Raw genomic sequence first — 115343 nt, forward strand, 5'->3', positions numbered from 1 at the left:
ATATTTTACAAAGTAACAATAATATTAATAAAATAAAAAAAATTAAAACAATAAATAATCTTATTAATAAGTATAAGTATATTAATTTTTATGGCAATAATGATGGCATGGAATGCTATTTATTTCTTAAAAAAAAACAAAATGTAAATTTTCATTTTCTTGAACATGGTCATGGAAATTTGCTGCATTTTTATCTAAATAAAAATAACCTTAAAGATATAGTTAAAAATTTTATATTAAAATGCTTATTCCATATAAATTTAAATTTAAGTTATCCGGTAAGTTTTAATTCCTATAATGGCTCACTTGCAACACAAAATATGAAATTAAGAATTAATGGAAATACCGTTAAAAAAATACACAAATTAACAAATTTAGATAAATTTGTTTTTAAATATTTTAAAAAAATAAAACCACCATCAGAAAAATTAATTTGGATTAATTTTTTTGATCCAAGTTTGAAATTTAAAACCAAAAAATTTAATGAAATATTGAACTATTTAATTAAAAATTATAATAAAAAAAAAAATATCTTATATATTAAAAAACATCCCAATAAAAATTACAAAATTGATATTCATTCACAGAAACTTATAAAATTCCTTAAAAGTAAAAAAATTAAATTTATTATTGAGAATAAAAAAAGAACATTAATTCCAATAGAAATTATTTTCTTATTTTATAAAATTAAAGAGAGTTATTCTTTTTTAAATACTAGTACATTAATTAACGCTAAGCTTATAAAAAATTACAAAAATTATATATTTTTGGATTATAGTTTGAATTGTTCACAAGTTTATAAATATTCTAAAAACATTAAAAATTTTTATTTAAAAAATTTTAGAATTAACACCAATTTTATCTAAAAATGCAAATTTATAATGAAAACTCAATAACTAAAAAATTTAATCTCTTTTTTAGTGAAAAGGGTAATGTTTTAAAAAAAGAGACCAAAGGTTCAAATATTAGAAAAGTATCTTTTCACTATCTTAAGTCTGATTATTTAATACTAACTTTTACTAACTTAAATATTTATATGGTGCTAACTATTAAAGTATTTTTTAATAAAAAATTTTGTTTAGCTTTTAAAAAAACTTTAAAAAGTTATATATTAAGGAATTTATCTAGTTTATTGTAAGCTATGATTAATAAAATCTTTAATCCTAGTTATCCAATATTGATACCAGAAATAGGAATTAATCACTTCTCATCTCTTCGCAACGCAAAAAAAATTGTTGATAGTGCTTATAATTCTGGAAGTAGAGTGATTAAAGCTCAAGTTCATATTCCAGAAAAAGAAATGTCTTTAGAGGCTAAGAGAATTAAACCTGGTAATTCAAATCTTAGTATTTATGAAGTGATAGAAAAAAACTCTTTTAAATTAAATCAAGAATTAGAATTAAAAAAATATATTGAGAAAAAAAAGATGCTTTATATTGCCTCAAGTTTTTGTCAGGAAGCTGCCATATGGTTACATGAAAATGGTACAAAGGTGTTTAAAATTGGCTCAGGAGAATGTGGTAACATCCCATTTGTAAAATTAATAGCAAGCTTTAATAAACCAACAATTATGAGTACAGGCATGCATGAAATTAAATCTTTAAAAAAATCTGTAAATGAATTTAAAAAGAGAAAAATTCCACTAATATTAATGCATTGTGTTAATTTATATCCAACAAAATTGGAATTATCAAATCTTGGTAGAATTAAATTATTACAGAAAAGTTTTCCTAGAATAAAAATAGGATTGTCTGATCATACAGCAGGACTAGAAACTTCAATGACTTCAATTGCTATGGGAGTTAAAGTTATTGAAAAACATTTTGTTTCTAACAAAAAAAAACAAGGTCCTGACGTTAAAGCTTCTATTGATGAAAAAGAATTGAATTATTTTAATGTTAATTCTAAAAAATTGTATACATCAATATTTTACCCAAAAAAATACTTGAAAGAAGAACAGGTTACGAGAAAATTTGCATATCATTCTGTGGTAGCAAAAATAGATATTAAAAAAGACGAAATTTTAAGTTTAAAAAATCTTTGCTATAAGAGACCTGGTACAGGAGATTTTCATGCAAATAAAATATTTGATTTAATTGGAAAAAGATCGAAAAAAAATATTAAAGCTAATACCCAAATCAAGAAAAACTATGTATAAAAAAAAAATCGCATTTCTTACTGCGACTAGAGCTGATTATGGAAAATTAAAATCTCTTATATTGGAAACACAAAAATTAAAAAATATAAAAACTTATGTTCTGGTCGCGGGAATGCATAACCTAAATTTTTTTGGTAATACTATTAAGGAAATTAAAAAAGACAAAATTAAAAATCTAGTAAAACTAGAGACTCAGGAAGATCATTCTGAGAAACCCAGTGAAGTTTTTGCAAAAACTACAGAGGTTTTTAATAACCACTTTAAAAATTGTGATTATGATTTGGTCATTATTCATGGTGACAGAATAGAGCCTTTGTCAGTTGCAATAACATGCAATTTAAATGGAATAAAAGTTGCTCATATAGAGGGTGGAGAGTTATCAGGGAATATTGATGACTCAATTAGGCACGCCATCACAAAATTATCACATATTCATTTTGTAACTAACAAAAAAGCAAAAAACAGGATTATCCAAATGGGAGAAAGCAGAAAAAGCATTTTTATTGTTGGTTCACCTGATATTGACTTGTTAAAAAGTAAAAAACTACCTAGCTTAAAATCTGCTTTAAAGAGGTACAACATACCCTTTTTAAATTATGGATTAGCTATTTTACATCCTCTAACTGCTATATCAAATAAAGAACAAAAAACTAAAGCTAAAATTTTTTTTGATGTTTTGAAAAAATCGAAATTAAATTACATTGTGATTAAACCAAACAATGATTTTGGAAACGAATTTATTTTAAATGAAATTAAACTTATAAAACAAAAGAATTTTAAAATTTTTCCATCAGTAAGATTTGAATATTTTTTAACTTTTTTAAAATTTTCAAATTTTATTGTTGGAAATTCAAGCTCTGGTATAATGGAAGCACCTTATTATGGAATTCCTTGTATAAATATTGGAGATAGACAAAAAAATAGAAATAAAAATTCAAATCAAAAGGATGTAAATTATAACAAATATCAATTAACTAATACAATAAACTATTTCTCAGGTAAAAAAAAAAGATATAAAAGAAAATTGTTTTTTGGAGATGGTAATTGTAAGAATAAATTTTTAAAATTAATTAAAGATAAAAATTTTTGGAATATTAAAACCCAAAAATATTTTGTCGAGAGAAAATTATATAGAAATGAAATTTTTAGATAGTCTATTAGCATATTAAATAGACATCAAAATATTTAAGGAGAAAAATTTATTTAAAATTAATCAAGAGGACCTTAAAAATATTATTAGAAAATAAATAAATTAACTCAAAAAAAATATGTTTAATAAAAAAAAAGTTTTTGCAATAATTCCAGCTAAAAAATATTCCAAAAGATTAAAAAATAAAAATTTAAAAAAAATTAAAAATAAAACCCTGTTAGAAATAGCCATTAACTCAGCAAAAAAAAGCAAAAATATTGATCACATTATCGTATCAACGGACTCTAAAAAAATAATTGAAATTTCCTCAAAATTAAATTGTGAAGTAGTAAAAAGACCCGCGCATTTATGTACTGAAAAAGCTTTAGCAAATGATGTAATATATCATTCTATAAAAAAAATTATTAAAAATCATAAGTTATCAGATTTTATAATCATTTTACTTCATGTAACCTCACCGTTAAGGACATACAGAGACATAAACTCTTCTTTTGATTTAATGAAAATTAAATCAACAAAGGGCATACTTTCAGTAAAAAGAGTTAATTCTAATTTGTTAAAGTCAGTATTTATAAAGAAAAATAAAATAATTCCTATTAATAAGGAAATTTTTCTTACTTCTAATGATCAATTTTTACCAAGATTATTCAAGCCAAATGGAAGTATATACATTTTTCAATCAAATGATTTTCTTATAAGTAAATCAATACCTTTTAAAAAAATGTTTCCATATGTAATGCAACAAGAGAAAAGTATTGATATTAACAATATAAATGATTTAAAGACTGCGAGAAAAGTTTTTAATAAACTAAATATAAAATCTTAATGAAAAAAGCTTTAATTACAGGAGCGAGTAAAGGGATAGGATTAGAAATTTCTATTCAATTTGCCAAAAAAAATTATGATTTAATTTTAATTTCAAATAATCAATCAAATCTTATTAGAGCAAAGAAAAAAATTATGTCTGTTAATAAAAATATACATTGTAAAACATACAAATGTGATTTGTCTGATGAAAAGAAGACCATCAAATTATTTAACAATATTAAAAAGACTAACTCAATAGATATACTAATTAATAACTTTGGTGGAAATCATGTTAAAAGTAAAAAAAAGTTAATTGATCACAACAATTTAAACCAATTATTTAAAAGTAATATATTGTGTTCTTATATTGCGATCAAATCTTTTGTGGGTCAAATGGTAAAATCTAGATGGGGCAGGGTTATAAATATTTCTTCAGCGGTTAATCAAGAACTTGGTGGTGATTTAAATTATAATTTAGTTAAGACTGCTCAGGTGAATCTAATAAAGAACTTATCTACTAATATTTTATACTTAAAAAATAATGTTACATTTAATGTTGTATCCCCTGGAGCTATTTTGACGGAAACAAGCAAATGGCAAAAAATTTTAAAAAACGATCCTAAGATTTTTAAACAGATCAAAAATAAACATTTCCCAATGGGATTTGGTAAAGCATTAGATGTTGCAAATATAGTAATATTTTTATGTAGTGATAGTAGTAAATATATTAATGGATCAAATATAGTGGTAGATGGAGGAAGAATTAACTTTAAAAATTCTTTAAATTCTTAAATTTAAAAAAAAGAATAAAAAATATATTTTTTTTTTAAAAGAATTTTAATTTATATTTCTATAATTAAAAAATATTATGAAAAAAATAACTATTTGTGGTGCTACAGGTTTTATCGGAACAAATCTTGTAAGAAAATTTTCAAAAAAATATAAAGTTTATGCAATTTATAATAAAAAAAAACCATTTAGTTTGAAAAACGTGAAATGGATTAAAGCTGACCTTAGAAACTATAAAGATTGTTTAAAAGTTACTTCTTTATCAAAGATTTTAATTCAAGCTGCTGCTACAACCTCAGGATCAAAAGATATAATTAACAATCCCTTTTTACATGTTACAGATAATGCAATAATGAATTCTTATTTACTTAAAGCATCTTATGTAAATAGCATTGAAAAATTTATTTTTACAAGCTGCACTGTTATGTATCATCACTCAAAAAAACCCTTAAGTGAAAATGATGTAGATGAAAGCAGGATTTTTAAAAATTATTATGGAGTTGGACATACAAAACTTTATGTTGAAAAAATGTGCAATTTTTATTCAAAAATATCAAATATAAAATTTTCTATTATAAGGCATTCAAATATATATGGTCCCTATGATAAATTTAGCTTGAGTAAAGGCCATTTTATTGGATCATCAATTAAAAAAGCTTTTTTAAAGAAAAAATTTATTCAAATTTTTGGTGCAGGAAATGAAAAAAGAGATTATTTGTTTGTTGACGATTTTTTAAGTCTTGTAGAAAAATTAATAACAAGACAAAAAAATAACTTTGAGATTATTAATTGTACATATGGTAAATCTTTTAAAATTATTGATATTTTAAAGAAAATTATAAAATTTAGCAAAACTCAAAAAAAAATAAAAAAAATAAAAGGCAAGAATATAAATGTTGATATTTTAGTTAATAGTAACAAAGCAAAAAAATTACTGGATTGGAAACCAAATGTCAGTATAGATGAGGGCCTTAAAAAAACTGTAAAATGGTACAAAAATGAAATTCTATAAAAATAAAAAAATTTTGATTACAGGGGGGACAGGATTGATTGGGATTCAGTTAGCTAATTTATTAGTTGATTCTGGCGCAAAAGTGACTGTTGCTTCGTTAGAAACAAATCCCGAACTTTCTAAGAAATGTAAATATGCAAAATTAGATCTTAGAATTATAAAAAATTGTTTAAAAATAACAAAAGGCCAAGATTTTGTATTTCATTTGGCAGGTATAAAAGGTTCTCCAAAACTTACGATGACAAGGCCATATAGTTTTATGACACCAATGATTCTATTCAATACAAATATGATGGAGGCATGTAGACTAAATAAAGTAAAAAGATATTTGTACACAAGTTCAATAGGAGTATATAACCCAAAATCTTTAATGAGCGAAAAAGATGTTTGGAAAACTTTTCCCTCAAAAAATGATTGGTATTCAGGATGGGCAAAAAGGATTGGTGAATTACAAGTAGAAGCTCTATCTAAGGAAGAAAGCAATAAAATGAAAACTGTAATAGTCAGGCCTGCTAATGTGTATGGTCCTCATGATAATTTTGATGTCAAAACTGCTATGGTAATTCCTTCTTTAATTAACAAGTTTGTAAATTCGAAAAATTATGAGGTAGAAGTGTGGGGAAATGGTAGTGCAATACGTGACTTTATTTTTTCAAAAGATGTCGCTTATGCAATGATGAAATTAATGAAAAGTGCTCCAAAAGAACCTGTGAATATAGGGAGTGGAAAAGGATTTAAGATACGCGAAGTTGTAAGTATAATTAACCAATACTTTAAAAATAAATTCAATATAAAATGGGATACTTCTAAACCTAGTGGAGATAAAATTAGAATTTTAGATATTAAGTCATTAAAATCTTTAAGTGGAAAACCTAAAACTTCTTTAAAAAGTGGAATATCTCAAACAATTGAATGGTATTTGAGAAATAAAAATAAACAAAATAGATTTAATATTTTTAAATGAGTAAAAAATTAACAAAAAAGGATTTATTAAAATTTGAGACCAAGATTTCAAAATTGTATGAAGATAAAAAAATAAAAGGACCAATTCATTTATCAGGTAATAATGAAAATCAATTAATTAAAATTTTTAAAAAAATTAAAAAAAATGATTGGGTTTTTTCTGGTTGGAGAAATCATTATCATGCATTACTCAAAGGTTGTTCAGCAAAAGATGTTGAGAATCAGATTATTGCAGGAAGAAGCATGACTTTAAATTCCTATAAAAATAAATTTTTTACATCGTCTATTGTTGGTGGAATAATTCCCATAGCTCTTGGAGTTGCTTTTTCAATAAAAAAAAAAAAGATGAAACAAAAAGTATGGGTTTTTATTGGTGACATGACTTATGAAACTGGTGTTTTTCATGAATGCTATAAATATGCAAAAAACTTCAGATTGCCATTAAAATTTGTGGTCGAAGATAATGATTTAAGCACAAACACTCCTACAAAAAGCGCGTGGGGCAAAAAACAAAAAAAATTACCTGATGTTTATTATTACTCTTATAAAAGAAAATATCCACATCATGGAATAGGTAAATGGATTTTATTCTAAAATATGTCTTATCTTAAAGAAATTCAGAAAAGTATGAAGTTTTTAGCTAAAAATAAAAATGTGATTTTTTTGGGGCAGTCTGTTGTCTATCCAGGCAGCTCTATATTTGTAAGTTTAAAAGATGTACCAAAATCAAAAAAAATAGAAATTCCTGTTATGGAAGAAGTACAAACAGGTATGGCTATAGGCATGGCTCTAAATGGTTATATCCCTGTTTCTTGCTATCCGAGATTTGATTTCCTTATTTTAGCCGCCAATCAATTAACTAATCATTTAGATAAAATTGATTATTTAACAAATAATAATTTTAAATCTAAAATTATAATTAGAACCATGATTGGGTCAACCAAACCTCTTAATGCAGGTTTGCAGCACACACAAGATCATACAAATGCGCTTAAAAAATTAATGCAATATTCTGAAGTTATTAAACTTAATAGAGAAGATGAAATTTTTGATAAATATACAAATGCTCTTAGCAAAAAAAATAAAAAAAAAGTGTTCATATTTATTGAAGATGGAAACAAGTATGCCTAAAATAGAAAGAAAGTTTAAGAAAGCATTAATAACAGGAATTTCAGGATCAGGTGGTAGTTATTTAGCAGAGTATATTTTATCAAACCAAAAAAAAACTAAAATTTATGGTACTTACAGGAAAGCAAATAAAATAAATTTTCAAAAGATAAAAAAAAAAGTTGTTTTAATTAAATGTGATTTAAAAAATTATAAAAAATTAAAAGATATTTTAAAAAAAATTAAACCTGATGTAATTTTTCATTTAGCATCAGATGCAGATGTAAAAAAATCATTCATAGAACCTTATAAAATTATACAAAATAATAATTTAATAACTTTAAATTTGTTAGAAGCAGTTAGAGTCCTTAAATTAGATCCAATAATTCAAATTTGTAGTACTTCTGAAGTATATGGAAATGTGAAAAAAAAATTTATGCCGATAAGTGAAAGTTGTAATTTACAACCAAATAATCCATATGCAGTTTCTAAACTTTTTCAGGATACTTTAGCATTTAATTATTTTAAAAATTTTGATCTTAAAATAATTATTACAAGGATGTTTACTTACTTAAATCCAAGGAGAAAAAATTTGTTTGCGTCCAGTTGGGCTTATCAGTTAAACAAAATTAAAGAAAATAAACAAAAAATTTTGTTACATGGTAATTTGAATAGTACAAGAACCATCATGGATGTAAGAGATGCTATGAGGGCATATTGGTTGGCTGCAGAAAAATGTAATATTGGAGAAGTATATAATATTGGTAGCAATCAAATTATGAACTTGAGAAGATTTATGAAATTTCTGAAATTATTTTCCAGAATAAATTTCAAAACTAAGCTTGATAGAAAACTTTTAAGGAAATCTGATATAGGTTATCAAATACCTGATTCAAGAAAATTTTCTAAAATAACAAAATGGAAACCCAAAATTTCTATAAATGATAGTATTAAATATTTGATTGATGAAACAAAAAAACTCTAAGAATCAGAATATATAATTTGACTTCCTTGATTTTCAAGTTGAATTTTAATAAATTTATCTTTTCCAAATTTATTCGTTATTTTTTTTTGTGAGTCTTTATCGGCAATAATCAATATAAAACCACTTGAGCCAGCACCCATCAATTTACAACCACTTGCACCAAGTTTAATAAAATTTTTACAAAAATAATCTATTTTTTGATTACTCACCGATTTATCGATTTTTTTTTTTAATTCCCAATATTCATTAAGTAACGAACCAAAGTTTTTTAAAAATTTATTGTTATTATTTGATTGTATTGTTCTAATTGCTTCATTGGTTAGATCATAAATATCTTTATAAATTATATAATTGTCCTTTATCTTTTTATTTTTTTTTGACTCTATTGATGATGCAATACGTTTTCCTTCAACAAGAAATAACAACATGTTTTCGTTAAGAATTTTTTTTTTAGACTTATATTTGTTAAGTGGAAATACCTTGAATTGATCTTTTTTAAATTTAACATAATTTAAATCTCCATAAGTAGCAGCAATTTGATCCTGATAACCAACATTTTCTTTTAATATTTTATGCTCAAAATAAATTACTTCCTTAGCTAAATTATACTTGGATAGTTTACGATTATGAAATTTGTTAATAGTGTTTATTAATCCTGTAGTAAAGCTTGAGCTACTTCCAAGTCCTGATCTTGATGGTAAGTCACCGTCATAAGTTATATGAAGTTTTTTATTTTTTAAATTATAATATTCAATACATTTTTTAATAACTGGGTGTTTTATTTTTTCAAAACTTTTTGCCTCTTCATTTAAATAATACCTTATTTTATATTTATAGTTTTTAATATTTTTAGCCTCTCTAAAAAATATGTAACCAAATTTATTGATAGAACTATTAATCACATGGCCATTATTTTCATAAGTCCATCCAGGCATATCAGTTCCACCGCCAAAAAAAGATACTCTGAATGGAGTTTTACAAATTATCATTTTAATAAAAGTTCCTTAAAAAATTTAATTTATATTTAAAAATAATTTTAATGACAATAAAAGTATATAATTTCCATAAATACAAAAATTTTTTAAAATAATTGTAATTATTTATTTTTAGTTGAATTTTATATAAATCACTTAGGATATTATTCATACCCTCCAATGTTAATATACTTCCTTCATATATTTTTTTATCTAATAATAGTTGTCTACCTTTTATAAAAGTTTGATCTTTTCTGCTTATTTGGTTGTGGACAATTTTTATATTTTTACAAATAAAATATCTGTTTACACTTGAAGCAATAATTAATAGCTCTGTATCAGTTTCATAGCAATTGGCAAATTTCTTTGTAATGTTATACCATTTTTTTGATATAATCTGACATAACGGCCAATTTTTATTTCCTTGATTGTGCCTGGTACTAAGCAGATAAAGCTGGTCTTCAGGAAGATTATTAATTTTTTTGTCTAAATTAATATCCCAATTCTTTGTATTAATTGTCATATCGTCAGCAAAATATATAAAAAATGATCCTGACGAAATACTTATTAATTTTTTCAATCTTTTTGGATTTTCTCTATAACCTTTTCCCCTTTTGCAAATTTTTTCTTTAATTAAAAAATCAAACTTTTTTTTACTTTTTTTTACAAAAAAAATTGTATCTTGATCATCTTCATCTACTGCAATTAAAACTTCTATCAATTTTTTATTTTTAGTATTTTTAGAAATACTTTGAAGCGCTTTGTTTAGTAGGATAGTTCTATTTCTAGTACAAATGAAAATTGAATATTTTTTCATTAAAATCTTTAGAATAATTTATTCCATTTTTGATATTCGTAGAAAAAATTTAATAGATATTGTTTGTCAACTTTAGGTATTTTCTCTTTTTTAATGATATTTATTGCTTTGGAGCAGATTTGTTTACAAGTTAAAAGATAACTTTTCTGCTTTATAACCTTTAGTCCTTTAAGTATATCTACAAATTTATCAGTCATATAATCATTTTGATACTCTAGCATAAGATCTTTCCATAAATTATGAGGATTTCTTAATTGTGTGACTACAGGCTTTCCAAAAAAAATTGTTTTTTTATGAATCTCAGCAATTTTACAAATCATATAACTACCCCAGATGTCTGCATTTCTTCCTGTTGAAATAGGAGTAAAATAAACTGGTATCAAATCTCTTATCATTCCTGAGTTCTGGTTGTTAAATGAGGTCCATGTGCCAGGATATAATCCATATTGTTTAATTTTTTTATTTTTAAAACCTGTTACTCGTATATCTCCATATAATCTAGTTACTGCATCTACATCAGGATCTCCAAATACAGATCCATTAAAAAATATTGGCTCAATTTTTTTATTGATTAATTTTGAGTGAGATTTTTTATTTCTTTTCGACCAAGGATAAGCTCTAGGATAAAATTCTCTATTTTTTTTTTCTTTTAAAAGATTATATATGTTGAACCATCCATTTTGGCTTTTAATTAATTTAAAATTAGAGGGTTTTGTTAATTTCATTGCCTCAGATAAATAATCTTTTTCAAGGACAAAATTATCATCATCAATATGTAAGTTTAAGTCACAATTATCTAAATAGGATAAATAAACAGCTATAAATTTCATAATTCCAGTTCCAAACTTGGTCAATTTAGCTAAACGAGGAAACTGTTTGTAAATTTTTTTTACTTTTGAATAATCATAATATTTAAATTCATATGGATACTTTTTATTTAATTTTGTTATATAATTATCAACTCCAACAGGTGTTTTTTTATCCCCAATTATATAAAATATAATATTTTGGTGTTTATTTTTTAAAAAATTTTTTGCAAAACCATCTAAAAAATAAGGCATATAAATAGTAGTCGTACAGAAAGCAATTTTTGGGTTTTTTAAAAGTTTCATATTTGTAATCCTGATTGTATAAAATTAATAATTCCTTTTTAAAAGCTGAATTTATATCTCAATATATTTAGTGTTTATACTTATTTATTTATACCTACAACTCAATATATTATTTACTATTTATATAAACTTTCTTAAAATTGAAAAACAAGTCTGTTCAGCTGCATTAATTAATATAATTTTCATATAAATTTTATTTAAAATTGAATAAATTATAGTTTAATTTTATCAATCGACATTTCATGATATCCTTCGCCAGGAATAAATAGAACTTTTTTTCTTCCTGTTCCTTGATATGTGTTCTTAGATTTTTTAAATTCAGATACTGGAATTATTCTTACGTCTATTGATGCCCGGGAATGATTTATAAGCGGTAGTGTACTATGAAGACATCTAGAGTCAAAAATAACTGATTTACCAAAATTAAAATTCTGTACTTTTGAAAAGTTTTTTAATTTTTCAGAATATTTTTTTTTATTTTTATTAAGATCGTCAAACTCAAAATTTAATTCTTCAAATATTTTAATAGTTTCTTTTAAGCTTGTTATTGAAAATCCATACCCTTCTTTTTCATTTGGTCTATTTAATGGGATCCACAAATTAATACCAAAAGGAGGATGACCAAGTTGAATGTCTGAATGAAAAAATGGATAAAAAATTTCAGATGTTTTGTGAGGCACTTGAACACGTAAGGTTGGATTTTTTTGAAAATAAAAATCTTCGCCAATAAATTTTCTTATATCCTCCTTTAGTAATGTTATATAATTATATTGGAAATCTTCACCCATTTCATAGAAATTTTTCGACAATTCATTTACGCCAAATTCTAAATCGTAACTTTTTTTTTCATCTTCGATCATTTTATGGACATTTGATATATCTTCAAAATTTATATTTTTATTTAAAACGGTGTTAAGTTTTTTTAAAAAAATTTTATTTAAACTAGCTACATGAGGTGTATCAATAATTACAGAATAAGATTCAAATTTACTTTGAAAAAAATTACAATTAATAAAGTCTTGTTGTAGAAAAGATTTATTAGACATCATAATACTAATACTTAATAAAAATATGAATTCAATATTTTTTAATATTAAAAAATATTTAAGCTTACTAACTTAAAATAACTAATGTTCAATAAATATTTTATATTCCTCTTATGTCTCTCAATGAATTATTTTAAGAAATAAAATAATTGTGCATCTAAAATTTTTTTTTCATTTTATTATTATTTTTAAAATGTTAATAGATATTCAATGATTAAAAAACTTTCAAAAAAATTAAACCATCCATTAATGTCAAATAATATAGATAAAGATGATAGAAATGTTTTAATTTCATTCTTAAAGAAAAATCCAAGACTTACTGCTTCGAGCAAAGTTTTAGAGTTTGAAAAAAAATGGTCTAAATGGTTGGGCACAAAATATAGTATTTTTGTAAATTCTGGTTCCAGTGCAAATTTTATAACAATAAGAGCTCTAAAACTATATTTGGGGAATAATAAAAAGAGTGAAATAATAACTCCACCTTTAACTTGGAATTCAGATGTAGTCTCAGTTCTTGAAAATTCTTATAAGCCAATTTTTTGTGATGTTAGACTTTCCAATTTAGCAATGGATAAAAATGAAATAAAAAAAAAATTAAATAAAAAAACTGCTGCTGTTTTTTTAAGTCACATTCAAGGTTTCAACGGATTAGATGATCAATTGATTAAATTTTTAAAAAAAAAAAAAATTTATTTAATTGAGGATGTATGTGAGTCACACGGAGCAAAATATAAAAATAAAAAATGTGGTACATTTGGTTTAGCAAGTAATTTTTCGTTTTATTACGCTCATCATATGACAACTATAGAAGGTGGCATGATATCAACAAATAATAAAAAATTTTATGATCTTTGTTGTATGCTAAGAGCTCACGGTCTTGTTAGAGAAAGTAAATTTAAAGAAACAAGAAATTTTTATAAAAAAAAATATAAAGATTTAAACGAAGAATTTATTTTTTTTGAAAATGGTTTTAATATGAGATCTACAGAAATAAATGCTGTATTAGGAATAAACCAATTAAAAAAACTTGATAGAAATATAAAATTGAGAAATCGGAATTTCAAATTTTTTATTAACAATCTAGATGAAAAAAAATATTTTACTAAATTTGAGCTTACTGGGATTTCCAATTATGCTTTTCCTGTTTTTTTAAATAATACCGATATTAAAAAAAGAGATAAATTTGAAAAAATATTAAAAAGAAACTTTATTGAGTTTAGAAGAGGAAATGCAGGTGGTGGAAACCAATTAAGGCAGCCATATTTAAGAAAGATATTAAAAGGAAAAAAAATAAATTTAAAGAATACTGACTACATTCATAAATATGGATATTATATTGGCAATTATCCTGATCTTAAATTGAGTAAAATTAAAAAGATTTGTGAAATACTAAATAGTATCAATTAAATGTTCCTATAATTTTGGCTTTTAAGTATTGGGTAAAATTTAATAATTTCTTGAATTCCATCATCTAAGGAATATTTAGTTTTAAAACCACATGACTCAATTTTTTCATTAGAAACTATATAATTTCGTTGATCTGGATCTTTTTCAGTGCTGTTTTCTTCAATAATAAGATCATTGATGTGTTTTTTAATTGCCTCAGCTAATTCAAGCTTAGAAATATTAGTATCTGACAATCCAACATTAAAAATTTCATTTCTAGTTTTTTCATTGTGAATACAAAACTGAAAAACTCTGCTTATATCTCTTACATGAATATAATTTCTCTTAAAATGACTTTCGTATAAAATCAATTTTCTTTCATCAATAGCTCTAAAGGTAAAGTCGTTTACTAGTAAATCTAATCTTGGTCTAGGTGAAACACCAAAAACAGTAGCTAGTCTTAAGCTTGTAACATTAACACTTTCCATCATAATTTTCTCTAATTCCACTTTTTGTTTTGCATATTCAGAAATAGGTCTCAATATTGAATTTTCATTACAAAAGTTGTTTTGATTTCCGCTCCCATAGGCACTATTGGTTGTTGGCATTATAAGTATTTGATCTTTTGATTTATTTTTAAAAATGTTTAATTGAGCATCATAGTTAATATCATGAGAGTCCACTGGAAATTTTTTACAAATAGGAGCCCCAACTAAACCAGCAAGAGGAATAATAATATCATTTTTTGAAATTAACTTTTTAACTAAATCATAATTTCTTACGTCATCATTTATTATGTTTATATTTTTTTGGTTAGCACAGTTAAGTAATGATGATTGTTTGTAATAAAAATTATCTAAAACAGTAACTTCAAATTCTTGATTTAATAAATCATGAACTAAAATAGAACCTATGTACCCAGCACCACCAGTTACTAATATTTTTTCTTTCATAAATTAATTTAAAATTCTTTTCTCTAGCTCTCCGATTAAAAAATGACCTAGAAAAATATGAGCTTCTTGAATGCTTGCTACATTAGAACTATTAATAATTATATATTTATCAGACAATTTTTTTGCCTTACCCCCATTATTACCTAAAATTGATATAGTTTTAATTTTAAGTTTTTTAGCAGTTTTTAAAACTTTTAATATATTTCCTGAATTTCCAGATGTAGAAATACAAATTAAGACATCACCAGATTTTCCAAGACCCTCTAAGTTTCTAGAAAATATATTGTTATATGAGTAATCATTTGCACAAGCTGTCATTGTTGATGAGTCTAATGCTAGAGAGATCATTGGTATTGGTTTTCTATTATTATTCGGCTTTAATCTTACTAAACATTCGGCAGCTATATGTTGCGCATCTGCAGCAGATCCTCCATTTCCACATATAAACATTTTATTACCCATTTTTATACAATCAGCCATACAATGAATTATATCGTTTATTGCAATAATCTGTTTTGTTAAACTTTTTTTTGCATTAACACTTTTTTTTAAAGTAATATTTAATTTTTTTGAAATGCTCATAATTTTACGTAAATTAAACTTATTAACTTAAATTACAATATATAAATGAAAATAAAAAAAAAATTTCAAAAAACCGATTTAGTTATTTTAGCTGGAGGATACGGTTCTAGAATAAAAAAATATCTAAAGAATAAACCAAAGCCCTTATTGAAATTTCAAAACAAACCTTTTCTTGATTTAATTTTAAATCATTATTCAAAGTTTCCTTTCGAAAAAATTTTTATTTTAGCTGGATATAAAGGAAAAGAAATTTTTAAGAGATACAATAATAAATTTAAAAATTTTGTAAAAATAAAAGTTATAATTGAAAAAAAACCTCTTGGTACCGGTGGGTCAGTTAAATCAATATCTAATCAATTAAAGAATAACACTTTAATTGTCAATGGAGATAGTTTTTTAGATGTAAATTTAAATGAGGTATTTTTTAAAAAAAAAAATCTAATGTATTTAACTAGCAATGATAGTTATAAATCTAATAATCAGCTCTCTAATTTAAAAATAAATAATAAAGGATTGGTAATTTTTGAAAAAAAAGGAAAATTGATGAATGCTGGTATCTATTTAATTTCAAAAAATAATTTAAAAATTTTTAGTAAAAATATATTTTCTTTAGAAAAAGAAATTATAGAAAAACTTATAAATAAAAAAGAAATTTTTGGCTTAAATATAAAAAATTTTTTTATTGATATAGGTACAAAAGAAAATCTCTTGAAATCATTTAAAATTATTCCAAAGTATTTTACAAAACCAGCTGTTTTTCTTGATAGAGATGGTGTAATTAATTATGATTATCATTATGTAAACAAGGTTAAAAATTTTAAATTAAGACCTGGAGTTATTGAAGGTATTAAAAAAATAATAAAAAAAAATTATCATATATTTATTTTAACAAATCAAGCAGGTGTAGCTAAAAAAATTTTTAAAGAAAAAAATTTTTATAATTTACAAATTCATTTTAAAAAATTCTTATCATCTCAAAATTTAATGATTGACGAGGTTCAATATTGTTTTTTTCATCCCAAAGCAAAAATTTTAAAATATAAAAAAAATAGTTATTTTAGAAAGCCAGGAAATGGGATGGTAAAGAAATTATTAAAAAATTGGTTTGTTTATAAAAAGAAATCTTTATTTATTGGCGATAGTATTGTAGATCAAAAATGTGCAAAAAAAAGTGGTATTAAATTTTATTTTGCTGAAAAAAATTTTGATAAACAAATAAATAAATTAATTTAGTAATACATTTTATTAAACTTAATATACTTATTATAAATTAGCGAAAAAATGTTTTTAAAAATTTTTGTTAATGAGAAATTATAATTTTTATAGTCTTTAATAAATTTTTCTCTAGAAAAATTATCGTTTTCATAGTTTGCTAAAAATTTTTTATCAGCTAAAAAATGCACCATGTTATTTTGAAATAATTTTTCAAAACTTTCTTGATAGTGTTTTCTTGGTACACTCCAGTACCTAGCTATTATTTTTTTTGATCTGGCATCAATGAAGTTAAATTTATCTTTACATATAACCTCTTCTATTGCGGATGAAAGAAATAATTCATCTCCTTGATTTTTTAATTCATTAAAATTTTCTTGAAATTTTTTATATATTGGTTTTATTGATTGATATAAATTTTCAAAGAATAAATTAGACCCAGCTATAAAATCAGCTCCATACCATTTTTTCTTCCATTTTTTATTTTTTAAAAGACTAAATTCAAAGTTAATTCTGTCAAATCCATATGCCGGCAAAATCAAGTCTGTAATATCATTTACAAGAACATTTTTCTTTCTAGCTAATTTTTGTATTTTTTTAATTACACTTCGAATTAAAACAACATCTAAATCAATCAAGAAAGAAAATTGATTTTTCTGTTTTGACAAAAAATTAAATACGTCTATTCTATAGTAACAAGGATAAAAATGTGATCCTTTGATTATTTTGGTTTTAAAATTAATTTCTTTGATATTAAGAATTGGACTTTTATAAATCCTGTTCAATTCTTTTTCATTATTAGTTAATAATGTATAATTAATGTTATCATGTAGGAGACTTTTAGCGAGCAGTTCTGAATTTTTTATATATACCCTAACCTTTTCATCGTTTGATTTTGGTTTAAAATTTATATTGATATCATTGTCAGCTATATGCAATAAACCATAAAAATGAATTTTCATTAAATTTCATGTATATCAAATAAAAGAAAAAGACAATAATTATAGATTACAACCATGAATAAAATTTTAATAACAGGAGGTGCAGGCTTTATTGGTTCCCATGTAGTGGAATTTTTTTTTAACAAATTTAAAAACTCTAAAATTATTGTTGTAGATAAACTTACTTATTCTGGAAAAAAAATTTTTTTAAGACATATTTTAAAGTCAAAAAGAATTAAATTTATAAAATCTGATATAGTGAATATTAAAAATTATGAAAATGATTTAAAAAATCTTGATTGTGCAATTAATGTCGCTGCCGAGAGTCATGTTGACAATTCTTTTAAATCATCAATCATCTTTACGAAAACTAATGTTCTGGGGTCTCATATATTTTTTCAAAACTGCTTAAATAACAATGTAAAAAAAATTGTGCACATTAGTACTGATGAAGTTTATGGTGAAATACTAAAAGGCTCTTCTTCAGAAAATCAAATGTTTGATCCTTCAAATCCTTATTCTGGAACAAAAGCTGCAGCAGAAATGATTATAGGCTCTTATCTTCGGTATATTGATAAGAAAAAAATATTGATTATCAGATCAAATAATATTTATGGCACTAGACAGTATCCAGAAAAATTAATACCAGTCACTATTACAAAATTATTAAAAAATCAGAAAATCCCAGTTCATGGAAGTGGTAGTTACAAAAGATCTTATTTATCCGTAAAAGATTTTTCAGAGGCATTGTATTTACTTATTAAGAAAAATTATTGGGGAGTTTTTAATGTTGGGACAAATAAAAGTTACAAAAATTTAGATGTTATTAAAGAAATATGCGGAATATTAAATAAAGATCCAAATAAGTTTATTAAATTCATTAAAGATAGACCATTTAATGATAAGAGATATTTTTTAAATTTAAATAAAATATCTAAAACTGGCTGGAAAGCTAAAAGAAATTTTTTCAAAGATCTTCCAGAAATTGTCGATTGGTATAAAAAAAATAATAAAATTTTTTGATGAAAAAAATTTATAATCAGATTAATTTTATTTTAAATCAGAACGAAAAAATTTTTTTTATTTTTTTTATTTTGATACTAATTTTAGCTTTAATATTTCAACTAATTGGTCTTACCACCTTGTTGCCTTTGACTAATTCTTTTTTGAAAATAGATAACTCTGGAATGATTTTTGATTTTTTTGAAAAGTATAGGTCAGCTACAGATATGGATGAGATGTATTTTTATCTTACAATTACTTTTGTGATGATTGTAATTTCGAATTTAATTTTTTTAACATCAACTTTTATAAGTACTAAATTTGCTATAAACATAGAACAAAATGTAAGATATCATTTAATGAATGAATTTATGAGGTCTGATTATACTTCTTTTTTAAAAACTGACGCTAGCACATTAATTTCTTCAATTGTTAATGAAACACAAAGATTTTCTTCGCAAGTTTTGATGCCTATTGGAGAGATTACGTCTAGAGGATTTTTGATTATTAGTATTTCAATATTTTTAATTATTTATGAGCCAGTCTCAACGATATCGATCTTACTAATAATATTTACAAGTTATATTATATATTATTTGTCTCTAAAAAATCGAATTAAAGAAAATAACATAATCCTCACTAAAAGTAATAAAGAATTATTAAAATACTCAAACGATATTTTCTCATCATTTAGAGAAATAAAAATTTATGGTTTAGAAAAGTTTTTTGTTAGTAGTTTTTTTAAATCAGTTGAAAAAATTTCTTCAATTAGATTTTTTACAATTTTTTTCTCAAGCACACCTAGATTTGTTATGGAAATTTTGGTTTTTGCATGTATTTTCATATATTTCTTATTTTTTAGTCAAAATGACAATATTAATTTTGGTTACTTGTCGTTATTATTGTATTCATTCTTTAAAATTATACCCTCATTACAAGGTTTGTTTTCAAATTATATTTCTCTTAAATCAAGTTTGCATTCTTTAAGTACAATTTATGAGTTTTTAAAAAAAAGCAATTATAAAGCTAAATTAAAAAAAACAGAATTTGTCTCAAATAATAAATTTAAGAAAATTTCAATTAAAAATTTGAATTTTTCTTTTGATGATAAAGTTATATTTGAAGATACAGAATTAGAAATATCAAAAGGGGAGAAAGTTGCAATTTTAGGACCAAGTGGCTCAGGTAAATCAACTCTTATAAATTTATTGATTGGTATTCTTTCTCCAAAAGCAGGAAAAGTTATTTTAAATGGGGAAGAAATTCAATCAAACCTTCAACTAAATTTTTTTCTAAAAGATATTGTTTCAATAATACCTCAAAAAACTGTTTTAATGGAATCTACTCTTAAAGAAAATATTATTTTAAATAAAGATTATAATGAGGAAAAATTTCAAAGAATATTGAAACTAGCAAAACTAGACGAATTAATTAAAAATTTACCTGAAAAAGAGCAAACGCATATACATTCATCTAATTTAAATTTAAGCGGTGGACAAATTCAAAGAATATCAATTGCTAGAGCATTATATAGAGAGCCTAAAATCTTAATTGTGGATGAAGGATTTAATCAACTAGATTCAAATACTGAACAAGTTTTATTGAATAATATATTTGATTTTAGAGATTTAACAGTTTTAATTATTTACCATAAAATTACAAATGATGAGTTAATAGATAAAAAGTTTTTACTTGAAAACAATAAAATAAAGTTACTTTAATGAATTTGAAAAAATTTGATATTATTTTTTTATGTTTAGCTAAAAATGTAGAACACACTATAAAAAAATTATTTGATTTTCATCTAAAATTGAATCAAAATAATATTAATTCCTTACTTATTATTGGTGAAAATAACTCTGAAGATAATACATTGAGAGTAATTAATGAATTTTCAAATAAAAACAAAAATACTATTTACTTAGATACTTCATTAATTAATTCTTACAAAAACAGAATAGAAAGATTAACACATGGTAGAAATTATTTAAAAAATTTTATTTTTGAAAAAAAATATGTAAGTAAATTTATTTCAATAGTTGATGTTGATGAAGTAATTAATTGTGAATTAGATTTTAAAAGTTTTATAGGTCTTTTAAAAAATTTAGAAGCAAATAAAAATGAATTGTTTGGGGTTTCTGCAAAATCTAAACCGTATTATTATGATATGCTCAATTTATTCATTGAAGATTATTATGAAAAAGATGTATTAAGAGTCCAGACAAACAAAAACCTTTATAAATCATATTATTTGAGAAAAATAAATATTTATAAATATCAAAAAAAAATAACAAATATTAAAAAAAATATAAAAGCTATTTCAGCTCATAATGGTTTTTGTGTTTATTTGTATGATGATTATATTTCTGGAAATTACCTAGATATTAAAGACGAAGAAAGCAAACAAATAATACCTGAACATCTAGTCTTAAACAATTCTATTCATCAAAAAACAAAAAAACACATGCTAGTATCGAATAATTTTTTTGTTAAAACTCCAAGAGAACATATGCCATATTTTAAGTTTTATGAATTTGCTCTAAACAAATTCTTCCAATATTTTTACAGATGAAGAAAATACCAGTTGTTATATTTTGTTATAACAGACCAGACAAAATAAAAAAACTTTTAAGATGCATTAAAAATAATCGAGATTATAAGAACTACAAATACTTTTTTTTTTGTGATGGTCCAAAAAGTGATCAAGACAAAAAAAAATGTGATGAAGTATTAAAAATTGTAAAGAATTTTAGAATTAAAAATAAAAATATTATAAAAAATAAAATTAACTTTGGTTTATCACAAAATGTAATTAAAGGTATAAGTAAAGTTTTTCAAACAAATAAATATGCAATAATCTTAGAAGATGATTTGTACATATCAAGAAATACACTTAAGTTTTTGTCATCAATGTTAATAAAATATAAAAATCATAATGGTATTGGTAGTATATCTGCATACTCATATTTGCACAATTTTGATAAAATAGAAAACAACTTATACCTTGTTCAAAGACATTGTAGTTGGGGATGGGCAACTTGGAAAAATGTTTGGGATAATATAAATTGGAATAATTATAGAATTAATAAAAAAAATTTTTCTAATGGTGGTTTTGACTTGTGGTTGCTTCTAGAGGGACAGAAAAAAAATCTTATCAATTCGTGGGCTATAAGATTTAATCTTTATTGCCACAATAATAACCTAAAATGTATAATGCCTCGATTTTCTTTTATAAATAATTTAGGTTTTGATGAAAATGGAACACATACAAAAAAAAATTTTTTTAGAAAAAATATTTTAAATATAAAAAGAATAAATATTAATCACTTAATGAAACAAAAACCTTATGAAAGTAATATTATTTCAAAAAAAATTAAGTTTATGCACAAACCTAGTATTAAATTAATTATAAAATTAGTTTTGAATTTTTTTCAAAGCAATATAGAGAATACCAAGATATAAAATTAAAGAAAAAACTATCAATAAAAAATTATTTGTAATTTGCAAATGATATAAAAATAAAAAAAATACAATATAAATAAAAAAAATTGATAAAGTAGAAAACAAACCAAACTTTTTAATCAAATAATCATGCAGATGATCTCTACTTCTTAAAAAAGGATTTTTATTTCTATATATTCTAACTAAAAAAACTCTAAACATATCATAGCCGGGTAACATGAATAAGATAAATATATTTTCAACAAAGATTTTATTTGGATAATGAATTTTTAGGTTGTATTCTTGAATAATTAATAACCCAATCATAGATGATAAAAAAAGACTGCCGGAGTCTCCTAAAAAATAAAAACCTTTGTAAATAAAATAAAAAGTAATTAATGCGCTTATTATAAGACTAATAAAATATATAGAATAATGATCCAAGATGAAAAAATTGTAGTAAATAATCCAAATAGTAATGATACCGATTGCTAGTCCATTAATTCCATCAATTAGATTTATTGAATTCATTAATAGTAATAAAAAAAAACTGGTTATAAAGGTTGAAAAATAAACATTATCAATACTAAAAGTAGTTTCAAATATTTGAAATTTATATTTACTGATAATAAAATTTTCTGAAAAAAAAATAGTTATCAAAAGAAGAGGAATTAAGATTAGGAATTTTTTTTTATAAGTTAGCTTATATTTATCATCAATTAATCCTAAAAAAAAAGAACTTATAGTAATTATAAGAAAAAGAAATAAATCTAGAGATATTTGATTCTTTATAATTTCAATTAAGTATATGCAAATAAATGAAAAAAAAATACCAAGTGAAGCTATTATTGGTGTTGGATGTGAATGGATTTTATTTTTTTCAGGTTTGTCAATTAAATTAAGTTTTAATGAAATGTGATTCCTATAAATGACAAAAAATAATGTTATAAATATTGTAAATGCTATATGTAGAAAATTTATATTAAGTAACATTTATTTTTGAACAAAGAAATTATGCAGCTAAAAAAAGTTAATATTGATATTCTATATTTATTTCTTTTAACAATGACAAGTTTATTTTTTGTTAAAAGTTTTATTGTTAATGTTTTTTATTTAATAATATGCTTAATTTCAGTCTATTATTTCTTATGTTTTAAAATTAATGTTTTTAACAACTCTGTTAATAAAATTTTAACCATTTTATTCTGTTATATTATTTTAAATAGTTTTATCAACTTTTTTCAATTCGATTTATTTTTGAAAAGCTTATTTCAGATTAGATTTTATTTTTTTCTAATTTTTGTGCAAATTTTTTCATTTTTTTTAATTAAAAATATAAAATATTTTTTTTTAGGAAATTTAGTTTTTATAACTTTCATTGTTATTGATTTAATTATTCAATACAAAACAGGTGAAAATATCTTTGGTTTCAAACCACAATTAAATAATTATCGATTTACTGGTATTTTTAATGATGAAATAGTTGCTGGAGGATTTATTTTTCTGTTTGGTTTTTTAGGTTTGAGTTATTTTTTAACAAATCAAAGATATAATTTATTTTTTTTATTTCTTTCCTTTTTTAGTTTTGGAATAATTTTGACTGGCGATAGGAGTCCATTAATAATGATTTTTTTAATTATTTTCTTTAATTTAATTTTTAATAAATATTTAAGAAAATATTTTTTATTTTATTTTTTGATATTATTTACTTTGGTAACTTTAATGATTTTTACTACAGAAAAAAGTTACAACAGATACATCGAGGATATCCATCAAATATTGGATAGATCTCAACCTTCTTTTACAACAGAATATTGGCACAATAGACAAGAAAGAATTGTATTAGAGGAACAATTATTGAATGAACCAAAAGATATAACTATAAAAGAAAAAATTGTTATAAACAAAAAACGTTTTGAGTTTTTAAAAAATTTAGAGTCCATTAAAAATAATTCTAAAGGTAATTTTTTTAAAGAGTCATTGTATAATTTTAGAAATACTATCTATGGAGCACATTATTTAACAGCGATTAACATAATTAAAGATAATCCAGTTTTTGGATCAGGAATAAGAACATTTAGAATTGTTTGTCTTGATTATGAAAATGAAATATTATCTTTTAATAGAAAAGATGGATGTTCAACACATCCTCATAATCTTCATCTAGAAATAATTTCTGAAATTGGATTTATAGGTTATATTTTTTTTATTACTATGATTGTTGTGTTTTTTTATAATATAGTTTTCTCACATAATCAAAAAGAACCAGATAAAACTATAGCAATATACTTATTATCTTTAATGTTTGCAGTTTTGTTCCCATTTAAACCATCTGGATCAATTTTTAGTTCTTGGCTTGGATCACAAATTTGGTTATTGGTTGCAATTAATTATTTATTCATTATCAAAGATAAAGAACAATTATGAAAAAATGTGCTTTTATAACAGGTATTACGGGTCAAGACGGATCTTATTTAGCAAAATTTTTATTAAAAAAAGGATATAAAGTCCATGGCCTTAAAAGGAGAGCTTCATTAATAAATACTCAAAGGATTGATGATATTTATGAAGATAATTTCCAATCAAGAAAAAAATTTTTCTTACATCATGGAGATATGACAGACGCCTCATCATTACAAAGCATTATTGAAAAAATTAAGCCAGATGAAATCTATAATCTAGCTGCTCAATCGCATGTCGCTGTGTCTTTTGAACAACCAGAGTATACCGCAAACACTACAGCATTGGGTACGTTAAGATTATTAGAAATAATTAGACAAACAAATAGAAAAATTAAGTTTTACCAAGCTGGTACCTCAGAACTATACGGAGGTATATACAAAAAAAAACAAAATGAAAAAACGCCATTTCACCCAAGAAGCCCATATGCTATAGCCAAATTATACTCTCATTGGTTAACTAAAAATTATAGAGATGCTTATGGAATATTCGCATGCAATGGAATTTTGTTTAATCATGAAAGTCCACTTAGAGGTGAAACATTTGTTACAAAAAAAATAGTTTCTGCTTTAGTTAAAATTAAGTATGGGATGCAGAAAAAATTATATCTTGGTAATATTTATTCAAGAAGAGATTGGGGTCATGCTAAAGATTATGTTGAAGCAATGTGGCTAATGATGCAAAAAAAGAAACCTGAGGATTTTGTTATTTCTACAGGTAAACAAATTTCTGTAAAGAAATTTGTTAATCTTGTCTGTGATGTTTTAAAAATTGATATTTATTGGAATGAAAAAAATAAATTTCCTTATGCAACTGACTCTAAAAATAAAGTAATCATTCAAACAAGTTCAAAATATTTTAGACCAACAGAAGTAAACACCTTGGTAGGGGACTCTAAAAAAGCTAGAAAAATTTTAAAGTGGAAACCTAAATATGATTTAAGAAAGCTAGTTAATGAAATGATAGATTACGAAATTTATTTACATAAAAATGTTAAAAAAAAATTCTAAAATTTTTTTAGCAGGACACAATGGAATGGTTGGGTCTGCTATATTACGACTTCTTAAAAAAAGAGGTTATAAAAACATAATAATTAAGTCAAAAAAGGAATTAGACCTAACAAATCAAAAAAAGACTTATGAATTTTTAAAAAAAAATAAACCTGAGTATGTTATTATAGCTGCTGCTTTAGTTGGAGGCATTAAAAAAAATATAGATCTTAAGCCTGATTTTTTAATAAAAAATACTTTAATTGCGAGTAACATAATTCATGGATCATATCTTACAAAAATTCAAAATCTTTTATTTTTAGGTTCGAGTTGTGTTTATCCAGGAAATTTAAAAAAAGAGATATCAGAGAATATACTTTTAAAGGGAGAACTTGAAAAGTCTAATGAGGGATATGCTTTAGCAAAGATTTTTGGAATAAAACTTTGTGAATATTATTCTCAGTATTATAAATTAAATTACTTTTCTTTAATGCCATGTAATGTTTTTGGACCAGGTGATAATTATGATTTAGATACATCTCACTTTTTGCCAGCAATCTTAAAAAAAATTAAATTGATAAAAGAAAACAGAATGAAATACCTTTATCTATGGGGAGATGGCAAAGCACTTAGGGAAGTCATTTATGTAGAGGATCTTGCTGATGCATGTCTGTTTTTTCTAAAAAAAAAAAATAATCCATCGTTAATCAACATTGGTACAGATATAGAATATTCGATTAAAAATTTTGCAAAGCAAATAATGAAAATTTTAGATGTAAAAACTGAAATAAAATTTCACAAAACAAATATCAAAGGTACGTATAGAAAAAAACTTGATACTACATTATCTAAAAAATTAGGTTGGAAATATAAAACTAAGTTTAGTGAGGCTATTATAAAAACTTATGAGTTGTTGTAATGACAAAATTTACAATAATTACAGTTGTAAAAAATGATGAAAAAAATATTAGCAGAACTATCGAAAGCGTACTTTCTCAGACATTCAAAGATTTTGAATATATTATCGTAGATGGTTATTCCTCTGATAATACTAAAGATGTTATTAAAAAATATAATGATCCTAGAATTCAGTTTTTTTCAATTAATGATAATTCTGTATATGAAGCATTAAATTATGGAATAAAAAAAAGTATTGGCTCATATATAGCCATGCTACATTCAGGTGATTTATTTTTTGATAAAAATGTTTTAAGTAAATTTTCTGGTGCAATTCACAAAAATGAAATCATTACTTCAAATTGTTATTATTATACAAATAATTATAACAAAATTATTCGCAAATGGATTAAGCCTTTTCAAAAATTAAATAAATTTAATTCATTTAAAATAGCTCACACAACAATGGTAATCAAAAAAAATATTTTTCTTGAAATTGGTTATTATTCTGAAAATTTACAAATATCTTCAGACACAGAATTTATTTTAAGATTAGTTAATATGAAAAAAAATGTTGTTTATTATAATATTAATTCAATATTAATGAAATATGGTGGCAAAAGTACTTCCTTACAGTTTTTTAAAAAAAAAATTTCTGAAGATTTAAAAATTTATTTTCAATACTTTGGAATGATTTTTATATTTTTTTATATTTTAAAAATTTTTTCAAAATTACCTGATTTTATAAATATAAAAAATTTTAATAAATGAAATCCTCATTTTTGATTTTACTCACAATAGTATTAAATAATTTTTTTCCAACATGTTTAATGTTTATTTTTTTTATCTTGGACTCCAATATTATTGGAGTTGAAATTGCCTTGTTAACAAGTGGCTTGAATATTATATGTCAAATTTTTTCTTTGCATGGGCGAAATATTATTCTTACATCAAAATCTCAAAATTTTTCTAGTATATTTTCTGATAGAATAATATTTTCTTTAATCATATTATTTACTTTTTTTTTTATCATAAATTTAACAAACATTAGTTTTCTTAAAATCACAATATCATTTTCACCAATCATTTTAATATTTTGGGTTAATGAAATTTTAATATCAATATTAGAAAAAAAAAAACAAATAAGATTTATTTTTAATATATGCTTTTTGATAATGTTATATATTTTTCTTGTAATTCTTTTGATTATTTTTGAAAGTTTTATTTTTTTAATTTATTTAAATCTATTTTTTTCAATCATTTTTTTAATTAATCTATATATATCCTTAAAAGAAATAGTTAATTTTAATTTTGATTTAAATTTTAATGATCTATTAAAAGCAGATTTAAAATCGCTATCATCTTTTTTTCTAGTTTTACCGGTATTTGTTTGGAGAATTTTTATATATGAAAATTATAGTGTCGATATAGCGGCTATGTATTTTATGTGTTTTGCTATTGCATCTCTCCCTGGTACTTTGCTCCTAAATGTCATAGGTGTGTCATTAATAAGATTAAATTTAACGAAAGTATTTAAATTAATAATTTTAGGTATTATTTCATTAATTGTTTTTAATATTGTTTTTAAAGATATAATTTTAGATATTATTAATTCAATTTTTAGCTCAATTAATGAGGAAAAATTTTTCATAACTTTGTTATTTTCATTAGTTGGATCTATATTCTTGATTTTAGGAGTGTTTGATAGGTGTGTAAAATTTGTAAATTATAAAAGTAAATCAAAAATTTATGAAGTTGATATCCTAAATGCTTTTTTAATTTCAATAATTGTTCCCATAATTATTTTTCTTTTTGATAAGAAATTTATATATTTTTCGTTTATAATTTCAGGATTAATTAATTTTATAAATTATAAATTTGTTTTAAATGACAAAAAAAGCTGAAATTTTATTTTCTTTTTTTATATTTTTAGGCTTGCTACTTCATTATGTTTATAACTTAGATACAGATATTTTTTTATTTTCAATTTTTTCTGTTTTATTTAACATTTACCCCTATCTATGTTTGCGATACAAAATTTCTTATGTTCATCTTTTTTTTTCAATTTTCATTTGGTTAGGATTCTACTTTAAGTATTTATGTGTTGAAATTATTTATAATGGAATTTATCCCGAAATACCCTCAGGATATTTCTCATCTCCAGTAAAAAATTCTAGTTTAATAATTTCATCATTAGCCTGTTTTGCATTAATATTATCTTTTATTTTTTATCTGAAATTTTTAAAAAATAAAAAAAAAATTAGAAAATTTGTCTTGAAAAAACAAATAAGTATTTATTTAGAACAGCATTTTAACTTAATTATTTTTTCATTATTAATATTAATATTATTAATTACTTACTTTAATTTTAAAAATTTAATTTATCAAAAAGGAATTATTAATCATGAAGGTGAATACAATTTTTTAAATACTCCTTTTAAAATTTGTCTAATATATGGGTTTTCCTCTTTCATTTGTTTAACTATTTATTTTTATAATTATTCATCAAAAAAGATATATTTTTATTTCCTTTTTATATTTGAAAATTTTTTTTCTTCGATTTCGAGTTTTAGTCGTGGGATGATATTTAATAGCTTTTCATTAATTTTAGTAAACTTTTATAATTTTAAAAATAATTTAGGTAGAAAAATTAATATAAAAAAAATATTTTTTATAATAATCTTATCTTTGTTATTATTTTTAGTTTCACTACTTATTGTTGAAAAACAAAGAAACTCTTATAATCTTAACATACCCAATGCAGACGAAAAAAAAATCTATGAAAATAGAATCAAAGATGAAACTTATTTAAAAAGTAGTTATCAAAAAATATTTACACTAATAACCAAAAGATTTGTTGGAATAGACTCAGTTATTTTATTAAGTTCAACAGATAATTTGAATATTAAGCTGCTTTATAATTCATTATTTGAAAATTTTAATTTTAAAAATAACAATTTTTATGAAAAGCAATTTTTGGGATATAAGCATGTTAATGATAATTTAGCAGAAAATGTCAGGGTTATAAAAACTCCAGGAATAATTGCTTTTATTTATTATAGTGGGAGCTATTTGATATTATTTTTATCAATGTTTATTATTGGTATTTTTTTATCTTATATAGAAATTTTTATACTTCATTTATCTTATAATAATGTTTATCTTTGCTCTTTATTATCTCAGGTAATAGTATACAGGCTTATTCATTTTGGTATTAATCCTTTAAATAGTTTGTTATTTTTTGTTCCTATTATATTCATATTGATATTCACATATTTAATAACAATGTACTTTAATGAATAGTATAGGTAATAAGCTTGAATATTTAAAAAATATTTATGTTATAGTAATTTTCTTCTCATCATTATTTTTGTGGGATTTAAATATTTATAATATTAATTTTAAATCAATTATATATCCAACTTTAGTTATAGCGTTTTTTTTTAATATAAAAAAACAAGATGTTAAATTTATTTGGATTAGTATTCTTATATGTTTGTTGATTTTTATACATTATTTTTTTCTAACAAGTACTGAGCTTTTCTCAATAAAGGATGTTTTAGAAATAGTTCTAATTTTTTTTCTATTTTCTTTTTGTAAATCAAATTTAGGATTCTTAATTAAAAATATTGAAAAAATAGTTTATATTTTTTTTTTTATTTTCTTTTTATCTATTTTATTTTCTATTACAGAAAATAATTTTCAATTACTAAATGAAATTGACTTTAACATTAATGATTATTGTTCCTATAGATTGAACTTTTTAAATGAAAAATTTCTTTTTAAAGAAAGATCTCATTTGGGAATGATTTCAGTTGGCTGTTTTCTTTTATTTTTGAATAAATTTTCAACTAAAAAGAATATTTTCTTACAATTATTAATTACTTTTTTTTTGTTTCTTTTGTTCATTAATGCATCAACTACATTTTTTTTAGGTTTTATTATTAGTGTATTTATTATCTTAATATTTAATCCAAAGTTTCTAAAGAAATTATATCCATCAATTTTCATTTCTTTTTTGATTATTTTTATATTAATGAACGCTTCTAGCTGCAATGTACGTTTTTCTCAAATTAATGAAATTATAAATACATACAATTTTCAAACAAAAATTCAAAAAAAATTACAAACAGAGAAATCTGATCAAAACATCAAATCCAAAAATAACAACAATAGTATATCTGAAGATAAAGATAATATTTTAATTGAATTTAATAAACTTTATATAAAAAGACAAAAATTAATAGATACTATATTTGAAAATCCTCAACATATAGATAAAGATAATATAATTGTTCAAATAAGTAAAATTGAAAACGATTTAATCTTTTTAAATAAAGATTTATATCATAAATTAGATCAAAATTTTACAAACAATTTAACATCCCAAGTCCAAATAAGAGCATTAAGTATAGCAAAAAAATCAATTATAGAAAAACCATTTGGTTTTGGATATAACAATTATTATATAGCAAATAATTATTACAAATATGATTTTATATCAGCTAATCCATATGCAGATAATCTAAATCTAAGAGATGGAACAAATTTAACTGTAAAACTTATTGTTGAATTTGGTTTGATATCAATTGTTTTTTTCTTTATTTGTTTTCTATTTTTGATTTCAAGACAAATTAATTTTGAACTAAAAATTTTTTTATTGCCTTTTCTAATAACTCAAGGTTTAAGAGGAGCAGGATATTGGAATGGTGGTTTTCTGATGGTATTTATGATTATTTTATTACTATTAATGGAAAATTTAAAAATAAAAAAAAATAAATAGAATTATGATTATTTTAGGATTAAATTTATTTCACGCTGACACTTCTGCTTGTTTAATTGTTGATAATAAAATAGTTGCCGCAGTTGAAGAAGAGAGATTTTCTCGTATTAAACATTTTTCAGGTGTTCCTATAGATGCAATTAAATATTGTTTAAAAGCAGGAGGATTAAAATTAAACGATATCGATATAATTTCGACTAATTTTAATAGAAGACATAACTTAATTGAAAAAATAACTTATGTATCAAAAAACTTTAGAAACTTAAATATTTATAAAAGAATTTATGACTGGACGAAAAGAGGTAATTTAAAAAAAATTCTAGAAGATAATATTAATAGTTCCTTTAAGGGAAAAATTGAATTTATACCACATCATTTTGCACATATAGCTTCATCATATTTCAGTTCAAAATTTGAAGAATGTATTGGCCTATCAATTGATGGTACCGGAGATTTTTCATCTTTAGAAATTTTTAGATGTAAAAATAATTCAATCGAACTATTGGAAAAAGTAAACTATCCTCACTCAATTGGAATACTATACCAATCCATCACACAACTTTTAGGATTTAAAAAGTATGGTGATGAGTATAAAATCATGGGATTGTCGGCACTTGGTGAGCCTATTTACTTAGATAAGTTCAGAAAATTATTAAAATTTGATCCTCCTTATAATTTTGAGCTTAATCAAAAATATTTTAATCTCAACAGTTTAACTGGATACTCATTTGAAGGATCAGAACCATACTTTCCAAATTTATATAGTGAGAATATGTATAATTTATTTGATATTTCAAATACAAATCAAAAAAAAATAGATATTGTTAAAACAAAAAATATTGCTGCATCCTTACAACTTTATATTGAAATAATAATAACTAAAATAATAAAAAACTTAGATTTAGAATTTGATTTCAATAATTTATGTTTATCAGGTGGTGTAATTTTTAACTCAGTTTTAAATGGAAAAATATCTAAACAATTTAATAGCAAGAAAATTTTTCTTCATAATAATTCTGGAGATGCTGGTGGTGCAATAGGTGCCGCTTTATTTTCGAAATCTAAAAATGATAAGAATTTCAAAAAAATTAAAATATCAAGTTATTTGGGCCCAAAATATTCTCAAGAATATGTTTTAGAATTTTTAAAAAATTCAAATTTACTCTCAAAATTTAATTACAAAATATTTAATTCAGATGAGGAATTGGTTGAAGCTGCTTGTGGTAAAATTTTAGAGGATAATGTAATTGCTTGGTATCAATCAAATATGGAATGGGGCCCTAGAGCGCTAGGTAATAGAAGTTTTCTAGCAGATCCAAGATTAGATGATATTAAAGATAGAATTAATTTAAAAATAAAATTAAGAGAGGATTTTAGACCTTTTGCACCTTCAGTTTTAAATGAAGATGCTAGCGATTACTTTGAAACGGAGAATAATGTCGATTATTCAAATATGACTTTTGTTGTAAAAGCAAAAAAAAAAGCAAAGGATAATCTGCCAGGTATTGTTCATGTTGATGGAACATCTCGTGTTCAGACTGTATCTCCTGTAGAAAATAAATTGTTCTATAAATTATTAAATCAATTTAAAAGTAGAACTGGACATGGTGTTATTTTAAACACATCATTTAATGTGAATGAACCTATTGTAGAATCACCACAAGATGCAATGAATACATTTTTTAGAACAAATTTGAATTCAATGTTTATAGAAAATATTTTAGTGAGTAAAAAATGATTGAGAGAATTAAAAATAAACTAAATTTTCTTTACAGCAAATATATGACTGAAATTTTAATAAGTAGATACAAATTTGTTAAAAAAAAAAATTTGGTCCGTCTAGGTTCAATTTATGGTGGCTGGACTTTTGAAAATAAAATAAACTTATCTAAATCAACTATTTTATCATGTGGATTAGGAGAGGATGCTAGCTTTGATATTGAGTTTGCAAATAAGTACAATGCCAATATAATTATTGTAGATCCAACGCCAAGATCAAAAATTCACTTTAATAAAATTATTGAAAATTTAGGTAATCCAAAAAAAACAAAATATAATAAAATTGGTAATCAAGAAATAAGCTCCTATGATTTATCAAATATTAAAAGTAAAAATTTAATTTTTATTGAAAAGGCTTTGTATAATAAAGATAATGAGAATATTAAATTTTTTAAACCACCAGATAAAAAAGAAATAAGCCATTCAATAAATAATTGGCAAAATGATTATAGTAGAGCGACAGATTTTATTGAGGTATCAACGATTACAATTAAAAGTATAATGAAAATGTATAATATAGAAAACATACCTTTGTTAAAGATTGATATTGAAGGCGCTGAAATAGAAGTTATTGAAAATATTTTGATGGATAATATTAAACCCAAACAAATATGTGTTGAGTTTGATGAGCTAAATAAGTTTAATTATCATGGAAAAAAAAGATTCATCAAAACAACTGATTTATTAATTGATGCAGGCTACCAATTTGTAAAAATATCTTCTCATCCTAATTTTTTATTTACTTTAGATGAATGATTAAATGAAATTAGTTGAAAAAAATATTTTCTCCATTCTTCTTTTTATAATAATTTTGGTAGGTATTTATTTATCTTACATAGGGGGATATGGCTCAGATGAAGATACAATTCCCATGATAGGAGTTTACTCAAATTTCCTTAATGGAAATTTTATGACTTCAAGATTTACAGGCAACCCAGTTGCAGAATTTGGAATAGGTTTTTTAGCTTTAAATTTTGGAAGCTTTGTTGTTAACTTAGTTACATTCTTTCTTTTTTTATCTGCATTAATTGTAATTGTTTATCTTTATTTTAATAAAGATTTTCAAACAGGTTTAGTATTTATAGTTTTAGCTTTGTCTAACCCTTACCTTTTTTTTGAAAATTTAGAACCAATAGATTATGCTTGGGCTTTATTTTTTTTTACATTAGGATTACATTTTCGAAATTTAAAAAAATTAGATTTAAGTTTAATTTTTTTTGCCATTTCCATTGGAACCAGAATTAATTTTGTACCTTTTGTTTTTGCAGCTATTTTTTTATTTAACAATGATTCAAAATTTACTTTTAAAAAACTAACGCATTTTATTGGTATTATTTTTGTTTCAGGGTTATTTTATTTACCTGTTTGGATTCAGCATGGGTTAGGATTGGATTGGTTGACAGCCGGTAGACCAGATTCTGATTTACTCAGTTACTTATCAAGATTTACATATAAAACAATATTGTCAGTAGGTATTATGCAAGTTTTATTTGTTTTATATGTTTTTATTAATCTTGATAAAAAAAATTTTAAAATAATTAAGAATTATAAGTTTGAAATTGCATTAATTTTATTTAACTTACTTATATTCTTATGGATACCAGCAGAAATTTCGTATTTACAACCTGGTTTAGTTTTTTTCTATTTAATTATTAGTAAATTGTTTCCAAAAAAATATATATATACTTTGATATTATTAAATTTGATTACTTGGTTTATTAATATTAATGTATTGAAAATTCATTATCTTAATAAAAGTTGGTGTTCTCCAACTGTTGCAACTAATGCTGAAATAGATTTGAAAATTAAAAAAGGTTATATTTTTGATTTTTTGGAAAATAGATCAAAAATTGAGTGTTTTATAGAGAATTTTTCCGATGAATATAAAGAAAAAGTCAGAAGTGGTTCACCATTATCAGAATGATAATACCTGTATTTAGCTTATTAATAATTTTATTTTTTTTATATAATGTTAGCTTTATCATAATAAATAAGATTAGCAAAAATTTTAATATTACCCTTAAAATTGACTATTCAATTTTAATAATTGGAATTTATTTTATAATATTTATGTCATTTATTTGGCACCTTATATTTCCACTAAAGTTTTTTTTCATTTTTTTAGTTTTAATTTTAATTGTTTATCAAAAAAAAAAGCTAAACTTCATAGATAATTTTAAAAAAATAGAAATAAATTTCATTTCTATAATTTCTATCGTTATTATAATTTTTATATCTTTATCTAACTCACCTATTTATGACACTATGTTATATCATCATCAAGTTTTGAATTGGTTTAGTGATTTTGCAATTAGTAAAAACTTAATTCAGATAGATATGAGATTGGGAATGGTTTCTCCTTGGCATATGTTTTTGAGTTTATTTAATCTTAAAATTAATAACTATAATTTAAGTTTTGCAGCAAATTTGATACCATTTATATTGCTCACATTAATATTTTTTCAAACTGTAAAAAAAAAGTTCATTTTACTTTCAGATCTATATTTAATTAATTGTTATTTTTTCATAATAATTTTCAGTCTTATTCATCCATTTGGAAACGGAATTTTGTTAATGGAACTTGGAAGTATAGGAACAGATTTTAATGCAGCTATCTTTTTTATTTTATCAGTTTATTTTTTTTTAAAATATTATGATAGTAAAAATAATAATGATAGAAACGTATTTTTTTTATATTTAATTATTACTTGTTCATTAACAGTATTTTCTAGAATAAGTTATATGCCAATTTTTATATTAACTTTACCTATTTTATTAAAATCATTCAATAAACAACATATTTCTCTCATTATTATTTTTGCTTTTTTGCCTTTTTCACTATTTATTTTTAAAAATATTTTAACATCAAATTGTTTAATATTTCCAATTTATCAAACATGTGACTTAATCAATTTTGATTTTTCCAAAGAATTGGTAAGAAAATATTATGAAATTATTATTTCTTTTCAGAGAAGTTCACCAGATCATGAATTTTTTGGTAATTATGAAATTACAAATTATTCATTATCATGGTTCAAACCATGGTTTTTTAATTTTTTTTTAAGAACTTCGATTTTCCAAATTTGTTATTTTGTAATTATTTTATGTTTGTTAATAATTTTATTTGATAAGTTTTCAAAAAAAATTTTTAAAATTGATTTTAATATTTTATATATATTTTTAATATTATTTTTGTTTTCAAATATACTTTGGTTAATTGCACCAGATGTTAGATTTTCATATGGTTTTATTATTTCTTTCTCAATGTTTTTAATTAGTGTTATCTTAATAAACTTTTATGATTTATTTAAAAGTTCTATTAAAAATATAATAATAATAAGTTTATTTTTACTGAGTATAAAAAATTACTCAAATTTTGAGTATTTTTTAAAATTAAACAAAAGTAATTTCTATGATTATTCGTCACTTGTCTTAATAAATAAAGATGATGATTTAAAAATATTTGAATCCAATCATAAGGACAAATTTTGTTATGACATTAAAAATATTTGTGTGGGATCAGATAAAGTAAATTTCAAGATTTATAATGAATTTTTATTTAATAAAGCTATAAGAAAGATCAATGATTAAAAATTTGATACAATTTTGTCTTGCTAATTTTAATTTAAGATTAATAAAATTAGAAAATGAGTTTTCCAATAAAATTCCAGTTGAGGCAGATATTGAAGAAAAAAAGTTGATAGAGTTAACAAAAAAATATTCAATGAATGGCTCTCTAAGAATATGGACTTTAATAATTGCTTTAAAAAAAATTTCTGAAAATAATATAGAGGGAGATTTTGTAGAAACGGGTGTTTGGAAGGGTGGAAATTTGATTTTAATGAGGAAATATATGCAAAAATACTGTTTAATTGATAGAAATATTTTTGGTTACGACACTTTTGAGGGAATGCCTGAACCTACAAAAAATGATAAAGATTTTAAAAATATAAATGCAACAAAATATTTTTCAGACAAAACTAATTTAGAAAATTTCAAATCCTTTAATAGTAAAATAAGTTTAGATGAAGTTAAAAATAATTTTGTTAGAATTACGGGGGACTCTAATAATCTAAAATTAATTAAGGGTAAAACACAAGAGACTTTGAAAAATGAAAATAATTTACCAAATAAAATTGCTATCTTGAGGCTTAATACATGTTTTTATGAGAGTACTAAATTTGAGCTTCAAATTTTATATGATAAATTACAAAAAGGTGGTTACCTAATTATAGATGATTATGGATACTGGAAAGGAGCAAAGTTAGCCGTTGATGAATTTTTTAAAAATAAAAAAAAATATTTTCATTTTGTAGATCATACCTGTAGATTTTTAATAAAGGATTAATTTAAAGATCATGATTAAAAAATTTTTTTTTAATAAAAAAATTGATAAAAGAGGTATTTTAATACCATTCAACTTTGATAAAATAATTAATAAGAAAATTCATAGGTTGTTTATTGTTTCATTGAACAAAAACTTTAAAAGGGGAGGTCATGCTCATAAAAAGGGTTTTCAAATATTTATTTGTATTAAAGGAAAAATTAATTTTGAAATTATAAGTAAAAAAAAAAAATATAAGTTTGAAATAAGTGAAAAAAATAAATTCGGATATATCGTACCACATAATCATTGGGTGAGTTTTTCTTCCAAAATTAAAAATTCATCACTTTTAGTTTTATGTACAACTAAATTTGATAAAAAAGATTATATTTATGATATAGCAAAATTATGATCAAATTTTTTACATTTGATAAAGAGTACAAAATTAGTAAAAAAAAAATTTTATATGAAATTGATAAAGTTTTAAAATCAGGCCAAGTATTCTTTGGTCAAGAAATTCTTAAACTTGAAATTAATCTAAATAGGTATTTGAATTCCAAATATGGCCTAACTGTCAAATCAGGAACAGATGCAATTTATTTAGCTCTGAAGGCTTGTGGAATTAAAGATGGTGATGAAGTAATTACTTCTAGTCTGACTGCTATACCAACAATTTCAGCTATAATTAACGCAGGAGCCAAACCAAGATTGGTAGATATTAATTTGGATAACGGACTTATAGATGAAAATAAAATTGAAAATTTCATAAATAAAAATACTAAAGCTATAATACCTGTTCATTTATATGGTTCTAGCAGTGAAATAACCAAAATTTGTAAAATTGCAAAAAAACATAATTTAAAAGTAATCGAAGATTGTGCGCAATCTTTTGGATCAAAATATAAAAATAAATTTACAGGAACTTATGGAGATTTTGGTTGTTTTTCATTTTATCCCACAAAAGTTTTAGGAACTTATGGAGATGGAGGTTTTATTGTTACAAAAAAAAAAACTGACTTAAAAAAATTAAAATTAATGAGATTTTATGGAATAGACTCAAAAAGTAAAAATGGTTACCAATCAATTTTAGATGGCACAAATTCTAGAATGGACCATATTCAAGCAGCCATATTAAATTTTAAGTTAAAAAGTATTAATAAAGATATTAAAAAAAGACAACTAATTGCTGAATATTATTATAAAAATTTGGTTAATATTAGTTTTTTAAAATATAATAAGTTTAACACAAGTCATTCTTTTCATTTATTTGTTGTAAAACATAAAAAAAGGAATTTAATTCAGAAACTCTTAAAAGAGAAAAAAGTTGAAACATTAATACATTATCAAAACCCAATTCATAAAATGAAAAATTACAGAAAACTTGTATGTAATTTTTGTAACTGTCTCAAAAATTCAGAAAATTTTTCAAAGGAAATATTTTCTTTACCACTATATCCATCTTTAAAATTAAGAGATCAAAAAAAAATAGTAAAATCTTTAAACGAAATAATGGAAAAATTAAATTAACTTAATTTTTAAAAGCACAATTAGGTAGTTTTTCATATTCAAACTCATAAATAAAACCTTCATAAAACCTTTTACTTCTATTGAAAGGATTTCGTGAGCTAAAATTTCCAGCTTTTTTATTGTAATAAACTAAATTTCCTAAGCATTTTGATAGTTTTTTAAAATGTTTTTTGTCATCATAAAAGAGTATATGAGAAGGTTTTAAACTTTTAATTTCGATTAAGTGATCTTTTGAGGCAGGATTCGAAATATCAATATAATTAAATATATCACCAGGAATTGTTTTAACATTGCTTAAAGAAAATGATCTGTGAGTTGATATTAAAATATTATCATCCTTCAATTTTGAGTTAGACCATTTAAATAGACTAAAGCCATTAGCAGAGCTAGTTAAAACTTTATCTCTTAAATTTTCAGAAATAACTCCTCTAGTTAAAGAAAAAACTCCAAATAATATTACCAAAAAAACCATTAAACTTTGAAATTTTGTAAAGTAGTATAAAATTTCTATAAAGCTTTTATTTTTATATCCAAAATATTTAGAAGTGATTATTAACCAAACGAAAACTTCCACGAACCATCGGGGGTTATTTTGACCATAAAAAAATGCAAGTATTACATACAAAGATATTAAAATAACAATTATAAACTCTTTAAATTTTTTTTTAAATTTTGAAAAAAAAATTATCAAAGATCCTAATCCAAGTGTTTCCGTCAAAGTATTTATGCTAGTGGGAAAAAGAACCCATTTGGGAAAACATCCATCGTATCCACATGATGTTAAAGATTTGTAAAGCTGTTGGTATCCATAAATTTGTATAGGTAAAGGTTTGAAAATTGAGTCAATTATACTCATTTCATAAACATTATGTTTCCAAAGTATTTTTGGACCATAAGTTAAGGAAAAAATAACAATAGAGCTCAATAAGAGATATTCTAATTTGTTATTTTTATAACAATAGTAAATTATAGTAATGAAGAATAAGAACGAGCTTAAAGCAAATGAAAATTTTCCATTAATATTTGAAAACAAAAGAACTAAAATAAATATTATAAACCCTTTATCTTTAAAGTTTTTTTCAAATCCAAAAAATATTAACGTAAAAATTAATGCTGATGATGCTATAAAGTTTAATTGAGGTTTAGCACTAGAAACTAAAAGAATTAAAACTGGACAACTTAAAAATAATAACAGGTATAAATTATTATATTTTTTTTTGTTTTTAATAAGAATTCCAGTAATACTTAAAATACCAGAAAATTGAACTAGTGATGGAAATTGTTCAGCTTTAACAATTAGTCCCACTGCATTTAAAAGTTCTCCAGATCCTGATTTTGTAAAGTGAGTCCAAAAATTATAGCTTGGATATTCATTATAATTTAAAACATAAAGTGGAATACCTATGTGATAGTCAAGTGAATCTGCATTAGTTATAGGAGCAATAGACAGTAAAAAATACCCAATAATAAACAAAAGAACTAAAAAATTAATATTTTTATTTTGTAATTCTTTGATGTAAATCTTTTTTGAAATATATAAGTTTGATATTTCTAATAATGCCAAAAAAATTAAAAAATAAGAAATTAATTTAATAAATAACTTTATATTTACTAAATTAAAAATTATTATAGGAAAAATAAGAGTAGATAAAAAAACAGAACCAATCATTATGTATTGAAAAGCTGGAGAAGAAATTTTAGAAATTATTTCTTTTATTTTAAAAGCTTCTGTAATTATTTTACCAAATTTATATAATCCCACTACAAGTATGATTGAAATTAATGGTGACCAAATGGGAATAAATATATTTATAGTGCTCACTGATAATTTATAAAATTCTTGATATTATTATTATTTTATTTTGTATATATAATATGATTTGTAAATTATTAACTTTATGAAATTTAAAAAAAAAATATCAATAGTAATCCCATGCTTTAATGAAGAAAATACTATAATCGAAGTTATTGAAAATTCTATTAATTCATTAAAAAAATTAGAGTGTTTATTTGAAATTATTGTAATTGATGATTTCTCAAATGATAAAACAAGAGTGTTATTAGATAAATTAGCAGACCAAAAAAAAATAAAACTTTATTATCACGATAAAAATTTTGGCAAAGGTAAGGCCTTACAAACAGGCTTCAAAGAAGTCACAGGTGACTATGTAATTATTCAGGATGCTGATCACGAATATGATCCTCGTGAGTATGACAAGTTATTAATCCCTTTTTTAGAGACAGATGCAGATATAGTCTATGGATCAAGATTTTTAGGTGGTGGAAAGTATGTTAGATTACATTTTTTTTGGCATTATTTGGCTAATAAAATTTTGACATTTTTTTGTAATTTGGTCACAAATATAAACATGACCGATATGGAGACTGGTTTTAAAGCGTTTAAAACAAATTGTTTAAATGATTTGACCCTTGAGGAAAATAGATTTGGATTTGAGCCAGAATTTACAATTAAAATGGCTAAAAAAAAATTTAAGTTTTATGAAGTTGCAATATCTTACAGAGGAAGAACTTATGAACAGGGAAAAAAAATTGGACTTAAGGATGCTTTTAGAGCTTTATATTGTATTTTAAAATTTACATTAAAATAAAATTATTTTAATCACTTAATATTAAATTAAAATTCCATTTTTTTTTATAATCTAACTGTTTTTTCCAATAAATTGAATTTGTACAAGGTGCTAAACCATAAAAACATTCATCTTTGCTTAAATAAAATTGAAAATTTTCATTAATACCAACCTTGTTATATTTTTTTTCGTAATTTTTTTTATCAACAAATATATGACTTGGAATATAATTTCTTGTTTCATTGTATTTGTAAATTCTTAAGAATTGCTTGAAGCAGATAATAAAAATGCAAAATATAAAAATTATTTTAGAGTAATTTATTAGTTTTTTTATATTTAAATCATTAAAGATTGCTCCAAAAAATATAAATGAAAAAATTATTAAATAAGAATATCCATATCTATAAATAGGAAATTTGAGAAAAAAACTAAAAATACCTATTATAGAAATTAAAGATAAAATTTGAATTTTCTGATCTTTGAAAAAATTAAAAAATTTAATTCGATTTATTTTATTAACTGAAAAAGTTAAAAAAAATAAAACAAATATTAAATATGGCGTTAATGTTTTTAATATATATACCAAATGATTAGATGCCCAAGCTTCAATCCAATTAAATTTTTGAGAAAAATCTGCCATATTTATTGTTTTGTCTTTGTTTTCGGGCCATGCTTTTGCCCACGCTTCTCCTTCTATTTGAACTTTTTCAACAGTCTCTAAGTTCATCCAAGGTAAGTTTTCAAGGCAGGTTATTTTCATTGGATAGATCATGCATCCACTTATGAGAATATTCTTTATTAACCATGCTAACATTATGAACGAAGGAAAACTTAATATTAATTTTGTTAAAGATTTTTTATTTTTTAAAATTAAAAAAAATGGAATTAGAAATATAAATATAAAAAAAATTTTATTTAAAAAACAAAATACTGAATAAATGTAAAAATTCCAAATTTGTTTAGTTGAAAAATTTTTTAAGTATAGGAATTTTGAAATTACATAAAATAAAAATATATGCGCAGGTGCATCGTTACCAAATTCACTATATCTATTAATTTTGTAACTTATATAAATTATAATAAGTACTGAAAATAATTTACCAATTGAAAAATCTTCTTTCTTATTTATAAATTTAAATAAATCGTAAAAAAAATAAAAATAAATAAAAGTCACTAAACTAGCTAGAGGTATTAAAATTCCCTCTTTGCCAGTAATAAAATTATAGTTTAAAGCAGATAAGTATTGAATAATTGACGTATGTCCAAATCTAAAATGTAAATTTGCTAATCCAATTATAATGTTATTCTCGTTTATTATTTGTGTATAAGGCAAGTGATATAAACCAGCATCTGGTCGGTACTCATTGTCATACAGAATTAAAAAAAAGCTCAAAATTGTTACTATACTTAAAAAAATCAAATCTTTTTGAAGAATAATTTTGTAATTGGGAATAAAAAATAAAATAACAATTATTATAAAAATTGAGTTAACATGAACATTCAAAGGAAGTAAAAAATTTATTAAAAGAGCAATAAATGAAGCAATTAAAATTCCAAAAATTGAAATATCTTCTATATTTATAATTTCCTTTTTAAATAATTTAAAACATATTAATTTTCCTAAAATTAAATAGAATAAATTTGTTATTAAAATTTTAAAAAAAAACAATGTCATTAGATAAATTATGAAGTTAAGTATAATCATACCAGTTTTCAATGAAAATAAAACTATAGTTCAGTTACTGAATTTAGTTGAAAAACAAACTTACATTCAAAAACAGATTATAATTGTAGATGATTTCTCATCGGACAACTCACTTCAATTAATAGAAAATTTCAAATTTTTCAGTGATCATGTTATTTTAAAACATGATGTAAATCGTGGTAAAGGTGCTTGTATAAAGACAGCCAAGAAAGTAATTGATGGTGATATAGTTTTAATTCAGGATGCAGATCTAGAATATAATCCAAATGATTATAAAAAATTGATACATCCAATTATAAGTCAGCAAACAAATGTGGTATATGGATCTAGAGTATTAGGAAGAGAAAGATATACTAATAAAAATTTTACTTCAATTATCAGGATATTTGCCAATCATGTATTAACAATTATCTCAAATTATTTTAATGATCAAAAATTAACAGATGCTCATACTTGTTATAAAGTTTGTAAAAAAAATATTTTCGATAAACTATCATTAATTGAAGATGACTTTGCCTTTTGTCCAGAACTTACATGTAAAATTGCCTTTTTAAATGAAAAGATCATAGAGGTGCCAATTGAATATTATGGTAGATCATATGATGATGGAAAAAAAATTAAATTTTCAGATGGTCTAAAAGCATTGTACGCTATATTTAGGCACAAGCCTAAAAAATAAATTCTTAAATTTTAAAAATTAATGTTTACAACATAGTATCGTTTGTATATATATCTCATGCCTGGTGATTATTGCGAAGGTGTTATACCCGATCCCATTCCGAACTCGGAAGTCAAGACTTTCAGCGCTGATGGTACTTTGTCTTAAGACATGGAAGAGTAAGTCGTTGCCAGGCTATCTTAAATGAAAAACTTAATCATTGTCACTGGTGGAGCAGGATTTGTTGGTTCTAACCTTATTGAGTTTTTAGTTGCAAAAACTAATTATGAAATCATTAGCTTAGATAATTATTCAACTGGTTCAAAAAAAAATCATATAAAACATAATAAAGTTAAATATATAAAGGGTAACACCTTAAATATTAACAACATTCTGGAAAAATATAAAAAAAAAATTAATTCAATTTTTCATTTTGGTGAGTTCGCAAGAATTTTTCAAAGTTTTAAAAAATTTGACGAGTGCTATCAATCAAATACAATTGGTTCAAAAGCAGTCTTTAAATTTTGTTTAGACAATAATATTAAATTAATTTATTCAGCAACATCTGCAAGTTTAGGTAATAAAGAAAATGATAAAAACTTATCTCCATACGCATTTACTAAATCAAGAAATATAGATTTATTAGAAAATTTAAAAAAATGGTTTAACTTAAAATTTGAGATTATTTTTTTTTATAATGTTTATGGTCCTAGACAAATTAAAGTTGGAGATATGGCAACTGTCATTGGAATATTTGAAGATCAATATAAAAAAAAAAAACCTCTAACTGTTGTTAAACCTGGTAGCCAGACAAGACGATTTACTCATATTGATGATACTGTCCAAATTTGTTACGAAGCATTTAAAGCAGGTAAGTGCAGATATTATAGTATTAGTAATAAAAATTATTATTCAATAATTGAAGTTGCAAAAATGTTTAAGAGTCAGATTAAATTCTTGAAACCAAGATTAGGTGAAAGATATGCCTCTGCTTTGACCAAAATATCCAGTAATAACAAAATAATTCAAAAATATGGAAAATTACAATTGAAAGATTACATAAGTTCCTTTATTAAGAGCCACAATTATGAAAATTAAAAGCTCATTGAAATCTATTAAAAAAAGAGACCTAAATTCTAAGCTTGTTAGAAGAAGAGGAAGGGTTTATGTCATAAACAAAACAAACCCAAAATTTAAAGCACGACAGAAATAAATTTATGGATAATGAAAGCCATAAAAATACTTGGAATAACTTTACTAAATTTGTTTTGTGGGGAACAGTTGCTGTAATTACAGTTTTAGTTTTAATGGCAATATTTCTTTTATAATTTATTAAATTATTTTTTATGAATTTAGCATCAATTTCAGAAAACCATTATATTGAAAAGAGGATAGCTATAACTCCTGAAATTGCAAAAAAATATATTAGCTTAGGATTCAATTTAACTTTACCAAATAATTACGGAACCCACTTAGGTTTTGCTGATCAAGATTATAAAAATGAAGGAGTTAATTTTTTAGATAATGAAGATGAAATTATCAAAAATTCTGAGATTATTATTCAATTAGGATTACCAAATGAAGAAAAATTATTACTATTTAAAGAAAATCAAACTTTAATTGGTTCATTAAATGCTTTTTTAAATAAAAAAAAATTAGAAAATTTAAAATCCAAAAAAATAAATTGTTTTTCATTAGAGTTGCTACCAAGAATAACAAGAGCACAATCAATGGATATTTTATCATCACAAGCTAATCTTGCTGGCTATAAAGCAGTGGTAGAAGCTTTTCAAGTCTATGAAAGAGCAATTCCAATGATGATGACAGCAGCAGGAACTATTCCTGCTGCCAAAGTATTGGTCGTTGGAGCAGGAGTTGCTGGATTGCAAGCAATTGCAACTGCTAAAAGAATGGGGGCAGTTGTATTTGCAACTGACGTAAGAATGGCATCCAAAGAACAAGTTGAAAGTTTAGGTGGTAAATTTTTAACTGTTGAAGGATCTGAGAATTTAGAGACTGAAGGTGGTTACGCAAAGGAAGCTTCAGATGAATTTAAAAAGAAACAGGAAGATTTATTAACAGAGACATTAAAAAAAATTGATATAATAATTTGTACTGCTTTAATTCCAGGAAGAGAAGCTCCAAAAATTATTAAAGAAGATATGTTTAAAAATTTAAAACCAGGTTCAGTTATTTATGATTTAGCAGCCGTTCAAGGAGGAAACACTACTTTTACTGAAGTTGACAAAATTGTAGAAAAAGTTGGTGTTAAAATTTTAGGGGAGGCGAATATACTAAACAAATTGCCTGTATCTGCTTCTAATTTGTATGCTAAAAATGTATTTAATTTTATCTCTAATTTATATGATAAAGAAAATAAGAAACTAAATATTAATTTAGAAGATGAAATAATAGAGAAAACTTTTATTAAATAATATTATGGAAATAGATCCTTTTATATTCAGATTAAGTATATTTATATTATCAATATTTGTTGGTTACTATGTAGTGTGGAGTGTAACACCCTCATTACATACACCATTAATGTCTGTTACAAATGCAATTTCTTCAGTTATTATTGTAGGTGCAATTATTGCAGCTTTATCTGGAGGAGCTGGGATAGTGTTTTCTTCATCTAGTATATTTGGATTTTTAGCAATTATTTTAGCAGCAATTAATATCTTTGGTGGATTTTTAGTCACTCAAAGAATGCTTGCTATGTATAAAAAAAAGAAAAAGGATAAATAATTAATGTCAGCAAATTTGTCTGCAATTTTATATTTAGTATCTGGTGTATTGTTTATCTTAGCTTTAAGAGGCTTGTCATCTCCTGAAACTTCAAGACAAGGAAATTTATTTGGTATCATTGGAATGTTAATAGCTGTGACTGTAACATTTCTTTCAGTTGGAAATTTTAATACTGGATTTATATATGTTTTAATATTTTTAGCAATCGGTGGAAGTATAGGTGCATTTATTGCATATCGAATACCAATGACTGCAATGCCAGAACTAGTTGCAGGCTTTCACAGTTTAGTTGGATTAGCAGCTGTATTTGTTGCAATTTCTGCATTCATTAATCCTGCCGCATTCAATCTTGGAACACCTGGAAATATTAAATTAGCAAGTTTAATAGAGATGGCGATAGGAGCAGCTGTTGGTGCAATCACTTTTTCTGGTTCTGTTATAGCCTTTTTAAAATTACAAGGAATAATGTCAGGTGCGCCTATTACCTTTAAAGGTCAGCACTTATTAAATGCATTATTGTTAGTATTAATTGTAATTTTAACAATTTATCTTTGTTCAACCCAATCATCCAATTTATTTTGGATAATAATTACAGTATCATTTTTAATAGGATTTTTAATTATTATCCCTATTGGTGGAGCAGATATGCCAGTTGTAATTTCAATGTTAAATTCTTATTCAGGTTGGGCCGCGGCTGGAATCGGATTTACTTTAGAAAATACTGCTTTAATTATAACTGGTGCATTGGTTGGATCGTCTGGAGCCATACTTTCATATATTATGTGTAAAGGGATGAATAGATCATTCTTTAATGTAATATTAGGTGGTTTTGGCGCTACAGACCAAACAACTAGCGGTCAAAGTAAAGAACAAAGACCAGTAAAAAGTGGTAATGCAGATGATGCAGCTTTTTTAATGAAAAATGCATCTTCAGTTATAATTGTTCCAGGATATGGAATGGCAGTTGCACAAGCTCAACATGCTCTTAGAGAGATGGTAGATACGTTAAAGAAAAATGATATTAAAGTTTCTTATGCTATACATCCAGTTGCAGGACGTATGCCTGGTCACATGAATGTATTATTAGCAGAAGCAAATGTACCATACGATGAAGTATTCGAATTAGAAGAGATCAATAACGATTTTGCAAATGCAGATGTTGCTTTTGTTATTGGAGCTAATGATGTGACCAACCCAGTTGCAAAAACTGATCCACAAAGCCCAATTTATGGAATGCCAGTTTTAGATGTAGAAAAATGTAAATCAGTGTTATTTGTAAAAAGAAGTTTATCTCCTGGATATGCGGGAATTGACAATGATTTATTTTATAAAGAAAATACATTGATGTTATTCGCAGATGCAAAAAAAATGACAGAAGATATTACAAAGAATCTATAGATCTAATGAATACAAAAATTTTTTGTGATATTGCTGATTTATATTCTATAAAAAAATTTAATAAATTAAAAATTGTAAAAGGATTTACAACCAATCCAAGCTTAATGAGGAAAGCAGGTGCTAAAGATTATAAATCTTATTCAATGCAAATCCTCAAAATTTGTAAAAAAAAACCTATTTCTTTTGAAGTTTTTGCAGATGATGAAAAAAATATGATTGAACAAGGAGTTAAAATAAATTCTTGGGGAAAAAATATATATGTTAAAATTCCAGTAATTAATTCAAAAAATAAATTTACAGGAAAAGTAATAAAAGTTCTTAGCAATAAAGGTATAAAGTTAAATATTACTGCAGTTTATACAGCTAAACAGGTGGAAAAAGTTTTAAAAGTAATTAATAAAAAAACTAAATTGATAATTTCAATTTTTGCTGGAAGGTCAGGAGATGTGGGGAAAGATCCAATTCCGGAATTTAGAGAAGCTATAAATTTGTCTAAAAAATTCAGAAATGTTGAGATTTTATGGGCAAGTGTCAGAGAGCCATATAATTATACACAAGCCAAACAATTAGGCTGTCATATTATTACAATCCCTCCATCAATAATTGATAAAATTAGAAAATTTGGAAAGTCTTATAATCATTTATCACAAGAGACAGTAAAGACATTTCTGGTTGATAGTAGAAAATCTAATTTTAAAATTTAGTAAATTCTCTTTTCTTAGTTTTTGTCATATCAATAAATATTGACATACAATTTTGCTGTTTTTCAAAAATATAAAAAAAAAATTTAATTAAAGGTTTTATTAATCTTATAACAATTTTATTTGATTTTATGTTTGTTAAATCATTTCCATATCTAAATTTGATATAATTTATATTTGCTGGATCGTAAGAATTTATCGTTTTTACAAACTCTCTTTCAGTCCATCTATAAACGTAATTAGGTATACCAGTATCTAAAAGGCCACCTGTTTTTTTTGCAGAATCTATTGATGAAACTTCAAATTCTTCTGCAAAGTTTAATCTGCAAGCTAATCTCATCAACAAAGAATCATTTGACTCTATAATAAGAACCCCTTTTTTTGCAACTCTATACATCTCTGTAATTGCCTTATGAGGTTGGTCTAGATGATGCAATGTAGCATTGGTTACAACGTAGTCAAAACTATTATCATTAAAATTAAGATTTCTTAAATCTCTGTTAAATAAATTTTTATTTAATTCAAATCCCTCATTTTTAAGGATATTTAAATCATTTATGTCATGGTAAGTAACACTAAATTTCAAATAACCTAGTTCACTTAAAATTTTTATTTCTTTTAATGAACCACTTATTAACAAAATATTAGAATTTTTATCAATATTTTGTTTTATATTTTTTTTATAGAAATTCCATCGGCTCATAATTAATCAATTTATTGAATTTTTATATTTTTTAAATTAAAATTTTGGTTGCGGGGGACGGATTTGAACCGCCGACCTTCAGGTTATGAGCCTGACGAGCTACCAGACTGCTCCACCCCGCGATATATTTAAATTCTATTTTTAAGTTTATTTAATTTTTTAACTCTTTTAATGTTTTCTTGAAGAATTCTTTTTTTCTTTTCAGATGGTTTTTCGTAAGTATTTTTTAATTTAATAATTTTAAAGAATCCATCTCTTTGCAGTTTTCTTTTTAAAACTCTTAATGCTTGCTCAACATTATTATCTTTAACTTCTATTTTAATAACTACCTCCAAAAAAGTGGTTTGTTATCACTTTTATCAATTCATGTCTATTAGTTTTGTTCATTATGCGCTTGTTTGATTAACTTTATTTTGTTTTTCTTTTTCATTCTTCTCCCTCTTAATTCTTCTTTCAGCTTTCTTTATGGCGTCTATCAAATCTTTTTGGGAAAATAAGTTTAATGCTACAGGATCTTTAGGATTAAGATTATTGTAATTCCAATAACTTTTATTTCTTATAGAGGTTACAGAATTTTTTGTAATTCCGATCAATTTAGCTATTTGTGAATCTTTCAAAATATTATGTTGTCGAATAAGCCACAAAGCAGAATCTGGCTTGTCTTGTCTTTTTGAAAGAGGGATATATTTTTTTATTTTCTTCTCGTCATTTGAAATTTCAATATCATTACTTTTGATTTTTAGTGGTCTACTTTCATCTTTGGAGGATAATTCTATTTCTTCTCTTGAAAGCTGCCCTGAAATAATTGGATTATAAGCTTTAATTCCTTTCGCAACCTCTCCATCTGCTATACCTTGTATCTCTACTTCGTGTAGTTTACAGAAATCTGCAATCTGTTTAAATGTAAGAGTTGTATTTTCTACTAACCAAACGGCTGTAGCCATAGGCATTAGAGGTGCATTTGACATTTAATTTTTCTTTTCTGATTTAAAGTTTTGAAATTTTTTATTAAATTTACTTATTCTACCTTTATCCATTAATTTCTGTTTTCCACCCGTCCATGCAGCGTGTGATTTTGGATCAATTTCAAGCTTAAGTAAATCACCTTCAGCACCCCAAGTTGATTTTGTTTCAAATTGTGTACCGTCAGTCATTTCAACTTTAATAGTATGATAGTTTGGATGAATTTTTTTTTTCATGCGGAGACTTATAGCAAAAGAATTTTTTAAAACAATTAAAAGTTAACTAGTTTTTCAAGCATTTTATCGTTAATTGCACTACTTGAAGCTCGGATATTAATATTTTTTATATCAAATTTGTTAATTTCGTTAACTATTCCACCAGCCTCTTCAACCATTAAAGCACCAGCTGCTACATCCCAAATATTAATTTTATTATGAAAAAAACCATCAAGTCTTCCAGAGGCCACATATGCGAGATCAAGCGCTGCACATCCACTACATCTCATATTTAGATCACTAAATTTTGTACCTTCATGATTGCTTGAGAATAAACAATCTTCAGTAGAATTTTTTTTTGACACTCTTAGTCTTTGATTGTTCAAGTATGCTCCCTTATTTCTTTCGGAAAAAAACATTTCATCTTTTATTGGATCGAAAATTAATCCACTTATAATTTCGTTTTTAGACATTTGAGCAATACAAATAGCAAAGTGTGGAATACCGTGAAGAAAATTAGTTGTTCCATCTATTGGGTCTATAATCCAAAAATTTTCTCTATCTTTGTTATTTATCTTGCCAGTTTCTTCTGTAATAAATGAGTAATTTTTTTTTGATTTAGATAATTCTTCAATTAAAATTTTTTCTACATTTTTATCTGTTTTTGTAACAAAATCATAAGGACCCTTTTTAGAAACTTGTAATTTTTCCACTTCACCGAAATCTCTTATCACAGATTTAGATGCTTTTTCAGCAGCTTTTATCATTAAGTTAAGATTTGAAGATATAGACAACATTTCAAATCTTTTTTACGTACTCTAAATTTCTGGTATCAACAATGACTTCGTCACCAGCTTCTATAAATGGTGGAACTTGAATATTTAAACCATTATCTAGAGTAGCAGGCTTGTAGGATGAAGATACAGTTTGACCTTTTAATGCTGCATCAGTAGTTTCTATTTTACATTGTACCTGATTTGGTAATTCAACTGAAATTGGATTTTCATTATAAAAACTTACAGATACTTCAAGATTTTCAGTTAATAATTTTCCCTGTTCTCCAATGATTTCTTTTTTAATTTCAATTTGTTCAAAAGTTTTAGGTTCCATAAAAAAGTAATTAGCATCATCTTCATACATATAATTGTATTTATTTTCATCTAATGATGCTTTTTCTACAGTTTCACTAGATCTAAATCTTTCATTTAGTTTGGTATTTTTACCAACACTTTTCATTTCTACTTGTGCAAATGCGCCACCTTTTCCAGGTTTTACATGTTGTGTTTTTAGAACTTGCCAAAGATCATTTTTATATTCTAAAAGCATCCCAACTCTAATTTCACTTGCATTTATTTTCATATTAAACTTTCTATAGCTTCTTTAGGTTTGTATTTTTTATTTTTCCAAATGTAGCCCGAGATAGCTAAAAAATTTGCATTGTTCAATAAAAGTTTTTTATAGTTTTCATTTGTTATTCCACCTATAGCTACGATGGGAATATTTGTTAATTTTTTTACTTTATTCAAAGTTTTTATATTAGCCCTGTATTTTGCTTTTTTTGTTTTTGTTGAAAAAAAAGCCCCAAATGCAATGTAATTAGCTCTATTTTTAATTGCTTCTTTTGCAATTTTAATTGAGTTGTGACATGTTATTCCAATAATTTTATTTCCAATTATTTTTTTGGCTTCTTTAATATTCATATCTTTTTGCCCTAAATGACATCCATCAGCATTTAATTTTTTTGCAAGAACTGGGTCATCATTAACAATAAATTTTACATTATTTTTTTTACATAATTGTTTGATCTTTTTTCCTACCAAAAATTTTTTTTTAAATGAGTATTTTTTAAATCTCATTTGAAAAAAACTTATTTTACTTGATTTTAATACTTCATTCAGCATTTGGTAAAAATTCTTTGTTATTTTATTTGGAGAGATAAGATAAATAAATTTTTTTTTATTTATTCTCAAGATCGTTTGTCCATTTTCCTTGAGCAGCTAAAGTACACATTCTTGCTCTGTGATTAAACACATCCTGTGTTTCGTTGGTTTTCGTGATGTCTTTAGACCAAAATTTAAGTGCACTTTGTTGTAAAGCTCGACCATATGAATAGGTCATTATAAAATTTGTACTATTGTTTTTGCTAATTAAATTGAGATTTTCTGTTGCTTCTACTTCGGATTGACCTCCAGACAGGAAAGCAATTCCTGGTACTTCTGTAGGTACTGAATTTTTAAGACATTCAAGTGTTTTGTCTGAAACTTCTTCATTAGAGATTTTGTTTTTTGAATTACTTCCAGCTAAAATCATATTTGGTTTTAATATGATCCCTGATAAATCAATTTTATGCATAATTAATTCCTCAAAACATTTTTTTATAACTTCAGATGTTTTTTTTAAACAATCATCAGCTGAATGATCACCATCCATTAAAACTTCTGGCTCCACTATAGGAACCATTTCACATTCTTGAACTAAAGCGGCATATCTTGCAAGTGCATGAGCATTAGAATGAATTGCAAGTTTGCTAGGATAGTAGTTGCTTATCGAATAAACACCTCTCCATTTAGTAAATCTTGCACCAAGCTCATAGTATTTTTTTAGTCTCTCTCTTAGCCCGTCTAGACCTTCTGTAATTTTTTCCTCTGGAGAGTTTGCTAAATTTTTTGCACCTGTATCTACTTTAATTCCAGATACTGCTCCACTAGCATAGATTAATTCAGGAATTGATTTACCTAAATTTGAAATTTGGTTTATTGTTTCATCAAACAAGATCACACCACCGATACAATCTTTCATGCTTTCTGAACTAAAAAGAGTTTCTCTAAAAGCAAGTCTGTTTTTTGGTGTAGACTCAATATTAACAGCCTCAAGTCTTTTTGTCATAGTTCCGTTACTTTCATCTGCCGCAAGTATTCCTTTGCCATTTGAAAGTATTTTAAGAGCTATTTTATTTAGTTCTGACATATCAGTTTAAAGCGCTTATACCAGGAAGTTCTTTGCCTTCAAGATATTCTAAAAATGCTCCACCTGCAGTTGAAACAAAATTAAAGTCTTTAGCAGCATTTAAAGAATTAATTAATGAAACGGTATCTCCACCACCAACAACAGAGTAAATTTTATCTTCTTTATTTTTTTCTACTATTTTTTTTGCAATTGCAGTACTTCCATTAGCAAAATTAGGATTTTCAAAATATCCAGCTGGACCATTCCATAATATGGTGTTTGTATTTTCAATAATATTAAATATACTTTCAACAGTTTTTGGACCTATATCCAAAATCATTTCATCTAATTTAATTTGATTCAATTCTTTAATTTTAGGCTGACCATTTAAATCATTTGCCACTATTACATCTTCTGGAAAAATTATATTACAATTTTTTTCTTTTGAATATAAGAGTATGTCATTAACTATAGAATTAACATTTTCTTCTTTAAGAGATTTTCCAATATCGTATCCATTATGTTCAATTAAGTTATTCGCCATTGCGCCTACAATTATTATATTATCAAATTTTGAAATTAAGTTTTTTATAATATTAATTTTAGTAGAAATTTTAGATCCTCCTATTATGCAAGTAACAGGTTTAGTTATGTTAGATGTAATTTTTTTTAATGCACTAATCTCTAAATCTAATTGCAACCCTGAAAAAGAGGGTAAAAATTTTGAAATTTCACAAACAGATGCGTGCGCTCTATGTGAACATGAAAAAGCGTCATTTACATAAATATCACCTAAGCTTGCTAAATGTTTTGCAAAATTAGTATCATTTTTTTCCTCATCTAGATAAAATCTAATATTTTCAATCAATAAAATTTTTTCATTAAAATTATCAAGCATATCTTTTTTTATCTCATAAATATTTTTTTCAATAAGTTTTATTTTTTCATTTAATTTTTTTTCTATATCTTTTTGAATTGGTTTTAACGAAAGATCTTTAATTATTTTTCCTTTAGGTCGACCAATATGAGATAAGATAACTATTTTTGAATTTTCCTTTAGTAAAAATTTAATTGTTGGAAGAACTTTGTCAATTCTCGTTGTATCAGTTATCTCACCATTATTAAGAGGGACATTCAGATCCAGTCTTAAAATAACTTTTTTACCTTGTAGGTTGTTTAGTTCGGAAACACTTTGCATTAAGAATTTTGATGAATAAATTCTGCAATATCACACATACGATTCGAAAAACCCCATTCGTTATCATACCAAGCTGAGATTTTACCCATATTGTCTCCAACAACATTAGTGAGTGATCCATCAACAATGGCGGATGCAGGATTATGATTGAAATCAACTGATACTAACTTCTCATGAGTAATTTCTAATACATTTTTTAGATTATTTTTAGATGCTAACTCAAATGATTTATTTATATTTTCTTTGTTGATGTTTTTTTTGGTACAGAAAACTAATTCTACAAGTGAAACATTTGGGGTAGGTACTCTCATTGCAACTCCCTCTAATTTACCTTTCAAGCTAGGAATTATTTCGCCAATTGCTTTTGATGCACCAGTAGATGTTGGGACAATTGATTGACTTGCTGATCTCGCTCTTCTTGGGTCTTTATGAGAATTATCTAGAATTCTCTGATCACTTGTAAATGCATGGATAGTAGTCATAAACCCTTTTTCAATTTCAAAATTTTCATTTAGTGTATGTACAACTGGAGCTAAACAGTTTGTGGTGCATGATGCGGCTGAGATTATTTGGTCCTTACTGGTTATATCTTTTTCATTTACACCAAATACAATTGTTTTATCTGCGTTTTTACATGGCGCAGATACTATTACTTTTTTTGCTCCATTTTTAATATGAGCTAAAAGTTTTTCTTTAGAATTAAATTTTCCTGTACACTCAAAAACATAATCAACATCAAATTTTTTCCAGTCTATGTTTTCAATATTAGACTCTTGTGAGAATGTAATTTTTTCATTATTTATTATTAAGTGATTTTCATCAAAATCTAAATCAGCATCAAATCTACCATGAATTGAGTCATATTTAATTAATGTACAAGTAGTCTCAGAATTTGATCTATTGTTTATGTGTTGTATTTTTATTTTTTTATCTTGGCTTTCTATAATTGATCGAACTACCATTCGACCAATTCTACCCATTCCATTAATTCCAACTTTAATCGTCATGATTAATTTTTAATTAAATTTTTTGATCTCTTAATTATATTTTCTTTTGTTAGCCCAAAATATTTATATATTTCTTTATATGGTGCGCTTTTACCAAATTCATTAATTCCAAAATTTTTTCCATTTTCTCCAACATACTTTTTCCAACAATCACTTGAGCCAGCCTCTATAGATATTTTATTTTTGGTTTCATTTAGTATTTTATTTTTATAAGTTTTACTTTGTTTATCAAAAAGCTCCATACAAGGTACTGAAATAACTTTAGAATAAATTTTATCTTTAGCAAGTTTATGACTCGCTTCGATTGCAATATTTACTTCTGAACCACTTGCTAAAATTGTTAATTTAATTTTCTTATTTGTTCTAAATACTTCATAAGCACCTAGTGAACATTTATTATTTGAGGAATATTTTTTTCTAATTGGATCTAAATTTTGTCTTGTTAAAGACAACACGCTTGGAGTCTTTGTGGTTTTTAAGGCATGCTCCCAGCATTCAATTGTTTCAATTCTATCTGCAGGTCTAAACACATTTAGGTTTGGAATTGCTCTTAAACCAGATAATTGTTCAATTGGTTGATGTGTTGGCCCATCTTCACCTAAGCCAATTGAATCATGTGTCATCACATAAATAACTCTTTGTTGCATTAGAGCTGACAATCTTATCGATGGTTTACAGTAATCAGAAAATATTAAAAAAGTTCCACCATAAGGAATAAAATTACTATGGATTGCAATTCCATTCATTATGCCACTCATTGCATGTTCCCTGACACCATAGTGAATATAATTTCCCTCAAAATTTCCTGGTGTAATAATTTTATGTTTTTTTGTTTTTGTATTGTTGGATCCTGCCAAATCTGCAGAACCACCAATAAGATTATTATTTGAATTGGTTAATGCACTTAAAGTTAACTCAGAACATTTTCTTGTTGCTAAGTTTTTAGATTCTTTAATTGCAAGTTTCTTTTCTGAATTTAAAATATTTTTAAAGTTATTATTTTTGATTAGATTTAATTTTTTACTTTGTTTTTTAATTAATTTGTTCCATTTTTTTTCATTTAACTGACCCTTGAATCCTATAGCTCTCCATTGGTTCAATAACTTATTTGGAATCTCAAAAGGTTTATATTTCCATTTAAGTACTTTTCTTACTAATTTAATTTCATCTAATCCCAAAGGACTACCATGTGAAGACGATTTGCCAGATTTATTTGGAGAACCATATCCAATTTTTGTTTTACAAGAAATTACTGTTGGTTTTTTTGCATTTTGAACTTTTTTTAAAGCTCTATAAATTTGATTTTCATTATGACCATCAATTAATATGTAATCCCATCCATAGCTTTCAAATCTTTTTTTAAAATTGTCTGATACTGCAAGACTTGTTGGACCATCTATTGAAATATTATTATTATCAAAAAGCATCACCAAATTTTTTAATTTTAAGTGACCAGCTAAACTCATTGCTTCGTGACTAATACCTTCCATCAAGCAACCATCGCCAGCTAGAACATAAGTTTTATGATTAATAAGATTTTTACCTAATTTTTTTTTGAGCAATTCCTCAGCTATTGCAAATCCAACTGCATTCGCTATTCCTTGTCCAAGTGGACCAGTAGTTGTTTCAATTCCAGTTTTTGGATGATACTCTGGATGACCTGCGCAAATAGAGTTTAGTTGTCTAAACTTTTTTATCGAATTCATCGAAATACTTTTATAACCAGTTAAGTATAACAAAGAATAAAGAAGCATTGAGCCATGCCCGGCTGATAAAACAAATCTATCTCTATTTATCCAATTTGGATTTTGCGGATTGAATTTTAAAAAATGCCTAAAAAGTACCGTTGCAACGTCCGCCATACCCATTGGCATCCCAGGGTGACCAGAATTAGCTTTTTGAACTGCATCAACAGATAAAAATCTGATACAATTTGCTAAATCATTATGTATTTTACTCAAAATTATCCTGACTAGACTAAGAAGATTCTATTTAATATTATAGTTATATATATATGAATTCTATAAACGAAAAAGAAAAAAAACTTAATCTAGCTTTGGAAGAATTAAAAAATTTAGATTTAACTAATCCGGTTTTGAAAAATAATATTGAAAATCTTAACTTGCAAAAAAATCAATTAGAAATTGAAAAAAATGATCTAGAAAAAAAATATAAAGAGCTGATAGATCAGAACGAAATTTTGTCAAAAAGATTAGATGAGTTTAGAAGTAAAGAAAAGGTTGAGGAAAGAAAACAAATAGAGTTTTCTGAGAAAATCGATGAATTAAATCAAGAAACAGACACTTTGTTGGAAGAGATTGATAAATGGCAAATGTAAGTATTAAATTTAATAATAAAGAGTTTTTATTGTCTTGTGATGATGGACAAGAGGAACATCTAGAAGAATTGCTGATTCAAATAAACCAAAAATTTAATCATTTAAAAAACGATCTTGGTAAATTAGGAGAGAATAAACTTTTATTAATTACGGCAGTTAAAATAATGGATGAATACTACGAAACAAAAAAGAAAGTTGAACAAAAGAAACAAGAATTAAAAGATTTATCAAATAAATTTAAAGAATTAAAAACTCTAATTTATGAATACAAAGATAAAAAAGAAGAAGAAATAAAAGAGTTAAATTTAAATCACGATAAATTAAAAATCGAGATTGAAACTAATCAAAAAAAATATGAAGATTTAATTGATACTGCTGCAGAGAAAATTTCAAGTTTTGTCGAAAAAGCAAAACAGGAAAATTTACCTCAATAAATTTGTGAATAAATCTAAATTAAGAAGAAAGATAACATCACTTAAAAAAAAAAATTTTCAAAAAAATTTGAAAATCAATTCTTCAAAATTAATTAAATTTCTAAGGGATAATAAACTTAAAACAAAAATTGTAGGAGGATATTATCCATGCAATCATGAAATAGATGATTTAGAAGTATTAAATTTATTTAGTAAAAATAAAAAAATTACCTCTTTACCAATCATCAGGAAAAATAACCAAATGGACTTTTATGAATGGTCCAAAGATAATCCATTAAAGATAAACAAATACGGGATAATTGAACCATTGTCTCAAAAGAAAGTTTATCCAGATATATTATTAGTCCCATTATTAGCTTTTGATAAGCAATTTAATAGATTGGGTTATGGTGGTGGTTTTTATGATCGTTATATTGAAAAAATTGAAATTAAAAAAAAGGTCTTTAAAGTAGGATTTGCTTTTTCTTTCCAAGAATTAAAAAAAGTACCAGTTAACAATTATGATAAGAAACTTGATTTAATAATTACTGAAAGAGGTTTAATATTTTGAGAATTTTATTTTTAGGTGATGTTGTAGGTATTTCAGGGTGTTCTAAACTTACTAGTAGCTTGCTTAGTGAAATTAAATCAAAAAAAATTGATTTTGTTATTGCTAATGGTGAAAATGCTGCAGCCCAAGGAGTTGGTTTGACACAAGAAATTTGTAAAGATTTTTATAACTGTGGTGTCAACGTAATCACAACTGGTAATCATGTTTGGGATCAAAAAGAAATCATGAAGTACATAGAAAAAGAAGAGAGATTGTTACGTCCTAAAAATCTTTTTGAGCCTGCCCCCGGTCGAGGTTTTCAAATTTTCAAAACAGATAAAAATGTAAGAGTTGGTGTACTTAACCTTATGGGTAATGTTTTTATGAAAAAGTGTGATGATGTTTTTGAAACTTCAAAAAAATTTTTAAGTGAATATAAATTAAAAGATGACTACGATTTATTAGTGGTTGATTTTCATGGTGAAATTACTAGTGAAAAAAATGCTATAGGTCATTTTTTTGATGGTCATGCAACTTTAGTTGTTGGGACACACACACATATACCAACGAATGATGCTAGAATACTAAACAATGGTACTGGATATCAAACTGATGCAGGCATGTGTGGTGATTACGACTCAGTAATTGGGATGGATAAAGAGAATTCATTAAACAGATTTTTAAAAAAAGACTCGGTTAAACATTTTCCTGCAGTTGGAGAAGGGACTTTATCTGGTGTTATTGTTGATTGTGATATAAATACAGGCTTAGCTAAAAACATTAATAGTTATATATTTGGGGAAAAATTAAAAAATTTTTAATTTAGATATGGCAGGTCATTCACATTGGGCAGGTATTAAGCATAAAAAAGGAAAAGCTGATAAGCAACGTTCAAAAATTTTCTCTAAATTATCGAAAGAAATTACAGTAGCTGCAAAGTTAGGAGATAAAGATCCTGCAATGAACCCAAGATTAAGATCAGCAGTACAAGCTGCAAGATCAGCAAATATGCCAAAAGATAATATTGAAAGAGCAATAGATAAATCTTCTGCCGCGTCTGGTGCAAATTTTGAAAATTTGAGATATGAAGGTTTTGGACCAAACAAGATTGCTGTAATTGTTGAAACTTTAACTGATAATAAAAATAGAACAGCTTCCAATGTGAGAACCATCTTTCAAAAATCTGGTGGAAGTCTAGGTACACAAGGATCAGCATCTCATAATTTTAAACAACTTGGGATAATAAAGATTGATAAAAATGAAATATCAGAAGACAAGATTTTTGAATTAGCTATAGAAGCTGGTGCAGAGGAGTGTATCTCTTACCAGGAATTTCATGAAGTTCAATGTGTTTCAAATGAAATATATAATGTAAAAAAAAATTTAGAAAATAAAATTGCGAATTTCATTTCCACAGAGATTGAATGGGTACCTATTAATAGTGTTGATATTCAAAATGATGAAAAAGAAAGTGTGATTGAGTTTTTAGAAAATCTAGAAGATGACGATGATGTTCAGAACGTTTTTTCAAACGTAAATTTAGGTAACATTTGATGTTAATAATTGGAATTGATCCAGGAATTTCAGGGTCCATATGTTTCTTAGAGGATGGAATAATCAAAGATGTTCTTGAGATGCCAACAATGACTGAAGGAAAAAAAAATAAAAAACAAGTTAATGGATCTCAAATATTTAATGAAATATCTTCACAAATAAAAACGCATGAAAAGAAAAATATTAAAGTGGTAATCGAACAAGTTTCAGCTATGCCAGGCCAAGGGGTAACCAGTATGTTTAATTTTGGTCAATCCTTTGGAATTTTAAAAGGTATTTGTAGCGCAATGCAGTTGCCAATTTATTTTGTAAGACCAGCAAAATGGAAAAAATATTTTAATTTAATTAACTCAGAAAAAGATGCCAGCAGGACAAGAGCCATTGAAATATTTCCTTATTTTTCGTCAAATTTATCCAAAAAAAAAGACTCTAATAAAGCTGATGCAATTCTAATAGCCAGCTATTTTCACGAAACATACAAAAATGAATAATCTTTGAATTTATATAGTCAAATTCATGACACAATTAAGTGTGATGAGTGATTATGGAAGCAGACATAGCAGCAAAAGCGATAGATCTTGGCACAAATACAGATTTTTCACTTTTTAGTTTATTTTTAAAAGCAGATATTATTGTTAAAGCAGTAATGATTAGCCTTATACTTTGCTCTGTATATTCATGGGCAGTAATTATAGAAAAATTTAGACTTTTTAAAAAAATAAATAAATCATCAGAGGAATTTGAGGAAAAATTTTGGAACTCTAAATCTGCTGAAAATTTTTATAATAGTTTACCAAATAATTTAGATGACCCAATGTCTTTGGTGTTTCAAAATGCCATGGAAAACTTACTAAAGAAAAAATCTAAAACAAATTTGTCTGAAAGAATGACAGCCTTCCTTGAAGGTGGGATAGAAAAAGAAATGTCAAAGATTGAAAAGGGATTTACATTTTTAGCAACTGTTGGTTCAACTGCACCATTTATTGGATTGTTCGGAACAGTTTGGGGCATTATGAATTCTTTTCAGTCAATTGCAATTTCAAGAAATACCAGTCTTGCAATAGTTGCACCTGGTATAGCCGAAGCGTTGTTTGCTACTGCATTAGGATTGTTAGCAGCGATACCTGCTGTAGTTGCTTATAATAAATTTAATACAGACGCAAAAAAATACTCAGAGAAATTAGAGAATTTTTCAAAAAGATTTTTAACAATAATTTAAATGGCTTTTAAATTAAATCGCTCATCAAAGGAACCAATGAGTGAGATTAACGTCACACCTTTTGTTGATGTGATGTTGGTTCTATTAATTATATTCATGGTCACTGCACCGCTTTTAACAGTAGGTGTTCAGGTTGATCTACCTGAGAGTTCAGCAGATTCTTTGCCTGAGGAAACAGAACCTTTAACACTTTCTATTAATGCGAAAGGTGAAATTTTTATTCAAGAATCAAAAGTAGATTATGACAATATAATTGCTAAAGTTTTAGCTGTTTCAAAAAATAGAACTGATACAAGAATTTATGTAAGAGGTGATAAAACTATAAATTATGGCAGGGTTTTAGAGATAATGGGTTTATTGTCTGGATCTGGTTTTACAAAGGTTGCTTTAATCTCTGAGCCTTTTAAACAAAGGTAGTTGCGGTGAAGAGCAGTAGTATAGCTATATCCTCAGCTTTACATATATCTTTAGTTGTCCTTACAGCTTTAAGTTTGCCTTTTCTATCAAAAAAACCAATAGACCTTCCACCCATAGTTTCTGTTGAATTAATACAAATAACTGAAGAAACAAATATTCCTTTTGCGCCTAAAGCAAAAAAAATTATTGAAAAAGTAAAAGAAAAAGAAAAAAAACTTGTCTCAGAACAAGCTCCACCCAAAAAGGTAAAAAAAACTAAAACCAAGACTGTTGTTTCGGAGAAAAAAAACAAAACGATAGAAAAACAAAATCCCGAAGCTGTCCCTTTGCCTGATAAAGAGGTAAAAAAATTAAAGACTAAAGAGGAAAAAAAACAAAATCCAGAAAAGGTAGATAATGAAGTAAAGCAAGTGTCTGAGTTTGAAAAAAAAGATTTATTTGATCCAAATAACATTGCAGCATTGATAGATAAATCAAAAGAAGAGACAGCAGAAAAAGTGAAAACCAATAATGATGTTACACAAGATCAAGTAAGAAACGTTGAAAACTCTAAGCTTACTTTAAGTGAGGAAGACGCTTTAAAAGCCCAAATATTTGGTTGTTGGAGTATTCCTTTAGGTTTGCCTTATGATGAAAATTTACTAGTTAGAATAAAATTAAAGCTTAAACCAGATGGTTCAGTCACCAAAACTGAGATATTAGATCATGCTAGAATGAATAAACCTGGACAAGGTTTTTATAAAGTCTTAGCAGAAAGTGCCTTAAGAGCAGTAAGATTATGTCAACCTTTAAGAGTTCCAGCTTCTGGCTATGAGAGATGGAAAGAATTACAATTAAATTTTGATGCAAGAGAGATGTTAGGAGGTTAATATAAGTAATTTATGATTAAAAAATTTATAATTTTCATTTTTATTTTTTTTCCAATAAAAACTTTAGCTTTAATTGAAGTTGATATTACAAGGGGAAACTTAAACCCTCTTCCACTTGCAGTCTCACCGTTATCAATAGATGAAACATCTAGAAAAAATTTTGAACAAATTTTATATAAAGAGAACATTGGATCTGAAATATCATTAATTGTTGAAAATAATTTAAGAACCTCAGGTTTATTTAATCCTTTAGATAAAAAAGCATTTTTACAAGCACCAGATATAGCAAATTTAAAACCAAGATTTGAAGATTGGAATTTAATTAAAGCTCAAGCTCTTATTACGGGTAAAGTAAATTTTATTGATGATAAGTTAAGAGTTGAGTTTAGACTTTGGGATGTGCTTGCTGCAAAAGAGATGATGGCTTTAGCGTTTACAACGGTACCAACAAATTGGAGAAGAGTTGGGCATATCATATCAGATAAAGTGTATGAGAGATTAACAGGAGAAAAAGGATATTTTGATACAAGAATAATTTACGTGGCTGAAGAAGGACCAAAAACGCAAAGAATAAAAAAATTAGCTATTATGGATCAAGATGGTGCTAATAATAAATTTTTAACTTTAGGAAATGAGCTTGTGCTTACTCCACGATTTAACCCAGCAAGTCAAATGGTTACTTATTTATCTTATTTTAAAAATATGCCACGGGTTTATCTTTTAGATATTGAAACAGGAACACAGGAAGTAGTTGGAGATTTTCCTGGAATGACATTTGCTCCTAGATTTTCACCTGATGGAAAAAAAATAATCATGAGTTTCGCAAAAGATGGAAAATCAGATATTTATACGATGAATTTAGAAACTCGATTGGTAGAGAGAATAACCAATCATCCTTCAATTGATACATCACCTTCTTATTCTCCAGACGGAAAATATATAACTTTCAACTCTGACAGAAGTGGTTACCAACAAATTTATGTCATGAAAAATGATGGAAGTGATGTGAAAAGAATTTCTTTCGGTAATGGTTTGTACGGAACACCAGTTTGGTCTCCTAGGGGTGATTTGATAGCATTTACAAAATTACATAAAGGAAAATTTTATATTGGAGTGATGCGAACAGATGGAACTGGTGAAAGATTGTTAACTGAAAACTATTATCAAGAGGCCCCATCTTGGTCACCTAATGGAAGAGTTTTGATATTTTATAGAGAAACAAAAACTAATTCTAAAGGCGAAGGTTTTTCTGCTAAGTTATGGTCTATTGATTTAACTGGGTATAATGAAAGATTGATAAAAACCGAGACAGACGCATCTGACCCATCTTGGTCGTCTTTATTAAGTAATTAATATCAATTTATCTTTAAATACGATGAAATTTCTTGATTTTTTGGGTTGAAACATCTATTTAGTTGTGAAAAAAATAGTATTTGAAAAAGCAGCAAGGAGCAAATTAATGAGATTAAACAAAATTTTCAAAAACACGTTATTAGTTATTTCTGCTGGAATAATTTTAACAGCGTGTGCAACAAAAAAAGAAGTAGCCGTTGAAAAAGAGGCACCAAAAGAAGAAACTAAAAAAGAAGAAGTTACTAAAATTGAAAAAATTGCAGGTCAGATGCAAGGAGATGTTTACGTTGGAACAGATAGCGTAAAATATTTAGCAGATGGTGTTGCTGATAGAGTGTTCTTTGCAACTAACGAATCTATATTAACTACAGCTTCAAGAGAAACTTTAAGGGCTCAAGCTGCTTGGTTAAGAGAAAATTCTAACATCACTGTAGTTTTAGAAGGTCATGCAGATGAAAGAGGAACAAGAGAATATAACTTAGCACTTGGTGAAAGAAGAGCTAACGCTGCAAAAGATTATCTAATGACTTATGGTGTTTCATCAGACAGAATTACTGTAATCAGTTATGGTAAAGAAAGACCTGTTGACTCAGGATCAAATCCTTTAGCATGGTCTAAAAACAGAAGATCAGTTACTGTTAAAGCAAACTAAAGAATTTTTAAAAAAGACCCTAAAATTAAAAACTTTTAGGGTCTTTTTTTTGCCTTTTTATAATCATATAAAAATTTAATGAGATCACTTTTTAGATCAACATTATTTAATTTAATAATAATATTAAATTTCTTTTTTTCGGGAATTGCTTACTCAGATAACCATAATATTTATGAAATTTTAGATTTAATTAAAAAAGATTTAAAAACTCTTGAAAGAGCCGTTTACTCAGGATCAATAGAAATAGAAAGTACAACAAATAATCAATCAGTATCAAGTCTTGATAATAATTCTGAGGATGTCTTAACCAGACATTTGTTAAAGTTATCAGAGGTAGAGGAGCAGTTTAGAGAACTTACTAATAAATTTGAGGAAATTAATTTTAAGCTTGATAAACTTTCAAACAGAGTATCCAAGTTACAATCTGATAATCAGATAAGGTTTCAAGATATAGAAAATGATTTAAGTTCTGTTAATGTAATTGACAGCAGTCAACAACTGAGTTCAGCGCCCAAAATTGAAAAGCAAATTCTTCCTGGAAGCTCACAGCCTCAGGACTTAGGTACAATTTCTTATAAAGATATGGAAACTGCAGAGAAGAATCAACAGATTCAATCAGTTGAAACTACAGCTTCTATTGTAGAAGAAACTTTTCAAGCTGAAGATAAAATTTTACCAATAGATTTAACACCAAAAGAACAATATGAATTTGCAACAAGTTTCTTAAAAGTTGGAGATTACAGTACAGCAGAAAGAGCTTTTAGAGAATTTGTATTATCAAATCCTGATGATGAATTAGCAGGTAGTGCTCAATATTGGTATGCAGAAACTTTCAGAATAAGACAACTTTATACTGATGCTGCTTCAGCTTATCTCGAAGGATATCAAAAATATCCAAAAGGCAAGAAAGCTCCAATAAATTTATTAAAACTTGGAGTTTCAATGGTTCAAATTGGCGAAAAAGATCAAGGCTGTAAGATGATTAATGGTGTAGAGTTGCAATATCCAAATGCAAATCAGTCTGTAATACAAAAAGCAAAATATGAGTCTAAAAAATTTGAATGCGTCAAGCAAGATTCATAAACAACTTCTTAATAAACTAAGAGATAAAAGAATTTATAAAATCTATAATAAATTTGAAAATAATTTAAATTTAAATAACGATTTTACAGTTGCTGTATCAGGTGGCCCAGATAGCCTTGCTTTAGCTTTTTTTTCAAAAATTTATTCAATTAAAAAATCTTTAAAAGTCAAATATTTTCTAGTTGACCATAAATTGAGAAAGAATTCATCTGTAGAAGCTTTATATGTAAAAAATCTTTTAAAAGATTTTTCTATAGATTTAGATATTTTAAAATGGAATGGGAAAAAACCCAAAAATAATATCCAATCTCTTGCAAGAAAAAAAAGATATAATCTCTTAATTAACCAATCAAAAAAATTTAAAATTAATCATATTTTATTTGGTCACCATGAAGATGATGTTTATGAAAATTTTTTAATTAGGCTTTTAAGAGGTAGTGGTTTAAAGGGTATCGTATCTTTAGACAAAACGACTTTAATTAATAATGCAAATATCTTAAGACCTTTAATAAACGTTGAGAAAAAAGATTTAATTTACATTTCAAAAAAGGTCTTTAATAAATATGTAGAAGATCCCTCAAATGAAGATGAAATTTTTAAAAGAGTAAGAATTAGAAATTTAATTAAAAATCTTGAAAGTGAAGGTTTAGATAAAAGTAAATTTAAATTATCAATTAATAATTTAAAAAGTGTTGATCAATCAATCCAGTTTTTTTGTGAAAAAAACTTAAGAGAAAATTCGATTATTTCTCAAAATAAAGTTGTATTAAAAGAGGAATTTTTTAACTTTCCCCAAGAAGTTTTGTTTAGGTCATTTTCAAAGATCTTACAGTTAGTTGGGAAAAAATATTTTCCACCTAGAGGTAAAAAAATTGCTAATATTTTAGAAAATCTACAGAGTAAAACTACTTTTAAATCTACACTTGGAAATTGTGTCGTAAAAAAAATTAATAGAACTGTAATTGTGTATAAAGAGCTTTAATATCCCTAAATTTATAGTTATTTTGTCACTTGTTTAATTTGTAATAATTCTTATCTTTACAACATGAATTTTAAAAATCTGGCTATGTGGGGAATAATAGTTTTTTTAACTATTGGTCTTTATAACATGTTTAAAAATCCTCAATCAAATATTAGAGGTGGAAATCAAATAATTTTTTCAGATTTTTTAACTTCAGTTGAAAATGGTGAAGTTTTAAAAGTTGAGATACAGGGAAACAACATCAAGGGTGTTTACTCAAATGGAAATTCATTTTCAACTTATGCTCCAAACGATCCTAATTTAATTGAAAAATTATCAGATAAAGGAGTGAGTATTTCAGCAGCTCCGTTAGAAGAAAAAATGCCATCTTTATTTGGTGTATTACTTTCTTGGTTCCCAATGCTTTTATTAATTGCTGTTTGGATATTTTTTATGCGACAGATGCAAGGTGGAAAAGGTGGAGCAATGGGATTTGGCAAGTCAAAAGCCAAGATGATGAATGAACTTAAAGGCAAAGTAACATTTAATGATGTTGCTGGAGTAGAAGAGGCAAAAGAAGAAGTAGAAGAAATTGTAGAATTTTTAAAAGACCCTAAAAAATTTAGTAGACTTGGTGGAAAGATACCTAGAGGTGCTTTATTGGTCGGACCTCCAGGAACAGGAAAAACTTTGTTAGCAAGAGCTATTGCAGGTGAAGCGGGAGTTCCTTTCTTTACTATCTCAGGTTCAGATTTTGTTGAAATGTTTGTTGGTGTTGGAGCATCAAGAGTAAGAGATATGTTTGAACAAGGTAAAAAAAATTCTCCGTGCATAATATTTATTGATGAAATAGATGCAGTGGGAAGAAGTAGAGGTGCAGGTTTAGGTGGAGGTAATGATGAAAGAGAGCAAACTTTAAACCAATTATTAGTAGAGATGGACGGATTTGATACTAATGAAGGTGTAATCATAATTGCAGCAACAAATAGACCTGACGTTCTCGATCCAGCGCTATTGAGACCTGGAAGATTTGACAGACAAGTAGTTGTTTCAAACCCAGATATTATTGGAAGAGAAAAAATTTTAAAAGTTCATGTGAAAAAAATTAAGATGGCACCAGACGTTAATTTAAGAACTATAGCAAGAGGGACACCTGGTTTCTCAGGAGCAGATTTAGCTAACTTAGTCAACGAAGCTGCCTTATTAGCAGCTAGAAAAAATAAAAGAATTGTAACTTTGTTAGAATTTGAAGAGGCAAAAGATAAAGTATTAATGGGTGCTGAAAGAAGATCAATGGTAATGACTGAGGATGAAAAAAAACTTACCGCATATCACGAAGGTGGCCATGCTTTAGTCTCATTTAATATGCCTAGTTATGATCCAATTCACAAAGCCACTATCATTCCAAGAGGAAGAGCTTTGGGAATGGTTATGAATTTACCAGAAAGAGATAAACATGGATATTCAATCAAATATTTAAAAGCTAGACTAGCAGTTTGTTTTGGAGGAAGAGTTGCAGAAGAATTAATTTTTGGAAAAGATAACATTTCTACAGGAGCAGGTGGAGGAAGTGGTTCAGATATTAATCAAGCTACTCAACTTGCAAGAGCGATGGTAACTAAATATGGTATGAGTGAGGAAATGGGTCCAGTTGAGTATGGAGAAAATCAAGAGGAAGTTTTCTTAGGTAGATCTGTTACTCAAACACAATCAGTTTCTGAAGAAGTTGCTCAAAAAATTGATAAGGAAATTAGGAAACTAGTCGACGAAGGATATAATCAAGCAAAGAAAATTTTGACTGAGAAAATTGACGATCTACATAAAATTGCTAAAGCATTAATTACTTACGAAACCTTAACAGGTGAAGAGATTGAGAACATAATTAACAAAAACTTATATCCAAAAGATAAAATTTTAGAAAATCAAGACTCAAAAGATGATCATGACTCGGCTTTAGGAGCCATGGGTCTAAAACCAAAAATTGTTCATTAATTTATAATGCAAAGATATTACACAAGAGCGTGTAATTTCTATTATGGTAATCAATCAAAAATTTTAGTAAGTAAAAAAAAAGCCATACCATTACATCAAATTAAGGAAATATCGTTTGATCATATTGAAATAATAACTAGAAAATCAAAGAAAAAAATTTCAATTAATCAAATAAAATATTTACCAAATGATTTAAAGAAAAAAGTTAATTTAGATTTAAAAAAAATTAAAACTAAAAAAAAAAATTTTTCTAACTTAGAATTTAAAAAAGTTCCAAATATACTAGGTGTCTTAAATCTTACCCCAGATAGTTTTTCTGATGGAGGAAAATTTAATACAAAACAAAGAGGAATAAGTCATGCTTTTAAACTATATAACGATGGCGCTGATTTAATCGATGTTGGAGGAGAGTCAACAAGACCAGGTTCAAAGACAGTAAATAAAGAAGATGAATGGAAAAGAATTAATGAAATCTTAAAATCTATTGTAAAAAAAATTCCGATTTCTTTGGATACTAGAAAATCTGATATAATGAAAAAAGGAATTAAATTAGGTGTAAAACTAATTAATGATGTTTCAGGCTTAAGTTTTGATACAGAAACATTAAACGTATTAAAAAAAAATAAAGTTCCTTTTGTCATTCAGCACACGCTTGGAACACCAGAAAATATGCAAAAAAATCCAAAATATAATAATGAATTACTAGATATTTATGATTTTTTTGAGGAGAAAATAAAACTTCTAAGGTCTAAAGGTATTAAACATAACAATATAATTTTAGACCCTGGAATCGGGTTTGGAAAAAAACTGAAACATAATATGAATTTAATCAGAAGTGTTTCTATTTTTCATTCATTAGGATTTCCTATACTTGTAGGAAATTCTAGAAAAAGATTTATTAGAGATATTTCCAAAAAAAATGATAGCTTTACTAGAATTGGAGGAACAATATCGTCATCATTATATTTGATGACACAAGGAGTTCAGATTTTAAGAATTCATGATGTTAATGAAGTTATGCAAGCAATTAAAGTTTTTAAAGAGATAACAAATAAATAATGGCAAAAAAATATTTTGGAACAGATGGAATAAGAGGAGCTATTAATAGTAAAAATATTAATGGAGATATGTTTTTTAAGTTTGGACTAGCTAGTGGTACATATTTTAAATCCCAAAAGAAAAAAAAACAAACAGCAATAATAGCAAAAGATACAAGATTGTCAGGATATACACTTGAACCTGCGCTTGTTTCTGGTTTGGCTTCTGCTGGCATGCATGTTTACACATTGGGTCCTTTACCAACCAATGGATTAGCTATGCTTACAAAAGAAATGAAGGCTAATATGGGTATTATGATTACAGCTTCTCATAATCCTCATTATGACAATGGATTAAAATTATTTGGTCCTGATGGAATGAAATTATCAGATAAAATAGAAAAAAAAATAGAAGCTCTTATAGATAAAAAAATATCAAATAACCTTTCCAGTCCTGAAAAGTTAGGAAGAGTTAAAAGATTAGAAACAGGTACTAAACAATATATTAAAATATTAAAAAAAAATTTCACAAAAGAGTTCAATTTAAGAGGATTAAGAATTGTTATAGATTGTGCCAATGGTGCTGGTTATAAAGCAGGGCCTGAGTTATTAAAATCATTAGGCGCTAAAGTTATAGCAATAGGTGTAAACCCAAATGGTTTAAACATTAATAAAGATTGTGGCTCAACTTTTCCAAGAAAAATTAGAACAGCTGTAAAAAAATATAAAGCTCATATTGGCATTTCTTTAGATGGAGATGCTGATAGAATTATAATGTGCGATGAAAAAGGTAACATTGTAGATGGTGATCAAATAATAGCTGCTTTAGCTGCAAGATGGAAAAATAAAAAAATGCTAAAAGGTGGTGTTGTTGGAACTCTAATGTCGAATTATGGATTGGAAAAATATTTAAAATCTAAAAGAATAAAATTTTTAAGAGCTAATGTAGGCGATAGATATGTTAAAGAAAAAATGCAAAAATATAAATTTAATTTAGGTGGTGAACAATCAGGACATATTATTTTAGGTAAATTTGCAACAACTGGAGACGGGTTGCTTGTAGCTTTAGAAGTTCTTTTTGCTCTGAGAAAAGGTAAAAAAACGAGTGAATTTTTTCAGAGTTTTAAGAAAACTCCTCAATTATTAGAAAATATAACTGTTAAAGATAAAAATATTATTAATAAACCTGAAATAAAAAAAGTTATAAAACTCGCAGAAAAATTAATTCATGGTAAGGGAAGAGTTTTAGTTAGAAAATCGGGAACAGAAGCTAAAATTAGAGTGATGGCAGAAAGTGATAATAAAATACTTTTATCCAGATGTGTAAACATGATATCCAAAAAAATAAAATAAATTGAAACCAAATTCGAAAATTTTAATTATTGCGGGTTCAGATTCATCTGGTGGGGCTGGTATACAAGCTGATATTAAAACTGTTACAGCTCTAGGTTCTTATGCGATGACAGCTATAACTGCAGTTACAATTCAAAATACTACAGGTGTGAAATCAATAGTAGGCATCAATCCAAAAGAAATTTTCAATCAAATAGTTTTTACTTCAAAAGATATTAAGCCTGATGCAATCAAAATAGGAATGTTACACTCATCTAATGTTATCAAGATGGTAATTAAAGCATTAAATTTAATTAAAGTTAAAAGTATTATTTTAGACCCTGTCATGGTTGCAAAAGGTGGTGCCAAATTAATAGATAATAAAGCAATTAAGTTATTAAAATCGGAATTAATAAAAAAAGTTTCACTAGTTACCCCTAATATTCCTGAAGCTGAAATTTTGACTGAAACAAAAATCATATCTGTTGAAGATATGATTTACGCTGCAAATAAGCTTATGGAATTTGGAGCTAAAAATGTTCTTATTAAAGGTGGACATTCAAAAAATAAAATAGTTAAGGATGTTTTTGTTAATAAAAAAGATATTAAGATTTTTAATAGTACGCGTTATAAAACAAATAATACTCATGGTACAGGTTGTACTTTATCAAGTGCAGTCACTACATTTGTATCGTGTGGAAAACCAGCAAAGAAATCTTGTGAGCTTGGAATTAAGTATGTAAATTCAGCTATTAAAACAAACCCAAATTATGGAAGAGGTCATGGTCCAATTAACCATCTCACTTCTATAAAAGTAAATAAAAAATTTAATTAATGAAAAACATAGTTGTTGTTGGATCTCAATGGGGTGATGAAGGAAAAGGTAAGATTGTTGATTGGTTATCTGAACAGGCAGATGTAGTTATTAGATTTCAAGGTGGTCATAATGCCGGCCACACTCTTGTTATTGATGGCGTTACTTATAAGCTAAGATTACTTCCATCTGGCATTGTTAGAAAAGGTAAAATTTCAATAATTGGTAATGGTGTTGTTGTAGATCCTTGGGCCTTATTGGAAGAAATTGAAGAGATAAAATCTAAAGGTGTAGAAGTAGATGTAGATAACTTTATAATATCAGAATCCGCAAATCTGATTTTGCCTTTTCATAGAGAAATGGATGAAATTAGAGAAGACACAGCAGGAAAAAGTAAAATAGGAACTACCAGAAGAGGAATTGGCCCTGCTTATGAGGATAAAGTAGGAAGAAGATCAATAAGGGTTATGGATTTAAGATCAGAAAAAAATTTAGATCAAAGATTAGATTCTGTATTGATACATCATAATGCAATCAGAAAAGGACTTGGAAAAAAAATTTTTCAAAAAGATCATCTTAAATCTGATTTACTCAAAATTGCTCCTAAAATATTAAAATTTTCACAGCCTGTATGGCTTAAAATTGATCAATTTAAAAAGCAAAAAAAGAAAATTTTATTTGAAGGTGCCCAAGGTATTTTACTTGATGTAGATCATGGAACTTATCCTTTTGTAACTTCATCTAATACAGTTGCTTCGAGCGCAGCTACTGGAACAGGCTGTGGTCCTAATTCAATAAACTATGTTTTAGGAATTACAAAAGCTTATACAACAAGAGTAGGGGAAGGGCCTTTTCCAACAGAACTAACTGATGAAGTAGGTGAACTTTTGGGCACACGTGGAAAAGAATTTGGAACTGTTACAAGTAGAAAAAGGAGATGTGGGTGGTTTGATGGTGTTCTAGTAAGACAAACAATTAAAGTTTCAGGTATAGATGGTATAGCTTTAACAAAATTGGACGTTCTTGATGAATTAGATGAAATTAAAATGTGCATTGCTTATGAACTAGATGGAGAAAAATTAGATTATTTGCCTGCTGCTGTAGAGGATCAAATTAAAATAAAACCAATTTACAAATCTTTTCCAGGCTGGAAAGTATCTACTAGTGGAATTAAAAATATGGACTCATTACCTGATAATGCAAAAAAATATATTTTTGCAGTAGAAGATTTTATAGGTGCAAAAATATCAAGCGTCTCTACTAGTCCTGAAAGAGATGATACTATTTTAATTGAAAATCCTTTTGAAGCTTAATTTGCAGGTAATAAATTTTTAGATTTAGCAAGAAGTAGCATTTGTTTTTGAAGTTTTTCAAATGCTTTATTTTCTATTTGTCTAACTCTTTCTCTACTAATTTTATATTTTTTACTTAAATCTTCCAGGGTAGTTGGATCATCATTAAGTCTTCTTGAATACAATATCTCTCTTTCTCTATCATTAAGCACTTTAATAGAATCTTTTAATAAGTCTTTTCTTTGCTCCATTTCCTCATGTTGAGCAAATTTTAAATCATGATCAAGCTCTTTATCTACTAACCAGTCTTGCCATTCATCACCATCCTCTCCAACTTGAGCATTCAATGAAAACTCTTTTCCAGAAAGTCTTCTGTTCATTGAAACAACTTCTTCTTTACTCACATCAAGTTTGCTGGCAATATGGTTTACGTGTTCGTCCCTTAAATCACCTTCAGTTTCAGGGGATATCTGGTTTTTAATTTTTTTTAAATTAAAAAATAATTTTTTTTGAGCAGTTGTTGTTCCAATTTTTACAAGACTCCAAGATCTTAAAATATATTCTTGGATGGATGCTTTAATCCACCACATAGCATAAGTTGCTAATCTAAAACCTTTTTCAGGTTCAAATTTTTTAACAGCCTGCATCAAACCAACATTTCCTTCTGAAATCATTTCATTTATTGGCAGACCATAGCCTTTGTATCCCATAGCAATTTTTGCAACTAATCTTAAGTGACTAGTTACTAATTTTTCAGCAGCTTTAATATTTCCAGTTGTTTTCCAATTTTTGGCTAACATATATTCTTCTTCTGCGGCCAACATTGGGAATTTTTTAATCTGTTCTAAATATGCAGAAAGACCACCCTCATTGGATAGTGTAGGAAGATTGTTGTTCATAGTTGTGTTCATAGCAGAGTTTATTTAATTAATTATACTTAATTTTCAATAATTTATTCTTCAGTGTTTCTAAGCATTTTTAAAATATTATTTAGTTCTTGAGGCAAAATTGAGTTAAAAATCAGCTCTTTCTGAGTTCTAGGATGAACAAAGCCTAAAGTCTTTGCGTGTAGAAATTGTCTGTCTAAATTTGTAATTGAATTTTGAATGTCAAAATCAACGTTTTTTAATTTTTTATATTTTTTTTTATATTTGTCATCACCAACTAAACTATTTCCTTTATAGTTCATGTGCACTCTGATTTGATGAGTTCTGCCAGTTTCTAATTTGCATTCGACTAAACTTAATGTAGGTATTTTTTTATTTTCGAAAATTTCAATTGTTTTATAGTTTGTTACAGCTTTCTTACCCTTTGAACTGCTCACTTCCATAAGTTGTCTGTTTTTTGAACTACGAGTAATAAATGTTTCTATCCTACCAAAAGATGGTCTTAGCTTTCCCCATATTAAAAGTTGGTATTCTCTAATAATTGTGTGCTTACTGAATTGTTTTGATAAATTTTCATGGGTCTCATTATTTTTTGCCACAACAACTAAACCTGAAGTATTTTTATCAATTCTATGGACAATTCCTGGTCTTAATTCATCCCCAATAGTTGATAAAGATTCTTTATCGTAATGCATCAATGCATTTACAATTGTTTTGTCATAATTGCCTGCTCCAGGATGCATTATAATTCCTGAAGGTTTATCGATGACTAATAAATCAGAATCTTCATAAACAATATTTAATTTAAAATCATAAGGCTTTAGAGATGCAATCTCTGGTTCTGGAATCGTAAGATTTACAACATCACCAATCGAAACTTTTTTAGATGGACTTTTAATTATTTCATTATTTAGTTTTAATTTTTCTTTTAAAATTAAATTTTTAACTCTGGTTCTACTAATAATTTCGTCTCTTTTGTTAATTAATACATCTACTCTTAAATTCTTTTCTTCTTCTTCAACTATAAAATTAATGCTTTTTTCCATAAAATATAATATTAATACTAAATGCGCTTGTAGCTCAACTGGATAGAGCGCCAGATTTCGGCTCTGGAGGTTCAGGGTTCGACTCCTTGCAGGCGCACCATTTACTCTCCAATATTAATTAATGTCCCTTTTTCTCTAGCTTTATCAAACGAAAAATAAAAAGTTGCTATAGCAACTGTGAAATAAAATGCATTTAATGAAAGTGCGATACGAATATTTTCATAGCTAACAATTCCATTGACCAAGATATTTCTGGTTTCTTCAAATATATAAACTAATGGCAATGCGAAAGCTATTGATTGAAATATTTCAGGTAAAATTTCAACTGGATAATAGATACAGCCAAAAGGTGCCAATAAAAACATTGTAGACCATGCAATATTCTCAAAAGATGGCCCAAATCTTAGCAACCCAGCTGATACAAAAAGCCCCAAAGTAATTCCAAAAATGTACAAACTTAAAAAAAGAAAAGCTAATGGTAATCCCAAGTTTAATATAGATATGCCAAATAATGGTGAGGTTAAAAGTATCGCTGGAATTAATCCGATTAAAGCTCTTATTAAAGCGGTGATTACAAGTGCAGTAATTATTTCACTAATTTTCATTGGAGCAATAAATAAATTAGTAAAATTCCTACTCCAAATTTCTTCTAAAAATAACATATTAAAACCAATGCTTGTTCTAAAAAGAAAATCATAAAGAATTGCACAAGACAATATAACCCCAACAGCTCCACTATAGTATGAACTGTGTGCTGCAAAAAAATTGGAAATGAAACCCCAAAGAGTTATCTGTATGGAGGGCCAATATATTAAATCAAGTATTCTTGGGAACGATCTAGTAATTAAATAAAAATGCCTTAAAAATAATCCATATATTCTTGTAATATTCATTTATCTTTCCTAACAATTTCTAAAAAAACTTCTTCGAGGTTTTTTTGTCCATATTTTCTTATTAAATCTTCTGGAGTACCACTGTCTACGATAGTACCATCTTTCATCATCATAACAGAATTACATAATCTTTTTACTTCATCCATGTTATGAGAAGCCAGCAAAACAGATATTTTTTTTTCTTCTTTATACTTTTCTAAAAAGGTTCTAATAAAATCTGCTGTTTCGGGGTCTAGAGCAGCAGTTGGCTCATCTAACAAGAGCACAGTAGGATCATTAATTAATGCTTTCGCAAGACTGACCCTATTTTTTTGTCCTGATGACAGCTCTCCTGTAATTTTATCTAAAAGATCTCCCAATCTTAATTTTTCTGAGAGAAAATTAATTCTCTCATTCAAATTTTGAATATTATATAGTTTCCCATACACAATTAAATTTTGGTTTACTGTTAATTTTTTAGGCAATTCAATATAGGGAGAAATAAAATTCATTTTGTGTAGAATTGAAATCTTATTATTTTCAATATTTTTACCGTTAATTAATACTTGGCCATTTGTGGGTTTTAATAATCCTAGTATCATTCCGATTGTTGTTGTTTTTCCGCAACCATTTGGACCTAACAGTCCTACTATTTCATTTTCATTAATTTTAAAATTTATATTATTAACTGCATTTTTAGTCTTATATGATTTTGATAGATTTATGACTTCTATTGAGTTTTTCATTTGAAGTTTGATGCTCTCTTGAGTCTGTCGTTTATTGTTTTTCCAATTCCTTCATTTGGTATTTTTTCTACAGCTATTGATTTATATTTATCTTTTTTTATTTTCCTTAAAACACTATACAGATTTCTGGCAGCTTCATTTAAGTTACTTGTTTTGCTTAAATAATAAATATCTTTAGATATATTTTCTCTTTTTTTTAAGAGTACAAAAGCTTCATTTTTTTTGTTTTTTTTTGCATTCATTCTTAAAGGTAATCCTGGAGAATAGTGTAAAGGAAAAAGACCAGGAGAAATTTTATCTTTTGAATTTATATTAATTATTATTTTTTGATTCAAAGTTTTTTTAATCTTTGAAACACTCAATCCTCCATATCTTAGTAATCTAGGTTTATTTGTTATATTTAATATTGTAGACTCGACACCAATTTTACAAACACCACCATTCAAAATAAATTTTATTTTGTTGCCAAATTCATCTTTGACGTCTTCTGCTTTAACAGCACTTAATCTTGAAGAAATATTAGCACTTGGTGCTGCAACTGGATATTTTAAATTTTTGAGTAATTTTCTAAATAGAGGATGTTTTGGAAATCGTATAGCAACTGTTTTTTTATTATTAGTTACAAACTTAGATATTTTAGAATTTTTTTTGAGCTTCAATATATATGTTATTGGTCCTGGAGAAAATTTTTTATAAAGTTTAATAAAATTATCATTTATCTCGCAGTCTTCTGAAATTTTTTTTAAATTATAGTAGTGAACAATTAGTGGATTGTTAGTAGGTCTTCTTTTTAGGTTAAAAATTTTTTTAACAGCAGTGTCCGAGTATGCGTTGCCTGCGAGTCCGTAAACAGTTTCTGTTGGAACAGCTACACAATGACTTTTATCTAAGTAATTTTTCGCTTTTTTGATGTTTGATTGAATATTTTTCATGTAATAGTAATGATTAATATATGAAAGATAAAAATTTACCACTCGATTATGATAATAGAACGCTTGAAGAGTTAACAGATGAAGCAAATCAAATGATAAAGTCTTTAGAAGAAAAAGATGACCTAGACAATTCTGTAGAAAGCTATCAAGAGTTACTAAAATTAAATAATTTAATTGAAAAAAAATTTCAAAAAAATTTAAGATCTATTAGTGAAAATACAAATAAAAAAATTAAGGATATCATTAAGAGAAAGTGAAAAATCAACTTAATAAAATTGCAAAAGATACCAATTTATTCTTGAAAAAATATATTCAGGAACAAGAAAATTCCAAATTAATTTATGCAATGAAGTATGGATTATTTCCTGGAGGAAAAAAAATTAGATCTAAAATATTAATTGATATTGGATCGTTATTCTCAATTAACTATCACACATTAATTGCTATAGGCGCTGCTGTAGAATGTATTCATGCTTATTCTCTTATTCATGATGATTTACCATGCATGGATAATGATAATATGAGAAGAGGTAAACCATCAACTCATATTAAATTTGGTGAGTCGACAGCTGTCCTCGCTGGAAATTCATTATTAACAATGGCTTTTGAAATTTTAACTAGTTCCAAGATAAAGTTGAGGGACAAAATTAAAGTTAAATTAGTAGATAAACTTTCTATGTGTTCAGGACATTTGGGTATAGCGGGTGGTCAATATTTAGATTTAGATTTTGAAAAAAAGAAAGTTTCAAAAAAACAAATTATAGAAATGGAAATTAAAAAAACAGGAAAACTTTTTAGTTTTTGTTGTGCAGTACCAGCAATCATTAAGGAGAAAAGTCTAAAGGAAATAAAATTTTTTGAGAGTCTTGGTTCTGATATTGGTCTTCTTTTTCAAATAGCAGATGATTTAATAGATTTTAAAGGTAATTCTAAAATTGCTGGGAAGAGAACAAAAAAAGATCAAAAAAAAGGCAAAGCTACGCTTATAAGTTTGCTAGGTTATGATGCTTCAATCAAATATTGTGGTAAGATTATTTCAGATATTAATAGAAATTTAAAAATTTATGGTTCAAAATCAGAAAATTTAAACGATACATTAGAATTTATATTGAATAGAAATAAATGAAAAATAATTACAAGTTTTTAGATAATATTAACTTTCCATCCGATTTAAGAAAAGTTTCTGAAAATGATTTACAACAAGTAGCTGATGAAGTTAGAGAAGAGATGATCAGTGCAGTATCTAAAACTGGTGGACATTTAGGTGCAGGTCTAGGGGTTGTTGAGCTGACTGTAGCTCTGCACTATGTTTTTGACACACCTAATGATAGATTAATTTGGGATGTAGGACACCAAGCATACCCACATAAAATTTTAACAGGAAGAAAACAAAAAATTACAACCTTAAGACAAGGCAACGGTTTATCAGGTTTTACTAAAAGATCTGAGAGTGAGTATGACCCATTTGGTGCAGCTCATAGTTCCACATCTATATCATCTGCACTTGGCATGGCTGAAGCAAATAAATTAGAAAATAAATCTTCAAATGTAATAGCTGTTATTGGAGATGGCGCAATTAGTGCTGGTATGGCATACGAGGCTATGAATAACGCCGGCGCATCTAAAACTAAAATGATCGTTATATTAAATGATAATGATATGTCTATTGCAAAACCAGTAGGTGCAATGAGAACATATTTAGCAAAGTTATTTACTGGAAAAATCTATTTTAGCTTAAGAGAAACTTTAAAATTAATCACATCAGCTTTTTCAAAAAGATTTAGTGCTAAAGCTGGTAAGGCAGAAGATTTTTTTCGTTCTGCTGTCACCGGTGGAACACTATTTAGTTCACTTGGTTTTTATTATGCAGGACCAATAGATGGACATGATCTTTCCACACTTGTCCCTATTTTAAGAAATGCTAGAGACTCAAAGCATGAGGGTCCAATTATGATACATATTAAAACTCAAAAAGGAAAAGGATATTCTTATGCTGAAAAAGCTAGCGATCACTATCATGGAGTATCAAAATTTAATGTTGAAACTGGAGAACAACAAAAGAGTGGTTCTAATTTACCCACTTATACAAAAGTATTTGCAAATACACTTGTTAAACATGCAAAAAAAGACAGTAAGATTGTTGGAATAACTGCAGCAATGCCAGGTGGAACCGGTATGGATATCTTTGGCAAGGAATTTCCAAAAAGAATGTTTGACGTTGGTATAGCTGAACAGCATGCAGTTACTTTTGCTGCAGGTCTTGCAACAGAAGGGTATAAACCTTATGCCGCTATCTATTCTACCTTTCTTCAAAGAGCTTATGATCAAGTAGTGCATGATGTAGCAATACAGAGTCTACCTGTAAGATTTGCTATTGATAGAGCTGGATTAGTTGGCGCAGATGGATCAACGCACGCAGGGTCTTTTGATATCACTTATTTGTCAACTTTACCAAATTTTATCGTGATGGCAGCTAGTGATGAAGCTGAGTTAATAAAAATGATTAATACTTCGGTTGATATTAATGATAAACCCTGTGCAATAAGATATCCAAGAGGAACAGGGATTGGAGTTGAACTTCCTTCTATAGAGGAAAAAATAGAGATAGGTAAAGGAAAAATTATTCACCAAGGAACCCAGGTTTGTTTATTGAGTTTAGGAACTAGACTTGAGGAATGTAAAGTAGCTGCAGAAGAATTGAAAGCAAAAGGTATTTCAACAACAATTATAGATGCCAGATTTGCTAAACCCCTAGATGAAGATTTAATTTTGAAATCTGCAAGAGAACATGAATTAATGATTACAATTGAAGAAGGCTCTATTGGAGGGTTTGGATCCCATGTTAAAAATTTATTAACTGAAAAAGGAATATTTGATAAAGGTTTAAAATTTAGATCCATGACTCTTCCAGATGAATTCATAGAGCAAGATAATCCAAAAAAAATGTATGATATTGCTGGACTGAATAGTCCACAAATTACAAAAAAAGTTTTAGAAGTTTTATTTAATAAGGATTCAATTAGAGTGGTGAAAAACTAATTATTTATCTGCACTGAGCCTGATTCATTAGATAGTGGTCTAATAAAACACAATTCATCATAGCTTCTCCAACTGGAACAGCTCTTATTCCTACGCAAGGGTCATGTCTCCCTTTAACTGATATTGTCGTATTTTTTCCGAATTTATTAATCGTTTTTCTTGTAGTTAAAATTGAAGATGTAGGTTTAACCGCAAATGATGCTATTATTTCTTGCCCAGAAGAAATTCCGCCTAAGATCCCTCCTGCATTATTAGAGTTAAATTTTAATTTATTATTTTTTGATGATATTTCATCAGAGTTTTGCTCACCACTTAGTTGTGCTGAATTCATTCCAGCACCTACATTTACCCCTTTAACTGCATTAATACTCATAAAAGCTGATGCAATATCAGAATCTAATTTTGAATAAATAGGCGCACCAAGACCTGCAGGAATACCTCTTGCCCTAACCTCTATTACAGCTCCACATGATGACCCTGATTTTCTTACACCAAGTAAATATTTTTCCCATAATTTAATCATGGACTTATCTGGACAAAAGAATGGATTTTTTGAAATAATTTTATCATTCCATTGTAACGTATCACATCCTAAGATTCCTAATTGAGTTACAGCACCTATAACTTTAAATTTTTTTCCTAATTTTTTTTGAAGGACTAGTTTAGCTATAGCACCAGCCGCAACTCTTGAAGCTGTTTCTCTAGCTGAAGATCTTCCTCCACCTCTATAATCTCTAATTCCATATTTTTTGAAATAGGTAAAGTCCGCATGACCTGGTCTAAATTTATCTTTAATATTTCCGTAATCTTTAGATCTCATATCTTTATTATAAATAATTAGAGAAATTGGTGTGCCAGTAGTTTTTCCTTCAAATACACCTGAAAGTATTTGGACCTTATCATCTTCTTTTCTTTGTGTGGTAAATTTTGATTGTCCAGGTTTTCTTTTGTCTAATTCTAATTGAATATCTTTTTCATCTAGATTTATGTTTGGAGGACAACCGTCAACTATACAGCCAATAGCAGGACCGTGAGATTCACCCCAAGTTGTGAAACGAAATAGCTTTCCAAAAGTGTTAAATGACATTATTTATATTATATAGATTATTTTGTTTAAATTATGAATGAAAAAAACCAACTTGGTATTAACAGCTGCTTTTTAAATTTAGATGACCCAATTAAGTTATTTGAAATATGGATGGAAAAAGCTAAACAGACTGAACCAAATGATCCAAATGCAGTTGCGCTAGCAACTTCAAGTAAAAATAATGTTCCATCAGTCAGAATGGTGCTCCTTAAGGCTTTCAACAAAGATGGATTTGTTTTCTACACTAATTTAAATAGTCGAAAAGGTAATGAACTAAAGGAAAATCCTAACGCTTCAATGTGTTTTCATTGGAAAAGTCTTTTAAGACAAGTCAGAATTACTGGTACTGTGTCATTAGTTTCTGATGAAGTTTCAGATGAATATTATTCTTCGAGAGCATATGAAAGTAGAATTGGAGCATGGGCATCAAATCAGAGCCAAGAATTAAAAAATAGAGATGAATTAATAAATTCAATTAAGGTATATAAAAATAAATATTCTGATGAAACAAAAGTTCCTAGACCAAAACACTGGTCTGGATGGAATTTAAATCCACAAAATATAGAGTTTTGGTTAGATGGAGAAAATAGAATTCATGAAAGATTGTTCTATACAAAAAGCCAGAATGGATTATGGAATAAGTCTTTATTAAGCCCTTAAAAATTTCTTGCTAAACTAAAAGATGTAAGTTTTTTTAGAATTTCTTTTTCTTTAGTATCCCTGAATACACTTAAAGAATTTGATGCTAAATTAATATAGTGCTGAGCTTTTTGATAGCATTCATTTATAATCTTATATTTATTAATTAAACATATAATATTATTAAAATCTTCTTTTGTTCTCTCTTTTTTTTTAAATACTTCTTTTAGCTTATTTCTTTCATTGTTTTCTAATTTTTGGTAAAGCAAGATTATTGGCAAAGTAACCTTTCCTTCAAAAAAATCTTTTCCTATTTTTTTTCCAAATAACTTTAATTCAGAATTATAATCTAATGTGTCATCTGCAATTTGAAAAGTTAATCCCAAATTCCTTCCATAAAATTCTAGTGCATCTTTTTCTTTATTTTCTACTTCAGCTAAAATTGCACCTACTTTTGTTGAAGCAGCAAATAGTTCTGCAGTTTTGGCAGAGATAATTTTTAGATATGTTTCTTCAAGCATATCAACTTCATTATTATGTTGTAGTTGCAATACTTCTCCCTGGGCAATTTTAGATGAAGTTGATGATAATAATTTTAACACCTCTAAGCTTCCATCTTCTACCATCATCTCAAAACATCTGCTTAAGAGATAATCTCCAATTAAAACCGAGGAATGATTACTCCAAATTTTATTTAAAGTTTCTTTACCTCTTCTAATCTCACCTTCATCGATAACATCATCATGCATCAAAGTTGCACTGTGAATAAGTTCCACACAAGCTGCTAGATTTATATCTCTTGAACCTTTTGAGTAACCACATAATTTAGCACTTCCTAACGTTAATAAAGCCCTAAGTCTTTTGCCACCAGTTTCTATATGATAATTAGTCATTTTTTGAACTAATTGAACATCACTAATTAATTTAGATTTTATTCTTTCTTCAGTCAAAGCTAGTTTTTCTTCAACAGATTCTCTTAATTGGAAATATGAATTATTTATCTGGTTTTTAAGCTGTACAACAGTTCCCATATTAATTTTAAATTAATATAAATAAGCTATATTTATTACTTATCATTTGACGCACCTATTTCTTCAATTATAAGTAGTCTTTATAATCAACTAAATATTCTGTAAGAGATAAATATGTTCTCCTTTTTAAAAAAGAAAAAAATTGTTTCACATATTAAATTAAATGGTGTTATTGGTAATGCTGGTAAATTTAAGCAAGGTATTGATTTTGCAGGACAGGAAGAAATTATTAAAAAAGCTTTTTCAATAAAAAAAGCTGCTGCAGTAGCAATATCAATCAATTCGCCAGGAGGTTCACCTGTACAGTCACATTTAATTTATAGTTTTATTCGTCAGCAAGCTAAAAAAAGTAATAAGAAAGTTATTTTTTTTGCAGAAGATGTTGCTGCATCTGGGGGATATCTTATCTCATGTGCTGGAGATGAAATTTATGCAAATTCAAGCTCAATTATTGGGTCTATAGGGGTTATATATTCATCGTTTGGTTTTACTGAATTAATTAAGAAAATAGGTGTTGAGAGAAGAGTTCACACAGCTGGAAAGAATAAGAGCACACTTGATCCTTTTATGGAAGAAAAAGAAGAAGATATTCAAAGACTTAAAAATATTCAATTAGATTTACATCAAGATTTTATAAATGTAGTTGAAAAAAGTCGTGGAGCAAAATTAAATAAAAAAGAAGTAGAGTTATTTTCTGGTGAATTTTGGTCAGGCTCTAGAGCTAAAAACTTAGGATTAATAGATGGCATAGGAGATGCACATGAAATCTTAAAAGAAAAGTTTGGTGAAGATGTCGTTATTAAAAAATTTGAAAAAACAAAAGGATGGTTAAGTCAAAAACTTTCATCTTCAAATCATGTTGACCAATTTGCAAATATTTTAGATGAAAGATCAATCTGGCAAAGATATGGTTTCTAAATCAAAAGAGAAAATTCTTACATTTCAAGATACAATTTTAAATCTTCAAAAGTTTTGGAGTAAAAAAGGATGTGTAGTTCTCCAACCATATGACATGGAAGTAGGAGCGGGTACATTTCACCCAGCAACTACATTGAGGTCATTAGGAGCTAGACCTTGGAAGACAGCATATGTGCAGCCATCAAGAAGACCAACTGATGGAAGGTATGGAGATAATCCAAATAGACTTCAACATTATTATCAATTTCAAGTTCTTATAAAACCTTCGCCTGAAAATATTAAAAAACTTTACCTTAATAGTTTATCATCTATAGGAATTGATCATTCAGATCATGATATTAGATTTGTAGAAGACGATTGGGAAAGTCCAACATTGGGAGCTGCTGGTCTTGGTTGGGAGGTATGGTGTGATGGCATGGAAATTACTCAATTTACCTATTTTCAACAGATGGCAGGATTTGAGTGCAAACCTGTTTCTGTAGAAATTACATATGGATTAGAAAGAATATGCATGTTTATTCAGCAACAAAAAAATGTCTACGATCTGTTATGGAATGATGATGGTATAAAATATAAAGAGGTATTTCATCAAGCTGAGAGAGAATTTTCGGCATATAATTTTGAACATGCAAATGTAGAGTCACTTTTTAAAATGTTTGATATGCACGAGTTGGAAGCAAAGTCATTAGTTGAAAAAAAAATTTCACTACCAGCTTATGATCAATGTTTAAAAGCAAGTCATGTATTCAATATATTAGATGCACGCGGAGCAATTAGCGTTGCTCAAAGAGCAGGATATATTGCAAGAATAAGAGATATTACAAAATCAGCTGCTAGTATTTGGTTAGATAGTCAAAAATAATGTCAGAATTTTTCTTAGAATTGTTTAGTGAGGAAATACCCTCAAATTTACAAAAAAATTTAAGAGAAAATTTACTAAAAAGTTTTAATGAATTTTTTTTAGAAAAAAATATTAAATTTAAAAAAAGTTCGTCTTACTCAACACCCAATAGGTTATTAATTTTGTTTGAGGGAGTTGAAAAGAAGATAGTTTTAAAATCTGAGGAAATAAAAGGTCCGAGCACAAAGTCTCCAAATGCTGCGTTGGAGGGATTTGCGAGATCAAATGGTGTTTCAAAAAAAGAATTGTTTATAAAAAAAACAGATAAAGGTGAGTTTTATTTTTATAAAACTAGATCAAAAAAATTAGATACGCATACATTATTAGAAGGAGCCATACCTCAAATACTGAATAAAATTCAATGGAAAAAGTCAATGAAATGGTCAAATTATGAACTATTATGGGGTAGGCCATTAAAATCCATCTTATCCATCTTTGATAAAAAAAAACTAAATTTTAAATTTCATCATTTAGTTTCATCTAACTCGACATTTGTAGATAAAGAATTTGAAGAAAAGAAAAAACTATTTTTAGACTTTAAAACATATAAAAATTTTTTTAAAAAAATGGATATACTTATCGATCACACTGAGAGAAAAGATTTAATTGAAATAAAATTCGATATTATTTTAAAAAAAAGAAATATAAATATTGACAGCGATCCTAAGCTTCTTCAGGAAGTAGTCGATTTAACTGACCAACCTAACATAATTGTTTGTGAATTTGATAAAAAATTTTTAAATATACCTAAAGAGATTTTAATACTAACCATGCAATATCACCAAAAGTATTTTCCTACTTTTGATAAAAAAGGAAACATAACAAATCAATTTTTGGTAGTAGCAAACAATAAAGATAAAAAAGGATTAATTAAACTAGGAAATGAAAGAGTAGTTGAAGCAAGATTAAGTGATGCAGAATTTTTCTGGAAGAAAGATAAAGCTCAAAACATGGTCAAAAAAATTTCTGATTTAAAATTAATGAATTATTTCAGAGGTCTTGGAAATTATTTTGATAAAGCTCAAAGAATGAGAAAGCTTGGTGCCATTATTTCTGATGAGTTATTAATTAGTAAAGAAAAAGTAGAATTATCAGCATCGATTAGCAAAGTAGACTTGTTATCTGAATTAGTTGGTGAATTTCCAGAACTTCAAGGAATTATGGGAGGTTATTTTGCTAATGTCCAAGGTTTTGATAAAGAAATATCACTTGCTGTTAGTGAACAATATTTACCCGTTGGATCTGGAACAAAAATTCCTAAAAAACCTTATAGCATCGCTTTATCTTTAAGTGACAAGATTGATACTTTAGTTGGATTTTTTGGTGTGAACCAAAAGCCAACAAGTTCTAAGGATCCCTTTGCCTTAAGAAGATTAGCATTAGGGATTATTAGAATTATCATTGAAAATAAAAAAGATTTTAAAATTAGAGATTTAATAAATTATTCTTCAAGTTTGTACCAGGATCAAGGATTTGAATTTGAGAATAAATCTTTACAAAAAGAGTTGCTAGATTTTCTATTAGAGAGGTTGAAATATTATATGAAGGAGGAAAATATCCGAAATGACATAATACAAGCTTCAATAAGTTCTTTTAACTTAGATCAATCTGTAATTATTTTTAATAAAGCAAAAAATTTAAATAAAATAATTAATAAACAAAACGGAATAGATATTATTTCAAGCTATAAAAGAGCATCAAATATTCTAGAAAGTGAATTAAAAAAAGATAAAATTGAATTATCTAATACAACTGATCCTGGTATTTTTAAAACTGAACTTGAAAAAAATCTATTTAAAAAAATTAATGAATTAAGGAAATATTTTTCAAGTATTAATAATGATGAAAATTTTGTTCAAACATTGGACAATTTAGCAAGAATTAAAAGAGAGGTATTTGATTTTTTTGATAATGTAATTGTAAATGAGGATGATCTGATAATTAAGAAAAATAGGCTAGAACTAATTCAAATGATGTGTAAAACATTCGATAATTATGTTAACTTTTCTTTAATCGAGTCTAGCTAATGACGAAACTCATATTAAACTTTAATTCGAAACAGTCTAAAAGTATTAAAAATCCAAAAAATTTTTTAGGTGGAAAAGGTGCTAACCTTTCTGAAATGGGCAGAATGGGTTTGCCAGTTCCTCCTGGTTTTACAATATCTACTAAAGTTTGTGAGATTTTTTATAAAGATAAAAAAAAATTGAATAAAAATTTAATTTCTCAAATTAAAAAAGAATTACAAATTATAGAAAAAGATGTTTCTAAAAAATTTGGAGACTTAAAAAATCCTTTGTTATTATCTGTTAGATCAGGTGCTAGAGTATCTATGCCAGGAATGATGGATACAATTCTTAATTTAGGTTTAAATGATAAAACAGTAAATGCGTTAGCTTTGAAAACTTCCAATGGGCGATTTGCCAAAGACAGTTACAGAAGATTTATTCAAATGTATGGAAACGTTGTTATGGGTGTAGAGAGCTATCATTTTGAAGAATTAATTGAAAATTATAAATTAACAAAAGGTGTTTTGTTAGACACGGACTTAGATGAAAATGATTGGGATGGTTTAATTGAAGATTTCAAAAGAACAGTAAAAGAAAAAACAAAAAAAGAATTTCCTCAAGATGTATTTCAACAATTATTTGGAGCAATTAGTGCTGTATTTTTATCATGGGAAAGCAATAGAGCAAAAGTCTATAGAAAATTAAATCAAATACCAGCAGAATGGGGAACAGCAGTCAACGTTCAATCAATGGTTTTTGGTAATATGGGTGATGATTGTGCTACTGGAGTTGTATTTACAAGAAATCCATCAGATGGATCAAATGAAATATATGGTGAGTACTTAATTAATGCACAAGGCGAGGATGTTGTTGCTGGTATAAGAACACCTCAATATATAACAAAGAAGGCAAGAAAAAATGCTAAAGTTGAAGAACCTTCAATGGAAGAGTCTTTGCCAAAAGTTTTCAAAGAATTAAAAAAAATTTTAAAAAAATTGGAAAAACATTACAAAGATATGCAAGATGTAGAATTTACGGTTGAGAATAATAATCTGTGGATGCTTCAAACCAGATCTGGAAAAAGAACTGCAAAATCTGCGGTAAAAATTGCAGTTGATATGGTTAAAGAAAAATTAATATCAAAAAAAGAAGCTGTATTAAGAATTGATCCAAATTCTTTAGATACACTTTTGCATCCTACACTTGACGAAAAGAGCACAATCAATGTAATAGCTAATGGTTTGCCTGCTTCTCCAGGAGCAGCAAGTGGAAAGGTTGTATTTACTTCAGAAGAGGCTGAAAGATTAACTTCGATGATGCAAGACACTATCTTAGTAAGAGTAGAAACTTCACCTGAAGATATACAAGGAATGCATGCTGCAAAAGGGATTTTGACGGCTAGAGGAGGAATGACGAGTCATGCCGCTGTAGTTGCAAGGGGTATGGGAAGACCATGCGTATCTGGCTCAAGTGAAATTGATATTAATTATGAGATGAAGACATTTAAAACATCTTCAATGGAAATTAAAGAAGGTGATGTTATTACTATAGATGGATCAACTGGTAGAATTATAGCAGGTAGTGTGGAAACAGTTAAACCAGAGATATCTGGAGATTTTTCCAAAATAATGACTTGGGCAGATAGTTTTAGAAAATTAAATATTAGAACAAATTCTGAAACACCTAAGGATACCAAAACAGCAAAAGATTTTGGAGCCGAAGGAATTGGTCTTTGCAGAACAGAACACATGTTTTTTGATGAAGAAAGAATTTTATCAGTAAGGGAAATGATTTTGTCGAAAACTAAAGAAGATAGATCAATTGCATTAAAAAAACTTTTACCTCATCAAAAAAAGGATTTTGTTGAAATATTTAAAATTATGAGTGGATTACCAGTTACAGTAAGATTGTTAGATCCCCCTCTTCATGAGTTTTTGCCTCGAACAGATAAAGAAATTAATGAAGTCGCAAATATTGTAAATCTTCCTGTAAAAGAAGTAGAATCTAGAATTGATGAATTGCATGAACAAAATCCCATGCTTGGTCATAGGGGATGTAGACTTGGAATATCTTTTCCTGAAATATATGAAATGCAATGTAGAGCAATATTTGAAGCTTTAGCTGAGCTCAAAAAAGAAAAAATTAAATCTGCTTTTCCAGAAATTATGATCCCATTAGTGTCTACTGAAGCAGAAATAAAAATTATGAAAGATTTAGTAATTAGAATTGCAAGTGAAGTTCAAAAAGAGCATAAATTAAAAATTGAGTTTATGGTAGGTACGATGATTGAGCTTCCTAGAGCAGCTATAAAAGCCAGAGATATTGCTAAACATGCTGAATTTTTTAGCTTCGGAACTAATGATTTAACTCAAACTACATTTGGAATAAGCAGAGATGATAGTGGAAAATTTTTAAATGATTATATAGATAATAAAATTTTTTCAATTGATCCGTTTATTTCAATAGATGATGGAGTTGGAGATTTAATAAAAATAGCTGTTGAAAAGGGAAAAAGTCAAAATAAAAATATAAAACTTGGAATTTGTGGAGAACACGGTGGTGATCCTAATAGTATTTTATTTTGCTCAAAAGCTGGATTAAATTATGTTTCTTGTTCTCCATACAGAGTTCCTGTAGCAAGATTGGCTGCTGCACAAGCCGAATTAAAAGATAAATAAAAGAGAGAATTTTATGAAAGGATATAGATTTATTACTGATGATGACACATCAAAATTTTGTCACCGTGTTACCGAGGCTTTGTCAAATGGATGGACTTTATATGGCGAGCCAAAAATGACATTTGATAAAAAGAGAGGTGTTATGCGTTGCGGACAGGCAGTATTAAAAAATTCACCTAAAAAAAAATACTCAAAAAAAATTAATCTACAAAATATCTAAACAAAATTATTTTGTTTTTATCCCTTAATTGATGATAAAAATAGAACGATATCTTTTCAAATACTTTAATAGAAATTTATTATTTTTTTTTATTTGTTATAATGTGTTGTTTGCTGTCAACTTTTTATTGGCTCTTAATATTTATGTTTAGTTGTGTTAGAAACTATCAATGAAATCTATAATGTATCATTATGTTAGGAATAAGAGCAAATTGTTTCCTAATCAAAATATACTAGAAGAAAAAAAATTTGTTAATCAAATTAAGAAATTTTCAAAAACTGGTTTAATAAGCTCTTACGAAGATTTATTTATTTCATCTAATAAGTACTTGCCAACTTTTGACGATGGTTTTAAAGACCATATTTATGCTGCTGAGGTTTTAAAAAAATATAATTCTATAGGAATTTTTTTTATTCCTACAACACCGATTAAAAGTAATAGAATATTAGATGTTCATAAAACTCATTTAATACTTGGTAAAGTAAAAAGTTCTGAAGCATTAAATGAATTAATAAAATATCTATATAAGAATAAGATTGTTAAATTTATTAATAAAAATGAAAAATCAAAATATAAATTGGCTTATAAACAACAATTTGACACAGATGATAAGAAGCAATTTAAAAAAATAATGAATTATTACGGTGATTTAAAATTAAAAAATAAAATTTTAGATTATTTATTAAAAAAATTTGAAATTAATATTAAACCAAAGGATTATTATTTGAACAAGAAAGAAATAAAATATCTCAATTCTATAGGAATGATAATAGGTTCTCATAGTGAAACTCACACTTTGTTATCAAGACTTTCATATAGAGAACAATTTAAAGAAATAAATAATAGTAAAATATATTTGGAAAAAATAATTAATAAAAGTGTCGATACTTTTTGCTATCCTTATGGTGGTAAAATTTCTTACAATGACAATACTTTAAAAATACTTAAAAAATTGAAATATAAATTAGCTTATAGTGTAGATTATAGGGATATATCATTTAATGATATTAAAAAAAAACCTTATGAATTACCAAGATACGATTGTAATTTATTTTAATCTTTTATATGAAAGTTACTTTATTTACTTCTAATAATTATAGGCATAATTATTTTATTAATTTATTATCAAATATATGTGATGAACTTTATGTAATTCAGGAATGTAAAACTTTATTTAAAGGAAAAAATAATGAAAAATATCAAAACAAAAATATAATTGATGAATATTTTAATAAAGTTTTAGAGGCACAGGACAAAATTTTTAAAAAGGAATTTGTAAATAAAAATAATAAAACAATTAAATTGCTTCCAGTTTTGTATGGCGAAGTTAATAAATTGCCTTTATCATTTTTAGAAAATTTTCTTAAAAGTGACATTTATGTTGTTTTTGGTTCTAGTTATATTAAAGGTGAACTTTTAGATTTTTTAACTAAGCAAGGATCAATAAATATTCATGCTGGTGTATCGCCTTATTACAGAGGTGCTGATTGTAATTTTTGGGCATTGTACGATGACAATCCTCATTTAGTGGGTTCCACAATTCATTTACTTTCTAAAGGATTGGATAGTGGTCCAATACTCTATCATGCTATGTCAAACTTAAAAATAAACCCTTTTGAATACACTATGTCTACTCTAAAGTCAGCATTTCACTCTGTCTCTGAAAGAATTCAAGACGGTACAATTCTTACAATTAAACCTTTAGTTCAAGATGAAAGTAAAGAAGTAAGATATTCAAAGAAAAGTGAATTTAATGAAGAAATAGTCAAAAAATATTTTAAAAAAGAAGTTAATTTGAATAAAAAAAAAATTGATAGTTCTTTATTAAAAGATCCATTTTTTTTAAAATAATTTCTGCACTATTGTACTTGCAAAAGCTATTATAATACTTTGATCGAGAGTCCAAACTTCTTGCTGTTTTTAAATTGATATTTGAATTGGATTAATGGTTTTCGTTAGTTAAGGGGCGTTCTGTTGCCAGGTGCCCCGGACCCCGTGCTTAATTAACTAAGTTAATTATGCAGCAAGTGCGTAACTTTCGTTAGCAATTATAAATTAGCCCGTTACGGTGGAACAATCCCGAACGAAAGAATAGCCTTTAGTCACCCGTCGATTCTAGTTCACCCCCGTAAGTTGTAATGGTGGAGGTGGTGGGTACTGCCCCCACGTCCGCAATGGTTATTACGAAATTCGTTTATCGTCGTAGTTGGAAATCCAACATTAATAATATAAAAGTAATTACAACAGATTCAATAACAATCATGAAATTAACAAAAGAACAATCAGAAGAAATAAAAAACCAGCAATCCCAAAGCAATCAAACTAAAAGAGTTACCGCTCCAGAGCTTGAAAAGATACTCTATGAAGCGCTGCCAGCATTAGATCATGGATTTGTAAGAGTAGTTGATTATATGGGTGATGACACGTCTATAGTTCAGTCAGCAAGAGTATCTTATGGAAAAGGAACAAAGCAAGTTTCAACAGATAAAGGTTTAATAAAATACTTGATGAGACATTGGCACAGCACGCCATTTGAAATGTGTGAAATAAAATATCATATTAAACTTCCAATATTTATTGCAAGGCAGTGGATCAGACATAGAACTGCCAACGTAAATGAATACTCTGCAAGATATTCAATTCTAGATAAAGAATTTTATTTACCAACTAAAGAAAATTTAGCAGCGCAATCTACTAGCAACCGACAAGGAAGAGGAGATGTCCTTGAAGGAAAACAAGCAGAAGAAGTTTTGGAACTTTTGAAAAGTGATGCAGAGAGAACTTATGACAATTATGAAACAATGCTTAATGAAAGATATGATGGTTCAACAATTGACGAGAATAAAAAAGGATTAGCAAGAGAGCTTGCAAGAATGAACCTAACATTAAATACTTATACCCAGTGGTATTGGAAAACTGATTTATTAAATTTAATGAACTTTTTAAGGTTAAGAGCTGATAGTCACGCTCAGTATGAAATAAGAGTTTATGCAGATATAATGTTAGATACAGTTAAAAAATGGGTACCAACAACTTATGATGCATTTATGGATTACAGAGTAGGTGGAACAGAAGTTTCTGCTAAGGGAAAAGTTATAATTCAAAAACTTATTAAAGGTGAAAATGTCGATGTTGAAAGCTCAGGTCTATCTAAAAGAGAATGGAATGAATTAATGGCTGCTTTTGATCTTAAAGATAAGTTGATTTAATCTTTTCAGCAAAATCTAAATATATTTTTGAAATTTGATGGTCTGGGTTTGATTCGACTATTGGTTTTCCTTGATCACCAGAATTTCCAACATCAGGATTTATTGGTATTTCACCTAAAAAATCTTTTTGAAATTCTTCTGCTGTTTTTTTTACTCCACCTTCCCCAAAAATTTTATACTTCTTTCCATCATCTCCAACAAAAAAACTCATGTTATCAACTAAACCTAAAATTTTAACTCCAAGTTTATCAAACATTTTAATTCCTCTTTTTACATCCAAAAGAGCAACTTCTTGTGGAGTTGATACTATGATTGCACCATCCATTTTAATTTCTTGTGAAAAAGTTAACTGAGTGTCACCAGTTCCTGGAGGCATATCAACAATTATAAAATCTAAATCTTTCCAATTAACCTTCTGAGTAAAAGTTTTAATTGCACTCGTCACCATTGGACCACGCCAAATCATCGGAGTTTGCTGATCTGCTAAAAATCCAATTGACATACATTGAATGTTATATTTTGTTATGGGGTCTAATTTTTGGCCGTCACTTTTTGGCTTTTCATTAATATCAAACATTTTTGGAATTGAAGGGCCATAAATATCAGCATCTAACAATCCAACTTTGCATCCAACTTTTTTTAAAGCTAGAGCAAGATTCGTTGCAAATGTAGATTTACCTACACCACCTTTTGCACTTGAGATTGCAATAGTAAACTTAGTTCCTAGAATTGGATTTTTTGTAAAAACTCTAGGCTCCACCTTCTTTTTTATTGCGTCACTTAGTTCTGTCTTTTTATCTGACATAAAACTATCCTTACTTGTTTTTTGCTATAAAGACACTATATACTTTGACATATGTCAGATGATTTCAGAGGCAGAGGCGGAAGCCCATGGGGAACACCTCCAGGAGGTGGTAGTGGAGGCAATGGTTCTGGAAAAGGACCAACACCACCAAACGTAGATGAAATCATAAGAGAGTTTCAAGATAAAATAAGAAAGTTTTTACCTGGTGGAAAATCTTCAGGTGGAAAGTCTATTGGATTAATTTTATTAGTGTTAGCCTTTGTATGGCTTGCAAGTGGGCTTTATAGAGTATTACCTGATGAACAAGGAGTTGTTCTTAGATTTGGAAAATTTGTTAAGACTACTCAACCTGGATTAAACTATCATATTCCTTTTCCAGTTGAGACTGTTCAAACTCCAAAAGTAACTAAAGTAAATAGAATCGATATTGGATTTAGGTCTGAAAGAGATAGTGGTTTTTCTACAGGTGGAGGAGTTGCAGATGTTCCCCAAGAAAGTTTAATGCTTACTGGTGATGAAAACATTGTAAATATCGATTTTTCAGTATTTTGGGTTATCAAAGATGCTGGAAATTTTTTATTTAAAATTCAAGATCCAGTAGGAACTGTTAAAGCAGCCGCAGAAACAGCAATGAGAGAAGTAATTGCTAAAAGTGATATTCAACCAATATTAACAGAAGGTAGATCAAGCATTGAGATTGAAACTCAAGAAATTATTCAAAGCATTTTAGATGATTATGAAAGTGGAGTACAAATTACTCAGGTACAAACGCAAAAAGCTGATCCACCTGATCAAGTAATTGATGCATTTAGAGATGTTCAGGCTGCAAGAGCAGATATGGAAAGATCTAAAAACGAAGCTGAAGCTTATGCAAACGATGTGATCCCAAGAGCAAGAGGGGAAGCACAGAAAATTTTACAAGCTGCAGAAGCTTATAAAAAAGAAGTCGTTGCTAAAGCTGAAGGTGAAGCTAGTAGATTTTTAGCAATTTACAATGAGTATGCTAAAGCAAAACAAGTGACTCAAGAAAGAATGTTTCTTGAGACAATGGAAACTGTCCTAGCAGACATAAACAAAATTATTATAGATAAAGAGTCTGGTTCAGGTGTGGTGCCATATCTACCATTACCAGAGCTTAAAAAGAAAGAGACAAATTAAATGAAAGCTGGAAAAATAGTAGCTGGAATATTAGTTTTAATTGGTGTTGTAGCGTTCCTATCAGTAATTATAGTCAAAGAAGTTAATCAAGCGATAATTCTTCAATTTGGTGATCCAAAAAGAATTATAATGAAACCAGGTTTAAACTTTAAGATTCCATTTATTCAAAACGTTGTTTATTTAGATAAAAGGATTTTAAATTTAGATACACCGCCAGAGGAAGTAATTGCATCTGACCAAAAAAGATTAATTGTTGATGCTTTTGCGAGATTTCAAATAGTTGATCCTTTGAAATTTTATATTTCTGTTGGAGACGAAAGGGTCGCAAGATCAAGATTATCTACGATTATAAACTCAAGAATTAGAAATGTTTTGGGTCAAGAAGAATTACAAACTTTGCTATCACAAGATAGATCAAAACAAATGTCTTTGATTAAAGATGGAGTTAATAACGAAGCGCAAAATTTCGGAATAAATATTGTAGATGTAAGAATAAAAAGAGCTGATCTTCCTACAGCAAACAGTGATGCAATTTACAGAAGAATGCAGACTGAGAGGGAAAGAGAAGCGAAGGAATTTAGAGCAAAAGGTGCCGAGATGGCAGTAACAATTACTTCGACTGCTGACAAAGAAGTAACCGTGATATTAGCAGATGCTCAAAAACAATCAGAAATTATGAAGGGAGAAGGTGACGGTGAAAGAAATAAAATCTTTGCAGATGCTTTCGGACAAGACCCTGAATTCTTTTCTTTCTACAGATCAATGCAATCTTATAGTAAAGCGTTTACTGCAGGTGAAACCTCAATGATCTTGTCCCCAGATAGTGAATTTTTTAAATTTTTTGGAAATACAACTCCCGATATTAAACAATAATTTTTAGATGAATGAGCTAGTCATAGCTTTTGGTCTTTTTTTATTTATAGAGGGAATTTTATATGCCTTATTTCCAGCAAAAATGAAAAGTATGCTTAAAAAACTTGAACTTGTTAAAGATAGTCAATTAAGATCAGGTGGACTTATTTTTGCAGTTATAGGTTTTGTGATTATTTATTTTATTAAAAGTTAATATGAAAAAATTAAAATTTATTATTTTAACAATTATATTTTCTTTAAGTTTTTCATTACAATCAAACTCTAGGCCTGTTCCAGCATCATTTGCAGACCTTGCAGAAAAATTAATGCCTTCTGTGGTAAATATTTCTACATCAACTACTGTAGTTACAAACAATAACTCTTTTCCATTTCAATTCCCTCCAGGTTCTCCATTTGAAGATATGTTTAAAGAATTTGGAACACCTCAAGAGAGAAAATCAGCAGCTTTGGGGTCTGGATTTATTATAGATGAGAAGGGAGTAGTGGTTACAAATAATCATGTAATTCAGGATGCTGATGATATTATTGTTAGAGTTAACGGAGACCAAGAATATAAAGCAAAAGTGCTTGGCGCCGATCCTTTGATGGATATAGCAGTGTTACAATTAGATACAGAAGATAAATTTAAACCAGTTGGCTTTGGAGACTCTGATAAAGCAAGAATTGGTGATTGGGTTTTAGCAATTGGAAATCCATTTGGTCTTGGTGGGACAGTAACTGCTGGAATTATTTCAGCAAGGAACAGATCTATTGGGTTATCAAGATATGAAGATTTTATTCAAACAGATGCATCAATAAATTCAGGAAATTCAGGTGGACCTTTATTTGACATGGAAGGAAATGTAATTGGAATTAATACAGCCATCTTAGGAAGAAATGGTTCTATTGGTATAGGATTTTCAATTCCATCCAATAGTGCTCAACAAGTAATTAAACAATTAATTGAGTTTGGTGAAACAAAAAGAGGTTGGCTAGGTGTAAGAATTCAAGATGTAACAAAAGAAATTGCTGAGGTTGAAGAACTAGATAAACCAAGAGGTGCTTTAGTTGCAAGTGTTGCTGAAAATAGTCCTTCTGAAAAAGCAGGAATTCAGGCTGGAGATATTATTTTAGAGTTTAATGGAGTTGAGATTAAACAAATGAAAGAGTTGCCAGCAATTGTTGCAAGAACAGAAGTTGGAAAAAATGTAGATGTAAAAATTTGGAGAAATAAAAAAGAAATAACTAAAAAGGTTTTGTTGGGAAGATTAGAAACCTCTGATGACTTCAAAGTAAGTGAAAATCCAAAACAAGATGAAAATAATTTAGATGAAATTGTAGAGAGTTTAAGAATATCAGTAAGACCTTTAACTAAAGAGGATATAAAAAACCGTAAATTACCAAACCAGACAACAGGATTAGTAATTACTAATATAGCTAATAACAGTCCTTTAGTAAATTCAATTGAGATCAATAGTATTATTATTGAAGCTCAGAAGAAAAAAATTAAATCTGCGGATGATTTAAGAGACATTACTCAAAAAGCAATAAACTCAAATCAAAAAACTATTTTAATTGCAATTTATAACAATCAAAATCAACGAAGATATATTGGCGTTAAATTAGATTAGTAATGGATTTGAAATCCAAGATAATTTTAATTTCAGGACCTACAGCATCTGGAAAATCAAGTTTTGCAATTAAACTTGCAAAAAAAATTAATGGAGAAATTATTAATGCAGATAGTATGCAAGTTTATAAGCAACTTAAAATTTTGTCAGCAAGACCTAGCCCAAAAAATTATCAGTCAATAAAACATCATTTATATGGTTTCCAAGATGCAAAGAAAAGTTTTTCAACCGGTGATTGGCTTAAAATTGCAAATAAAAAAATAATTGAAGTTAAAAATAGAAAAAAAGTTCCAATTCTTGTAGGAGGAACTGGACTTTACTTCAAAGCATTAACTGATGGTTTGGTTCAAATTCCGAAAATTCCAGTAAGGTTTAGAAATAAAATTAGAAATCTAAATAAAAAAATTGGCCAAAATAAATTTTACAAGCAATTATTAAAACTGGATCCTCTTTCAAAAAATAAAATTAATTCAACGGATACCCAAAGATCAATAAGAGCTTTTGAAGTTAAAAAGTTTACAAAGAAATCTCTTCATAAATGGTTTAAAAATACTAAGTCAAACTATTTAGAAGAAGATTTTTTAAAAATTTATATTGATTATCCACGTGATGAGTTGGTTGAAAGAATTCATCAAAGAACCGGAAAAATGATTAAAATGGGTGCCGTGAATGAGGTTAAAAGATTTTTAAAACTAAAAATTAATGAACAAATGACTGCATGTAAAGCTATTGGAATAAATGAAATTCATGAATATTTAGCAAAAGAAAAAAAAATTGATGAAATCAAAGAAAAAATATCAATAAAAACTAGACAATACGCTAAAAGACAAAGCACATGGGCTCGAGGAAACATGAGTGATTGGGTTAAGCTTAAGCCATCTGAGATTAATAATCTTTTAAAAAAAATTTAATTTTTCCATACTTAACCTTGACCAATCAGCACAACTTCAGCTAGATTGCGAAATGCCAAAATTATTAACCGGAGCTGAAATCGTATTTAAGTGTCTTGAAGACCAAAAGGTAAATCATATCTTTGGTTATCCTGGTGGTGCTGTACTGCCAATATATGATGAGTTAAAAAATCATCCATCTATTAAACATATTCTTGTAAGACACGAGCAAGGTGCAGGTCATGCAGCTGAAGGTTATGCAAGATCATCTGGAAAACCTGGTGTTGTTTTAGTTACTTCAGGCCCTGGTGCCACTAACGTCGTTACAGCTTTAACTGATGCATACATGGACTCAGTTCCAATGGTTTGTATTTCTGGTCAAGTTCCAACACACCTTATTGGTACGGATGCATTTCAAGAATGTGACACAACAGGAATTACAAGACCATGCACAAAACATAACTGGTTAGTAAAAGATATCAACGACCTTTCAGATGTTATGCATGAAGCATTTAAAGTTGCAACAACTGGAAGACCAGGTCCTGTATTAATTGATATTCCAAAAGATATTCAATTTGCAAAAGCAAAATATAAAAAACCAAAAAAAGAAAAAAGATTAAATGGCAAATCTCACAGTAAGTTTTCAACTGATGAAATTGACCAATTAATTAATTTAATTAGTAAAGCAAAGAAGCCAATAATTTATAGTGGCGGAGGCGTAATTAATTCAGGACCAAAAGCAAGTGAAGCTCTTAAAAAATTTGTTGTGCTAACAGGATTTCCAATTACTTCAACTTTGCAAGGTCTAGGTGCTTATCCTGGAGACGATAATCAGTTTTTAGGAATGCTAGGAATGCACGGAACTTATGAAGCAAACAATGCAATGCATGACTGTGATTTATTAATAAACATTGGCGCAAGATTTGATGACCGTATTACTGGAAAAATTGATGAGTTCTCTCCTAATTCAAAAAAAGTTCATATTGATATTGATCCATCATCAATTAATAAAATTATTAAAGTAGATCTTGCAATCGTAGGTGATGTAATGAAAGTAATTGATAAAGTAAACAAAACAATTGCTAAAAAGAAAAATGGTAATGGTAAATCAAATAAACCAAATATTGCAAAATGGTGGGAACAAATTCAAAAATGGAGAAGTAAAGACTCTTTAAATTTTATTAACAGTGAAGATAGCATAAAACCTCAACATGCTGTTCAAAGACTTTATGAGTTAACAAAAAATAAAGATACTTATGTAACAACAGAAGTAGGTCAGCATCAAATGTGGGCTGCTCAACATTATAAATTTAACAAACCCAATAGATGGATGACTTCAGGTGGATTAGGAACCATGGGTTATGGATTACCAGCAGCTGTTGGAGTTCAAGTAGCTCATCCAGAAAAATTAGTTATTGATATTGCAGGAGAAGCATCAGTTTTAATGACAATGCAAGAGATGTCCACGGCTGTTCAATACAATTTGCCAATAAAAATATTTATTTTGAATAACCAGTACATGGGAATGGTAAGACAGTGGCAAGAGCTTCTTCATGAAAAGAATTATTCTGAAAGTTATTCAGAAGCATTACCAGATTTTATGAAAATGGCTGATGCTTATGGCTGTAAAGGAATTAAGGCTGATAATCCATTAGAGCTAGATGAAAAAATTCAAGAAATGGTTGACCATAATGGTCCTGTTATTTTTGATTGTCATGTGGATCCAAATGAAAACTGTTTCCCAATGATACCTTCAGGTAAACCTCATAATCAAATGATCTTAGGACCAAACGATCAAGAAGAGAATAAAATAAAAGGAAAAGGCAAAGCCTTAGTTTAATCAAAATGCCAAAATCAAAGTCAGCTTATAGCTCTCCATCTATAAAACAAAAATCAGATACTTATATTTTTGTAGTTTGGGTAGATAATGAAGCGGGTGTTCTTGCAAGAGTGGTTGGCCTGTTTTCTGGCAGAGGTTATAATATTGAGTCTTTGGCAGTAGCAGAAATTGATGCTATCAAAAACATATCCAGAATAACAATTGTAACAACTGGAACACCACAAGTAATTGACCAGATTAGACTGCAATTAACCAAATTAGTTCCTGTACACAAAGTTGCTGAATTTAAAAGAGACGATAAAGACGTGATTTTTAAAGAGATGGCTTTATTTAAAATTGTAGGTAAAAAAAATAAAATTGAGAAATGTTTAAATGCTTGTAAAAAATTTAACCCAGTAGTATTGGATGAAACAAAATCATCTGCAGTTATTCAAATAACAGCACTTAGACGAGAGATTGATAAAATGAACAAAAAATTAAAACCCTTGGGACTTATAAGCACTTCAAGAACAGGGGCTGTTGCAATGACAAGAGGTGCAAAAATTTTTAACTAATTAATAGGAGATAAATTATGAAAATGTTTTATGAAAAAGATGCAGATGTAGATTTAATTAAAAATAAAAAAATTGCGATTTTTGGTTATGGGAGCCAAGGCCACGCTCATGCACTTAATCTAAAGGATAGTGGAGTTAAAGAAATTGTTGTTGCGTTAAGAGAAGGTTCATCAAGTGTTGCTAAGGCTGAATCAAAAGGTTTAAAAGTGATGAATTTATCTGATGCAGCTGCTTGGGCAGATGTTGTTATGATATTAACTCCAGATGAATTACAAGCTGAAATTTATAAAAATCATATTGAACAAAGAGTGAGAGAAGGAACAAGTATTGCTTTTGCTCATGGTTTAAATGTTCACTATGACTTAATTAAAGCAAGAAAAGATTTAGATGTATTTATGGTTGCTCCAAAAGGACCTGGTCATTTAGTAAGAAGCGAATATGAAAAAGGTGGTGGAGTTCCATGTTTGTTTGCTGTTCATCAAGATGGATCTGGTAAAGCAAGAGATTTAGCTCTTTCCTATGCTTCAGCAGTAGGTGGAGGAAGATCAGGTATTATTGAAACTACTTTCAAAGACGAAGTTGAAACAGACTTATTTGGTGAACAAACTGTTTTATGTGGTGGTTTAGTTGAACTAATTAAAAATGGATATGAAACTTTAGTTGAAGCTGGGTATGAACCAGAGATGGCATATTTCGAAACAGTTCATGAAGTTAAATTAATTGTTGATTTGATCTATGAAGGTGGAATTGCAAATATGAATTATTCAATTTCAAATACTGCTGAATATGGTGAGTATCAATCTGGTCCAAGAATTATCAATAAGGAAGAAACAAAGAAAAGAATGAAAGAAGTTTTGGCAGATATTCAATCAGGTAAATTTACCAAAGAGTGGATGGATGAGTGCAAAACTGGTCAAAAAAACTTTTTAGCAACTAGAGCGAAATTGGCTGAACATTCTGTAGAAAAAGTTGGGGCAGAGCTAAGAGCCATGATGCCTTGGATAAGTAAGAAAAAATTAGTTGATAGCGATAAAAATTAATTATTAATAGAATTTTATATCTGTAATAATCTTTTTTTTTCACTTATAATTTTTTTATAAATTTAAAAAAGAGGTTAATTATGAAAGCTAAAAATTTAGTAAGAATATTACTATCATTAGTTCTGGTATTTGGATTTTCTTCAGCATGGGCAAAAACTATCAAATGGTCAATGCAAGGAGACAGTCTTACACTAGATCCACACGCACAAAACGAAGGTCCAACCACTCAAGTATCTAGACAAGTTTATGAAGCTCTTGTTCAAAGAGCAGTAGATATGAAAATTGAACCAGCGTTAGCAAGAAAATGGACAGCTACAGATCCTAATACTTGGATCTTTAATTTAAGAGAAGATGTAAAATTTTCTGATGGTTCTAAAATGACATCAGCTGATGTTGTATTTAGCATATTAAGAGCTAAACAAAGAACATCTGATTTCAAAGAATATATAAGCACAATATCTGATGTTAAAGCGGTTGGGGAATATGCTGTTAAAATTACAACAAGCAAACCTAATCCTATACTTTTAAATCAACTGTCAAACATTTTTATAATGTCTAGAGCTTGGTCTGAAAAAAACTTTGCAATGTCTCCTCAGAATTGGGATGCAGGACAAGAAACTTTTTCAGCAACTAATGCTTTGGGAACGGGTCCATTTAAAATTACTTTGAGAGAACCAAACACAAAAACAGTGTTTAAAAGAAATAAGCATTGGTGGGGTGATATGGAAGATGATGGCATAAAGCAAATTGAGTTACTTCCAATTAAAAATGCCGCAACAAGAGTAGCCGCCTTACTATCTGGTGAGATTGATTTAGTGACTGATGCACCTGTTCAAGATTTAAAAAGAATTGGTTCTTCTTCAGGACATCAAGTTGTAAGTACACCGCAGATGAGAACAATCTTTTTAGGAATGGATCAAGCAGCAGATAAATTAAGAACTGGAAACACTGGTGATAATCCTTTCAAGAAAAAAGAAGTTAGACAAGCTCTTTATCAAGCAATTGACATTGATGCTATCAAGAAAAAAGTAATGAGAGGTCTAAGTGAGCCAGCTGGAATAATTACATTCCCAGGAGTAAATGGTTACACAGCAGAACTTGATAAAAGATTACCTTATGATGTTGATGCAGCAAAAAAACTTTTAGCTAGCGCAGGTTATCCTAACGGGTTCGATGTAGAACTAAGATGTCCAAACGATAGATATGTAAACGATGAAGCAATTTGTACAGCTGTTGTTGGAATGTTAGGTAAAATTGGAGTTAATGTTAACTTGTTTGCTCAAACAAAAAGTAAACACTTCAAAGAGCTAAAAGATGACCAAGGTGATTTTTATATGCTTGGATGGGGTGTACCAACTTTAGACAGTCATTACGTATTTCATTATTTATATGAAACAGGTGCTAGTTGGAACAAAGTTAACTTCAGTAACCCTGATGTAGATGCTGCAATTAGAGTTATGGAAGGTGAAGTTGATTTAGATAAAAGAAACGCTGCAATTGCAAATGCTTGGAAAATTGTAAAAGATGATATTGCTTATCTTCCTTTACACCACCAAGTTATTTCTTGGGCATCTAAAAGTAACGTGAACGTTCCTATCAGACCTAATAACGAACCGTTATTTAGAGCTGCTAGCGTAAATTAAATTAAAATTATTATAAGCCCCTTAAATTTATAAGGGGCTTATAAATTTAAAATCCTCATAAATTGATAAAGTATTTTTTTAAAAGATTATTTCAATCAGCTTTGGTAATGCTAGTTGTTGCCTTTGTTTCTTTCTCTTTATTTAATTTTGTTGGAGACCCAATAAACAACATGGTAGGAGAAGAAACTTCAGATGAAGAAAGAGCTGAATTAAGAGAAACATTGGGTTTAATGGATCCAATTCATGTTCAATTCTCAAGATTTGTAATTAATGCGTCTAAAGGGGAGTTTGGTATTTCTTATCAATTAAGAAGACCTGTGTCTGAACTGATTGTTGAGAGATTACCAGCTACTATTGAGCTTGTTGTAATTTCTGCTTTGATAGCATTAGTAACAGGAACTCTTTTAGGAGTTTATACAGGTATAAATAGAAAGGGTTTTTTAAGTGACTTTGTTTTAGCAATTTCATTGCTTGGAGTGTCACTCCCCACATTTGTAATTGGTATATTATTTATTTACTTATTTGCTGTAATTCTAGGAGTACTTCCTTCTTTTGGTAGAGGAGAAGTTGTTGATATAGGATTTTGGACAACAGGTTTTTTAACAGTTTCAGGTCTTAAAGCTATAATTCTTCCATCAGTTACATTAAGTCTTTTTCAAATGACATATATCATCAGGCTAGTAAGAGCTGAAATGATGGAAATCTTACAAACTGATTATATAAAATTTGCCAGAGCACGTGGAATTAGTGAAGATAGTATTAAATATAAACACGCACTAAAAAATGGTTTGATACCTGTAATAACGATTGCTGGAATTAATATTGGAACTTTAATCGCGTTTTCAATTATTACTGAAACTGTTTTTCAATGGCCTGGAATGGGTTTCTTGTTTATTCAAGCTGTTCAGTTTGTGGATATACCAATTATGTCAGCTTATTTAGTTTTCATCGCATTTGTTTTTGTGATGATAAATTTTATAGTTGATATCCTATATTATTTTATTGATCCAAGAATTAGAGTTAAAGGAGATGCCGCAAGTGGATGATAATTTAAATTTAACAAGATGGGAAAGAATCAAGGATAGTGATATCTATCATAGCTTCATAAAATCTCCGACAGCAATTATATCTTCAGCAATTTTATTTGTTATTTTTTTCTGTTCTTTTTTTATTGAATTTTTAACACCTTACACTCCTTTTGATCCATCATCTTTATCTTTGATGGATGCATTTACACCGCCATCTTGGACAGAAGATGGTTTAGCGCAATTTATTCTAGGAACAGATGGTCAAGGAAGAGATATGTTATCAACCATTTTATACGGATGTAGAATATCTCTTATTGTTGGTTTTGCTGCAATTATATTTAGTCTAGTTCTTGGTGTTGGTTTAGGATTAACAGCTGGATATTTTGGCGGCAAATATGAAATGGTAGTAATGAGGCTTACAGATGTCCAGTTGACTGTACCAAGTATATTGATGGCACTCTTGGTTGATGGAATAGCAAGAGGATTAATTTCAAGAGAAATGCATGATGAAATGGCCATATATGTTTTAATTTTTGCTATTGGAATTTCCGAATGGCCACAGTTTGCAAGAGTATCTAGGGCAGCAACTTTGGTAGAAAAAAATAAAGACTATGTTTCTGCCTCAACGATAATTGGTGTTTCAAATATAGTAATTATGTTTAAACATATTTTACCAAATATTATGAGACCAGTTTTGGTCATCGGTACAATTGGTCTAGCTCTTGCTATCTTGGCAGAGTCGACTTTAAGTTTTTTGGGTGTTGGGGTTCCACCAACAACTCCTTCTTTAGGTACATTAATAAGATTAGGAAATGATTTTTTATTTTCTGGAGAATGGTGGATTACATTTTTTCCAGCAATTTTTTTGGTGATTTTAGCTTTTTCCATTAATTTATTAGGAGATTGGATGAGAGACACTTTAAATCCAAAATTAAAAAAATGAGTTTTTTAAAAATAAATAATTTAAGTGTTGATTATAAAATGCGTAAAGAGACTGTTTACGCAGCCAAAAATGTAAATATTGAGGTAAACAAAGGTGAAATTTTAGGATTGGTTGGAGAGTCTGGCTCTGGAAAAAGCACTGTTGGAAATGCTATTATTAATTTAATTGATGAACCAGGAAAAGTCTCGAGTGGATCAGTAATTTTGGGAGACTTAAATATTCATGAAAACTCAGAGAGTATAATCAAATATCGAGGTAATAAAATTGGATTAATATTTCAAGACCCACAAACATCTTTAAATCCAATATTAACAGTTGGTGAACAGTTAATTGAAACTATACAAACTCATCTAAATTTAAGCAAAGAGGTAGCAAAAAATAAATCTATTAATTTATTAAAAGAAGTTGGAATTAAGGATGCTGAAAAAAGATTTAATGATTATCCTCATCAGTTTTCAGGAGGAATGAGACAAAGAGTAGTTATTTCTTTGGCCTTATGTTGCGAACCAGAATTACTAATTGCTGATGAACCTACTACTGCTCTAGATGTTTCTATTCAATCACAAATTTTAGATTTAATTAAAAAACTAACAAAAGAAAGAAACTTAGCTGTGATTTTAATTACTCATGATATGGGTGTTATTGCTGAAACTGCCAATCGTGTAGCTGTGATGAAAAGTGGAAATTTAGTTGAAATTGGCGAAACAAAAAAAATATTAACAACTCCTCAACAAAGTTATACTAAAAGTCTTGTAAGTTCGGTTCCACCTACTAACAAGAAAATTTCAAGATTTGTAATAGTAGAAAAAGAAAATAAAAATAAAGAAAATAACATCAAAATTTTGAATAGATGGACTAAAAAAGAAATTACCAATCAAGATTTAGTTCAAGTAAAAAATCTAAATAAAAGTTTTGATGAAAATTTTTTTACAGAAAATTCTAAAAATTCTGTGTTAGCTGTAAATAATGTTTCATTCGAAATAAAAGAAGGTGAGTCATTTGGATTAGTAGGTGAAAGTGGTAGCGGAAAATCAACTATTGCAAAAATGATTGTAAATTTATTTAAACCTTCATCAGGAGATATATTTTTTGATAAAACTTGTATTACAAAGATAAAAAATAGGTCAGAGCTAATGAAATTTAGAAAACAAATACAAATGATTTTTCAAGATCCCTATTCATCATTAAATGGTAGATTAAAAGTAAAAGATATTATTGCTGAGCCTATTACGCTTCACAATCCTTCGATATCTAATTCTGATCTAAATAATTATGTCTATGATTTATTAGACTCTGTTGAAATGTCTAAAAAATCAGCAGATAGATATCCACATGAATTTTCTGGTGGTCAAAGACAAAGAATTTCGATTGCGAGAGCTTTAGCAACTCAGCCAAGACTCTTAGTTTGTGATGAACCCACATCTGCATTAGACGTTAGTATTCAAGCACAAATACTAAATTTGTTAAAAGATCTTCAAGAGCAATTAAATTTAACTATTTTATTTATTAGTCATGACTTACCGGTTGTAAGACAAATGTGTGATAGAATTGGAGTTCTAAAAGATGGTAAGTTATGTGAAGTTTCAAATACTGAGGATTTATTTTTGAACCCTAGCCATGAATACACAAAGGAACTTTTGCACTTGATGCCTAAAATTGAGTCTATTTATAATTAATATTTGTATCACCTAAAATGAATGAAAAAATTAAGCTATTTATACTAATTATTTTGCAATCTCTCTTATAGATTGTATTATAGATTTTCCAAAAATTTTTATTATGAGCTACAAAGATAGAGTATTTATATTTGATACAACTATGCGTGATGGCGAGCAATCACCTGGCGCATCGATGAGTTTAGAAGAAAAAATTCAGATTGCTCGAGTATTTGATGAATTGGGAATTGATATTATCGAAGCAGGTTTTCCTATAGCATCACCAGGAGATTTTGAGGCAGTTTCTGAAGTTAGTAAGATTTTAAAAAATTCTATTCCAGCAGGATTATCTAGACATTCAGTAAAAGATATTGATAGAGCTTATGAAGCACTAAAGCATGCTCCTAGATTTAGAATACATACTTTTATTTCTACAAGTCCATTACATATGAAGCATAAATTAAATATGTCACCTGAAGATGTTTATGAGTCAATTGGTAAACACGTTTCTTATGCAAGAAAATTTACTGATGATGTTGAGTGGTCATGTGAAGATGGGACAAGAACTGATATGGATTATATGTGTAAAACAGTTGAGCTTGCAATTAAAAATGGAGCAACAACAATTAATATTCCTGATACTGTTGGTTATACAATACCATCTGAGTTCACAACAATTATTGAAACGCTCTTAAATAAAGTTCCTAACATTGATAAAGCAATTTTATCTACTCATTGCCATAATGATTTAGGCTTAGCGGTAGCTAATTCTTTAGCTGGCGTTCAAGCAGGTGCAAGACAAATTGAATGTACTATTAATGGTTTAGGTGAGAGAGCAGGTAATGCTGCATTAGAAGAAGTTGTAATGGCAATTAAGACAAGACCAGACTTAATGCCTTACGAAACTGGAATTAACACAACTTTATTAAGCAAGGCATCAAAGATAGTTTCAAATGCTACTGGATTTCCAGTCCAATATAATAAAGCAATTGTTGGAAAAAATGCATTCGCACATGAGGCAGGCATTCATCAAGATGGAATGTTAAAAAATAGACAGACTTATGAAATTATGACCCCAGAGAGTGTTGGAGTTAAACAAACCTCATTAGTAATGGGCAAACATTCTGGACGTCATGCTTTTAAAGATAAATTAAACAGTTTGGGTTATCCAGATTTAACAGATGATGTAGTAGGAAATGCATTTGCAAAGTTTAAGGTTTTAGCAGATAAGAAAAAACATGTTTATGATGAAGATATTATTGCACTAGTCGATGATAGTTTAATTGTTGATAATAAAGTTAGCGCAATTAACTTAAAATCATTAAAAGTATTTGCTGGTACAGGAGAACCTCAAAAAGCAGAGATGACTTTAGATGTATATGGAGATGTAAAACAAGCTGCAGAAACTGGGGATGGACCAGTTGATGCAATATTTAAATGTATAAAAACTCTTTATCCTCATGATGTAAATTTACAGCTTTATCAAGTGCATGCTGTAACTGAAGGCACCGATGCTCAAGCAACCGTAAGTGTAAAAATTGAGGAAAATGGAAAAACTACTGTGGGTCAAGCAGCAGATACTGATACTTTAGTTGCTTCTGCAAATGCTTACATAAATGCTTTAAATAAAATGATAATTAAACGAGATAAAACAGCTCCAATGGAGCAAGAAAGTCAAAAGGTAAGGGGAATATAATGGGATTATTCGATAGTGTTAAAAAAGTTTGGAGCCAAGATATGGCAATTGATCTTGGAACAGCAAATACATTAGTGGTATTAAAAGGAAAAGGTGTTGTTCTTAATGAACCATCTGTTGTTGCAATTGTTGATCAAGGCGGAAAGAAAAATGTTTTAGCTGTTGGTGATGAAGCCAAAACAATGCTTGGAAGAACACCTGGGAACATTAGTGCTATCAGACCTTTAAGAGATGGTGTTATAGCAGACTTTATAGTTACAGAAGAGATGATCAAACACTTTATAAAAAAAGTTCATAAAGGAAGTACTTTTGCCAATCCTAGAATTTTAATTTGTGTACCAACTGGGTCAACACCAGTTGAAAGAAAAGCAATCCAAGACAGCGCATTAGCTGCGGGAGCAAGAAGAGTTCAATTAATTGAAGAACCAATTGCTGCAGCTATTGGAGCTGGACTTCCAATTTCTGAAGCCACAGGGTCAATGATTGTCGATATAGGTGGTGGCACCAGTGAGATAGCAGTCATGTCACTAGGTGGATTGGTTTATTCTAAATCTTTAAGAGTTGCTGGTGATGCAATGGATACAGCAATAGTTAATTATATGAGAAAAGAATATAATTTGCTTATTGGAGATACTACTGCTGAAAAAATTAAAAAGGAAATGGGTACAGCTGTTCCAACAGGAACTAACACTTACCCAGTAAAAGGTAGAGATTTAAGATCAGGTACTCCTAAAGAAGTAAATATTACTGAGGAAGATACTGCTGAGGCACTAAATGATATATTGAAAGAAATGGTTAGTGCAATAAAAGATGCTTTAGAAAATACTCCTCCTGAATTATCCGCTGATCTAGTAGATATGGGTCTTACTTTAACTGGTGGTGGAGCCTTATTAAAAAATATTGATAAAAGATTCTCAAAGGAAACAGGTTTACCAGTACATGTTGCTGATGATCCATTGTCTTGTGTTGCAGTTGGAACTGGTAAAGCTTTGGATCAGGAGGAAACTTTTTCTACTATGTTGTCTGAATATTAAAAGATGGTAAAAGGCAGAGACGACTTTGTAATTGCCTTAAGATCAGTTTTTTTAAAAAAGAAAGATCAACAAAAGTTTTCACTTATAAGCTTAATTATTTTATCTGTTGTTGTAATAATTTTAAGTAATTTTAATTTTAAACCAATTCAACTTGTTAAATTAGGAATTAACGAAGTAATATATAGATCTTCTTATGTTGTATCTGTACCAGAAAATAAAATTGAAGAGGTAATATCTAAAATTAAATCATACCTTGATTTTTATAAAAATCGTCAAAATCAATTAATTAAAATAGAGAATACAGATGAGATTAAAGTATTAAATACTATTTTAACTGCTGAAAATAAAAGACTTAGAGAGCTGATTGATGAAAGCATAAATTCAGAAGATATATTTGCAAGAGTCTTAATTGATAGAGAAAGTCCATATTTAAAATCAATAGTCTTGAATAGAGGGACTAAAGATAATGTAAAGATGGGAATGACAGTAATGGATCGAAATTATTTGGTCGGTCAAATTATTGAGGTAAATTATTCAAATTCAAGAGCTCTACTTCTGTCAGATTTAAATAGCAAAATACCAGTAGTTATTCAGCCTCCATTTCTACAAGCTGTAGCCTCTGGAACTGGTAAGGATCATGGAATTATTGAATACACCAAAGATGAGTACAAAGAAAATCAGATTGAAAATGAGGCTGTTGTATATACTTCTGGTCTTGCTGGTATTTTTAAACCAGGTATTCCAGTTGGTAAAATAACAAATAGTTCAGATCAACTAAGTTTTTTTTCTGATTTTGGACAATTAACTTTTGTAAAGATTGTAGAATTTAAAATAGGGGAGGGTCAATAATGGCTTCATTGAATAAAAGTACATTTTTTAGATCATTCCTTTCTTATTTGCCGATTATTTTTTTATTTTTTTCAGTGTTTAATGAATTTGACTTTAATTATCTAAAGTTAGAATATTTTTCATTCAACTTTATTTTCATTTTAATTTTTTTTTGGACTTTAAGAAATCCGGATTACCTGGGATATTTCTCAATTTTCTTAGCAGGAATTGTTAACGACGTAGTAATTGGTATCCCAATTGGAATAAGCAGTTTTTGTTACTTACTAATTTGTACCATTACCTCATATATTAGACAAATTACACTAAGTCCAAAATTTATAAATGATTGGCTTTCATTTATTGTTGCTGTTTTGCTTATTAATTCAATTCAAGTAATAATTTTAGATTTAGTATTTTTATATCAGGTAGATTATATGGACTACTTAATAAATTCTGGTTTTACTTTTTTATTTTACCCATTATTTTTTATTTTATTCAACATTTTAAATAGCAAAATTTCAAATAAACAGAATGATTAGTGGTAATTCAGGTATTAGAAAAACAGACGTAATTAATAGACGGATGTTTATTATTGGTGCTGCAAAAATAATTATATTTACAGGAATTATAGCTAGACTTTTTTCTCTGCAAGTTAATGAAAATAAAAAATACCTTACTCTTTCAGATAAAAATAGAATTAGAGAGTGGAAGTTGCCACCAATAAGAGGTGATATAGTGGATTATTTTGGCAATGTCATAGCCGGAAATTTAAAAGTATACCAACTTCATATAATTCCTGAACAAGTTGAAAACTTCAATTATTTGTTAACTCGATTAAAAACTCTACTTAACTTGAGTGATAAAAAAATAGAAAAAATTGTAAAATCAAAAAATAAATTAAAACCTTGGGAAAGTATTATTGTTTCTGAAAATTTATCTTGGAGTGATTTTTTAAAAATAAATAATTATTTGTATGACTTAGTTGGTGTTAAACCAGTTATGACCATTTCAAGAAATTACCCTTTTAGCGAAACTTATACTCATATTCTAGGATATGTCAGTCAACCTAATGAAGAAGAGATTTTGGCTAATGAAACAGTTCAAGAAAGATTTGTTCCAGGTATGAAAATTGGAAAATTAGGTCTAGAAAAAACTTTAGAAAATTACTTGATTGGTACAAATGCCATCCAAAGGTATGAAGTAAATGCTTATGGAAAAAGGATTAATCAACTTGAGCATCAAAAAGGAAAACAAGGTTTAAGAGTAAGATTAACTGTTGATACTGAGGTTCAAAAAGCTTGTGGAAAACTTTTAAATGAACGAGCTGGATCTATAAGTGTGATGGATATTTATACGGGTGATATCATAGCAATGTACTCTTCTCCTTCTTATGACCCAAACAAATTTTTATTTGGAATAAGTAATGATGATTGGTCATTAATTAGAAATAATCCATTAAAACCACTAGTAAATAAGACACTTGCAGGACTTTATTCTCCGGGATCTACAATAAAACCAATTGTAGCTTTATCTGCTTTAGAAAACAAAATTGTTAGTCCAAGTTTTAAAGTTAAATGCACTGGCAAGATGGAGCTCTATGGACAGACTTTTCACTGTTGGAAAGAAAAAGGTCATGGATTTGTAAGTTTAAAAAATGCAATGAAACAATCATGTGATACTTATTTTTATGAAGTTTCAAGATTACTAGGAGTAGATCGATTAAATATTACAGCTGAAAAATTTGGACTTGGTAAAAAAGTGTTAGGAGATTATTTTGATTTTGAGAAACCAGGTTTGTTTCCAAACACTAAATGGAAAAAAAATAATCTTGGAAAAGGATGGGTGCTTGGAGAAACATTAATAACTGGAATAGGTCAAGGTTATACGCAAACAACTCCACTTCAATTATGCCTTATGACAGCTCAGATTGCTAATGGAGGTTACTCTATAAAACCAAGAATAATAGTTGATAATAATACTGTTTCTTTCGAAGAAGCTAAAAATAAATTTGAAGAAGAGTCTTTATTTTCTGAAAAAAAAAAATTATTTGAGAATCCCAAAAATATAAAAATTGTTCAAGAGGCCATGTTTAGTTCAACTAATGAATTATACGGCACATCATATAAATCTAGAATAGATGATCCAAAATATCAATTTGCTGGCAAAACTGGAACTGCGCAAGTTAAGAGAATTAGCATGCGAGAAAGAGAACTTGACCTTAAAATTGAGCAAATCCCTTATAAAGACCGAGATCACGCATTATTTGTTGCTTATGGTCCTTATATTAATCCAAGATATGCATTAAGTATTATAGTTGAGCATGGTGGCTCAGGAAGTAAAACTGCAGCACCAATTGCAAAAGAATTGTTCAAATTAATAATTGATAGAAACGATTTAAGAAATAAACAAAAAAATTTTGAGGAAATAGAAATTTGATGTTTCAACACGATAGATTAAATAACGAACTTACTTTCTGGCAAAAGGTTAAAGAGTTAGATTATGTTTTACTGATAAGTATATTTTTACTTTCAATATTAAGTTTATTTGTGATGTATTCAACAGATGGAGGAGAAATTCTATTTCATACAAAAAGTCATTTTAGTAAAATAGTAGTTTTTTTCCCTTTAATGATATTAATTGCGTTTTTTAATATTAGATGGTGGCACAACTTATCATACTTGTTTTATATAGCTGTAATTCTTCTACTAATTTATGTTTCTTTTTTTGGAATAAAATCATCAGGCTCAAGAAGATGGATGGATTTATATTTATTTAATTTACAGCCATCCGAGTTAATGAAAATAGCAATTATACTTTGCTTAGCAAAATATTATCACAGGGTTAAAATTGAAAATGTAAACTCAGTTACAAGTATCATGAAAGTTATTACTATAATTTTAATACCAATTATTATGGTGCTCTCTCAACCAGATTTAGGAACTTCAATTCTCATTGCATCAAGTGGACTAATTGTTTTATGGTTGGGAGGCGTTAAGATAAAATATTTTATTTATTCTTTTATAGTTTTTTTAATATCACTACCTTTTGTAATTTCTTTCTTAAAGCCTTATCAAAAATTGAGAATATTGACTTTTTTAGACCCTGATAGAGATCCATTGGGCGCTGGTTATCAAATAATTCAGTCAAAAATAGCAATAGGTTCTGGTGGCTTAGAGGGTAAAGGTTTTTTAAAAGGCACACAAAGTTATTTGGATTTTTTACCTGAAAAACATACTGATTTTATATTCACTTTGTTTTCTGAAGAGTTTGGATTTATAGGATCAGTAGGATTATTAATTTTGTATTCAATTATTATTATCAGAATTTTGAGAATAGGTGCTATCTCAAGAAGCAATTTTTCAAGGTTATTCTGTTTTGGATTTGCTTTTGCAATATTCATTTACATTGTTGTAAATCTTTCAATGGTTTTAGGTTTATTGCCAATTGTTGGTTCTCCATTACCGATAATGTCCTATGGGGGTTCCTCTATGTTAGCAACTATGATCGGATTTGGTATTGTTCTTAGCGCCAAGATAAATCACAAACAGATGATTGCTTAAAATATTTAATTTAATTAAGCATAATTTGTCACTATGAAACTTTAATTTTTTAATTGTATAACGTCTTTAT

At 27.1% G+C, this 115343-nt stretch carries 119 protein-coding genes, 2 tRNA genes, 1 rRNA gene and 1 other RNA gene (1 of these 123 running past the window's edge); 90 read left to right on the forward strand and 33 right to left on the reverse strand.

What is annotated here, in order from left to right; genetic code table 11:
• The 10 genes from ACTTBI_RS00005 to ACTTBI_RS00050 all read left to right on the forward strand — a co-directional run.
• Positions 1–866: hypothetical protein (locus tag ACTTBI_RS00005; protein ID WP_440652085.1), on the forward strand; the 866-nt coding region annotated here is incomplete at its 5' end.
• Positions 867–1141: 275 nt separating this feature from the next.
• A complete protein-coding gene (locus tag ACTTBI_RS00010; protein WP_440652086.1) occupies positions 1142–2158 on the forward strand; it encodes an N-acetylneuraminate synthase family protein in 1017 nt (338 codons plus the stop codon).
• Positions 2151–3311 (forward strand): UDP-N-acetylglucosamine 2-epimerase, encoded by a 1161-nt coding sequence (gene neuC, locus ACTTBI_RS00015; RefSeq protein WP_440652087.1) that lies wholly within the window; start codon positions 2151–2153, stop codon positions 3309–3311. The genes ACTTBI_RS00010 and neuC overlap by 8 nt, the downstream gene beginning before the upstream one ends.
• 115 nt (positions 3312–3426) lie before the next feature.
• Positions 3427–4134, forward strand: coding sequence for an acylneuraminate cytidylyltransferase family protein (locus ACTTBI_RS00020; RefSeq protein WP_440652088.1), 708 nt, complete (start codon positions 3427–3429; stop codon positions 4132–4134).
• On the forward strand, positions 4134–4907 hold the full coding sequence (locus ACTTBI_RS00025; RefSeq protein WP_440652089.1) for an SDR family NAD(P)-dependent oxidoreductase: 774 nt from the start codon (positions 4134–4136) through the stop codon (positions 4905–4907). Before ACTTBI_RS00020 ends, ACTTBI_RS00025 begins: the two co-directional genes overlap by 1 nt.
• A gap of 76 nt (positions 4908–4983) precedes the next feature.
• The gene (locus ACTTBI_RS00030) at positions 4984–5916 is read left to right on the forward strand and encodes an NAD-dependent epimerase/dehydratase family protein (RefSeq protein WP_440652090.1); all 933 of its coding nucleotides are present in this window, start codon (positions 4984–4986) and stop codon (positions 5914–5916) included.
• On the forward strand, positions 5903–6880 hold the full coding sequence (locus tag ACTTBI_RS00035) for an NAD-dependent epimerase/dehydratase family protein (protein WP_440652091.1): 978 nt from the start codon (positions 5903–5905) through the stop codon (positions 6878–6880). Before ACTTBI_RS00030 ends, ACTTBI_RS00035 begins: the two co-directional genes overlap by 14 nt.
• Positions 6877–7473 (forward strand): thiamine pyrophosphate-dependent enzyme, encoded by a 597-nt coding sequence (locus ACTTBI_RS00040; protein ID WP_440652092.1) that lies wholly within the window; start codon positions 6877–6879, stop codon positions 7471–7473. Before ACTTBI_RS00035 ends, ACTTBI_RS00040 begins: the two co-directional genes overlap by 4 nt.
• Before the next feature lie 3 nt (positions 7474–7476).
• Positions 7477–8010 carry a hypothetical protein gene (locus ACTTBI_RS00045; RefSeq protein WP_440652093.1) on the forward strand — a complete coding sequence of 178 codons (534 nt, stop codon included), beginning with the start codon at positions 7477–7479 and terminating at the stop codon, positions 8008–8010.
• A complete protein-coding gene (locus tag ACTTBI_RS00050) occupies positions 8003–8971 on the forward strand; it encodes a GDP-mannose 4,6-dehydratase (RefSeq protein WP_440652094.1) in 969 nt (322 codons plus the stop codon). The genes ACTTBI_RS00045 and ACTTBI_RS00050 overlap by 8 nt, the downstream gene beginning before the upstream one ends.
• On the opposite strand, the gene ACTTBI_RS00055 is transcribed toward ACTTBI_RS00050, so the two are convergent.
• From ACTTBI_RS00055 to ACTTBI_RS00070, 4 genes are all read right to left on the reverse strand, one after another.
• Positions 8968–9960 carry a GHMP family kinase ATP-binding protein gene (locus ACTTBI_RS00055; RefSeq protein ID WP_440652095.1) on the reverse strand — a complete coding sequence of 331 codons (993 nt, stop codon included), beginning with the start codon at positions 9958–9960 and terminating at the stop codon, positions 8968–8970. The two genes, ACTTBI_RS00050 and ACTTBI_RS00055, sit on opposite strands and share 4 nt — an antisense overlap.
• A gap of 1 nt (position 9961) precedes the next feature.
• Positions 9962–10762: a hypothetical protein gene (locus ACTTBI_RS00060; protein ID WP_440652096.1), complete on the reverse strand. Its 801-nt coding sequence runs from the start codon at positions 10760–10762 to the stop codon at positions 9962–9964.
• Between the two features lie 8 nt (positions 10763–10770).
• Positions 10771–11874, reverse strand: coding sequence for a hypothetical protein (locus ACTTBI_RS00065; RefSeq protein ID WP_440652097.1), 1104 nt, complete (start codon positions 11872–11874; stop codon positions 10771–10773).
• A gap of 212 nt (positions 11875–12086) precedes the next feature.
• Entirely contained in the window at positions 12087–12923 is an 837-nt protein-coding gene (locus ACTTBI_RS00070; protein ID WP_440652098.1) for a hypothetical protein, read from the reverse strand.
• A gap of 207 nt (positions 12924–13130) precedes the next feature.
• Between ACTTBI_RS00070 and ACTTBI_RS00075 the strand changes: the two genes are divergently transcribed.
• A complete protein-coding gene (locus ACTTBI_RS00075; protein WP_440652099.1) occupies positions 13131–14327 on the forward strand; it encodes a DegT/DnrJ/EryC1/StrS family aminotransferase in 1197 nt (398 codons plus the stop codon).
• On the opposite strand, the gene ACTTBI_RS00080 is transcribed toward ACTTBI_RS00075, so the two are convergent.
• Positions 14324–15259 carry an NAD-dependent epimerase/dehydratase family protein gene (locus ACTTBI_RS00080; RefSeq protein WP_440652100.1) on the reverse strand — a complete coding sequence of 312 codons (936 nt, stop codon included), beginning with the start codon at positions 15257–15259 and terminating at the stop codon, positions 14324–14326. The two genes, ACTTBI_RS00075 and ACTTBI_RS00080, sit on opposite strands and share 4 nt — an antisense overlap.
• Positions 15260–15262: 3 nt before the next feature.
• Positions 15263–15841, reverse strand: a complete 579-nt coding sequence (locus ACTTBI_RS00085; protein WP_440652101.1) for a D-sedoheptulose-7-phosphate isomerase — start codon at positions 15839–15841, stop codon at positions 15263–15265.
• Between the two features lie 45 nt (positions 15842–15886).
• Between ACTTBI_RS00085 and ACTTBI_RS00090 the strand changes: the two genes are divergently transcribed.
• Positions 15887–17074, forward strand: coding sequence for an HAD-IIIA family hydrolase (locus ACTTBI_RS00090; protein ID WP_440652102.1), 1188 nt, complete (start codon positions 15887–15889; stop codon positions 17072–17074).
• Here ACTTBI_RS00090 and ACTTBI_RS00095 read toward each other — a convergent pair.
• On the reverse strand, positions 17071–18015 hold the full coding sequence (locus ACTTBI_RS00095; RefSeq protein ID WP_440652103.1) for a hypothetical protein: 945 nt from the start codon (positions 18013–18015) through the stop codon (positions 17071–17073). The two genes, ACTTBI_RS00090 and ACTTBI_RS00095, sit on opposite strands and share 4 nt — an antisense overlap.
• A 54-nt stretch (positions 18016–18069) precedes the next feature.
• Between ACTTBI_RS00095 and ACTTBI_RS00100 the strand changes: the two genes are divergently transcribed.
• Genes ACTTBI_RS00100 through ACTTBI_RS00115 form a run of 4 tightly spaced genes read left to right on the forward strand, consistent with a single transcriptional unit; the run spans position 18070 to position 22458 of the window.
• Entirely contained in the window at positions 18070–19017 is a 948-nt protein-coding gene (locus ACTTBI_RS00100; RefSeq protein WP_440652104.1) for a GDP-mannose 4,6-dehydratase, read from the forward strand.
• Positions 19017–20717, forward strand: a complete 1701-nt coding sequence (locus ACTTBI_RS00105) for an ATP-binding cassette domain-containing protein (RefSeq protein WP_440652105.1) — start codon at positions 19017–19019, stop codon at positions 20715–20717. The genes ACTTBI_RS00100 and ACTTBI_RS00105 overlap by 1 nt, the downstream gene beginning before the upstream one ends.
• Positions 20717–21568: a hypothetical protein gene (locus ACTTBI_RS00110; protein ID WP_440652106.1), complete on the forward strand. Its 852-nt coding sequence runs from the start codon at positions 20717–20719 to the stop codon at positions 21566–21568. The genes ACTTBI_RS00105 and ACTTBI_RS00110 overlap by 1 nt, the downstream gene beginning before the upstream one ends.
• A complete protein-coding gene (locus ACTTBI_RS00115; RefSeq protein WP_440652107.1) occupies positions 21565–22458 on the forward strand; it encodes a glycosyltransferase in 894 nt (297 codons plus the stop codon). The genes ACTTBI_RS00110 and ACTTBI_RS00115 overlap by 4 nt, the downstream gene beginning before the upstream one ends.
• On the opposite strand, the gene ACTTBI_RS00120 is transcribed toward ACTTBI_RS00115, so the two are convergent.
• Entirely contained in the window at positions 22411–23286 is an 876-nt protein-coding gene (locus tag ACTTBI_RS00120) for a hypothetical protein (RefSeq protein ID WP_440652756.1), read from the reverse strand. The genes ACTTBI_RS00115 and ACTTBI_RS00120 overlap by 48 nt on opposite strands.
• 453 nt (positions 23287–23739) lie before the next feature.
• On the opposite strand from ACTTBI_RS00120, the gene ACTTBI_RS00125 reads away from it, so the two are divergent.
• From ACTTBI_RS00125 to ACTTBI_RS00140, 4 genes are read left to right on the forward strand one after another with little or no spacing between them, the layout of a single operon-like run.
• Complete coding sequence (locus ACTTBI_RS00125; protein WP_440652108.1) at positions 23740–24864, forward strand: O-antigen ligase family protein; 1125 nt, start codon at positions 23740–23742, stop codon at positions 24862–24864.
• Positions 24861–25907 carry a GDP-mannose 4,6-dehydratase gene (gmd, locus tag ACTTBI_RS00130; RefSeq protein ID WP_440652109.1) on the forward strand — a complete coding sequence of 349 codons (1047 nt, stop codon included), beginning with the start codon at positions 24861–24863 and terminating at the stop codon, positions 25905–25907. Before ACTTBI_RS00125 ends, gmd begins: the two co-directional genes overlap by 4 nt.
• The gene (locus tag ACTTBI_RS00135) at positions 25888–26805 is read left to right on the forward strand and encodes an NAD-dependent epimerase/dehydratase family protein (RefSeq protein ID WP_440652110.1); all 918 of its coding nucleotides are present in this window, start codon (positions 25888–25890) and stop codon (positions 26803–26805) included. Before gmd ends, ACTTBI_RS00135 begins: the two co-directional genes overlap by 20 nt.
• Entirely contained in the window at positions 26805–27554 is a 750-nt protein-coding gene (locus ACTTBI_RS00140; protein ID WP_440652111.1) for a glycosyltransferase, read from the forward strand. The genes ACTTBI_RS00135 and ACTTBI_RS00140 overlap by 1 nt, the downstream gene beginning before the upstream one ends.
• A 187-nt stretch (positions 27555–27741) precedes the next feature.
• Here ACTTBI_RS00140 and ACTTBI_RS00145 read toward each other — a convergent pair whose 3' ends face one another.
• On the reverse strand, positions 27742–27870 hold the full coding sequence (locus ACTTBI_RS00145) for a hypothetical protein (RefSeq protein ID WP_440652112.1): 129 nt from the start codon (positions 27868–27870) through the stop codon (positions 27742–27744).
• Positions 27871–27958: 88 nt separating this feature from the next.
• On the opposite strand from ACTTBI_RS00145, the gene ACTTBI_RS00150 reads away from it, so the two are divergent.
• On the forward strand, positions 27959–28687 hold the full coding sequence (locus ACTTBI_RS00150) for a hypothetical protein (protein ID WP_440652113.1): 729 nt from the start codon (positions 27959–27961) through the stop codon (positions 28685–28687).
• A gap of 676 nt (positions 28688–29363) precedes the next feature.
• Positions 29364–30086: a hypothetical protein gene (locus ACTTBI_RS00155; RefSeq protein ID WP_440652114.1), complete on the forward strand. Its 723-nt coding sequence runs from the start codon at positions 29364–29366 to the stop codon at positions 30084–30086.
• Between the two features lie 492 nt (positions 30087–30578).
• On the opposite strand, the gene ACTTBI_RS00160 is transcribed toward ACTTBI_RS00155, so the two are convergent.
• Positions 30579–30794: a hypothetical protein gene (locus ACTTBI_RS00160; protein WP_440652115.1), complete on the reverse strand. Its 216-nt coding sequence runs from the start codon at positions 30792–30794 to the stop codon at positions 30579–30581.
• Positions 30795–30819: 25 nt separating this feature from the next.
• Here ACTTBI_RS00160 and ACTTBI_RS00165 point away from each other — a divergent pair, with 25 nt between their 5' ends.
• The 8 genes from ACTTBI_RS00165 to ACTTBI_RS00200 are packed head-to-tail and all read left to right on the forward strand — an operon-like array spanning position 30820 to position 39196.
• Positions 30820–31566 carry a hypothetical protein gene (locus ACTTBI_RS00165; RefSeq protein ID WP_440652116.1) on the forward strand — a complete coding sequence of 249 codons (747 nt, stop codon included), beginning with the start codon at positions 30820–30822 and terminating at the stop codon, positions 31564–31566.
• A 4-nt stretch (positions 31567–31570) separates the two neighbouring features.
• Positions 31571–33304 carry a carbamoyltransferase family protein gene (locus tag ACTTBI_RS00170; RefSeq protein WP_440652117.1) on the forward strand — a complete coding sequence of 578 codons (1734 nt, stop codon included), beginning with the start codon at positions 31571–31573 and terminating at the stop codon, positions 33302–33304.
• Between the two features lie 44 nt (positions 33305–33348).
• Complete coding sequence (locus ACTTBI_RS00175) at positions 33349–34101, forward strand: FkbM family methyltransferase (RefSeq protein WP_440652118.1); 753 nt, start codon at positions 33349–33351, stop codon at positions 34099–34101.
• Between the two features lie 4 nt (positions 34102–34105).
• Positions 34106–35269 (forward strand): hypothetical protein, encoded by a 1164-nt coding sequence (locus tag ACTTBI_RS00180; RefSeq protein ID WP_440652119.1) that lies wholly within the window; start codon positions 34106–34108, stop codon positions 35267–35269.
• On the forward strand, positions 35266–36936 hold the full coding sequence (locus ACTTBI_RS00185; protein ID WP_440652120.1) for an LIC_10190 family membrane protein: 1671 nt from the start codon (positions 35266–35268) through the stop codon (positions 36934–36936). The genes ACTTBI_RS00180 and ACTTBI_RS00185 overlap by 4 nt, the downstream gene beginning before the upstream one ends.
• Positions 36929–37693 (forward strand): TylF/MycF/NovP-related O-methyltransferase, encoded by a 765-nt coding sequence (locus ACTTBI_RS00190; RefSeq protein ID WP_440652121.1) that lies wholly within the window; start codon positions 36929–36931, stop codon positions 37691–37693. The genes ACTTBI_RS00185 and ACTTBI_RS00190 overlap by 8 nt, the downstream gene beginning before the upstream one ends.
• Before the next feature lie 10 nt (positions 37694–37703).
• Complete coding sequence (locus ACTTBI_RS00195) at positions 37704–38081, forward strand: sugar 3,4-ketoisomerase (protein WP_440652122.1); 378 nt, start codon at positions 37704–37706, stop codon at positions 38079–38081.
• Entirely contained in the window at positions 38078–39196 is a 1119-nt protein-coding gene (locus tag ACTTBI_RS00200; RefSeq protein WP_440652123.1) for a DegT/DnrJ/EryC1/StrS family aminotransferase, read from the forward strand. Before ACTTBI_RS00195 ends, ACTTBI_RS00200 begins: the two co-directional genes overlap by 4 nt.
• A gap of 1 nt (position 39197) precedes the next feature.
• Here the strand turns inward: ACTTBI_RS00200 and ACTTBI_RS00205 are convergent, their stop codons facing one another.
• Positions 39198–41018: a DUF1420 family protein gene (locus tag ACTTBI_RS00205; RefSeq protein WP_440652124.1), complete on the reverse strand. Its 1821-nt coding sequence runs from the start codon at positions 41016–41018 to the stop codon at positions 39198–39200.
• A 76-nt stretch (positions 41019–41094) separates the two neighbouring features.
• Between ACTTBI_RS00205 and ACTTBI_RS00210 the strand changes: the two genes are divergently transcribed.
• Entirely contained in the window at positions 41095–41805 is a 711-nt protein-coding gene (locus ACTTBI_RS00210; protein WP_440652125.1) for a glycosyltransferase family 2 protein, read from the forward strand.
• A gap of 7 nt (positions 41806–41812) precedes the next feature.
• On the opposite strand, the gene ACTTBI_RS00215 is transcribed toward ACTTBI_RS00210, so the two are convergent.
• Positions 41813–43459, reverse strand: coding sequence for an LIC_10190 family membrane protein (locus ACTTBI_RS00215; protein WP_440652126.1), 1647 nt, complete (start codon positions 43457–43459; stop codon positions 41813–41815).
• 10 nt (positions 43460–43469) lie between these two features.
• On the opposite strand from ACTTBI_RS00215, the gene ACTTBI_RS00220 reads away from it, so the two are divergent.
• From ACTTBI_RS00220 to ACTTBI_RS00260, 9 genes are all read left to right on the forward strand, one after another.
• Complete coding sequence (locus ACTTBI_RS00220) at positions 43470–44168, forward strand: glycosyltransferase family 2 protein (RefSeq protein WP_440652127.1); 699 nt, start codon at positions 43470–43472, stop codon at positions 44166–44168.
• A gap of 60 nt (positions 44169–44228) precedes the next feature.
• Positions 44229–44343 (forward strand): 5S ribosomal RNA (gene rrf, locus ACTTBI_RS00225).
• 8 nt (positions 44344–44351) lie between these two features.
• Complete coding sequence (locus tag ACTTBI_RS00230; RefSeq protein WP_440652128.1) at positions 44352–45245, forward strand: NAD-dependent epimerase/dehydratase family protein; 894 nt, start codon at positions 44352–44354, stop codon at positions 45243–45245.
• Positions 45235–45360, forward strand: coding sequence for a type B 50S ribosomal protein L36 (gene ykgO / locus ACTTBI_RS00235; RefSeq protein ID WP_008545413.1), 126 nt, complete (start codon positions 45235–45237; stop codon positions 45358–45360). Before ACTTBI_RS00230 ends, ykgO begins: the two co-directional genes overlap by 11 nt.
• Before the next feature lie 4 nt (positions 45361–45364).
• Positions 45365–45475, forward strand: a complete 111-nt coding sequence (locus ACTTBI_RS00240; RefSeq protein ID WP_440652129.1) for an aa3-type cytochrome c oxidase subunit IV — start codon at positions 45365–45367, stop codon at positions 45473–45475.
• Between the two features lie 18 nt (positions 45476–45493).
• Positions 45494–46582, forward strand: coding sequence for an NAD(P) transhydrogenase subunit alpha (locus ACTTBI_RS00245; protein ID WP_440652130.1), 1089 nt, complete (start codon positions 45494–45496; stop codon positions 46580–46582).
• Positions 46583–46586: 4 nt separating this feature from the next.
• Positions 46587–46895 (forward strand): proton-translocating transhydrogenase family protein, encoded by a 309-nt coding sequence (locus tag ACTTBI_RS00250; RefSeq protein ID WP_440652131.1) that lies wholly within the window; start codon positions 46587–46589, stop codon positions 46893–46895.
• 3 nt (positions 46896–46898) lie between these two features.
• Positions 46899–48293, forward strand: a complete 1395-nt coding sequence (locus tag ACTTBI_RS00255; RefSeq protein WP_440652132.1) for an NAD(P)(+) transhydrogenase (Re/Si-specific) subunit beta — start codon at positions 46899–46901, stop codon at positions 48291–48293.
• 5 nt (positions 48294–48298) lie between these two features.
• Positions 48299–48997, forward strand: a complete 699-nt coding sequence (locus ACTTBI_RS00260; RefSeq protein ID WP_440652133.1) for a transaldolase family protein — start codon at positions 48299–48301, stop codon at positions 48995–48997.
• On the opposite strand, the gene ACTTBI_RS00265 is transcribed toward ACTTBI_RS00260, so the two are convergent.
• From ACTTBI_RS00265 to tkt, 12 genes are all read right to left on the reverse strand, one after another.
• On the reverse strand, positions 48987–49697 hold the full coding sequence (locus ACTTBI_RS00265; protein ID WP_440652134.1) for a class I SAM-dependent methyltransferase: 711 nt from the start codon (positions 49695–49697) through the stop codon (positions 48987–48989). The genes ACTTBI_RS00260 and ACTTBI_RS00265 overlap by 11 nt on opposite strands.
• A gap of 45 nt (positions 49698–49742) precedes the next feature.
• Positions 49743–49819, reverse strand: a tRNA-Met gene (locus ACTTBI_RS00270).
• A 6-nt stretch (positions 49820–49825) separates the two neighbouring features.
• Positions 49826–50020 carry a 30S ribosomal protein S21 gene (gene rpsU / locus ACTTBI_RS00275; protein WP_075521090.1) on the reverse strand — a complete coding sequence of 65 codons (195 nt, stop codon included), beginning with the start codon at positions 50018–50020 and terminating at the stop codon, positions 49826–49828.
• 63 nt (positions 50021–50083) lie between these two features.
• Positions 50084–50665 (reverse strand): cell cycle transcriptional regulator TrcR, encoded by a 582-nt coding sequence (locus tag ACTTBI_RS00280; RefSeq protein WP_440652135.1) that lies wholly within the window; start codon positions 50663–50665, stop codon positions 50084–50086.
• The gene (gene rpmE / locus ACTTBI_RS00285) at positions 50666–50896 is read right to left on the reverse strand and encodes a 50S ribosomal protein L31 (protein WP_440652136.1); all 231 of its coding nucleotides are present in this window, start codon (positions 50894–50896) and stop codon (positions 50666–50668) included.
• A gap of 35 nt (positions 50897–50931) precedes the next feature.
• Positions 50932–51672, reverse strand: coding sequence for an inositol monophosphatase family protein (locus ACTTBI_RS00290; RefSeq protein ID WP_440652137.1), 741 nt, complete (start codon positions 51670–51672; stop codon positions 50932–50934).
• Between the two features lies 1 nt (position 51673).
• The gene (gene efp / locus ACTTBI_RS00295; protein ID WP_440618057.1) at positions 51674–52234 is read right to left on the reverse strand and encodes an elongation factor P; all 561 of its coding nucleotides are present in this window, start codon (positions 52232–52234) and stop codon (positions 51674–51676) included.
• A complete protein-coding gene (gene thiE / locus ACTTBI_RS00300; protein WP_440652138.1) occupies positions 52231–52845 on the reverse strand; it encodes a thiamine phosphate synthase in 615 nt (204 codons plus the stop codon). The genes efp and thiE overlap by 4 nt, the downstream gene beginning before the upstream one ends.
• Positions 52832–53842: a class I fructose-bisphosphate aldolase gene (locus ACTTBI_RS00305; protein ID WP_440652139.1), complete on the reverse strand. Its 1011-nt coding sequence runs from the start codon at positions 53840–53842 to the stop codon at positions 52832–52834. The genes thiE and ACTTBI_RS00305 overlap by 14 nt, the downstream gene beginning before the upstream one ends.
• Position 53843: 1 nt before the next feature.
• Positions 53844–55019: a phosphoglycerate kinase gene (locus ACTTBI_RS00310; protein ID WP_440652140.1), complete on the reverse strand. Its 1176-nt coding sequence runs from the start codon at positions 55017–55019 to the stop codon at positions 53844–53846.
• On the reverse strand, positions 55019–56026 hold the full coding sequence (gene gap / locus ACTTBI_RS00315) for a type I glyceraldehyde-3-phosphate dehydrogenase (RefSeq protein ID WP_440652141.1): 1008 nt from the start codon (positions 56024–56026) through the stop codon (positions 55019–55021). Before gap ends, ACTTBI_RS00310 begins: the two co-directional genes overlap by 1 nt.
• 2 nt (positions 56027–56028) lie before the next feature.
• Positions 56029–57987, reverse strand: a complete 1959-nt coding sequence (gene tkt / locus ACTTBI_RS00320; RefSeq protein WP_440652142.1) for a transketolase — start codon at positions 57985–57987, stop codon at positions 56029–56031.
• 53 nt (positions 57988–58040) lie between these two features.
• On the opposite strand from tkt, the gene ACTTBI_RS00325 reads away from it, so the two are divergent.
• The 18 genes from ACTTBI_RS00325 to ACTTBI_RS00410 all read left to right on the forward strand — a co-directional run bounded on the left by ACTTBI_RS00325 (position 58041) and on the right by ACTTBI_RS00410 (position 73923).
• Entirely contained in the window at positions 58041–58364 is a 324-nt protein-coding gene (locus ACTTBI_RS00325; RefSeq protein WP_440652143.1) for a 5-formyltetrahydrofolate cyclo-ligase, read from the forward strand.
• On the forward strand, positions 58352–58798 hold the full coding sequence (locus tag ACTTBI_RS00330) for a cell division protein ZapA (protein WP_440652144.1): 447 nt from the start codon (positions 58352–58354) through the stop codon (positions 58796–58798). The genes ACTTBI_RS00325 and ACTTBI_RS00330 overlap by 13 nt, the downstream gene beginning before the upstream one ends.
• A 4-nt stretch (positions 58799–58802) precedes the next feature.
• Positions 58803–59348: a 5-formyltetrahydrofolate cyclo-ligase gene (locus tag ACTTBI_RS00335; protein WP_440652145.1), complete on the forward strand. Its 546-nt coding sequence runs from the start codon at positions 58803–58805 to the stop codon at positions 59346–59348.
• Positions 59345–60148: a TIGR00282 family metallophosphoesterase gene (locus ACTTBI_RS00340; protein ID WP_440652146.1), complete on the forward strand. Its 804-nt coding sequence runs from the start codon at positions 59345–59347 to the stop codon at positions 60146–60148. Before ACTTBI_RS00335 ends, ACTTBI_RS00340 begins: the two co-directional genes overlap by 4 nt.
• Positions 60149–60155: 7 nt before the next feature.
• Positions 60156–60881 (forward strand): YebC/PmpR family DNA-binding transcriptional regulator, encoded by a 726-nt coding sequence (locus ACTTBI_RS00345; protein ID WP_440652147.1) that lies wholly within the window; start codon positions 60156–60158, stop codon positions 60879–60881.
• The gene (locus tag ACTTBI_RS00350) at positions 60881–61372 is read left to right on the forward strand and encodes a crossover junction endodeoxyribonuclease (protein ID WP_440652148.1); all 492 of its coding nucleotides are present in this window, start codon (positions 60881–60883) and stop codon (positions 61370–61372) included. Before ACTTBI_RS00345 ends, ACTTBI_RS00350 begins: the two co-directional genes overlap by 1 nt.
• A gap of 53 nt (positions 61373–61425) precedes the next feature.
• A complete protein-coding gene (gene tolQ, locus ACTTBI_RS00355; RefSeq protein ID WP_440652149.1) occupies positions 61426–62100 on the forward strand; it encodes a protein TolQ in 675 nt (224 codons plus the stop codon).
• Positions 62101–62517: a protein TolR gene (gene tolR / locus ACTTBI_RS00360; protein ID WP_440652150.1), complete on the forward strand. Its 417-nt coding sequence runs from the start codon at positions 62101–62103 to the stop codon at positions 62515–62517.
• Between the two features lie 5 nt (positions 62518–62522).
• Entirely contained in the window at positions 62523–63386 is an 864-nt protein-coding gene (locus tag ACTTBI_RS00365; protein ID WP_440613994.1) for an energy transducer TonB, read from the forward strand.
• A 12-nt stretch (positions 63387–63398) separates the two neighbouring features.
• Positions 63399–64739, forward strand: coding sequence for a Tol-Pal system beta propeller repeat protein TolB (gene tolB, locus ACTTBI_RS00370; protein WP_440652151.1), 1341 nt, complete (start codon positions 63399–63401; stop codon positions 64737–64739).
• A 106-nt stretch (positions 64740–64845) separates the two neighbouring features.
• The gene (gene pal, locus ACTTBI_RS00375) at positions 64846–65391 is read left to right on the forward strand and encodes a peptidoglycan-associated lipoprotein Pal (RefSeq protein ID WP_440651922.1); all 546 of its coding nucleotides are present in this window, start codon (positions 64846–64848) and stop codon (positions 65389–65391) included.
• 78 nt (positions 65392–65469) lie between these two features.
• Positions 65470–66474, forward strand: a complete 1005-nt coding sequence (gene ybgF, locus ACTTBI_RS00380; RefSeq protein ID WP_440652152.1) for a tol-pal system protein YbgF — start codon at positions 65470–65472, stop codon at positions 66472–66474.
• Positions 66434–67456 carry a tRNA lysidine(34) synthetase TilS gene (tilS, locus tag ACTTBI_RS00385; RefSeq protein ID WP_440652153.1) on the forward strand — a complete coding sequence of 341 codons (1023 nt, stop codon included), beginning with the start codon at positions 66434–66436 and terminating at the stop codon, positions 67454–67456. Before ybgF ends, tilS begins: the two co-directional genes overlap by 41 nt.
• Positions 67457–67519: 63 nt before the next feature.
• On the forward strand, positions 67520–69427 hold the full coding sequence (ftsH, locus tag ACTTBI_RS00390) for an ATP-dependent zinc metalloprotease FtsH (protein WP_262590286.1): 1908 nt from the start codon (positions 67520–67522) through the stop codon (positions 69425–69427).
• 6 nt (positions 69428–69433) lie between these two features.
• On the forward strand, positions 69434–70486 hold the full coding sequence (gene folP / locus ACTTBI_RS00395) for a dihydropteroate synthase (RefSeq protein WP_440652154.1): 1053 nt from the start codon (positions 69434–69436) through the stop codon (positions 70484–70486).
• Positions 70486–71817 carry a phosphoglucosamine mutase gene (gene glmM / locus ACTTBI_RS00400; protein WP_262590288.1) on the forward strand — a complete coding sequence of 444 codons (1332 nt, stop codon included), beginning with the start codon at positions 70486–70488 and terminating at the stop codon, positions 71815–71817. Before folP ends, glmM begins: the two co-directional genes overlap by 1 nt.
• 1 nt (position 71818) lies before the next feature.
• A complete protein-coding gene (thiD, locus tag ACTTBI_RS00405) occupies positions 71819–72631 on the forward strand; it encodes a bifunctional hydroxymethylpyrimidine kinase/phosphomethylpyrimidine kinase (protein WP_440614001.1) in 813 nt (270 codons plus the stop codon).
• A complete protein-coding gene (locus ACTTBI_RS00410) occupies positions 72631–73923 on the forward strand; it encodes an adenylosuccinate synthase (protein ID WP_440652155.1) in 1293 nt (430 codons plus the stop codon). Before thiD ends, ACTTBI_RS00410 begins: the two co-directional genes overlap by 1 nt.
• Here ACTTBI_RS00410 and rpoH read toward each other — a convergent pair.
• Together rpoH and ACTTBI_RS00420 are read right to left on the reverse strand one after the other, a co-directional pair.
• Positions 73920–74801, reverse strand: coding sequence for an RNA polymerase sigma factor RpoH (rpoH, locus tag ACTTBI_RS00415; RefSeq protein ID WP_440652757.1), 882 nt, complete (start codon positions 74799–74801; stop codon positions 73920–73922). The two genes, ACTTBI_RS00410 and rpoH, sit on opposite strands and share 4 nt — an antisense overlap.
• A 53-nt stretch (positions 74802–74854) precedes the next feature.
• A complete protein-coding gene (locus tag ACTTBI_RS00420; protein WP_440652156.1) occupies positions 74855–75835 on the reverse strand; it encodes an RluA family pseudouridine synthase in 981 nt (326 codons plus the stop codon).
• A gap of 23 nt (positions 75836–75858) precedes the next feature.
• Here ACTTBI_RS00420 and ACTTBI_RS00425 point away from each other — a divergent pair.
• Positions 75859–75935: transfer RNA gene (locus ACTTBI_RS00425), tRNA-Arg, on the forward strand.
• Between the two features lies 1 nt (position 75936).
• On the opposite strand, the gene ACTTBI_RS00430 is transcribed toward ACTTBI_RS00425, so the two are convergent.
• Genes ACTTBI_RS00430 through ACTTBI_RS00440 form a run of 3 tightly spaced genes read right to left on the reverse strand, consistent with a single transcriptional unit; the run spans position 75937 to position 78385 of the window.
• Positions 75937–76728, reverse strand: a complete 792-nt coding sequence (locus ACTTBI_RS00430) for an ABC transporter permease (RefSeq protein WP_440614004.1) — start codon at positions 76726–76728, stop codon at positions 75937–75939.
• Positions 76725–77453 (reverse strand): ABC transporter ATP-binding protein, encoded by a 729-nt coding sequence (locus ACTTBI_RS00435; RefSeq protein ID WP_440614005.1) that lies wholly within the window; start codon positions 77451–77453, stop codon positions 76725–76727. The genes ACTTBI_RS00430 and ACTTBI_RS00435 overlap by 4 nt, the downstream gene beginning before the upstream one ends.
• On the reverse strand, positions 77450–78385 hold the full coding sequence (locus tag ACTTBI_RS00440) for an L-threonylcarbamoyladenylate synthase (protein WP_440651845.1): 936 nt from the start codon (positions 78383–78385) through the stop codon (positions 77450–77452). Before ACTTBI_RS00440 ends, ACTTBI_RS00435 begins: the two co-directional genes overlap by 4 nt.
• Positions 78386–78405: 20 nt before the next feature.
• On the opposite strand from ACTTBI_RS00440, the gene ACTTBI_RS00445 reads away from it, so the two are divergent.
• Genes ACTTBI_RS00445 through dxs form a run of 3 tightly spaced genes read left to right on the forward strand, consistent with a single transcriptional unit; the run spans position 78406 to position 81424 of the window.
• Entirely contained in the window at positions 78406–78642 is a 237-nt protein-coding gene (locus ACTTBI_RS00445; RefSeq protein WP_262590296.1) for an exonuclease VII small subunit, read from the forward strand.
• Positions 78639–79511 (forward strand): polyprenyl synthetase family protein, encoded by an 873-nt coding sequence (locus ACTTBI_RS00450; protein ID WP_440618078.1) that lies wholly within the window; start codon positions 78639–78641, stop codon positions 79509–79511. The genes ACTTBI_RS00445 and ACTTBI_RS00450 overlap by 4 nt, the downstream gene beginning before the upstream one ends.
• On the forward strand, positions 79508–81424 hold the full coding sequence (gene dxs / locus ACTTBI_RS00455) for a 1-deoxy-D-xylulose-5-phosphate synthase (protein WP_440652157.1): 1917 nt from the start codon (positions 79508–79510) through the stop codon (positions 81422–81424). The genes ACTTBI_RS00450 and dxs overlap by 4 nt, the downstream gene beginning before the upstream one ends.
• A gap of 4 nt (positions 81425–81428) precedes the next feature.
• Here dxs and aroC read toward each other — a convergent pair whose 3' ends face one another.
• Positions 81429–82511, reverse strand: a complete 1083-nt coding sequence (gene aroC / locus ACTTBI_RS00460; protein WP_440652158.1) for a chorismate synthase — start codon at positions 82509–82511, stop codon at positions 81429–81431.
• Positions 82512–82544: 33 nt separating this feature from the next.
• Between aroC and pdxH the strand changes: the two genes are divergently transcribed.
• The gene (gene pdxH, locus ACTTBI_RS00465) at positions 82545–83171 is read left to right on the forward strand and encodes a pyridoxamine 5'-phosphate oxidase (RefSeq protein ID WP_440652159.1); all 627 of its coding nucleotides are present in this window, start codon (positions 82545–82547) and stop codon (positions 83169–83171) included.
• On the opposite strand, the gene ACTTBI_RS00470 is transcribed toward pdxH, so the two are convergent.
• Positions 83168–84181 carry a polyprenyl synthetase family protein gene (locus ACTTBI_RS00470; protein WP_440652160.1) on the reverse strand — a complete coding sequence of 338 codons (1014 nt, stop codon included), beginning with the start codon at positions 84179–84181 and terminating at the stop codon, positions 83168–83170. The two genes, pdxH and ACTTBI_RS00470, sit on opposite strands and share 4 nt — an antisense overlap.
• Before the next feature lie 114 nt (positions 84182–84295).
• Between ACTTBI_RS00470 and ACTTBI_RS00475 the strand changes: the two genes are divergently transcribed.
• The 7 genes from ACTTBI_RS00475 (at position 84296) to ACTTBI_RS00505 (ending at position 92758) form a co-directional block, all read left to right on the forward strand.
• Positions 84296–85099 carry a S49 family peptidase gene (locus ACTTBI_RS00475; RefSeq protein ID WP_440652161.1) on the forward strand — a complete coding sequence of 268 codons (804 nt, stop codon included), beginning with the start codon at positions 84296–84298 and terminating at the stop codon, positions 85097–85099.
• Entirely contained in the window at positions 85065–85961 is an 897-nt protein-coding gene (locus ACTTBI_RS00480; RefSeq protein WP_440652162.1) for a glycine--tRNA ligase subunit alpha, read from the forward strand. The genes ACTTBI_RS00475 and ACTTBI_RS00480 overlap by 35 nt, the downstream gene beginning before the upstream one ends.
• Complete coding sequence (gene glyS / locus ACTTBI_RS00485; protein ID WP_440652163.1) at positions 85961–88027, forward strand: glycine--tRNA ligase subunit beta; 2067 nt, start codon at positions 85961–85963, stop codon at positions 88025–88027. The genes ACTTBI_RS00480 and glyS overlap by 1 nt, the downstream gene beginning before the upstream one ends.
• Positions 88027–90687, forward strand: coding sequence for a pyruvate, phosphate dikinase (gene ppdK / locus ACTTBI_RS00490; RefSeq protein WP_440652164.1), 2661 nt, complete (start codon positions 88027–88029; stop codon positions 90685–90687). Before glyS ends, ppdK begins: the two co-directional genes overlap by 1 nt.
• Before the next feature lie 13 nt (positions 90688–90700).
• Positions 90701–90907 (forward strand): DUF1737 domain-containing protein, encoded by a 207-nt coding sequence (locus ACTTBI_RS00495; RefSeq protein WP_440652165.1) that lies wholly within the window; start codon positions 90701–90703, stop codon positions 90905–90907.
• Positions 90908–91076: 169 nt separating this feature from the next.
• Positions 91077–91964 (forward strand): polysaccharide deacetylase family protein, encoded by an 888-nt coding sequence (locus ACTTBI_RS00500; protein WP_440652166.1) that lies wholly within the window; start codon positions 91077–91079, stop codon positions 91962–91964.
• Between the two features lie 8 nt (positions 91965–91972).
• Positions 91973–92758: a formyltransferase family protein gene (locus ACTTBI_RS00505; protein ID WP_440652167.1), complete on the forward strand. Its 786-nt coding sequence runs from the start codon at positions 91973–91975 to the stop codon at positions 92756–92758.
• A gap of 109 nt (positions 92759–92867) precedes the next feature.
• Here ACTTBI_RS00505 and ssrA read toward each other — a convergent pair.
• Positions 92868–93164: a transfer-messenger RNA gene (gene ssrA, locus ACTTBI_RS00510) on the reverse strand.
• A gap of 4 nt (positions 93165–93168) precedes the next feature.
• Here ssrA and thyX point away from each other — a divergent pair.
• Positions 93169–94116 (forward strand): FAD-dependent thymidylate synthase, encoded by a 948-nt coding sequence (thyX, locus tag ACTTBI_RS00515; RefSeq protein WP_440652168.1) that lies wholly within the window; start codon positions 93169–93171, stop codon positions 94114–94116.
• Here thyX and ACTTBI_RS00520 read toward each other — a convergent pair.
• A complete protein-coding gene (locus ACTTBI_RS00520; RefSeq protein WP_440652169.1) occupies positions 94097–94921 on the reverse strand; it encodes an Mrp/NBP35 family ATP-binding protein in 825 nt (274 codons plus the stop codon). The two genes, thyX and ACTTBI_RS00520, sit on opposite strands and share 20 nt — an antisense overlap.
• Before the next feature lie 51 nt (positions 94922–94972).
• Between ACTTBI_RS00520 and hflK the strand changes: the two genes are divergently transcribed.
• The 19 genes from hflK to ACTTBI_RS00615 form a co-directional block, all read left to right on the forward strand.
• Positions 94973–96079: an FtsH protease activity modulator HflK gene (hflK, locus tag ACTTBI_RS00525; RefSeq protein WP_440652170.1), complete on the forward strand. Its 1107-nt coding sequence runs from the start codon at positions 94973–94975 to the stop codon at positions 96077–96079.
• The gene (hflC, locus tag ACTTBI_RS00530) at positions 96080–96952 is read left to right on the forward strand and encodes a protease modulator HflC (protein WP_262590310.1); all 873 of its coding nucleotides are present in this window, start codon (positions 96080–96082) and stop codon (positions 96950–96952) included. It begins immediately after the preceding gene.
• Between the two features lie 7 nt (positions 96953–96959).
• A complete protein-coding gene (locus tag ACTTBI_RS00535; RefSeq protein ID WP_075506268.1) occupies positions 96960–97145 on the forward strand; it encodes a DUF2065 domain-containing protein in 186 nt (61 codons plus the stop codon).
• A 1-nt stretch (position 97146) separates the two neighbouring features.
• Positions 97147–98562 carry a Do family serine endopeptidase gene (locus tag ACTTBI_RS00540; protein ID WP_440652171.1) on the forward strand — a complete coding sequence of 472 codons (1416 nt, stop codon included), beginning with the start codon at positions 97147–97149 and terminating at the stop codon, positions 98560–98562.
• Between the two features lie 2 nt (positions 98563–98564).
• On the forward strand, positions 98565–99473 hold the full coding sequence (gene miaA / locus ACTTBI_RS00545) for a tRNA (adenosine(37)-N6)-dimethylallyltransferase MiaA (RefSeq protein WP_440652172.1): 909 nt from the start codon (positions 98565–98567) through the stop codon (positions 99471–99473).
• 52 nt (positions 99474–99525) lie between these two features.
• On the forward strand, positions 99526–101292 hold the full coding sequence (locus ACTTBI_RS00550; protein ID WP_440652173.1) for an acetolactate synthase 3 large subunit: 1767 nt from the start codon (positions 99526–99528) through the stop codon (positions 101290–101292).
• Between the two features lie 5 nt (positions 101293–101297).
• Entirely contained in the window at positions 101298–101846 is a 549-nt protein-coding gene (ilvN, locus tag ACTTBI_RS00555; protein ID WP_075506264.1) for an acetolactate synthase small subunit, read from the forward strand.
• Between the two features lie 17 nt (positions 101847–101863).
• Positions 101864–102886, forward strand: a complete 1023-nt coding sequence (ilvC, locus tag ACTTBI_RS00560; RefSeq protein ID WP_440652174.1) for a ketol-acid reductoisomerase — start codon at positions 101864–101866, stop codon at positions 102884–102886.
• Positions 102887–102966: 80 nt separating this feature from the next.
• A complete protein-coding gene (locus ACTTBI_RS00565; RefSeq protein ID WP_440652175.1) occupies positions 102967–104529 on the forward strand; it encodes an ABC transporter substrate-binding protein in 1563 nt (520 codons plus the stop codon).
• A gap of 62 nt (positions 104530–104591) precedes the next feature.
• Entirely contained in the window at positions 104592–105575 is a 984-nt protein-coding gene (locus tag ACTTBI_RS00570) for an ABC transporter permease (RefSeq protein WP_440652176.1), read from the forward strand.
• On the forward strand, positions 105568–106500 hold the full coding sequence (locus tag ACTTBI_RS00575) for an ABC transporter permease (RefSeq protein WP_440652177.1): 933 nt from the start codon (positions 105568–105570) through the stop codon (positions 106498–106500). Before ACTTBI_RS00570 ends, ACTTBI_RS00575 begins: the two co-directional genes overlap by 8 nt.
• Complete coding sequence (locus ACTTBI_RS00580; RefSeq protein ID WP_440652178.1) at positions 106497–108176, forward strand: dipeptide ABC transporter ATP-binding protein; 1680 nt, start codon at positions 106497–106499, stop codon at positions 108174–108176. The genes ACTTBI_RS00575 and ACTTBI_RS00580 overlap by 4 nt, the downstream gene beginning before the upstream one ends.
• Positions 108177–108279: 103 nt before the next feature.
• Entirely contained in the window at positions 108280–109851 is a 1572-nt protein-coding gene (locus ACTTBI_RS00585) for a 2-isopropylmalate synthase (protein ID WP_440652179.1), read from the forward strand.
• The gene (locus ACTTBI_RS00590; protein ID WP_262590321.1) at positions 109851–110885 is read left to right on the forward strand and encodes a rod shape-determining protein; all 1035 of its coding nucleotides are present in this window, start codon (positions 109851–109853) and stop codon (positions 110883–110885) included. Before ACTTBI_RS00585 ends, ACTTBI_RS00590 begins: the two co-directional genes overlap by 1 nt.
• Positions 110886–110888: 3 nt before the next feature.
• Positions 110889–111734, forward strand: coding sequence for a rod shape-determining protein MreC (mreC, locus tag ACTTBI_RS00595; RefSeq protein ID WP_440652180.1), 846 nt, complete (start codon positions 110889–110891; stop codon positions 111732–111734).
• The gene (gene mreD / locus ACTTBI_RS00600; protein ID WP_440652181.1) at positions 111734–112252 is read left to right on the forward strand and encodes a rod shape-determining protein MreD; all 519 of its coding nucleotides are present in this window, start codon (positions 111734–111736) and stop codon (positions 112250–112252) included. Before mreC ends, mreD begins: the two co-directional genes overlap by 1 nt.
• Positions 112245–114149, forward strand: a complete 1905-nt coding sequence (mrdA, locus tag ACTTBI_RS00605) for a penicillin-binding protein 2 (protein WP_440652182.1) — start codon at positions 112245–112247, stop codon at positions 114147–114149. The genes mreD and mrdA overlap by 8 nt, the downstream gene beginning before the upstream one ends.
• On the forward strand, positions 114149–115273 hold the full coding sequence (rodA, locus tag ACTTBI_RS00610; protein WP_440652183.1) for a rod shape-determining protein RodA: 1125 nt from the start codon (positions 114149–114151) through the stop codon (positions 115271–115273). Before mrdA ends, rodA begins: the two co-directional genes overlap by 1 nt.
• Positions 115274–115341: 68 nt before the next feature.
• Positions 115342–115343, forward strand: a 2-nt sliver of a protein-coding gene (locus tag ACTTBI_RS00615; RefSeq protein WP_262590326.1) for an NAD(P)/FAD-dependent oxidoreductase. It continues 1240 nt past the right edge of the window; only 2 of the gene's 1242 nt are visible here; its start codon straddles the right edge of the window (only 2 of its three bases are visible, at positions 115342–115343); its stop codon lies beyond the right edge, outside the window.

The organism is Candidatus Pelagibacter sp. HIMB1542 (assembly GCF_052047835.1).
Lineage (GTDB): Bacteria > Pseudomonadota > Alphaproteobacteria > Pelagibacterales > Pelagibacteraceae > Pelagibacter.

Coding starts and splice junctions, on each gene's coding strand:
- ACTTBI_RS00010 (WP_440652086.1), top strand. CDS start 1,142: ATGATTAATAAAATCTTTAATCCTAGTTATCCAATATTGATACCAGAA.
- neuC (WP_440652087.1), top strand. CDS start 2,151: ATGTATAAAAAAAAAATCGCATTTCTTACTGCGACTAGAGCTGATTAT.
- ACTTBI_RS00020 (WP_440652088.1), top strand. CDS start 3,427: ATGTTTAATAAAAAAAAAGTTTTTGCAATAATTCCAGCTAAAAAATAT.
- ACTTBI_RS00025 (WP_440652089.1), top strand. CDS start 4,134: ATGAAAAAAGCTTTAATTACAGGAGCGAGTAAAGGGATAGGATTAGAA.
- ACTTBI_RS00030 (WP_440652090.1), top strand. CDS start 4,984: ATGAAAAAAATAACTATTTGTGGTGCTACAGGTTTTATCGGAACAAAT.
- ACTTBI_RS00035 (WP_440652091.1), top strand. CDS start 5,903: ATGAAATTCTATAAAAATAAAAAAATTTTGATTACAGGGGGGACAGGA.
- ACTTBI_RS00040 (WP_440652092.1), top strand. CDS start 6,877: ATGAGTAAAAAATTAACAAAAAAGGATTTATTAAAATTTGAGACCAAG.
- ACTTBI_RS00045 (WP_440652093.1), top strand. CDS start 7,477: ATGTCTTATCTTAAAGAAATTCAGAAAAGTATGAAGTTTTTAGCTAAA.
- ACTTBI_RS00050 (WP_440652094.1), top strand. CDS start 8,003: ATGCCTAAAATAGAAAGAAAGTTTAAGAAAGCATTAATAACAGGAATT.
- ACTTBI_RS00055 (WP_440652095.1), bottom strand. CDS start 9,960: ATGATAATTTGTAAAACTCCATTCAGAGTATCTTTTTTTGGCGGTGGA.
- ACTTBI_RS00060 (WP_440652096.1), bottom strand. CDS start 10,762: ATGAAAAAATATTCAATTTTCATTTGTACTAGAAATAGAACTATCCTA.
- ACTTBI_RS00065 (WP_440652097.1), bottom strand. CDS start 11,874: ATGAAACTTTTAAAAAACCCAAAAATTGCTTTCTGTACGACTACTATT.
- ACTTBI_RS00070 (WP_440652098.1), bottom strand. CDS start 12,923: ATGATGTCTAATAAATCTTTTCTACAACAAGACTTTATTAATTGTAAT.
- ACTTBI_RS00075 (WP_440652099.1), top strand. CDS start 13,131: ATGATTAAAAAACTTTCAAAAAAATTAAACCATCCATTAATGTCAAAT.
- ACTTBI_RS00080 (WP_440652100.1), bottom strand. CDS start 15,259: ATGAAAGAAAAAATATTAGTAACTGGTGGTGCTGGGTACATAGGTTCT.
- ACTTBI_RS00085 (WP_440652101.1), bottom strand. CDS start 15,841: ATGAGCATTTCAAAAAAATTAAATATTACTTTAAAAAAAAGTGTTAAT.
- ACTTBI_RS00090 (WP_440652102.1), top strand. CDS start 15,887: ATGAAAATAAAAAAAAAATTTCAAAAAACCGATTTAGTTATTTTAGCT.
- ACTTBI_RS00095 (WP_440652103.1), bottom strand. CDS start 18,015: ATGAAAATTCATTTTTATGGTTTATTGCATATAGCTGACAATGATATC.
- ACTTBI_RS00100 (WP_440652104.1), top strand. CDS start 18,070: ATGAATAAAATTTTAATAACAGGAGGTGCAGGCTTTATTGGTTCCCAT.
- ACTTBI_RS00105 (WP_440652105.1), top strand. CDS start 19,017: ATGAAAAAAATTTATAATCAGATTAATTTTATTTTAAATCAGAACGAA.
- ACTTBI_RS00110 (WP_440652106.1), top strand. CDS start 20,717: ATGAATTTGAAAAAATTTGATATTATTTTTTTATGTTTAGCTAAAAAT.
- ACTTBI_RS00115 (WP_440652107.1), top strand. CDS start 21,565: ATGAAGAAAATACCAGTTGTTATATTTTGTTATAACAGACCAGACAAA.
- gmd (WP_440652109.1), top strand. CDS start 24,861: ATGAAAAAATGTGCTTTTATAACAGGTATTACGGGTCAAGACGGATCT.
- ACTTBI_RS00135 (WP_440652110.1), top strand. CDS start 25,888: ATGTTAAAAAAAAATTCTAAAATTTTTTTAGCAGGACACAATGGAATG.
- ACTTBI_RS00140 (WP_440652111.1), top strand. CDS start 26,805: ATGACAAAATTTACAATAATTACAGTTGTAAAAAATGATGAAAAAAAT.
- ACTTBI_RS00145 (WP_440652112.1), bottom strand. CDS start 27,870: ATGATTGGTGAAAATGATATTGTGATTTTAAGAAAACTAATGTTTGTT.
- ACTTBI_RS00150 (WP_440652113.1), top strand. CDS start 27,959: ATGTTATATATTTTTCTTGTAATTCTTTTGATTATTTTTGAAAGTTTT.
- ACTTBI_RS00155 (WP_440652114.1), top strand. CDS start 29,364: ATGATATTTAATAGCTTTTCATTAATTTTAGTAAACTTTTATAATTTT.
- ACTTBI_RS00160 (WP_440652115.1), bottom strand. CDS start 30,794: ATGAAAATTGATGGATATAATTTCTTTAGAAACTTTGGATTAAATATT.
- ACTTBI_RS00165 (WP_440652116.1), top strand. CDS start 30,820: ATGAACGCTTCTAGCTGCAATGTACGTTTTTCTCAAATTAATGAAATT.
- ACTTBI_RS00170 (WP_440652117.1), top strand. CDS start 31,571: ATGATTATTTTAGGATTAAATTTATTTCACGCTGACACTTCTGCTTGT.
- ACTTBI_RS00175 (WP_440652118.1), top strand. CDS start 33,349: ATGACTGAAATTTTAATAAGTAGATACAAATTTGTTAAAAAAAAAAAT.
- ACTTBI_RS00180 (WP_440652119.1), top strand. CDS start 34,106: ATGAAATTAGTTGAAAAAAATATTTTCTCCATTCTTCTTTTTATAATA.
- ACTTBI_RS00185 (WP_440652120.1), top strand. CDS start 35,266: ATGATAATACCTGTATTTAGCTTATTAATAATTTTATTTTTTTTATAT.
- ACTTBI_RS00190 (WP_440652121.1), top strand. CDS start 36,929: ATGATTAAAAATTTGATACAATTTTGTCTTGCTAATTTTAATTTAAGA.
- ACTTBI_RS00195 (WP_440652122.1), top strand. CDS start 37,704: ATGATTAAAAAATTTTTTTTTAATAAAAAAATTGATAAAAGAGGTATT.
- ACTTBI_RS00200 (WP_440652123.1), top strand. CDS start 38,078: ATGATCAAATTTTTTACATTTGATAAAGAGTACAAAATTAGTAAAAAA.
- ACTTBI_RS00210 (WP_440652125.1), top strand. CDS start 41,095: ATGAAATTTAAAAAAAAAATATCAATAGTAATCCCATGCTTTAATGAA.
- ACTTBI_RS00215 (WP_440652126.1), bottom strand. CDS start 43,459: ATGACATTGTTTTTTTTTAAAATTTTAATAACAAATTTATTCTATTTA.
- ACTTBI_RS00220 (WP_440652127.1), top strand. CDS start 43,470: ATGAAGTTAAGTATAATCATACCAGTTTTCAATGAAAATAAAACTATA.
- ACTTBI_RS00230 (WP_440652128.1), top strand. CDS start 44,352: ATGAAAAACTTAATCATTGTCACTGGTGGAGCAGGATTTGTTGGTTCT.
- ykgO (WP_008545413.1), top strand. CDS start 45,235: ATGAAAATTAAAAGCTCATTGAAATCTATTAAAAAAAGAGACCTAAAT.
- ACTTBI_RS00240 (WP_440652129.1), top strand. CDS start 45,365: ATGGATAATGAAAGCCATAAAAATACTTGGAATAACTTTACTAAATTT.
- ACTTBI_RS00245 (WP_440652130.1), top strand. CDS start 45,494: ATGAATTTAGCATCAATTTCAGAAAACCATTATATTGAAAAGAGGATA.
- ACTTBI_RS00250 (WP_440652131.1), top strand. CDS start 46,587: ATGGAAATAGATCCTTTTATATTCAGATTAAGTATATTTATATTATCA.
- ACTTBI_RS00255 (WP_440652132.1), top strand. CDS start 46,899: ATGTCAGCAAATTTGTCTGCAATTTTATATTTAGTATCTGGTGTATTG.
- ACTTBI_RS00260 (WP_440652133.1), top strand. CDS start 48,299: ATGAATACAAAAATTTTTTGTGATATTGCTGATTTATATTCTATAAAA.
- ACTTBI_RS00265 (WP_440652134.1), bottom strand. CDS start 49,697: ATGAGCCGATGGAATTTCTATAAAAAAAATATAAAACAAAATATTGAT.
- ACTTBI_RS00280 (WP_440652135.1), bottom strand. CDS start 50,665: ATGTCAAATGCACCTCTAATGCCTATGGCTACAGCCGTTTGGTTAGTA.
- rpmE (WP_440652136.1), bottom strand. CDS start 50,896: ATGAAAAAAAAAATTCATCCAAACTATCATACTATTAAAGTTGAAATG.
- ACTTBI_RS00290 (WP_440652137.1), bottom strand. CDS start 51,672: ATGTTGTCTATATCTTCAAATCTTAACTTAATGATAAAAGCTGCTGAA.
- efp (WP_440618057.1), bottom strand. CDS start 52,234: ATGAAAATAAATGCAAGTGAAATTAGAGTTGGGATGCTTTTAGAATAT.
- ACTTBI_RS00305 (WP_440652139.1), bottom strand. CDS start 53,842: ATGTCAGAACTAAATAAAATAGCTCTTAAAATACTTTCAAATGGCAAA.
- ACTTBI_RS00310 (WP_440652140.1), bottom strand. CDS start 55,019: ATGCAAAGTGTTTCCGAACTAAACAACCTACAAGGTAAAAAAGTTATT.
- gap (WP_440652141.1), bottom strand. CDS start 56,026: ATGACGATTAAAGTTGGAATTAATGGAATGGGTAGAATTGGTCGAATG.
- ACTTBI_RS00325 (WP_440652143.1), top strand. CDS start 58,041: ATGAATTCTATAAACGAAAAAGAAAAAAAACTTAATCTAGCTTTGGAA.
- ACTTBI_RS00330 (WP_440652144.1), top strand. CDS start 58,352: ATGGCAAATGTAAGTATTAAATTTAATAATAAAGAGTTTTTATTGTCT.
- ACTTBI_RS00345 (WP_440652147.1), top strand. CDS start 60,156: ATGGCAGGTCATTCACATTGGGCAGGTATTAAGCATAAAAAAGGAAAA.
- ACTTBI_RS00350 (WP_440652148.1), top strand. CDS start 60,881: ATGTTAATAATTGGAATTGATCCAGGAATTTCAGGGTCCATATGTTTC.
- tolQ (WP_440652149.1), top strand. CDS start 61,426: ATGGAAGCAGACATAGCAGCAAAAGCGATAGATCTTGGCACAAATACA.
- tolR (WP_440652150.1), top strand. CDS start 62,101: ATGGCTTTTAAATTAAATCGCTCATCAAAGGAACCAATGAGTGAGATT.
- tolB (WP_440652151.1), top strand. CDS start 63,399: ATGATTAAAAAATTTATAATTTTCATTTTTATTTTTTTTCCAATAAAA.
- pal (WP_440651922.1), top strand. CDS start 64,846: ATGAGATTAAACAAAATTTTCAAAAACACGTTATTAGTTATTTCTGCT.
- ybgF (WP_440652152.1), top strand. CDS start 65,470: ATGAGATCACTTTTTAGATCAACATTATTTAATTTAATAATAATATTA.
- tilS (WP_440652153.1), top strand. CDS start 66,434: ATGAGTCTAAAAAATTTGAATGCGTCAAGCAAGATTCATAAACAACTT.
- ftsH (WP_262590286.1), top strand. CDS start 67,520: ATGAATTTTAAAAATCTGGCTATGTGGGGAATAATAGTTTTTTTAACT.
- folP (WP_440652154.1), top strand. CDS start 69,434: ATGCAAAGATATTACACAAGAGCGTGTAATTTCTATTATGGTAATCAA.
- glmM (WP_262590288.1), top strand. CDS start 70,486: ATGGCAAAAAAATATTTTGGAACAGATGGAATAAGAGGAGCTATTAAT.
- ACTTBI_RS00410 (WP_440652155.1), top strand. CDS start 72,631: ATGAAAAACATAGTTGTTGTTGGATCTCAATGGGGTGATGAAGGAAAA.
- rpoH (WP_440652757.1), bottom strand. CDS start 74,801: ATGAACAACAATCTTCCTACACTATCCAATGAGGGTGGTCTTTCTGCA.
- ACTTBI_RS00420 (WP_440652156.1), bottom strand. CDS start 75,835: ATGGAAAAAAGCATTAATTTTATAGTTGAAGAAGAAGAAAAGAATTTA.
- ACTTBI_RS00430 (WP_440614004.1), bottom strand. CDS start 76,728: ATGAATATTACAAGAATATATGGATTATTTTTAAGGCATTTTTATTTA.
- ACTTBI_RS00435 (WP_440614005.1), bottom strand. CDS start 77,453: ATGAAAAACTCAATAGAAGTCATAAATCTATCAAAATCATATAAGACT.
- ACTTBI_RS00440 (WP_440651845.1), bottom strand. CDS start 78,385: ATGAAAAATATTCAATCAAACATCAAAAAAGCGAAAAATTACTTAGAT.
- ACTTBI_RS00445 (WP_262590296.1), top strand. CDS start 78,406: ATGAAAGATAAAAATTTACCACTCGATTATGATAATAGAACGCTTGAA.
- dxs (WP_440652157.1), top strand. CDS start 79,508: ATGAAAAATAATTACAAGTTTTTAGATAATATTAACTTTCCATCCGAT.
- aroC (WP_440652158.1), bottom strand. CDS start 82,511: ATGTCATTTAACACTTTTGGAAAGCTATTTCGTTTCACAACTTGGGGT.
- pdxH (WP_440652159.1), top strand. CDS start 82,545: ATGAATGAAAAAAACCAACTTGGTATTAACAGCTGCTTTTTAAATTTA.
- ACTTBI_RS00470 (WP_440652160.1), bottom strand. CDS start 84,181: ATGGGAACTGTTGTACAGCTTAAAAACCAGATAAATAATTCATATTTC.
- ACTTBI_RS00475 (WP_440652161.1), top strand. CDS start 84,296: ATGTTCTCCTTTTTAAAAAAGAAAAAAATTGTTTCACATATTAAATTA.
- ACTTBI_RS00480 (WP_440652162.1), top strand. CDS start 85,065: ATGAAAGATCAATCTGGCAAAGATATGGTTTCTAAATCAAAAGAGAAA.
- glyS (WP_440652163.1), top strand. CDS start 85,961: ATGTCAGAATTTTTCTTAGAATTGTTTAGTGAGGAAATACCCTCAAAT.
- ppdK (WP_440652164.1), top strand. CDS start 88,027: ATGACGAAACTCATATTAAACTTTAATTCGAAACAGTCTAAAAGTATT.
- ACTTBI_RS00495 (WP_440652165.1), top strand. CDS start 90,701: ATGAAAGGATATAGATTTATTACTGATGATGACACATCAAAATTTTGT.
- ACTTBI_RS00500 (WP_440652166.1), top strand. CDS start 91,077: ATGAAATCTATAATGTATCATTATGTTAGGAATAAGAGCAAATTGTTT.
- ACTTBI_RS00505 (WP_440652167.1), top strand. CDS start 91,973: ATGAAAGTTACTTTATTTACTTCTAATAATTATAGGCATAATTATTTT.
- thyX (WP_440652168.1), top strand. CDS start 93,169: ATGAAATTAACAAAAGAACAATCAGAAGAAATAAAAAACCAGCAATCC.
- ACTTBI_RS00520 (WP_440652169.1), bottom strand. CDS start 94,921: ATGTCAGATAAAAAGACAGAACTAAGTGACGCAATAAAAAAGAAGGTG.
- hflK (WP_440652170.1), top strand. CDS start 94,973: ATGTCAGATGATTTCAGAGGCAGAGGCGGAAGCCCATGGGGAACACCT.
- hflC (WP_262590310.1), top strand. CDS start 96,080: ATGAAAGCTGGAAAAATAGTAGCTGGAATATTAGTTTTAATTGGTGTT.
- ACTTBI_RS00535 (WP_075506268.1), top strand. CDS start 96,960: ATGAATGAGCTAGTCATAGCTTTTGGTCTTTTTTTATTTATAGAGGGA.
- ACTTBI_RS00540 (WP_440652171.1), top strand. CDS start 97,147: ATGAAAAAATTAAAATTTATTATTTTAACAATTATATTTTCTTTAAGT.
- miaA (WP_440652172.1), top strand. CDS start 98,565: ATGGATTTGAAATCCAAGATAATTTTAATTTCAGGACCTACAGCATCT.
- ACTTBI_RS00550 (WP_440652173.1), top strand. CDS start 99,526: ATGCCAAAATTATTAACCGGAGCTGAAATCGTATTTAAGTGTCTTGAA.
- ilvN (WP_075506264.1), top strand. CDS start 101,298: ATGCCAAAATCAAAGTCAGCTTATAGCTCTCCATCTATAAAACAAAAA.
- ilvC (WP_440652174.1), top strand. CDS start 101,864: ATGAAAATGTTTTATGAAAAAGATGCAGATGTAGATTTAATTAAAAAT.
- ACTTBI_RS00565 (WP_440652175.1), top strand. CDS start 102,967: ATGAAAGCTAAAAATTTAGTAAGAATATTACTATCATTAGTTCTGGTA.
- ACTTBI_RS00580 (WP_440652178.1), top strand. CDS start 106,497: ATGAGTTTTTTAAAAATAAATAATTTAAGTGTTGATTATAAAATGCGT.
- ACTTBI_RS00585 (WP_440652179.1), top strand. CDS start 108,280: ATGAGCTACAAAGATAGAGTATTTATATTTGATACAACTATGCGTGAT.
- ACTTBI_RS00590 (WP_262590321.1), top strand. CDS start 109,851: ATGGGATTATTCGATAGTGTTAAAAAAGTTTGGAGCCAAGATATGGCA.
- mreC (WP_440652180.1), top strand. CDS start 110,889: ATGGTAAAAGGCAGAGACGACTTTGTAATTGCCTTAAGATCAGTTTTT.
- mreD (WP_440652181.1), top strand. CDS start 111,734: ATGGCTTCATTGAATAAAAGTACATTTTTTAGATCATTCCTTTCTTAT.
- mrdA (WP_440652182.1), top strand. CDS start 112,245: ATGATTAGTGGTAATTCAGGTATTAGAAAAACAGACGTAATTAATAGA.
- rodA (WP_440652183.1), top strand. CDS start 114,149: ATGTTTCAACACGATAGATTAAATAACGAACTTACTTTCTGGCAAAAG.